General features: G+C 41.1%; 98 protein-coding genes, 1 pseudogene and 1 other annotated feature (1 of these 100 running past the window's edge). Of the genes and pseudogenes, 91 read left to right on the forward strand and 8 right to left on the reverse strand.

From position 1 onward, the window contains the following. Positions 1-280, reverse strand: a pseudogene (locus G602_RS24875) (transposase); the annotation flags it as partial. A 161-nt stretch (positions 281-441) separates the two neighbouring features. Here G602_RS24875 and G602_RS0102590 point away from each other — a divergent pair. The 5 genes from G602_RS0102590 (at position 442) to fucO (ending at position 5569) form a co-directional block, all read left to right on the forward strand. Next, a complete protein-coding gene (locus tag G602_RS0102590) occupies positions 442-1509 on the forward strand; it encodes an NAD(P)-dependent alcohol dehydrogenase (protein WP_026657530.1) in 1068 nt (355 codons plus the stop codon). 81 nt (positions 1510-1590) lie between these two features. After that, on the forward strand, positions 1591-2562 hold the full coding sequence (locus G602_RS0102595; RefSeq protein ID WP_026657531.1) for a GTP-binding protein: 972 nt from the start codon (positions 1591-1593) through the stop codon (positions 2560-2562). 104 nt (positions 2563-2666) lie between these two features. Continuing rightward, positions 2667-3218: a TetR/AcrR family transcriptional regulator C-terminal domain-containing protein gene (locus G602_RS0102600; RefSeq protein ID WP_026657532.1), complete on the forward strand. Its 552-nt coding sequence runs from the start codon at positions 2667-2669 to the stop codon at positions 3216-3218. A 21-nt stretch (positions 3219-3239) separates the two neighbouring features. Then, positions 3240-4277 carry a 16S rRNA (cytosine(1402)-N(4))-methyltransferase RsmH gene (gene rsmH / locus G602_RS0102605; protein ID WP_330368988.1) on the forward strand — a complete coding sequence of 346 codons (1038 nt, stop codon included), beginning with the start codon at positions 3240-3242 and terminating at the stop codon, positions 4275-4277. Positions 4278-4420: 143 nt separating this feature from the next. After that, positions 4421-5569 (forward strand): lactaldehyde reductase, encoded by a 1149-nt coding sequence (gene fucO, locus G602_RS0102610; protein WP_026657534.1) that lies wholly within the window; start codon positions 4421-4423, stop codon positions 5567-5569. Between the two features lie 126 nt (positions 5570-5695). On the opposite strand, the gene G602_RS0102615 is transcribed toward fucO, so the two are convergent. Then, positions 5696-6757 carry a type IV pilus twitching motility protein PilT gene (locus G602_RS0102615; RefSeq protein ID WP_026657535.1) on the reverse strand — a complete coding sequence of 354 codons (1062 nt, stop codon included), beginning with the start codon at positions 6755-6757 and terminating at the stop codon, positions 5696-5698. Positions 6758-7095: 338 nt separating this feature from the next. Here G602_RS0102615 and G602_RS24880 point away from each other — a divergent pair, with 338 nt between their 5' ends. The 7 genes from G602_RS24880 (at position 7096) to G602_RS0102650 (ending at position 17661) form a co-directional block, all read left to right on the forward strand. Then, complete coding sequence (locus G602_RS24880) at positions 7096-8739, forward strand: YifB family Mg chelatase-like AAA ATPase (protein WP_081675809.1); 1644 nt, start codon at positions 7096-7098, stop codon at positions 8737-8739. Then, positions 8736-9896 carry a DNA-processing protein DprA gene (gene dprA, locus G602_RS24885; protein WP_044930876.1) on the forward strand — a complete coding sequence of 387 codons (1161 nt, stop codon included), beginning with the start codon at positions 8736-8738 and terminating at the stop codon, positions 9894-9896. The genes G602_RS24880 and dprA overlap by 4 nt, the downstream gene beginning before the upstream one ends. Positions 9897-10297: 401 nt before the next feature. After that, positions 10298-11686: an extracellular solute-binding protein gene (locus G602_RS0102630; protein WP_026657537.1), complete on the forward strand. Its 1389-nt coding sequence runs from the start codon at positions 10298-10300 to the stop codon at positions 11684-11686. A 122-nt stretch (positions 11687-11808) separates the two neighbouring features. Then, complete coding sequence (locus G602_RS0102635; protein WP_155829666.1) at positions 11809-13206, forward strand: carbohydrate ABC transporter permease; 1398 nt, start codon at positions 11809-11811, stop codon at positions 13204-13206. Beyond that, on the forward strand, positions 13203-14069 hold the full coding sequence (locus G602_RS0102640; protein WP_026657539.1) for a sugar ABC transporter permease: 867 nt from the start codon (positions 13203-13205) through the stop codon (positions 14067-14069). The genes G602_RS0102635 and G602_RS0102640 overlap by 4 nt, the downstream gene beginning before the upstream one ends. 144 nt (positions 14070-14213) lie before the next feature. Then, positions 14214-15209, forward strand: a complete 996-nt coding sequence (locus G602_RS0102645) for a LacI family DNA-binding transcriptional regulator (protein WP_026657540.1) — start codon at positions 14214-14216, stop codon at positions 15207-15209. Positions 15210-15315: 106 nt separating this feature from the next. Further along, on the forward strand, positions 15316-17661 hold the full coding sequence (locus G602_RS0102650; RefSeq protein WP_049945013.1) for a beta-galactosidase: 2346 nt from the start codon (positions 15316-15318) through the stop codon (positions 17659-17661). Positions 17662-17878: 217 nt separating this feature from the next. Here G602_RS0102650 and G602_RS0102655 read toward each other — a convergent pair whose 3' ends face one another. After that, complete coding sequence (locus tag G602_RS0102655; protein WP_026657542.1) at positions 17879-18106, reverse strand: hypothetical protein; 228 nt, start codon at positions 18104-18106, stop codon at positions 17879-17881. 336 nt (positions 18107-18442) lie between these two features. Between G602_RS0102655 and G602_RS24890 the strand changes: the two genes are divergently transcribed. The 48 genes from G602_RS24890 to G602_RS0102900 all read left to right on the forward strand — a co-directional run bounded on the left by G602_RS24890 (position 18443) and on the right by G602_RS0102900 (position 72797). Beyond that, the gene (locus tag G602_RS24890; RefSeq protein WP_049945014.1) at positions 18443-18778 is read left to right on the forward strand and encodes a helix-turn-helix domain-containing protein; all 336 of its coding nucleotides are present in this window, start codon (positions 18443-18445) and stop codon (positions 18776-18778) included. A 133-nt stretch (positions 18779-18911) separates the two neighbouring features. Continuing rightward, positions 18912-20078, forward strand: coding sequence for a glycosyltransferase family 4 protein (locus tag G602_RS0102665; protein ID WP_026657543.1), 1167 nt, complete (start codon positions 18912-18914; stop codon positions 20076-20078). 49 nt (positions 20079-20127) lie between these two features. Continuing rightward, positions 20128-20940 (forward strand): glycosyltransferase, encoded by an 813-nt coding sequence (locus tag G602_RS24895; protein ID WP_044930878.1) that lies wholly within the window; start codon positions 20128-20130, stop codon positions 20938-20940. A 13-nt stretch (positions 20941-20953) separates the two neighbouring features. After that, positions 20954-22345 (forward strand): hypothetical protein, encoded by a 1392-nt coding sequence (locus G602_RS0102675; RefSeq protein ID WP_207638167.1) that lies wholly within the window; start codon positions 20954-20956, stop codon positions 22343-22345. 61 nt (positions 22346-22406) lie between these two features. Beyond that, a complete protein-coding gene (locus G602_RS28505) occupies positions 22407-22760 on the forward strand; it encodes a competence type IV pilus major pilin ComGC (RefSeq protein WP_049945015.1) in 354 nt (117 codons plus the stop codon). Between the two features lie 189 nt (positions 22761-22949). Continuing rightward, a complete protein-coding gene (locus tag G602_RS0102685) occupies positions 22950-23714 on the forward strand; it encodes an ABC transporter permease (protein ID WP_026657546.1) in 765 nt (254 codons plus the stop codon). Positions 23715-23726: 12 nt separating this feature from the next. Beyond that, positions 23727-24476, forward strand: coding sequence for an ABC transporter ATP-binding protein (locus G602_RS0102690; RefSeq protein ID WP_044930879.1), 750 nt, complete (start codon positions 23727-23729; stop codon positions 24474-24476). A gap of 19 nt (positions 24477-24495) precedes the next feature. Further along, a complete protein-coding gene (locus tag G602_RS0102695; protein ID WP_026657548.1) occupies positions 24496-25485 on the forward strand; it encodes a GHMP family kinase ATP-binding protein in 990 nt (329 codons plus the stop codon). Positions 25486-25587: 102 nt separating this feature from the next. Continuing rightward, positions 25588-26544, forward strand: a complete 957-nt coding sequence (locus G602_RS0102700) for an SDR family NAD(P)-dependent oxidoreductase (protein WP_026657549.1) — start codon at positions 25588-25590, stop codon at positions 26542-26544. Next, positions 26545-27843 carry an HAD-IIIA family hydrolase gene (locus G602_RS0102705; protein WP_026657550.1) on the forward strand — a complete coding sequence of 433 codons (1299 nt, stop codon included), beginning with the start codon at positions 26545-26547 and terminating at the stop codon, positions 27841-27843. After that, positions 27840-28397 (forward strand): D-sedoheptulose-7-phosphate isomerase, encoded by a 558-nt coding sequence (locus G602_RS0102710; protein ID WP_026657551.1) that lies wholly within the window; start codon positions 27840-27842, stop codon positions 28395-28397. Before G602_RS0102705 ends, G602_RS0102710 begins: the two co-directional genes overlap by 4 nt. Before the next feature lie 269 nt (positions 28398-28666). After that, a complete protein-coding gene (locus G602_RS0102715; protein WP_026657552.1) occupies positions 28667-30124 on the forward strand; it encodes a CDP-glycerol glycerophosphotransferase family protein in 1458 nt (485 codons plus the stop codon). A gap of 1 nt (position 30125) precedes the next feature. Then, a complete protein-coding gene (locus G602_RS28510) occupies positions 30126-31118 on the forward strand; it encodes a glycosyltransferase family 2 protein (RefSeq protein ID WP_049945016.1) in 993 nt (330 codons plus the stop codon). A 44-nt stretch (positions 31119-31162) separates the two neighbouring features. Continuing rightward, positions 31163-34633 carry a bifunctional glycosyltransferase/CDP-glycerol:glycerophosphate glycerophosphotransferase gene (locus G602_RS0102725; protein ID WP_026657554.1) on the forward strand — a complete coding sequence of 1157 codons (3471 nt, stop codon included), beginning with the start codon at positions 31163-31165 and terminating at the stop codon, positions 34631-34633. Next, complete coding sequence (locus G602_RS28515; RefSeq protein ID WP_081675811.1) at positions 34590-35582, forward strand: glycosyltransferase family 2 protein; 993 nt, start codon at positions 34590-34592, stop codon at positions 35580-35582. The genes G602_RS0102725 and G602_RS28515 overlap by 44 nt, the downstream gene beginning before the upstream one ends. A gap of 543 nt (positions 35583-36125) precedes the next feature. Continuing rightward, positions 36126-36848 carry an ion transporter gene (locus G602_RS0102735; RefSeq protein WP_026657555.1) on the forward strand — a complete coding sequence of 241 codons (723 nt, stop codon included), beginning with the start codon at positions 36126-36128 and terminating at the stop codon, positions 36846-36848. A gap of 140 nt (positions 36849-36988) precedes the next feature. Continuing rightward, complete coding sequence (locus G602_RS0102740) at positions 36989-39043, forward strand: HAD family hydrolase (RefSeq protein ID WP_026657556.1); 2055 nt, start codon at positions 36989-36991, stop codon at positions 39041-39043. Between the two features lie 166 nt (positions 39044-39209). Then, on the forward strand, positions 39210-39803 hold the full coding sequence (locus G602_RS0102745) for a hypothetical protein (RefSeq protein WP_026657557.1): 594 nt from the start codon (positions 39210-39212) through the stop codon (positions 39801-39803). A 1-nt stretch (position 39804) separates the two neighbouring features. After that, on the forward strand, positions 39805-39942 hold the full coding sequence (locus G602_RS30105) for a hypothetical protein (protein ID WP_155829668.1): 138 nt from the start codon (positions 39805-39807) through the stop codon (positions 39940-39942). Between the two features lie 626 nt (positions 39943-40568). After that, complete coding sequence (locus G602_RS0102760) at positions 40569-41144, forward strand: leucine-rich repeat protein (RefSeq protein ID WP_026657558.1); 576 nt, start codon at positions 40569-40571, stop codon at positions 41142-41144. Between the two features lie 111 nt (positions 41145-41255). Continuing rightward, the gene (locus G602_RS0102765) at positions 41256-42770 is read left to right on the forward strand and encodes an O-antigen ligase family protein (RefSeq protein ID WP_026657559.1); all 1515 of its coding nucleotides are present in this window, start codon (positions 41256-41258) and stop codon (positions 42768-42770) included. 142 nt (positions 42771-42912) lie between these two features. Further along, positions 42913-43167 (forward strand): hypothetical protein, encoded by a 255-nt coding sequence (locus G602_RS30850; protein WP_026657560.1) that lies wholly within the window; start codon positions 42913-42915, stop codon positions 43165-43167. Positions 43168-43218: 51 nt separating this feature from the next. Next, positions 43219-44736, forward strand: coding sequence for a hypothetical protein (locus tag G602_RS0102775; protein ID WP_026657562.1), 1518 nt, complete (start codon positions 43219-43221; stop codon positions 44734-44736). Between the two features lie 112 nt (positions 44737-44848). Beyond that, complete coding sequence (locus G602_RS0102780) at positions 44849-46210, forward strand: transglutaminase domain-containing protein (protein ID WP_026657563.1); 1362 nt, start codon at positions 44849-44851, stop codon at positions 46208-46210. Between the two features lie 297 nt (positions 46211-46507). Continuing rightward, positions 46508-47206, forward strand: coding sequence for a metallophosphoesterase (locus tag G602_RS0102785; protein ID WP_026657564.1), 699 nt, complete (start codon positions 46508-46510; stop codon positions 47204-47206). A gap of 22 nt (positions 47207-47228) precedes the next feature. Next, positions 47229-47834, forward strand: coding sequence for an NUDIX hydrolase (locus G602_RS0102790; RefSeq protein ID WP_026657565.1), 606 nt, complete (start codon positions 47229-47231; stop codon positions 47832-47834). Positions 47835-47905: 71 nt separating this feature from the next. Next, positions 47906-49339 (forward strand): serpin family protein, encoded by a 1434-nt coding sequence (locus tag G602_RS0102795; RefSeq protein WP_026657566.1) that lies wholly within the window; start codon positions 47906-47908, stop codon positions 49337-49339. A gap of 104 nt (positions 49340-49443) precedes the next feature. Next, positions 49444-49686 carry a hypothetical protein gene (locus tag G602_RS0102800; RefSeq protein WP_026657567.1) on the forward strand — a complete coding sequence of 81 codons (243 nt, stop codon included), beginning with the start codon at positions 49444-49446 and terminating at the stop codon, positions 49684-49686. Between the two features lie 152 nt (positions 49687-49838). Then, positions 49839-51902: an alpha-glucosidase gene (locus G602_RS24915; RefSeq protein WP_044930880.1), complete on the forward strand. Its 2064-nt coding sequence runs from the start codon at positions 49839-49841 to the stop codon at positions 51900-51902. 1 nt (position 51903) lies between these two features. Beyond that, entirely contained in the window at positions 51904-53418 is a 1515-nt protein-coding gene (locus G602_RS24920) for an MFS transporter (protein WP_044930882.1), read from the forward strand. A gap of 127 nt (positions 53419-53545) precedes the next feature. Continuing rightward, positions 53546-54973: an SLC13 family permease gene (locus G602_RS0102815; protein ID WP_026657569.1), complete on the forward strand. Its 1428-nt coding sequence runs from the start codon at positions 53546-53548 to the stop codon at positions 54971-54973. Positions 54974-55274: 301 nt separating this feature from the next. After that, positions 55275-55961 carry a transaldolase family protein gene (locus tag G602_RS0102820; protein ID WP_026657570.1) on the forward strand — a complete coding sequence of 229 codons (687 nt, stop codon included), beginning with the start codon at positions 55275-55277 and terminating at the stop codon, positions 55959-55961. A 114-nt stretch (positions 55962-56075) separates the two neighbouring features. Next, positions 56076-56933: an NAD(P)-dependent oxidoreductase gene (locus G602_RS0102825; RefSeq protein ID WP_026657571.1), complete on the forward strand. Its 858-nt coding sequence runs from the start codon at positions 56076-56078 to the stop codon at positions 56931-56933. Between the two features lie 15 nt (positions 56934-56948). Continuing rightward, positions 56949-57617 (forward strand): DUF4867 family protein, encoded by a 669-nt coding sequence (locus G602_RS0102830; protein ID WP_026657572.1) that lies wholly within the window; start codon positions 56949-56951, stop codon positions 57615-57617. Continuing rightward, entirely contained in the window at positions 57614-58954 is a 1341-nt protein-coding gene (locus tag G602_RS0102835) for a fucose isomerase (RefSeq protein WP_026657573.1), read from the forward strand. The genes G602_RS0102830 and G602_RS0102835 overlap by 4 nt, the downstream gene beginning before the upstream one ends. A 23-nt stretch (positions 58955-58977) precedes the next feature. Continuing rightward, positions 58978-60129 (forward strand): ROK family transcriptional regulator, encoded by a 1152-nt coding sequence (locus G602_RS0102840; RefSeq protein ID WP_026657575.1) that lies wholly within the window; start codon positions 58978-58980, stop codon positions 60127-60129. Between the two features lie 73 nt (positions 60130-60202). Beyond that, on the forward strand, positions 60203-61699 hold the full coding sequence (gene glpK / locus G602_RS0102845; protein WP_026657576.1) for a glycerol kinase GlpK: 1497 nt from the start codon (positions 60203-60205) through the stop codon (positions 61697-61699). Between the two features lie 24 nt (positions 61700-61723). Next, a complete protein-coding gene (locus tag G602_RS0102850) occupies positions 61724-63172 on the forward strand; it encodes an NAD(P)/FAD-dependent oxidoreductase (RefSeq protein ID WP_026657577.1) in 1449 nt (482 codons plus the stop codon). Then, positions 63169-64431 carry an NAD(P)/FAD-dependent oxidoreductase gene (locus G602_RS0102855; protein WP_026657578.1) on the forward strand — a complete coding sequence of 421 codons (1263 nt, stop codon included), beginning with the start codon at positions 63169-63171 and terminating at the stop codon, positions 64429-64431. The genes G602_RS0102850 and G602_RS0102855 overlap by 4 nt, the downstream gene beginning before the upstream one ends. Before the next feature lie 122 nt (positions 64432-64553). Further along, complete coding sequence (locus tag G602_RS0102860) at positions 64554-64919, forward strand: DUF1667 domain-containing protein (protein ID WP_026657579.1); 366 nt, start codon at positions 64554-64556, stop codon at positions 64917-64919. A 442-nt stretch (positions 64920-65361) separates the two neighbouring features. Then, positions 65362-66495, forward strand: a complete 1134-nt coding sequence (locus tag G602_RS0102865; protein WP_026657580.1) for a phosphate/phosphite/phosphonate ABC transporter substrate-binding protein — start codon at positions 65362-65364, stop codon at positions 66493-66495. 97 nt (positions 66496-66592) lie between these two features. Further along, positions 66593-67381 (forward strand): phosphonate ABC transporter ATP-binding protein, encoded by a 789-nt coding sequence (gene phnC, locus G602_RS0102870; RefSeq protein ID WP_026657582.1) that lies wholly within the window; start codon positions 66593-66595, stop codon positions 67379-67381. Positions 67382-67386: 5 nt separating this feature from the next. Further along, a complete protein-coding gene (gene phnE / locus G602_RS0102875; RefSeq protein WP_026657583.1) occupies positions 67387-68208 on the forward strand; it encodes a phosphonate ABC transporter, permease protein PhnE in 822 nt (273 codons plus the stop codon). Between the two features lie 105 nt (positions 68209-68313). Beyond that, positions 68314-69123: a phosphonate ABC transporter, permease protein PhnE gene (gene phnE, locus G602_RS0102880; protein WP_026657584.1), complete on the forward strand. Its 810-nt coding sequence runs from the start codon at positions 68314-68316 to the stop codon at positions 69121-69123. Positions 69124-69311: 188 nt separating this feature from the next. After that, positions 69312-69533, forward strand: a complete 222-nt coding sequence (locus tag G602_RS30110) for a hypothetical protein (RefSeq protein WP_155829669.1) — start codon at positions 69312-69314, stop codon at positions 69531-69533. Beyond that, complete coding sequence (locus G602_RS0102885) at positions 69530-71095, forward strand: bifunctional metallophosphatase/5'-nucleotidase (protein ID WP_026657585.1); 1566 nt, start codon at positions 69530-69532, stop codon at positions 71093-71095. The genes G602_RS30110 and G602_RS0102885 overlap by 4 nt, the downstream gene beginning before the upstream one ends. 331 nt (positions 71096-71426) lie before the next feature. Further along, positions 71427-71648, forward strand: coding sequence for a hypothetical protein (locus tag G602_RS0102895; protein WP_026657586.1), 222 nt, complete (start codon positions 71427-71429; stop codon positions 71646-71648). 99 nt (positions 71649-71747) lie between these two features. Then, the gene (locus tag G602_RS0102900) at positions 71748-72797 is read left to right on the forward strand and encodes a M42 family metallopeptidase (protein ID WP_026657587.1); all 1050 of its coding nucleotides are present in this window, start codon (positions 71748-71750) and stop codon (positions 72795-72797) included. A 56-nt stretch (positions 72798-72853) separates the two neighbouring features. Here the strand turns inward: G602_RS0102900 and G602_RS0102905 are convergent, their stop codons facing one another. Further along, positions 72854-73900: an acyltransferase family protein gene (locus G602_RS0102905; RefSeq protein ID WP_026657588.1), complete on the reverse strand. Its 1047-nt coding sequence runs from the start codon at positions 73898-73900 to the stop codon at positions 72854-72856. Between the two features lie 278 nt (positions 73901-74178). Here G602_RS0102905 and G602_RS0102910 point away from each other — a divergent pair, with 278 nt between their 5' ends. The 16 genes from G602_RS0102910 to G602_RS24925 all read left to right on the forward strand — a co-directional run bounded on the left by G602_RS0102910 (position 74179) and on the right by G602_RS24925 (position 91421). Next, entirely contained in the window at positions 74179-75237 is a 1059-nt protein-coding gene (locus G602_RS0102910) for an FIST signal transduction protein (RefSeq protein WP_026657590.1), read from the forward strand. Positions 75238-75282: 45 nt separating this feature from the next. Further along, positions 75283-76245, forward strand: a complete 963-nt coding sequence (locus G602_RS0102915) for a methyl-accepting chemotaxis protein (RefSeq protein WP_026657591.1) — start codon at positions 75283-75285, stop codon at positions 76243-76245. A gap of 159 nt (positions 76246-76404) precedes the next feature. Next, a complete protein-coding gene (locus G602_RS0102920) occupies positions 76405-78798 on the forward strand; it encodes an HD-GYP domain-containing protein (protein ID WP_026657592.1) in 2394 nt (797 codons plus the stop codon). A 148-nt stretch (positions 78799-78946) separates the two neighbouring features. Then, positions 78947-79093 carry a hypothetical protein gene (locus tag G602_RS30115; protein WP_155829670.1) on the forward strand — a complete coding sequence of 49 codons (147 nt, stop codon included), beginning with the start codon at positions 78947-78949 and terminating at the stop codon, positions 79091-79093. Continuing rightward, the gene (locus G602_RS0102930) at positions 79086-79781 is read left to right on the forward strand and encodes a hypothetical protein (protein ID WP_026657593.1); all 696 of its coding nucleotides are present in this window, start codon (positions 79086-79088) and stop codon (positions 79779-79781) included. Before G602_RS30115 ends, G602_RS0102930 begins: the two co-directional genes overlap by 8 nt. Continuing rightward, positions 79778-80746 (forward strand): hypothetical protein, encoded by a 969-nt coding sequence (locus tag G602_RS0102935; protein WP_026657594.1) that lies wholly within the window; start codon positions 79778-79780, stop codon positions 80744-80746. The genes G602_RS0102930 and G602_RS0102935 overlap by 4 nt, the downstream gene beginning before the upstream one ends. A gap of 164 nt (positions 80747-80910) precedes the next feature. Next, the gene (locus G602_RS0102940) at positions 80911-81561 is read left to right on the forward strand and encodes a hypothetical protein (protein ID WP_026657596.1); all 651 of its coding nucleotides are present in this window, start codon (positions 80911-80913) and stop codon (positions 81559-81561) included. Between the two features lie 316 nt (positions 81562-81877). Next, positions 81878-82120, forward strand: a binding site (T-box leader). A gap of 67 nt (positions 82121-82187) precedes the next feature. Continuing rightward, positions 82188-83222 (forward strand): anthranilate phosphoribosyltransferase, encoded by a 1035-nt coding sequence (gene trpD, locus G602_RS0102945; RefSeq protein WP_026657597.1) that lies wholly within the window; start codon positions 82188-82190, stop codon positions 83220-83222. Position 83223: 1 nt separating this feature from the next. Next, the gene (trpC, locus tag G602_RS0102950; RefSeq protein ID WP_026657598.1) at positions 83224-84000 is read left to right on the forward strand and encodes an indole-3-glycerol phosphate synthase TrpC; all 777 of its coding nucleotides are present in this window, start codon (positions 83224-83226) and stop codon (positions 83998-84000) included. 2 nt (positions 84001-84002) lie between these two features. Then, positions 84003-85193: a tryptophan synthase subunit beta gene (gene trpB / locus G602_RS0102955; RefSeq protein WP_026657599.1), complete on the forward strand. Its 1191-nt coding sequence runs from the start codon at positions 84003-84005 to the stop codon at positions 85191-85193. After that, positions 85186-85962, forward strand: coding sequence for a tryptophan synthase subunit alpha (trpA, locus tag G602_RS0102960; RefSeq protein ID WP_026657600.1), 777 nt, complete (start codon positions 85186-85188; stop codon positions 85960-85962). Before trpB ends, trpA begins: the two co-directional genes overlap by 8 nt. Positions 85963-86101: 139 nt before the next feature. Beyond that, positions 86102-87580 carry an anthranilate synthase component I gene (trpE, locus tag G602_RS0102970; RefSeq protein WP_026657601.1) on the forward strand — a complete coding sequence of 493 codons (1479 nt, stop codon included), beginning with the start codon at positions 86102-86104 and terminating at the stop codon, positions 87578-87580. 261 nt (positions 87581-87841) lie between these two features. After that, positions 87842-88465: an anthranilate synthase component II gene (locus tag G602_RS0102975; protein ID WP_026657602.1), complete on the forward strand. Its 624-nt coding sequence runs from the start codon at positions 87842-87844 to the stop codon at positions 88463-88465. Between the two features lie 13 nt (positions 88466-88478). Next, positions 88479-89141 carry a phosphoribosylanthranilate isomerase gene (locus G602_RS0102980; protein WP_026657604.1) on the forward strand — a complete coding sequence of 221 codons (663 nt, stop codon included), beginning with the start codon at positions 88479-88481 and terminating at the stop codon, positions 89139-89141. A 148-nt stretch (positions 89142-89289) separates the two neighbouring features. After that, positions 89290-90711, forward strand: a complete 1422-nt coding sequence (locus tag G602_RS0102985) for a hypothetical protein (protein WP_026657605.1) — start codon at positions 89290-89292, stop codon at positions 90709-90711. A gap of 227 nt (positions 90712-90938) precedes the next feature. Beyond that, on the forward strand, positions 90939-91421 hold the full coding sequence (locus G602_RS24925) for a GGDEF domain-containing protein (protein ID WP_256374958.1): 483 nt from the start codon (positions 90939-90941) through the stop codon (positions 91419-91421). A gap of 130 nt (positions 91422-91551) precedes the next feature. On the opposite strand, the gene G602_RS0102995 is transcribed toward G602_RS24925, so the two are convergent. Further along, positions 91552-92757: a GGDEF domain-containing protein gene (locus G602_RS0102995; RefSeq protein ID WP_026657607.1), complete on the reverse strand. Its 1206-nt coding sequence runs from the start codon at positions 92755-92757 to the stop codon at positions 91552-91554. Positions 92758-93015: 258 nt separating this feature from the next. Here G602_RS0102995 and G602_RS0103000 point away from each other — a divergent pair, with 258 nt between their 5' ends. Then, complete coding sequence (locus tag G602_RS0103000) at positions 93016-94143, forward strand: aldo/keto reductase (protein WP_026657608.1); 1128 nt, start codon at positions 93016-93018, stop codon at positions 94141-94143. An 8-nt stretch (positions 94144-94151) separates the two neighbouring features. Here the strand turns inward: G602_RS0103000 and G602_RS0103005 are convergent, their stop codons facing one another. Continuing rightward, a complete protein-coding gene (locus G602_RS0103005) occupies positions 94152-95588 on the reverse strand; it encodes a diguanylate cyclase domain-containing protein (RefSeq protein ID WP_026657609.1) in 1437 nt (478 codons plus the stop codon). A gap of 177 nt (positions 95589-95765) precedes the next feature. Here G602_RS0103005 and G602_RS0103010 point away from each other — a divergent pair, with 177 nt between their 5' ends. Continuing rightward, positions 95766-98339 carry a PEP/pyruvate-binding domain-containing protein gene (locus G602_RS0103010; RefSeq protein ID WP_026657611.1) on the forward strand — a complete coding sequence of 858 codons (2574 nt, stop codon included), beginning with the start codon at positions 95766-95768 and terminating at the stop codon, positions 98337-98339. Here the strand turns inward: G602_RS0103010 and G602_RS32165 are convergent. Further along, positions 98336-98512 (reverse strand): TetR-like C-terminal domain-containing protein, encoded by a 177-nt coding sequence (locus G602_RS32165; RefSeq protein ID WP_442855897.1) that lies wholly within the window; start codon positions 98510-98512, stop codon positions 98336-98338. The two genes, G602_RS0103010 and G602_RS32165, sit on opposite strands and share 4 nt — an antisense overlap. Between G602_RS32165 and G602_RS24930 the strand changes: the two genes are divergently transcribed. Then, positions 98485-99273, forward strand: a complete 789-nt coding sequence (locus tag G602_RS24930; RefSeq protein ID WP_049945018.1) for an NAD-dependent epimerase/dehydratase family protein — start codon at positions 98485-98487, stop codon at positions 99271-99273. The genes G602_RS32165 and G602_RS24930 overlap by 28 nt on opposite strands. A 6-nt stretch (positions 99274-99279) precedes the next feature. Here the strand turns inward: G602_RS24930 and G602_RS0103020 are convergent, their stop codons facing one another. Continuing rightward, a complete protein-coding gene (locus G602_RS0103020) occupies positions 99280-100470 on the reverse strand; it encodes a helix-turn-helix domain-containing protein (RefSeq protein ID WP_026657612.1) in 1191 nt (396 codons plus the stop codon). Positions 100471-100629: 159 nt separating this feature from the next. On the opposite strand from G602_RS0103020, the gene G602_RS0103025 reads away from it, so the two are divergent. The 12 genes from G602_RS0103025 to G602_RS0103080 all read left to right on the forward strand — a co-directional run. Beyond that, positions 100630-102036 carry an MFS transporter gene (locus G602_RS0103025; protein WP_026657613.1) on the forward strand — a complete coding sequence of 469 codons (1407 nt, stop codon included), beginning with the start codon at positions 100630-100632 and terminating at the stop codon, positions 102034-102036. 35 nt (positions 102037-102071) lie between these two features. Beyond that, positions 102072-104591, forward strand: coding sequence for a glycoside hydrolase family 3 N-terminal domain-containing protein (locus G602_RS24935; RefSeq protein WP_044930885.1), 2520 nt, complete (start codon positions 102072-102074; stop codon positions 104589-104591). A 24-nt stretch (positions 104592-104615) separates the two neighbouring features. Then, positions 104616-107441 (forward strand): alpha-L-rhamnosidase, encoded by a 2826-nt coding sequence (locus G602_RS0103035; protein WP_026657614.1) that lies wholly within the window; start codon positions 104616-104618, stop codon positions 107439-107441. A gap of 121 nt (positions 107442-107562) precedes the next feature. Then, a complete protein-coding gene (locus tag G602_RS0103040) occupies positions 107563-108483 on the forward strand; it encodes an ABC transporter ATP-binding protein (protein WP_026657615.1) in 921 nt (306 codons plus the stop codon). Further along, on the forward strand, positions 108476-109396 hold the full coding sequence (locus G602_RS0103045) for an ABC transporter permease (protein ID WP_026657616.1): 921 nt from the start codon (positions 108476-108478) through the stop codon (positions 109394-109396). Before G602_RS0103040 ends, G602_RS0103045 begins: the two co-directional genes overlap by 8 nt. Before the next feature lie 12 nt (positions 109397-109408). After that, positions 109409-109843: a LytTR family DNA-binding domain-containing protein gene (locus G602_RS0103050; RefSeq protein WP_026657617.1), complete on the forward strand. Its 435-nt coding sequence runs from the start codon at positions 109409-109411 to the stop codon at positions 109841-109843. A gap of 1 nt (position 109844) precedes the next feature. After that, positions 109845-110282: a DUF3021 family protein gene (locus G602_RS0103055; RefSeq protein WP_026657619.1), complete on the forward strand. Its 438-nt coding sequence runs from the start codon at positions 109845-109847 to the stop codon at positions 110280-110282. Between the two features lie 249 nt (positions 110283-110531). After that, complete coding sequence (locus G602_RS0103060) at positions 110532-111368, forward strand: sugar phosphate isomerase/epimerase family protein (protein WP_026657620.1); 837 nt, start codon at positions 110532-110534, stop codon at positions 111366-111368. A gap of 286 nt (positions 111369-111654) precedes the next feature. Further along, positions 111655-112944, forward strand: a complete 1290-nt coding sequence (locus G602_RS0103065) for a Gfo/Idh/MocA family protein (protein ID WP_044930887.1) — start codon at positions 111655-111657, stop codon at positions 112942-112944. Positions 112945-113136: 192 nt separating this feature from the next. Next, the gene (locus G602_RS0103070) at positions 113137-114009 is read left to right on the forward strand and encodes a sugar phosphate isomerase/epimerase family protein (protein ID WP_026657622.1); all 873 of its coding nucleotides are present in this window, start codon (positions 113137-113139) and stop codon (positions 114007-114009) included. 33 nt (positions 114010-114042) lie between these two features. Next, a complete protein-coding gene (locus tag G602_RS0103075) occupies positions 114043-114486 on the forward strand; it encodes a C-glycoside deglycosidase beta subunit domain-containing protein (RefSeq protein WP_026657623.1) in 444 nt (147 codons plus the stop codon). A 151-nt stretch (positions 114487-114637) separates the two neighbouring features. Beyond that, positions 114638-115343, forward strand: partial view of a GH39 family glycosyl hydrolase gene (locus tag G602_RS0103080; RefSeq protein WP_026657625.1) — the beginning only. Its footprint extends 1700 nt past the window's final position; only the first 706 of its 2406 coding nucleotides appear in the window; the start codon lies at positions 114638-114640; its stop codon lies off the right edge, out of view.

The following is a 115343-nucleotide window of genomic DNA, read 5'->3' on the forward strand; positions in this document are numbered from 1 at the left end:
ATTCCTCCGGGATATCGCATTCTGAACGTCTTTTGATTGGTTTAACGGGTTTGCCATAGCGCTGAGTATAGTAGTTGTTAAGGTCCTTCCAGTCCCAGTCCTGATGATAATAGACAATCTTAGGAAGTTCATCCACTTTGAACTTTTGATATTTGGGAGAATGTGAGTCATCGAAAGCCCACTGTTTGAGCGGTATATATCTGCAGATGAAGTTAATAAGCCAGCAATTCTGTTGATAGAGTTGGTGGATGATTTCAAGTAAATAAAGTATAATGTTCATGAGCATTGAGTCCTTTTCGGAGATGTTGATTTGGTCGTTGACATTATACCAAAAAGGGAGGTCAATGCTCTTTTTATTTTGAACTCCCGATAAATCAAGGTTTTAGAACTAAAAATGGGTAGTGAATTTGACACTACCAAAACTAAAAAAGGAGAGAATGTATGAAAGGTTTTGCGATGCTGAAAATTGGCGAAGTGGGCTGGATTGAAAAAGAGCGTCCTGTCTGCGGACCAATGGATGCGATTTGTCGTCCGCTGGCGATTGCTATCTGTACATCAGATGTGCACACGGTTTGGGAAGGTGCTGTGGGTGATCGTCATAACATGATTCTCGGACATGAGGGATGTGCCGAGGTTGTTGAAGTTGGTAGTATGGTAAAGGATTTCAAGCCGGGGGATAAAGTACTTGTTCCTGCCATTACTCCTGATTGGAATTCACTTGAGGCACAGGCCGGATATTCCATGCACTCCGGCGGAATGCTTGCAGGCTGGAAGTTTTCTAATTTCAAGGATGGCCTTGATTCCGAATTTTTCCATGTAAATGATGCCGATGGTAACCTTGCTCACATGCCTGAGGGTATGAGTCTTGAGGATGCGTGCATGCTTTCAGATATGGTTCCTACAGGATTCCATGGAGTGGAGCTTGCAGACATTCAGTTTGGTGATACTGTTCTTGTTATCGGTATCGGACCTGTTGGCCTTATGAGCGTTGCCGGCGCACATATGCGTGGTGCGTCCAGAATAATTGCAGTCGGGACACGTCCTAAGTGCGTGGAGGCAGCTAAATTCTACGGCGCAGATGAGTTCATTAGCTATAAAAACGGTACAATTGAGGATCAGGTTCTTGCAATGACAGATGGTCAGGGAGTTGACAGGGTAATCGTTGCAGGCGGTGGTGTTCAGACCTTCGAGTCAGCGGTTAAATCACTTAAGCCCGGCGGAAAGATTGGTAATGTCAATTACCTCGGAAGCGGTGATTTTGTTACTATTCCCAGAGTTGAGTGGGGTGTTGGAATGGGACACAAGCAGATTGCAGGTGGACTTATGCCGGGTGGAAGACTTCGCATGGAAAAACTGGGAGCTCTTGTTTCTTCAGGCAAGCTTGATGTCAGCAAGCTTTCAACACATGTATTCCACGGCTGGGAACATATTCCGGAAGCACTGCAGCTTATGAAAGACAAGCCGGCTGAACTTATTAAACCGGTTGTAATACTTGATAATCAGCCATAATAAAGTATTTTTTGAAGGGCGGTCTGATATGACCGTCCTTATTTTGAGATATCAGACAAAGTCTATTATGGAGTTTTATTCATGCAAATTCTGATAATATCCGGTTTTCTTGGTGCAGGTAAAACGACCTTCATTAAGGAACTGATAAGAAGGACAGATTATCGTCCGGTGATAATGGAAAATGAATATGGCGCAAACAATCTTGACTCTCTGGAGCTACAAAATGCGACATCAGAGGAGGGTGAGATAAAGATCCTGGAATTTATGGAAGGCTGTGTGTGTTGTACAATGAAGGACAGCTTTGTGAATTCGGTTATGGCAATTTTTTCATCTCTGTCTCCGGAGTACCTCATTATTGAACCTACAGGGGTAGGAAGGCTTAGCAGTATAACAGAAAACCTGCAGCCGATACTTGGAAAAGTAAATTTCTTACTTCCGCCGATTGTAGTACTTTCACCATCCTCCTATTATCAGAATATGAGAGAGTGGCCTGAGCTCTATACTGACCAGATTGCCAATGCCAAAAGAGTGGTGTTTTCTAAATGTGAGAATGCCGCGGCAGAGGAAATTCAGAAGGTAACTGAGGAAATATTAAAGATAAATCCTGATGCAGAGGTAACCGGCGAACATTATACGAAAATGGATGCTGTGTGGTGGGAAAGCCTTATGTTGCCGGAAAAAAGTAACATTGTTAATAGAAAAGAAATGTATTTTGCGGAAAACGGTGAAAAGAGGAAAAACCGTTTTTTCGAAGCTGCTAAAGGAAGTACGGAATCCTTTTCTCAGGTTAGTATACAAAAGGCCGGTTTGTATAACCCATCTGAGCTTGTCCAGTTTCTGGAGGACTGCCTGAGGGGAGAATTTGGTCTTGTGGCCAGGGCAAAGGGAACCCTCTGGGTAGGGAGTGAGCTTTTGAGATTTGACATGGCAGACAAAATGTATGCTGTTTCTGCTTCTCCTGACGATGAGTCCCAATGCGTTTTTATTGGAAAAAAACTTGATGAGAAAAAGCTTAAGCACCGTTTAGGCGGCGGGCACAGGGGGATTCGTTAAGTTAATCGCCAGCTTAACAGGTGTTTGATGATATAATTATGAATGTCACAAATGGTTTTTGTGACGGATGGCGAGATATATGAAAGGTAAAATTATTTGATTCAATGAGCAACGACAGTAAATACAGGCTTGCAGAGGCAATCAAGGAGTGCATGAAAACAACCTCTGTTGAAAACATAACAGTGAAGCAGATAGTTGATGTATGCGGTGTTTCAAGGCAGACCTTTTACCGGAATTTTATAGATAAATACGACCTTATCAACTGGTATTTCGACAGACTGCTTGAGCAGTCCTTTAAGGAAATGGGAAGTAAGGAAAACCTGAGGGAAGGCCTTATAAAGAAATTCAAATATATTAAGGCAGAGCGTGTGTTTTTCTCTGCAGCTTTTCGCTTTGATGAGCAGAATAATTTAAAGGAGCATGACTTCATAATGATCTATGAGTTTTACTGCAGACTCATACGTGAAAAGACAGGTAAGCTTCCTGATAAAAAGACAAGAAAGCTTCTTGAGATGTATTGTCAGGCTTCGATTTACATGACAGTTCAATGGGTTCTTAAGGGGATGAAGGAGTCCGAATCAGAGTTGGCAGATTTGATGATAGATGCAATGCCGGGGCACCTTAGTGTTTTGTTTTCGGGTCTTGGAATTGTATAGAAAATAGCGAGGATAAACATATTGGAACAACATAAGAGAAGAGTTCATTACTCGGGAAAATATCCAAAGAAATTCGAGGAAAAATATAAGGAACAGAATCCTGAAAAATATGCGGATACTGTGGCACACGTTATTTCAAAGGGCTCTACACCTGCCGGGATGCATATATCCATCATGGTAAAGGAAATCCTGGATGTTCTGAAAATTCAGCCAGGAGAGCAGGGACTGGACTGTACTCTTGGGTATGGCGGACATACAAGGAAAATGCTTGAGGAGCTTAAGGGTGAAGGCTGCGTTTACGGTCTTGATGTTGACCCCATAGAATCCAAAAAGACGGTGGAGAGACTTAGAAACACCGGCTTTGATGAAAATATGTTTAAATTCAGGCTGATCAATTTTGCCAATATAGATAAAGTCTGCGAGGAAGCCGGAAAGTTTGATTTTGTGCTGGCTGATCTGGGCGTTTCCTCTATGCAGATTGATGATCCTAAGAGAGGTTTTTCATATAAAATCGATGGACCACTGGATCTTAGACTTGACCCCGAGCATGGGCAGTCTGCGGCTGAGAGACTTCACGATATTACTTTGGATGAATTCAAGGGTATGCTCATAGAGAATTCAGATGAACCTTATGCGGATGAGATTGCAAACAAGGTTTTTAATCTTATGAAAAAAGGTGATCCCATGGACACCACAACCGCGCTTAGAAATGCGGTAGAATCAGCGCTCTGGAAGGTTCCGAAGGAAGAGAAGGCTGATGCTGTGAAAAAAAGCTGTGCCAGAACTTTTCAGGCTCTGAGAATAGATGTTAACAGTGAATTCGAAGTTCTGTATGCCTTCCTTGAAAAGCTTCCGGGTATACTGAATCCGGGCGGACGAGTTGCGGTATTAACTTTTCATTCGGGAGAAGACAGACTTGTGAAGCAGTCTTTTAAGGCTCTCCATAAGGAAGGGGTATACAGTGAGATTTCAAGGGATGTCACAAGACCGACACCGGAGGAACAACGACTTAATCCCAGGAGCAAATCAACCAAGCTCAGGTGGGCAGTGAAGTCATAATTTTTGCCTGTTATCCTGAAAATGTCAATGGTACAAAACAGTTAAAGTGTAACTTATAAAAACCTCCCTAAAATGCTAAGCTTTTATGTGGTAGATAAATCCCGTGTAACATGGGAAAACTTAGTATTTTGGGAGGTCATATAATGGCAAACAGAATTTCTTTAAACGGCACATCCTATCATGGAGCAGGTGCTATCGCAGAAGTAGTAAATGAGATTAACAACAATGGATTCAAGAAGGCATTCGTTGCTTCTGATCCTGATCTTATCAAATTCGGCGTAACTACAAAGGTTACCGACCTTCTCGACGGAGCAAAGATTCCTTACGAGATATATTCAGATATCAAACCCAATCCTACAATCGAAAATGTAAAGAACGGTGTCGAGGCCTTCAAGAAGTCAGGCGCTGATTGCATCGTAGCAGTTGGTGGCGGTTCTTCCATGGATACCTCCAAGGCTATCGGTATCATCATTACAAACCCTGAGTTTGCTGATGTTCGTTCACTTGAGGGCGTTGCACCTACAAAGAACCCCTGTGTTCCGATCATTGCAATTCCTACAACAGCAGGAACAGCAGCAGAGGTTACAATCAACTACGTTATCACAGATGTAGAAAAAGAGAGAAAGTTTGTATGTGTAGATACACACGATATGCCTATCGTGGCTATCGTTGATCCTGAAATGATGTCCTCAATGCCTAAGGGCCTTACAGCTGCTACAGGTATGGATGCCCTTACACATGCAATCGAGGGTTATACAACAAGAGCAGCCTGGGAGATGACAGATATGTTCCATCTCGAGGCTATAAGACTTATTTCCAAGAATCTTCGCGGTGCTGTAGAAAATACTAAGGAAGGCCGTGAGGGAATGGCTCTTGGTCAGTACATTGCAGGAATGGGCTTCTCAAATGTAGGTCTTGGTATTGATCATGCTATGGCTCATACACTTTCAGCTCACTATGACACACCTCATGGCGTAGCTTGCGCTATGTTCCTTCCCATCTCCATGGAGTTCAACCGTGAGTACACAGGTGAGAGACTTCGCGAGGTTGCAAGAGCAATGGGTGTTGAAGGTGTAGACAATATGTCTCAGGAAGAGTACAGAGACGCTGCTATTAACGCAGTTAAGAAGCTTTCAGAGGATGTTGGAATTCCGAAGACACTTGATAAGATCAAGGAAGAAGACCTTGATACACTTGCAACAGATGCACTTAACGATGCTTGCTATCCCGGAAATCCGAGAGAAGCAACCAAGGAGCAGGTTATCGAGATGTTCCGTATGCTGATGGCGTAAAAGTAGGGCAAATAAAATATCTTAAGCAAGGTATTTAGAAATATTGATGTAAAGATAGAAACGCCTTCCCCTTGGGGGGAAGGTGTCACCGAAGGTGACGGATGAGGGGAGACTCATCCGTCATTTTTATCTCAAAATTTTAGTCTGCATAATATCCGGATCCTGTGCATACTGAACAGCCTTTTCTCTGGAAATCTTACCTGCTCTGCACAGATCGATGATGGCCTCGTCCATGGTAACCATACCGAGTTTTCTGTTGGTCTGCATGATCGTTATGAGCTGGTGCGTTTTTCCTTCACGAATCATGTTTCGGACAGCAGAGTTAACATGCATTACTTCAAAAGCTGCGACTCTTGCCTCTCCATCTGCTGTAGGGATCAGCTGCTGAGAGATTACAGCCTCCAGAACGTTTGCCAGCTGAATTCTGATCTGCTGCTGCTGATGAGGCGGGAAAACATCAATTATTCTGTCGACAGTACTTGCGGCACCTATTGTATGCAGCGTTGATAAAACCAGGTGTCCTGTTTCTGCTGCGGTTATTGCTGTGCTTATGGTTTCCAGATCGCGCATCTCACCGACAAGAATAACATCCGGATCCTCACGAAGAGCTGCCCTTAAAGCGTTCGCATAGTTGTCACTGTCAAGGCCGACCTCGCGCTGGTTAACGATTGATTTATTGTGCTGATACAAAAACTCGATAGGATCCTCAAGAGTTATAATATGCGCCTCTCTATTGTTGTTTATCATATCGATTATAGACGCAAGAGTAGTGGATTTTCCTGAACCTGTGGGACCGGTAACAAGGACAAGACCACGCTGTCTCTGGTACAGATTAACTACAGAGGGCGGAATTCCAAGTGTTTCGGCATCCGGTATTTCTGTTTCAACAAGGCGGATTGCCATTGCTATGGAACCTCTTTGTTTAAATACATTTAATCTGAAACGCCCCAAACCCATGACGGAAAAGGACATGTCATGCTGCCCGTTAGCCTCAAGAAGTTCCTTTTGTTTAACACCCATGATGGTATCGGCGATTTCTCTGGTGTCGTTGGGCATCATTCTGTTGTAGCCTTCGAGAGCTATTAGCTTTCCGTTTACGCGCATCTTGGGTGGAATACCTACTGTGATGTGTACATCAGATGCTCCCTGTTCTTTTGCGGTTCTGAGAATATCATCTATTCTTGACATCTAATATCTCCTGTTTTATGAAAAGTAATTATATTTCAACGATATTTTTTATTTTCCAAAGGTCATATTTGCATAATGACCTACCTTTATCTTGTCGAAATAGAGAATAAAAATCAACGAACATAGAATGAAATAATAGTAAAATTTAGATAAAAAATTTTCTTGCAAAAAAATCACAATCCGATATAATAAAATTTGCGCTTAAGGCGCTTATTTATTTCGCACGGAGTATCTCCGTTTTTTTTCCTGTTTATTTTGCAATTGACTGCCTTTTTACAGCATGTTCCTTTGCTGCGCTATTTTTTTGTGCGCAGAGCTGCGAAAGGAGTAATAAAAATATGTTTAGTACTGTTGTTTCAGGTGCGGTGAAAGGTATTATGCCGTATCTGATGCAGGTAGAGGTCGATACCTCAGATGGTCTTCCTATGTTCAATATGGTGGGCTTTATTAGCGGTGATGTGAGAGAGGCCGCAGAGAGGGTGAGAGTGGCTCTGAAAAATGCGGGATATCCGCTTCCGCCCATGAGAATAACGGTTAATCTGTCCCCTGCGGATATCAGAAAGTCGGGGATTGCTGTTGATCTTCCGGTTGCTATTGGGATACTTACGGCCGTTGGGGAGATAGATTCTGAGAATCTGAAGGATACGCTCGTCATAGGGGAACTGGGGCTAGACGGTGAAGTCAAGGCTGTAAGCGGTGTATTACCTATGGTTTCACATGCCTTTAAGTGCGGATTTAAGACCTGCATTCTTCCTGCGGATAATGCAAGGGAAGGTGCTGTTGTACAGGAAATGAAAATTGTAGGAGTGGAGTCCCTATCTGAAGCCGTAGCCTATTTGAAGACGGATGCGGATGAGAGGGATGAAATCATTCCCCCTACTGTGGTCGATGTTGATGAGCTTTTCAGAGAGGCCGGAAGCTATGAGGATTATCTGAAGGGCATCGACTTTTCAGAGATAAATGGTCAGGCTGCGGTAAAAAGAGCGGTGGAAATTGCGGCAGCAGGCTACCATCATATCCTTCTTATCGGACCTCCGGGATCGGGAAAAAGTATGGTTGCCAAAAGAATTCCGTCGATTATGCCGCCATTATCAAGAGAAGAGGCGCTTGAAGTCTCATCAATTTACAGTGTTGCGGGGATGCTGAAAAAAGGAGAAACGCTTATAACAAGAAGACCTTTCATGAGTCCGCATCATTCTATTACGGAAGCTGCCCTTGCAGGAGGTGGGACTATACCGCATCCCGGAGTGATTTCCCTATCTCACAGGGGAGTTATGTTTCTTGACGAAATGGCGGAATTCAAACGAAATACCTTGAATCTTTTGAGACAGCCTCTTGAGGACAGGGAAGTGCATATTGCAAGGAGTGGCGGGAATTTTTCATATCCGGCGGACTTGTTACTGGTAGGAGCGATGAACCCCTGTCCTTGCGGTTATTATCCGGACCTGAATAAATGTAAATGCTCGGAAGGTGAGATCACAAAGTATCTGGGGAGAATATCGGGGCCTATTCTGGATCGGATTGATATATGCATAGAGGCTGCAAAAATAGATGTGAGCGAGCTGAGTCACGGTACGCAGTGCAATGAGTCCAGCGCGGATATCAGAAAGCGGGTAACTGCAGCTGTTAAGGTGCAGCAGAGACGCTTTGAAAAGGAGGGAATCAGATTCAATTCCGAGATGAATCCGTCTCAGATTCAGAAATATTGCAAGCTTGGAATCCAGGAACAGAGGTTGATGGAGAGAATTTTTACCACAATGGATTTGTCAGCACGGGCGTATCATAAAGTGCTGCGGGTGGCGAGAACCATAGCTGATCTTGAGAATTCTGAGAGAATAGAGGCGTCTCACCTGACAGAGGCTGCCTGCTACAGGATGATGGATACGAAATATTTCAGTAAGTCGGGGCTTAGCGCGGAGCAGAGCATTGCAGGCAAAACTTCTGTGAATCTGAGGAAACCGGCAGAAGGAGGCACGCTATGAATTCAGAACATGCTTATGCTTATATGCTTCACAGTATTCCGTCTTTTGGCAATAAAACACTTATCAGGCTTCTGGAGGAGTTTGGGAGCTGCAGTGGGATATATAGCGCAGATAGTGGGAGACTTGAGAAGCTTATCACGACAAAGCAGCTTAAAAATCTGGAAGCCTTTAAGAATAGATGGGATGTGACTGCTGAGTTTGAATATCTTTACAAGAGAGGAATAGATTTTTACCCCTGTTTTGCAGACGAATATCCGAGGAGGCTAAAGGATATCCCGGATCCGCCCTTTGCCCTGTATTGTCTGGGAAAGCTTCCTGATGAAAACCGTCCGACTGTCTCCATAATAGGAGCAAGAAACAGCTCTGAATACGGAAAATATGCTGCGAAGTTGTTTGGGGAAAAGCTTGCTATGGCAGGAGTACAGATAATAAGCGGTATGGCAAGAGGGGTAGATGGAATATCACAGCAATCAGCTATTTACGCAGGCGGAGATTCTTATGGAGTGTTGGGAAGCGGAGTGGATGTCTGCTATCCGGATGAGAACAGAGGCTTGTATGAAGCGCTCATAACAAACGGCGGTGTTATTTCGGAGTATATCCCCGGAACGCAGCCTAAGCCACAGTTTTTTCCGCCTCGCAATCGTATAATCAGCGGTCTGTCAGATGTGGTGCTTGTGATTGAGGCAAGGGAGAAGAGTGGAACCCTGATAACAGTAGACATGGCTCTTGAGCAGGGACGTGAAGTATTCGCAGTTCCGGGAAGAATCTGTGATTCCTTAAGTTATGGCTGTAACTCACTTATAAGGCAGGGCGCGGGAATAGCCTCGTGCCCTGAGGACATAGTTGAATACTTGCGCAGAAACATATGCAGCGAAGCTGTAAGAATAAATAACACTGCCATAAGCGGTGATGTAGAAGAAGGAGAGAATATGAAAAGAAACAATGCAGATGATGATCTGTCTTTTATAAAAAACAACACTCAAAAATGCATCTATGGGGAACTTGATTTTTATCCACAGACATCAGCAGTTATCTTTGAAAAGATAATAGCAAAGGGCATGGAAATGACAGTGTCGGAGGTTATGAATGCTTTGGTAGAGCTGTGTCTTCTTGGTGTGGCGTCGCAGAATGGGATGGGATTTTATAAGCGAGGGTAGGTTAATGGTTAACGGTAAGGTTATATGTTTAACCAATCAGTAAATATCAGCATTTATGCAGATATCACTTTTAATTTAATGCAAATTATAGGTTAACAAAGGATACTTGCAGGGGTAATTGTCAGACAATAAAAAAAGAGAAAACGGAAACGATTCCAATACAGTTAAATACTAATGAACAAACGGTTGCGCATGCATTTAAGGAAAACGTTTGCTACCGGTAACAAATTTGTGTAATCTGTATAAGGAAAACGTTTTACGTTTGTGTATGTTTAACGATTGACGCCAAATTAAAGGGGAATTAAAATAGCTTTCAGAACAACCGATTGCGCATTTTAATAAAAAGTTGCGCTAAAAACAAACCTTTTCTTGCGAAGGTATTTTAAAACGGAGGAAAAAAAATGAAAAAGAAATTGGTATCAGTTTTGATGGCTACAGCAGTGACAACATCACTTCTTGCAGGCTGTGGCGGCGGAGCAGCACAGCAGGCAGCAGATACAGCTGAGTCCACAGCTGAGGAAGCTAAGGATGCTGTAGAAGACACAGCAGAGGCTGTCGAGGACGCAGCTGAGGATACAGCAGAGGCTACGGAGGATGCAGTTGAAGATGCAACTGAAGATGTAGCAGCTGACGATACAGATTATGGCACAGGCGAGATCAAGATCTGGGTTGCTGATAACGTAGTTGATTTTACAAAGGAGCAGTTTGATAAGTTCATCGAGGCTAATCCTCAGTTCGCAGGTTATACAGCAACTGTTGAGGCTACAGGTGAAGGCGATGCAGCCGGTAATATGATAACAGACGTTCAGGCTGGTGCTGATATTTATGGTTTTGCTCAGGATCAGATCGCAAGACTTGTTTCTGCAGGTGCTCTTGAAGAAGTTGAGGAGTCTAATGCAGAGGATATCAGGAAGACTAACGATGCAGGTGCTGTTACAGCAGCAACAGTAGGTGACACACTTTATGCTTATCCTCTTACAGCTGATAACGGATATTTCCTTTACTATGATAAGAGCGTTGTAACAGACCCTTCTACACTTGAGGGTATCTCAGAGCAGTGCGACGCAGCAGGTAAGAACTTCTATTTTGAAGTTAATAATGGCTGGTATCAGACAGCATTCTTCTTCGGAACAGGTGCTGAGCTTACATATGACACAGACAATGATGGTAACTTCACAAAGTGCAATACTTCATACGCTAGTCCTGAAGGTGAGGTAGCTCTTAGAGAGATCATCGAACTTGCTAACACAAAGTCATTCCAGAACGGTTCATCAGTTTCTGCTGCAACCGATTGCGCAGCTATCGTTGATGGTACATGGGATGCTGATGCAGCTAAGGAGATGTTTGGCGACAACTACGCTTGCGCTAAGCTTCCTACATTCACAGGTTCAGACGGAAAGTCATATCAGCTTTCAGGCTTTGGCGGATATAAGCTTCTCGGTGTAAAGCCTCAGGAAGATGAGAACAAGCTTGCTGTATGTGATGCACTTGCGGCTTACCTTTCAAGCGAAGAAGTTCAGCTTGCAAGATTCAATGCAGTAGGTTGGGGCCCTGCAAACCTTAACGCACAGAACTCTGACGAAGTTAAGGCTGATGAAGCTCTTTCAGCTCTTGGCGAGCAGCTCAAGTTTGCAATTCCTCAGGGACAGTATCCCGGAGACTACTGGAGTCTTGCTACATCACTTGGTGACTCTGTAATATCAGGTGAGATTAAGGCTGATGCTTCTGATGATGATATCAAGAAGGCTCTTGATGACTTCCAGGCAACATGTGAGTCTTACGTACAGTAATTTTGACAGGATGATCTAAAACGAAGAAATAAAGATAATACAGGGCTCGGGAACTGTTTCATCCCGGGCCCTTTTCAAAAGAAGTTATATCTATGCGCCATAGTAAAGAAGGGAGGCCAGAAATGGCACACGGCTCAAAAATAAAGAAAAAACAAAATTTGGCCACGGTCTTAAGTGCTCTTGGAAATGATCTTAAGAAAATCGGGCTTACATTTAAAGAAGGCGATATTAAGACCAAGCTTTCATTCATTATCTTTGGATTAGGCCCGCTACTTAGAGGGCAGATTCTTATAGGTCTGACATTTATGGTTCTGGAGGCTCTTTTCTTCTGGTACATGACAGGCTTTGGATGGATGTATCTGTCCAAGATAACGACATTGGGAACAGTAGCTACTCACAAGGTTAAGAGAAAGACAGTATATGGAGATAACAGTTTCCTGATTCTCTTATTTGGAGTACTTTCTGTATTTGCTATAATTTTACTGATTTTAATATGGAGACTGAATGTCGAAGAGAACCGCAAGGAGGAACTTGCTCTTAAGGCAGGCAAAAAGCTTCCTACGAATGCTGAGGCATTTGGTTCACTGTTTGATAAACACTTTGATAAAACCTTACTATTTCTTCCTGTAACGGGAATATTCCTTTTTACATTACTTCCTATCGTATTCATGATTTTTATAGCCTTCACGAATTACGATTACAACCATCAGGCTCCCGCGAACCTGTTTACATGGGTAGGTCTTGCTAACTTTAAAGAACTGGTTTCATTCGGAAGTGAGGGACTTGGTCCCACATTCTTTAAGGTTCTGGCCTGGACACTTGTGTGGGCGTTTCTGGCAACATTCATAGACTATTTCCTCGGACTTGCAGTAGCAATTCTTATTAATAAAAAGGGAATTAAATTTAAAAAGCTCTGGAGAACAATTCTTGTTATGACAATTGCTGTTCCTCAGTTTGTATCACTGCTTTACGTTATGAAAATGTTTGCAAATGACGGTATCATAAACGGATTTTTAAAACGGGCAGGCCTTATTCAAAATGCAATTCCGTTTTGGTCAAATCCTATGCTTGCGAGAATTACGATCATTGTAGTCAACATCTGGATAGGTATTCCTTACATGATGCTTATTGCAACAGGTCTTTTAATGAATATACCGGAAGATTTATATGAAAGTGCCAGAATTGACGGTGCAAGCCCGTGGCAGATGTTTAAGAGTATAACTCTTCCTTATATGCTGTTTGTAACAGGTCCGTTCCTGCTTACACAGTTTACAGGTAACCTTAATAACTTCGGTGTGATTTATCTTCTCTCAGGTGGTGGCCCCGGAACCATGAGCTATGCAGGAAATGCCGGAACGACAGACCTTCTTGTTACATGGCTTTACAAGATGACAGTAACAGACAGTAACTACAAGATGGCTGCGGTTATCGGTATCATGGTATTTATTGTAACGGCGACATTTGCTCTCGGAGTATATGGACTACTTCCGTCAGTAAAGGATGAGGAGGGCTTCCAATGATTAAAACCGGTTATAAAACAAAAAGAACGATAGGAAATATCGTCTCATATATTTTCCTTGTTTTGATTAGCATAATCTGGCTCTTTCCGTTTGTGGGAATCGTGCTGCAGAGTTTCAGATCCTATGCGACAGAATCAGGCGGAATGGAGAGCTACGTGATTCCGCACCAGTTTTCACTTGATAACTATAAATTTCTGTTTTCGGGCGAGACCAATTATTTAAGATGGTATTCAAATACTGTTATTATTGCGTTTTTTGTAGCAGTACTGCAGACAATAGTGGTTCTCTGCGTCAGCTATGCGCTTTCAAGAATGAGATTTAAGGGAAGAACACTTCTTATGAAGTCCTGGCTCGTGCTTGGATTGTTCCCCGGATTCCTTACAATGATCTGTCTGTACTTTTTGCTTAAGATGTTCGGACTTACACAGGCAGGTGCTATACCCGGACTCATTTTGGTTTCGGTAGCAAGCTCAGGTATGGGATATTATGTATGCAAAGGTTATTTTGATACTATTCCTAAGGCTCTTGATGAAGCTGCAAGAATTGATGGTGCCAGCAGATCAAGAATATTCTTTACAATGACTATTCCCATGAGTAAGCCAATTATTATTTATACAGCTCTGGTTGCATTCATGGCGCCCTGGAATGATTACATTTTTGCTTCTTATGTAGCGTTTGGTCACGACAAGAGCTATAACGTAGCGGTTGCTATGTTCAGATGGGTTAAGACTAATGATTATCAGGGATACTTTACAAGATTCTGCGCGGGCGGCGTACTTATAGCAATTCCTGTAGTATTACTGTTTATGTTCCTTCAGAAATACTATGTTGAGGGCGTTACCGGCGGCGCTGTGAAAGGTTGAGCAGAGCACTTAGCGAGGTATTACACGAGCTTAGTGCGAGCCATGGGTGAACACTTGGCGAGGTTCTGTCGAGCCTAGTGAGAATCCCAGAGAAGACTTACAGCAGAACTTCCTTGTGAAAAAAGAAAAGTGAAGGATAACTATATGGGGACACAAATCACTATCGAGGATGTGGCAGATGCTCTTGGGGTATCCAAGACAACCGTATCCCGAGCTATTTCCGGGAAAGGGAGAATTGGTGAAAAGACAAGATTACGCGTCCTTGAGTACATTGAACAGAATAATTATAAGCCGAATGTGGTTGCAAAGGGACTTGCTCAGCGGAGAACCTTTAATATTGCAGTAGTATGGCAGGGGGATTATTCACTTGTAGATCTTCCGTTTTTTCAGCGATGTCTTGTTGGAATGAGCGAGGTCACAAGTGGTTACAGCTACGACATAATAATATCTATGGTTACCGGGGATGAGATTTCTAATCTTAAGAGAATTATTGATAACCATAAGGTAGATGGAGTGATACTCACAAGAACTCTGATTGATGATAAAACTGCTGAGTACCTGCTAAGAAGCGGAATACCATTTGTTGCAATAGGCTCTTCAAGTGATGAAAAGATTATCACTGTTGATAATGACCACTTTGATGCGTGCAGGGAGCTTACTTCTATTTTAATAGGAAAAGGTCATACAAAGCTTGCTCTGGTAGGAGGCTCACAAAACCACATGATCACCCGAACAAGGTATGAAGGGTTTCTAAAAGCCTTTGAGCAGGCAGGGAAAAAACTGGATGAATCTCTTATTTTCCTGAATCAGGGTAATGAGCAGAGACTTACTGAAATCGTAAAACACCTTGCGGAAAAGAAAATAGATGGTGTTGTTTGCATGGATGATCAGCTGGCAGGCTATGTTATGAGTATCTGCAGAGCTGCCGGAATAAGGATACCGGAAGACTTGAGACTTGCATCCTTTTACAACAGCAATATACTTGAGAATGCTGTTATTCCCGTAACATCGCTTAATTTTGATGACAGGAAGCTTGGTGCTGTTGCCACAAGAATGCTTATGCGGCTCATAGATGGAGAGGCAGTAGAAAGTCAAAAACTTAAGAATTATGAAGTTATAATGAAGGAGAGCACCAAATAGGTGCTCCCTTTTCTATATGACCAAAAAATTGTAAAATACCTTTATCTTTTATGGTACCGGTGAACCTGCCGAATGAGGGATATATACGATTCTAAGGAGAGAGAATATGATACAAAGTATGAACAGACTATCCTATACACCAATGTCACTAACTGTTGATGATAAGCCTTTTTATCCTGTGATGGGTGAGATGCATTTCTCCCGTTACAGAAACAGATATTGGGAAGAAGAGCTATGCAAGATGAAAAGTGGCGGAGTGGATATTGTATCACTCTATACCATTTGGATTCATCATGAAGAGATTCGTGGTGAGTTTGATTTTAGTGGAGATAAGAACCTGAGAAAATTCCTTCAGATTGTGAAGAGAGTGGGATTAAACTGCATCCTTAGAATTGGCCCCTGGGCACACGGAGAAGTAAGAAACGGCGGTTTTCCGGACTGGTTGTTGGAAGATGCGAAGGATAAGGGCTACGAAGTAAGGAGTAATGCCCCTGAATATCTTGCTCATGCACGAAATTTTTATGAACACATATATGAGCAGGCTAAGGGATTGTTCTTGAAGGATGGCGGACCTGTAATCGGTGTGCAGATTGAAAATGAATACGGACATTGCGGCGGATTTGGCGGCGAAGAGGGTGAGGCTCATATGCGGACTCTTCGTGATATGGCCATAGAGATCGGTTTTGATGTTCCGATTTATACTGCAACCGGATGGGGAGGCGCTGTTACCGGCGGGATGCTCCCTGTTATGGGTGGTTACTGCGAAGCTCCGTGGGATCCAAGAACAACAGAGCTTGAGCCCAGTGGGAATTATATTTTTACTGCTGAAAGAAATGATCACAATATTGGATCGGATCATGGGCTGGGTGCCGGCATCACTTTTGATATGAAAAAATTCCCATATCTTACTGCTGAATTGGGTGGAGGATTGCAGGTGACTCACCATAGAAGATGCATTGCTACCGGCAGGGATACAGAAGCTATGAGCATGGTAAAACTTGGAAGTGGCGCTAATCTTCTCGGATATTATATGTATCACGGTGGAACTAATCCAGAGGGAAAGCTATCAACTCTTCAGGAAAGCACAGCGACCGGATATCCCAATGACCTGCCTGTTTTATCTTATGATTTTAATGCGCCTCTTAAAGAGTATGGGCAGATGTCTGATACCTACAGAAAAATCAGAAGAATCTCCATGTTTACTAAGGACTTTGGTGAAGCGCTCTGTGAGATGCCATTTATAAATCAGCCCAATAATCCGGATAAACCGGAAAATTTAACTGATCCTAGGACCGCTGTTCGCGCTGTGAAAAAAGAGGTTAACGGGCAGGAGCGGATGTCAGGTTATCTTTTCGTAAATAATTATCAAAGAAGATACGAAATGGCTGACCATGATGATGCCATTCTTAAGGCTTATGACGCTGAAGGCAACGTGATCACAGAATTTGAAGAGAGGAATATTAAAAACGGGGATACCTTTTTCTACCCTTTTAATATGCCAATAGGTGAGGATGCAGTGTTGATTAGAGCTAACATGATTCCACTCTGTATTCTTCATGATGAAAAGAAGCGAGAATGTGCCTATGTTTTCTATGCAGATGAGAGAGATTCCGCAGCCGCTGAAATAGAAGGTGACCTTGGTGGCATTAAAATAGTTACACTTAGCAGCTATGAAGCTGAACATGCTGTGAAAATAACTGATGACCGCGGTGCTGAGCATCTTATTATCTGCGAGTTTGATGTTGTGGACAGGATTGTCGGTACAAACAGGAGACGTTCGGGAGTTCTGGAAAATGGTAACCCGAATGGTTATGAGATATATGCAGAGATTCCGTCAGACGGAATGGAACATACTGTTTCTTTCAGAGTATGGCCTGATCTTGATGAGACTCCTTCGGGATTTATACATGACGATGCTGAGAATGTAAGCGATACCTATATGGTAGACAGCATGGATTTTGCGGATTACAGATATGCTGACAGCCTGATTAGCCCTGTACGCGCAGAGCTTGGAAAGATTGAGAATAACAGCGCAAATTGCCCATCTGCCCTGAGTGAAGATAGCCTTTCTTTAGAGAAATATTCAATTAATGTAACAGGCATAGATGAGAACATCGACGAAGTGTATCTTCACATAAAGTATGCAGGTGACAGAGCAGAGCTCTATGCTGTCAGTGATGTGGATGGTTTCCATGAGGGACAGCTTATAGCAGACAGCTTCTATACCGGACAGGCTTGGGAAATAGGGCTAAAGCGATTTATCGGCTCCGAAGGAAATACTGAACTGGAAGAGGATTTCGAAGCTATGGCAGTTATCTATCCTCTTTATGAAAATCAAAAGGTTTATATTCAGGAATGGCCGGAACTAAGCGAAATAGTTGATGGCAAAAAAGTTGCCTGCAGAGCTGAAAGTATTGAATCAGTAGCACAATATAAAATTCGAATTTGGTAAAAACATTTTAATTCATTGTTATAGTGCAAGACTATTATTAAACTTTTTGCTATAGGGTAAAGATATTTTATTATCTTTTATTATAGTGGAATGAAAATTTTTAATCTTTTGTCATACGGTGAAGACATATTTTTATTCTATTGAGAGGATAATGATATATTTTAAAGCCTTCCCCCTTTTTAAGGGGGAAGGTGTCACCGAAGGTGACGGATGAGGGTTATAGCAGCCCATCTCTCGAATCTAAATAAATCTCAAACAAATCATACTGTTCCAGAAATGCATAGCAGCATAACAGCTCATCTCTTAACAGATTTCTTGCTCTTTCAAGGTAAATTGCCTCATCTTTTATAAGCTTGAAACTTTCTGTGGTATGCATAGCCATAACTATTGCATGGCTGAGACCACCACGCCGGAAAAGTAAATCTTTGATTTTGTTGTAATGCATGAAAATCACCTGCCCTTTCAATTGGGAATGTTCTGTCGGATAGACAAGATACTACTAAAGTGACCATGCTTGCCATAAAACAAATCATTATTTAATTTCAAACAATAGTGATGGTTATATTCTATGTTATTCATAAAGTATAGATATAACAATTGTCTTTAGTGCTATATCTATCAGTTTTTAGGATTTGTATAATAGTGTCACTTGAAGCAAATGCAATACAATGGTTAATTGTTGGCTGTTTATACAATCTTTAGTATAGATACTGTGAGCAAAAGTAGTGATAGTATGCGCTCTGTTATCTGCATATTAAAACTATTTTACAGGAGGACATCTATGGATATCACAGAAGAGATTGGTAACAGAATTAGATTTTACAGGAAAGACAGAAAGTTAAGTCAGGAAGAGCTTGCTGAAATGAGCGACCTTCACCCTTCATATATTGGACAGCTGGAGAGAGGAATTAAGACTCCGTCAGTTGATACAATATACAGAATCACTAAGGGATTGGATGTGACTATGTCCGATTTTCTTAAGAATATTGAGACTTTTGATACAGATGAAGATACGTGGGCTATGAAATCATATCTCTTAATCGAACAGGAGAAGCTGGGAGATCAGAGGCATCTATATGAGATCATTAAAAATATCATTGCTCTAAAATCAAAATAATAGAACTGAAAACAGAATATGTAGATGGTAATCCCTGATTCATTTAACTGAGTCAGGGATTTTTTGCCAAAAAAACAATACAATTGACGCTAAAAACAAATAAATATATACTATAGATATTATTTGAGGGGAAATGGTTACTATAGACCGTGAAGATAGTATGAAAAAAGCGCTGATTGTTTCAAGTACTGGTGGTTTTTTATCTCAATTTCTAGAAAATGATGTTCAGGTACTGCAGGAAAATGGATATGAAATCCACTATGCATCTGATTTTGATAATCCCGTATATGCTTTTAATCCGGAAAGCCTACGAAATGCAGGAATTATAATGCACCAAATTGTTCTGCACAAAAAGCCCTGGCATTTAATTAAGAATACTAAAGGTCTTATTCAGCTGTCGGATTTAATTAAAAAAGAAAATATAAGTCTTGTTCATTGCCATAATCCGGTTGGAGGCATGCTGGGGAGATTAGCTGGTTTTTGTTCTGGAAAAAATCCATATGTAATTTATACAGCGCATGGATTTCATTTCTTTAAAGGCGCCCCTAAAGCATATTGGCTTATTTTTTATCCCATAGAGCGCTTCCTTGCCAGGTTTACGGATATGATCATCACCATAAATAAAGAGGACTATAAACGAGCATGTACCTTCAATTTAAGAAAGGGTGGACATGTAGAACTTCTCCATGGTGTTGGTCTTGATACAGATAGATTCCATCCAATGCCGGAACTTAGAAAGGCAGTAAGAGAAGAACTTGGAATACCGGATAAAGGTTTTCACATAGTAACTGCAGCGGAACTGAATAATAACAAGAATCATACTGTGGTGCTGGAAGCAATCAGATCCTTGGATGATGAAGATATTTATTACAGCATTTGTGGCAGGGGAGGAAAAGCCCTGGAACTGCGAAACTTCATCGAAGAGAGCGGATTATCTGATAATATAAAGCTTCTCGGTTATAGAAACGATATGGAGCGAATATTACAGTCAGCTGATGTATTTGCTTTTCCGTCAAAGAGGGAAGGATTCGGAATGGCTGCGGTTGAGGCGCTCGGTTGTGCGGTGCCTGTCATAGCTGCTGATAATCGCGGAACTAGAGAATACATGAGAAATGGTGAAAACGGAATAGTGTGTAGACCTAATGAGGTACGGGATTTCGAGAAAGCAATTTCTACCTTTAAGAGCAACCCGGATGTCAGGGATGCATATTCTAAAAAAGCATTGGAGCTTTCAAACATCTTTTCAAAAAGCTCAGCAAAAGAAACAATGCGAGAAATATATAGCAAAATTCAGCAATAATCATTTTCAAGGATTGTCAGAAAATACTTTTATTGTGGGGAGATAATGTATGAAGACGGTTGAGATATCCGTCATAATGGGGGTTTTTAGTGGACAGAATACCAATGAACTTGATAGAGCAGTTAATTCAATTCTGACACAGACTTTCAGGGACTTCGAATTTATAATCTATGATGATGGCTCCAATCCTAAGGCATCAGAGTTTATCAGAGGATTAAAGGACAGAGATAACAGAATAATTGTGATTGGCAGTGAGGAGAATAATGGTCTCGCTTTTTCATTAAATAAGTGTCTGGAAAAGGCAAGTGGGAGATATATTGCACGCATGGATGATGACGATATATCACTTCCAAAAAGGTTCGAAAAACAACGAGCATTTTTGGAGGCTCATCCGGAGTATGACTGGTGTGGCTGTAATGCAAAAATATTTGATGAAGAAGGCGTGTGGGGAATAACTACAAGACCGGCACATCCTACTGCAGAGGACTATCTCAAATTCTCGCCATATATTCATCCTACAGTTATGTACAGGAGATCTGCACTTATAGAAAATGGTGGCTATACTGCCAGAAAAGAGACTCTGCGGTGCGAGGATTATGAGATATTTATGAGACTTTATCAGGCTGGATTTAAAGGCTGCAATATGCAGGAGGTACTTTTTAAGTATCATGTGGATAGAGACAATTACCACAACAGAGCTTTTAAATTCCGTGTCTATGAGATGAAGGTCAGATACGAAAATTTTAAAAAAATGGGACTGCTTTTCCCATTTGGTTGGGTATACTGTGTAAGGCCGATAGCCGGTACTTTCGTTCCGGTCAAACTTATAGAATTCTTCAAGCACAAGAAAGCAACAGTATAAGATGGATAGACTTGTGTATTATAAAAAAGCTCTTGAGAAAAATCCTGCATACAACAGAGCTAACGAAAAATGCATGGAGGAACTCGTGACAATCCCTTCATTTGCAAATTATAATGGGGATCCTGCCTCTGTAAGGAAGGTGGGAAGTATCATTCATTACCTCCACACATGGGCACCCGTGCTGACGGAATTTGCGGCATGGGTGCTCAATGATGCCAGAGAAAAAGGAATTAGGAAGCTATATTTTTTATCCAGGGATGCATGGCCTGTTTATAGGGCTGCGATGGAAATAGTGAAGTCTTCTGATGATATAAAAACATATCCGGAACTTAGATACCTCAGGGTCTCCAGATATGCGCTCAGAATTCCTGAAATGGCTTTAGATGATAGTCACTTTTTGGATATGATGTTTCTTAGCGGTATAGATGTGACTATGAGAAAAATTCTTCGTAGGGGAGCTCTTGATAAAAATGAAATACAGGAGTTTACAGGAATTCTTGGATATAATGATTCCCTGGACAGAATTCTTTCCAGACCGGAGATATTGCAGTGGAAAGAGAAAGCATCGGCAAGTAAAGAGAGCTTATGGCCAATAATTCAAAAACATGCAAAGAAAAGGCTACCTAAAGCACTTGGCTATTTAAAGCAGGAAGGGATGCTGTCGGATGAAAAGATAGCAATAGTTGATAGTGGATGGGTAGGGACTACTCAAAGAAGTCTTACTCGCCTTCTTTGTTATGAGAAACCAGGTACAAGATTATATGGATATTACTTTGGGCTTTATGAAGTGCCCACGGATATGAACCCTAAAGATTATTATGCGTTCTATTTTAGTCCTAAGAACCGGATAAGAAGAAAGGTATATTTCAGTAACTGTTTATTCGAAGCTGTCAGCTCCGAGGCAGCAGGTATCACACTGGGGTATAAAAAGGATAGTAGCGATTCTGGAAGATTTCATGCTGAGATTGTAGAATATGGAAGTCTTAATAGAGAATATTTGGAAACAATGCAACCCTATCTGGAGATGTATGCAAATGCATATTCAAGTTATAGTGCATTGGATAACGGAGCAGCTATCTCAGAAAGTATTCTTTCAAAACTTATGGCAAAGCCTGATAAATGGGAAGCAAATATATATGGCAATCTATTCTTTTGTGATGATGTTCTGGAAGAAGATGCCCAGACAATTGCAGCTAAACTGACATACGAAGATATATGCAATTTGAGGCTCTTAAGGAAAACGCTTATATGGTTTCTAAGTAAATTCAACGTTAGAACAGCGGATATCCATGAGAGCGGCTGGATATACGGAAGCATTGTCAGATGTGGTAAGCATGTTCACTGGAGTCTAATGCAGGCAAGACTGTACAACTACCTGATGTATATCAGGAAAAAATATAACTAATGCCTTCCCCTTGGGGGAAGGTGTCTGCGAAGCAGACAGATGAGGGGAATGGAGGTGTACCATGAAAAATTGTATCAAACACTCAAAAGACGGATTTACTTTAGCAGAACTCTTGATAGTTGTTGCTATCATAGCCGTGCTAGTGGCAATAGCGATTCCGCTATTTTCCAATCGGCTTGAAATGGCTCGCGAGGCGACAGATGCCGCAAATATCAGAGCTCTATATGCGGAGGTTATGGCTGAATACCTCGACACGGGAAACGCAGTCGATGCCAAGACTACTCCTGTTCAGCAAAAGCGGGAAGGTTGGCAGTCACAAATCTCCTGGCCAAATGGTATCACAGCACCTGCTGCGAAAACATCAGGAAACTGGGCAGTTAGCTGTTCTGAGGACGGAACGATATCTGTACAATAAATTTTAGGAATATAACAGGAGAAAGATGCTCCAAGGCAGAAATGCGTTGGAGCATTTTTATGCTTCCGTATAAGCACGATAGTATCTAAAACTAAATTGACGAATCTATAGTATAGTTATATACTAAAAAGGTACTTTAGTGCGTGTTCTAAACATTAAAGTACAACAGAAAGTTTTTGTGAGGAAAGTATGGGAGAATTAAAGCAGTACTGGTTTGTAATCAGGGAGCTTACGGGGAGAGAAATCAAAAGGAAATATGCCAGATCCTATTTGGGGATCTTGTGGAGCGTCCTTAGTCCACTACTCTACATGCTGGTAATGACGCTAGTGTTCTCAACTATGTTCAAAAGAAATATTCAGAATTTTCCACTTTATTACCTTACAGGATATTTGTTTTTCAACATGTATGGGCAAGTTAGTCAGAGCGTCATGACTGTTCTTGTTGATAACAGAAATCTTTTGCTTCGTGTAAAAGTTCCCAAAAATGTTTTTGTGCTTTCTAGATGCTATACAGCATTCATAAATTTTTTATACAGTATGATGGCATATCTGCCCCTTCTACTTTTATCTGGGGTTAAACCGAAGCTAACCATGATTTTGTTCCCGATTGATATGATTTTATGTCTGATGTTTGGACTTGGTGTTGGATATGTACTTTCAATCTTATACGTATTCTTTGCTGATATTAAGTACTTGTACACGGTTTTTCTTACGATGCTCCTGTACTTATCTGCAATCTTTTATCCTATAGAGCAGGTTCCGAATGCTATGCAGATGGTTATTTACAACAATCCCGTATATGATTATATGCTCTTTGCTAGAGATTGCATGGTATATGGAACCTGGCCTACTGCAGATTTATGGATGAGGATAATAATCTGGGGAGTAGCGAGTTATCTTCTAGGTTACCTTATATTCCTAAGAAGAGAAAATGAAGTAATGCAGCATATTTAATTGGAGATTAAGATGGCAGATACACAGCCGGTAATCAGTATAAAGAATCTGACCATGAGATATAGAATAAGCACAGCGAATGTGTCAGGGCTTAAGGATTACCTTATCAGGAAAATAAAAAATCAGATCAACTATAGAGAACTCCTTGCACTTGATGATGTCAGCTTTGATATACAAAAAGGAGAGGTTGTTGGAATAATCGGCACTAATGGTTCAGGGAAAAGTACCCTTCTGAAGCTTATATCAGGTGCAATTAGTCCCTCAAGCGGAGAAATAGAGGTTGACCGGAGAAAAATACAACTCTTAACCTTGGGAACAGGATTTGACATGGAGCTATCCGGCAGAGAAAACGTGTACCTAAATGGCTCAATAATCGGATATTCCAAAGACTTCCTTGATGGGCACTATGATGAAATTGTCGAGTTCGCGGAGCTTCAGGACTTTATGGAGGAAAAGGTAAAGAATTACTCCTCAGGTATGGTATCAAGACTTGGATTTGCAATAGCAACAGCTGGAGATGCCGCTGAAATCCTTCTTCTTGATGAAGTGCTTTCTGTGGGAGATGAGTTCTTCAGAAAGAAGAGTCTTAAGAGAATTAAAGAAATGATCCACGGGGGATCAACAGTTGTCATGGTCAGCCATGGCATGGGAACAATCCTCGACAACTGCGACAGGGCAGTCTGGATTGAAAAAGGTAAGCTTCGTATGGACGGGGATGTTAAAACCGTATGTGCTGAGTATAGAAAGTTAGGTGGGCAATGAATGTTAGGAGACATGACATATGATTATAACAAGAACACCTTTTCGGGTTAGTTTTGCCGGGGGTGGAAGTGATATTCCATCATTTTATGAAAAACATGGAGGGTGCGTGTTGAGCACTTCCATTAACAAGTACATGTATATATCAGTTCATCCAAGCTTCGCAAAGATGGACACAATTCTTAAATATTCCAAAACGGAAATTGTAGGCGATGTGAGCGAGATCAATCACGCTTACTTTAAGGAAGTCCTTGAGATGCTGAGGGTTGATGGAGTGGAGATAACCAGTACTGCTGATGTTCCAGCAGGGACGGGACTTGGCTCATCAAGTTCATTTACGGTTGGCTTATTACATTCCCTGTATTCATATAAAGGAAAATTTGTTTCTAAAGAAAAATTAGCGCAGAAAGCATGTGAGATAGAAATTACAAGACTTGGAAATCCGATAGGGAAGCAGGATCAGTATGCTGCAGCCTACGGCGGCCTTAACTTTTACCAGTTCAACAGGGATGGTTCAGTTATGGTTGAACCAATAATAATGAGATCTGAATTGTACTCAGAGCTGGAAAGTAATCTTATGATGTTTTATACAGGACAGCTTCACTCTGCAAGTGAGATTCTTAAAGAACAGGGAGTAAATATCACAGTCGGTGACAAGGAAAAGAATCAGCTTAAGATGTGCGAACTTGCAAGAGAACTGCGAGATGAACTTCATATGAACAACATAGATGCTATGGGAGAAATTCTCAATGAAAGCTGGAAGTTGAAGAAAACTCTTGCAAATGGAATATCAAATCCTTCAATAGATGAGTATTATGAGCTGGCTATGAAACATGGTGCTATGGGAGGAAAACTTCTTGGTGCAGGTGGAGGCGGATTTCTTCTGTTTTATGTTCCGAAGAAAAGACAGCCAGAAGTTAGATCAGCTCTTAATCTTACACAGATGCCCATGGCATTTGATAGACAGGGATCGGCTGTAATACATGTCGGAATTAAACCAGACAGCTACTGAATTATGTCCAATGCCCATCAGAAGACTTTGCTAATCATATACTGTTAGGATTTGGGATGAATTGGGATTGGGAATTATTAAAATACAAGGAAGATTTATGTTATGAAAAAAGAAGTGTGTCTTATAACTGGCGGAGCAGGATTTATAGGTTCTCACCTTGCTCGAAAGCTGCTTTCTGAAAACAGAACGGTAATTTGTGTTGACAATTTTACACTTGGAAAGAAAGAAAACATAGAAGATTGTTTGGATAATGAAGACTTTAAATTCATCGAAGCAGATGTATCTGATGTAGATGTTTTCAGCAAACTATTAGAAAATGAAGGCGTACAGAGAATATATCATCTTGCTGCAAATTCAGATATACAAAAGAGTGCAAAGGAACCGGGAAAAGACTTCAAGAATACCTTTAGTACCACCTACAGCGTGCTTGAAGGCATGAGAAGAAACAACATTCATAAGTTGTTCTTTGCATCAACAAGTGCAGTGTATGGTGACAAAACCGGTATAAATGTTTCCGAGACCCAGGGGAGCCTTGCTCCTATATCATATTATGGTGGCGCGAAGCTCGCATCGGAAGCCTTCATATCTTCATACTCTTATATGAATGAATTGGAAGTTCTTATATTCCGCTTCCCGAATGTGATAGGTCCCGGACTTACACACGGGGTAATATTTGATTTTATACGTAAATTGAAGAAAAATCCTACAGAACTTGAAATCCTCGGAGATGGTACACAATGTAAACCATATCTGTATGTAATCGATCTTGTGGATGCCATATACGATTTTTCTATAAAAGAAAGAAAAGGTGTAGAAGTCTTCAACGTTGGAGTAGAGGACGCAACTACAGTAAAAGAAATCGCAGATCTCGTCTGCGAGCGCATGGGGCTTTCCGATGTTCAGTATAAATACACGGGTGGAAATGTAGGCTGGAAAGGCGATGTTCCATCCTTTCAGTACGACCTCTCCAAGATACATGAGACTGGCTGGAAACCGGCGCATACATCTAATAATTCCGTAAGGGACACTCTGAAAAACGTTAATATCGAGGTTCTATAAATGCAGGCGGTAATAATGGCTGGTGGAAAAGGAACCCGGCTTTCTTCAGTTACAAAGGATATTCCAAAGCCTATGGTAAAGCTTAATGGGAAACCGCTTTTGGAATATCAGATTGAAAATTTAAGAAATTGCGGAATTACAGAGATTTTTATGATAACCGGGCACTTGTCCCATGTAATAATGGAGTATTTCAGTGACGGTCATAAGTGGGGCGTAAACATCACTTATTACAATGAAGAAAAACCTCTTGGTACAGCTGGAGCATTGGCGTTTCTAAGAGACAGTTTGGATGATGATTTTCTTCTTCTCTTGGGGGATCTCTATCTGGAGGTTGATTTTACGCGTTTTATATTGTTTCACAAAAAAAATAATTCCGAGATATCACTTTTTGCTCATCCAAATGCTCATCCTCAAGATAGCGACCTTATTGTTGCACTAAAGGATGGCAGGGTAACTGACTGGATATCCAAACATACAGAGAGAACGGATTATTATAGAAACCTAGTAAACGCAGGAATATACATATTGGATAAAAAAACTATCTGCGGTTTGGAAGAGGGGAAAACGTATGATCTTGACAAGGAGATTATAGCACCTCTTATAGCCGTTGGACAAGTATATGCATACCGCAGTACGGAATATGTCAAGGATATTGGTACTCCGGAACGGCTTTCTTGTGTGGAAAAAGATATAAAGAAGGGCATTCCGAGTAGTAGAAATCTATCGAACAAGCAACAGTGCATTTTTCTCGACAGGGATGGAACAATAAACAGATATAAGGGATTTGTCAGGCATACAGAGGATTTAGAACTGGAAGAAAAAGCTGCACTTGCCATTAAGAAGATCAATGCATCCCCCTATTTGACAGTTGTTGTATCAAACCAGCCAGTCATAGCCCGCGGAGAATGCAGTTTTGGTGAACTTGAGAAAATCCACAGCAGAATGGAGACTCTTCTCGGGCTGGAGGGGGCATACCTCGACCGGATTTATTACTGCCCACATCACACTGACAAAGGTTTTGAGGGAGAAATCCCTGAACTGAAATTTGAATGTGACTGTAGGAAGCCTAAAACAGGAATGCTAACCAGAGCAGCTGCGGAGATGAATATAGACCTTGCGAGCTCATGGATCATCGGTGACACCACTGTTGATATACAGACCGGTAAAAATGCCGGCATGAAGACCTGCCTCGTAATGACAGGGGAAGCGGGCGAAGATAAGAAGTATGATGCGAAGCCAGACCTGGTGGGGAAGAATCTGCTTGAATGTATTGAAATGATTTTGGGGGATAAAGAATGAAGGAACTGATAAAAGAGTATTTTGACAGGGAAATAAAAGTAATCAAGAATCTCGATTACGATGAGATAACTGAAGCCGTAGATGCAATAAAGGACGCCTATGAGAGAGAGGCCGTAATTTACATTTTTGGAAATGGAGGAAGTGCAGCCACAGCATCACATTTTGTCGGTGATTTCAATAAAGGCATTAGCGAACCACTTGATAAAAAGTTCAGACTTGTATGCTTAAACGACAACATGGCATCTGTTCTCGCAATCGCAAATGATATCTCCTATGATGAGATATTCCGTTTCCAACTTAGAGGTAGATTAAAATCTGAAGACCTTGTGATTGCCATATCAGGTAGTGGCAATTCTAGAAATGTTGTACATGCGGCCGAATTTGCAAAAGAGGTCGGAGCAAAGGTTATTGGTCTTACTGGCTATTCTGGTGGAAAGCTCATAGCACTAGCTGATTATCATATGCATGTAAATATCGAAGATATGCAGATAACAGAGGATATCCACATGGCATTTGATCATATGATGTACTTTGTATTAAAAAAGGTTCTTTAGCAATTTAAGAAAAACAAAATAAATATGGTATAGATATTTTCTCTACAGTGGAAATTAAAACAAGAGAACTACTAAAGGATAATTAGATATTTTTCATAATGATTTAAATATTTATAGCGGTTTGGATTATCAGCAAAGTGTTTATGCTTGAATTCTGAATAAAGGCATAGAAAAACAACTGCTTTTGACTGAAAATGACATGCTTTTATTAGTGTTTTGTGGTTTATTGTATTTTGGTAAAGGAAAGATTTGAAGAGGAGATAGATTTAATGGGGATAATTAGAAGTTGGATCAGAGAGCGATTAATATTAGCTGTAAAATATGCGATTAGAGAAGAAATAAAAGATAGTACTTCATTATTACCACAGATACAAATTAATACGTCTTTAGGAAATGATACATTAAAAGATATTGATAAAAGAATAGAAAGGTGGACATGGGATAGATGCAAAAGAAATGATAGACAAATAGAAAATTGGACATGGGATAGGTGGAAACGAATAAAAAAAGAGTTCGAGGCACAGACAGGTAATATCGCGTTTTATTCCAATAGGATTCCATATTATGAAGGAGAAAAAATAAGGATAGTGTTTCTTTTTCAGATCCCTTCTGAATGGCCATCCATTGAATCGGTCTACAATATTTTGGTTAAAGATGAGAGATTTGAATTTACAGTATTATTATATGACCGAACATTAGGAGAACCTGAGCAGATGGCAGGTGCCAGGAAATTTCTAATAGAAAATAATATTTTATTTGAAGAAGCTGAGTACTATGATTTTAGAAAAAAACGTCCACATATTATGTTTTATCAAACACCATGGGATGATAAACATCGTCCATATTTTTTGCGTTCTGATGCCATTAGTTCATTAGGAATAAGAGTTTTTTATATTCCATATGGTATTAATTATTCAGCGTCTGTATGGTCTGACAATATTTTTTCTGATGTTAAGTTTAGAGTTAAGCCGTGGTTAATGGCTTGTATGTCGGAAGCACTTAAGGTTGATCATCAACTGATGTCAAGATATGGAGGACATTACTTAACTGTAACTGGACTACCTAAGTTTGACTCGTTGTATTATAGGGATAGATTCCATTTAGAAGAATCATTATTAGAAGAAATCGGGAATAGAAAAATAGTATTTGTTCAGATGCATTTTACAGATAAAGGAGGGAATGCATCAGTACCTGAGCCTCATATTTCTGAGTATATTGATTTTTTTGATCAAGTGGATATGTATAAGGAATATTATTTTATTTTGAGACCACATCCGAAGTTTTTTGAAGTATATGTGCGTGATGGTTATGAGGACGAAGTATATCAGTTTAAAAGAATCATAAATGAAAAAGAAAATGTATATTTGTACGATTCTCCCGATTATAGACCTGCTCTAATATCCGCTGATTGCGTGATTGGCGATAGATCAGCTCTTTTGATTGAAGCAGCTGTTCTTGATGTCCCAGTTTTATATATGACGAATAATTATTATCAGGAGCAATTGCTTCCTTTTATTAAACCGTTATTCGATAGTTACTACCAGGGACATACAGCATATGATATGCGAACTTTTATGGAGTATGTGATTATCAGTGGTAATGATTATAAAGAAGCAATGAGAAAAAAGGCTACTAGAGAATGTATACCATACTTTGATGGCAAGTGTGGGGAGCGTATAGTAGATGCGTTGTATGAAAATATGACTCTTGAAATGGAGAAAATGTAATATGGCAGAAGTGTCTGTGGTAATGAGCATTTATAATGATGAAGAATATTTAAGCGATTCTATCGATAGTATTTTGAATCAATCATTTACTGATTTTGAATTTATTATTGTTGTCGAATTTGGGAGTAGTGCTGAAAGTGTTAAGCTTGTTGAGGAATATGCTTCAAAGGACAAAAGAGTGGTGCCGATCTTCAATGATACAAAACTTGGTATATCAGCAAGTGTCAATCGAGGAATGCGAATGGCGGTAGGAAAATATATTGCAAGAATGGACGGGGATGATATTTCTGGGATTAATAGACTTGCATATCAGAAACGTTTTTTGGATTACTATGATAATATAGGTGTCCTAGGAACTCGTCATACAGTGATTGATTCACCTAAGTGGAGGGTTGATTTTTTTGCTGATCCTAATCTAAATTATAGTGAATTGCTTTTCTTTTTACCTCTGAGGCAACCAACTATTATGATTCGAAAAAGAATTCTGGATGAGTTTAATTTATATTATAATGAACAACTTTTGGGGGTTGAAGACTATGATTTTTTCATAAGAGCGGGGGATTGTACAGAATTATCCAATTTAATGGATGATGAACTTTTTCAGTATAGGAGAGCTGCAGGGAATAAATCCGAAATAGATAGAGAACATGATGAGGCAGTTCGAGCTGAATTAGCTAGGTCATTGTATGAAAGAAAGTTCGGGCGGCAGTATTTGGATGATGAACTGAAGACACTTATGTTTACAACGCAATTTGATAATCTTGATAGAAACCAGTTTGGGAATTCTATGGAGAAGCTAAATTTATTAATTACTGAAATGTATAGAATTAATATGGAAAGAAAAATATATGACATTAACTGTATAGAAAAGACATTTTGTCATAGGTGGTTATTTGCGAAGCATGCAATGGAATTACGTTGTAAAGGAAGTGTTCCTGAATATGCAAAAGAGGTCTTTCGTAATGGATTATTTTACAGAAAATGGATGGAATAGCATAATAAATCACTATATTTTGAATAATTGGAGATGTGATTTTTATGTATAAAAGTAAATCTGTTTTTGAGAATCAAGTTAGATTAAATGAGCCTGATATTTCAATAATAGTTCCATTGTATAAGGGGATAAATTTCATAGAAGAATCTATCAAAAGTATCCAATCGCAAACACACGAAAGATGGGAATTAATTATTGTTAGCGAATTTGGAAATGATGATGGTTCTGATGACATCATCAAGGATTATGCTGCTCTGGATAATAGGATAGAGATTATTAAAAATACTGATTGCTTAGGGCTTGCTGAATCTCTTAATGTTGGAATAAAAGCTGCTAAGGGAAAGTATATAGCAAGGGTTGATGTTGACGATCCATCATATCCAGAACGATTGCAGAAGCAATATGAATTCATGGAAGATAATGCTGATGTGTTTCTTTGTGGAACACTTACTAGAAGTGTTCTTCCAAATACTAACTACATACTGAATGCTCCATGCGATTATGAAGCCTTGAAAGCAAGGCTTCTTTTTGGATGTGAAATTAGTCATTGTTCGATAATGTTTAGGAGATGTGAATGGCTAGAGGCAGGATATAAATACGATGCGAAGAGCCTGTGTGAGGATTATGATCTCTGGACAAGGATTATGTTCGAAAAAAAAATTGTGAACATTCCGGAGGTACTTGTTGATCATAGATGGGGATTTGAGAATATATCTATTCAAAAAGGAGACCGACTACTAGCTGCAGCGCGAGAGGTGAGCAGGAGAACCATATTCAATGCTTATGGTATCTCAATACCTGATGAAGATTTATATCTTTGTTCCGGTTGGAGAAGCCTTCCAAAAGAGCAGGGACGAGTAGGTATGTCCACTTTTATAAGAGTACAGGCACATTTGATTTCAAATCTGGAGGAAGCCAATAACAAAACTGGTCTCATAGATCGAGAAGCCTTTAGCCATATGCTCTATGAGCGATTCAATTGGTGCTGCGATAGCTGCGATATATTTTACAGGAAGTTTTCTTATGAGGAGATATATCATCAGAACAAAGATGAACAGAATCAATTTATAAATACGGATAAGCCACTCGTGTCAATAGTGATGCCTGTAGCGAATTCTGTTCGCACTATAAGAGAGACTATCGACAGCATTATTCTCCAGGACTATTCCAACTGGGAATTTATTATTATCTGTGAGGAGGACTGCAATGACGGAAGTTTTGAAATCGCAGAGTTTTACAGTAGATATGACAAAAGAATAAGAGTTGTTAAGAATAAAGAAAATCTTGGGTTGGCAGGATCATTAAATTATGGAATTAATATTTCTAACGGGAAGTATATTGCCAGGATAGATGCGGATGATCTTGCTAATCGAAAGAGAATCGAATGTCAGGTGGAGTATATGGAATCCCATCCTTATGTAGGAATGTGCCAGTGCTACCAGCACTATTTTGGGCACGATGCAGAAGATTTTATTCACAGACCGGAGTGTAGTGCTGATGGTCTCAAGGCAAAGCTTCTCTTTTTCTGTGATGCCTGTCATTCCACTGTTTTTTTAAGAAGAGAAGCCCTTGATAAATACAGCCTTCAATATAACACGGCTTCCGTGATAGAGGACTACGACCTCTGGACTAGGCTCATAAGGGTGTCTGATGCTGTTACTTTACCTGAAGTGTATGGGGAATACAGGGTTTCTTATTCCAATATATCCAGAGAAAAAGAGGCACTTATACAGTCTGAAATGTGTAGGATTACTGCAAGGCAGTTAAAGGATAATCTGGCAATGAATGTTGCAGATGAAGATATGTATGTACTCGGAGGATACGTTAATACAGTATTCAGTCTTAGTGATACTGAAAGGCAGAATGCCCTTGCGACTTTAAAGAGGATACTTTTTGAGGCATGGGATGCCAATAACAGGATTGGCTACTATGATAAAGCAGCTCTGCTCAAAGCAATTGCGCTTAAGTGGAGATGGGCAAATGAGGGGATTTCTTGGCATGAGCCTATTAATGTGTCGTCTATTAATAGCATTTTTAATAATCTTTCTCAAATTGTAAACGAAGATAATACACAAATCAGAAAGAAAGTGAACCTTGGAAACATCATAAGTAGCATGTGTATAAAACCCTTAAAGCTTATACAAAGGGCTAATCTGCATCTGTTTGCGGCAAATATTGAGCATCTTAGCAACGTTACAAAGGATGTAAGCAATGCACAGTACTATGAAATCGATGGAAGAATAGAACATTGGACATGGGATAGATATAAGCGAATTGAGGAAAGGCTCTCTGTGTTGGAATCTGAGAACAAGGCTCTCCGCCTTGAGCAGGTAGCCCAAAGTTTTGAAAGAAATAAGGTCGTTTACAGAAATGGAGATAAGCTTCGTATTGTTTTCCTTTACCAGATTCCGTCCATTTGGATATCTTGGAAGTCTTTTTATGAGGCGTGTCTTAGGGATTCGCGTATAGACTGCCACCTATTTCTCCTTGAGGAGACGGGTACGGAGAAGTCACAGATGAATGGAGCCAGAGAGTTCCTTGAGAAAAATTCTATAGAATATGATACTATTGACACTTTCAGTATCAGTGAATTCAGACCGCATGTTCTCGTTATTCAGACACCTTATGACAACTGGCATAGAAAAGAAAATCACAGGTCAGGCATCTGGAAATCAAAGGGAATCCGCCTGGTATATATTCCATATGGCATAGAAATTTCGGATACAGAGGATTCACATAGGCTTCATTTCGAGGAAGAAACCATCTTTAATTGCTGGAGAATCTTTACGTTTTCAGATGTGATGAAGGGTGATTACCGGAAATACTGTATGAATGATGAGGCTGTTAGAGTAACGGGACTTCCTAGGATGGATTTCTACCACGAAAATCTAGGGAGAAATGCAAAGAGCGGTGCAGTAAATACCTTGGTGTGGAAAGTTCATTTTCCCAAGTGGATTATGGAATCCGGAAAAAGGGTATTTGTCACGCCGGACTTGTATGAATATTTGAAATTTGCGAAGACTATCAGGAGATTTACAGGTATTCATATTGTTTTCATGCCCCACCCGAAATTCCTTGAGAGGAGTTGGGGGAATGAAGTTAATGCATTGACCTCTGAGATAGTGAATGTTCTTTCATCCAGTGGGAGTGCTGAGATTTTTACAGGAGATGATTACTGGAACAAGCTCATAGATGCGGATTACATAATAACAGACAGAAGTTCTGTGATGGTTGAAGCGGGAGCCTTGGATGTGCCTGTTCTTTATATGACCAATCACAAGTACGATGAACCGGTAACTGATGCGATAGCACCTCTTATGAATGCATATTACAAGGGAACAACATGTGAAGATATGGTGAATTTTGTGGAAAAATGTATGGAAGGAAGGGATCCTCTTAAGGCTGTCCGTGAGAGAATGTTTTCAAAATGCATTCCTTATTACGATGGAGAAGCGGGGGAGCGCATAAAGGATGAGATCATACAGGCGATTATTGAAGAAGATATTAAGGCATAGATATCATTTTCATCCCGAGCTTTCAATCATAATTCCTTTTTATAATGCAGAGGTATATCTTGAAAGGCTTCTGAGTCATATCGTAAACACAACAAATATTAAGTGTGAAATTTTGTGTATAGATGATGGAAGTGAAGATGACGGCGCGTCTATTGTAAAGCGGTATAGGTTGGTATATGGCTGTATAAGACTTATCAGATTTGAAGAAAACAGGGGACTATTTGTGGCTAGACAAGAAGGTATTAAGGAAGCCAGAGGTGATTATATAGGTTTTGTTGATAGCGATGATATGATAGTGCCTGAATATTTTGATATGTTATATAAAGCGGCAGTTGAGGAATTCAGTGATATAGCAGTGGGACAAATTATAAATGTGAATACAAAAGGGGAGCGTTACCTTCAGATGAGATGCGCAGAGTTTCCATATGATGTGAAAGCGCAGGAAACTCTTCTTGAGAAATATTGGCATCAACAGGGGCGCTGTTACCATTTTCATGTGGTTTGGAATAAGATATATAAAGCATCAATACTTAAGAAGGCACTTGCAGATACATCAAAGTACTTAGGGCATCATGTCATGCTAGAGGATTTTGTTTATTCAAGCCTATGGTTTTCGGCTATACGCACTTTTGTCACAGTTCCTGAAGCAAGATATTTTTATTATGCTAAGGATCAACAACACTCTTGCGATTACTACATAGTACAACTTGAGGATATTCGAGATGCCTTTGATTTTGTGAAGCAATATGTGTCTTCGGAATTTATGGTGGATTTTAAGGAATGGAAGGCTTTATATGGCAGAATATGGAAGAAAAATATAAAGGTTTCAGGGGTTAGAGTGGAGCAGCAGGATAGACTTATGGAGCAACTTTACAGTATTTTTGGGGAGACAATAGGCGATATTACTGCAGATGATGATTACTATTATGAGATTGCAGAGATAGTGTAAGAGGCGAAAAGATGGTCTCGGCTGTTTTGAGCTGGGAGCAGTAGAATAAATAATCACTTTTGTTTTTGGGGTTACTCAATCTGCTTTTTTTCAGTACTTTGATTTTGACCTTTTTTGAGTGATTTCAGCATCCTTCTGGAAGCTATTAAATTGTTAAGTTTCTCCCATGTTTGCGCGTTGAATAGTGGGCTAAGTAATCAATATTGTGGGCGCTGTCTTTAGAGGTTGCTAACTATATCTGAGATAAGTCCAGCACGTAGAGTTGTAGCTTACCACTATAAATTTGATTATTCTTTTCATTAACCATTTTGTAAGAAGCCTCTTCTACAAGTGTTTATATCTTATTTCAAAATGAGAAATGGAAATATACTGTTTGAACGATGTTCTTCAGATGCATTTAAATAGTGCCTGACACAAATGGAATAAATTAGTTTTCAATGCAGGCTTTTTTTGAAATATTGCTTTTTATATTCTGTGTAATATGGAGACTTGGGCGATTTGTGGACAAGAGATATTGTGCTTTTGTCTTGCAGGAGGAAATAGATGCGTAAGAAAATTTATGAGATTATAGAGCTTGCAAAAGAAGGTGATCAGCTTAGTGACTGGTATGATGCCATTATGCTCTTTTTTATAATTCTCAGCATTGCTCCGATGCTTTTTAAGGAGCCGCGACCTTTATTTGAGATTACTGACCCTATAGCTGCTATTGCATTTATTATTGATTATGCTCTGAGATGGATTACTATAGATTATAAATTAGAAAGCAGGAAGGTGACTTCGTTTGTAAAGTATCCTTTCACTCCTATGGCTATAATAGACATGCTGTCAATTCTTCCTTTTATTACGTATGTTGACAAGAGTTTTAGAGTCCTTAGGTTGTTCAGAGTGATAAAAACACTTAGAATTTTCAGGGTGTTACGGGTAGTGAGATATTCCGGTAGTATGGAAATTCTTATTAATGTTATGAAGGATTCTAAGAGAGCTCTACTTGAAGTGGCATCTCTTGCTATGGGGTATGTTTTTGTCTCTGCTCTGGTCGTTTTTAGTGTGGAGCCGGAGGCATTTAATTCTTTTTTTGATGCTATTTACTGGGCGACAGTTTCATTGACAACCGTGGGATACGGAGATATTTATCCTGTGACAACTGTGGGCAGGACTGTAGCTATGATTTCCTCTGTGTTTGGAATTGCTATCGTGGCACTCCCATCAGGTATTGTTACAGCGGGGTATTTAAATACACTCTCGAAAAAGGGGGGCGGGGAGTAAAAAACTTCGTTTTGTAGACTTATGGCTAGTGAAAAATTTTTGATAATATGTATAGTGACTAATTAAATCTGATATAATACTATAGTGCGTATACATAAGAATATACGCACTATCATACTTTTGTGGGGATTATATCAGCTATGAAAATGAAAATCTATAATTTCTTGGTGAATAAAGTTCCGGGGATAAAGCAGCGATACCATCGCTTTCATGACGGTTCATCCGGTGTCATGAAGCTAATGTCCTGGGGGTACTTACTTCTTTTAAATCTTGGATATCATATTTTTTTCCTTAAGTTCTTAGGGAAGACTAAGCAAATACAATTTTATGAGAAAAAGGTGGTTCCTACCAAAATAAGTGAATCAGCGCAGAATGCAAAATCAAAAGGATATCTGTCTGTGGATGAATTCGTAGACAAGTTGAAGGACTATGATGTTATATCCTTTGATGTATTTGACACACTTATTTTTCGTGCTGTGGCGCAACCGACAGATGTTTTCTATTTTGTCGGAGAAAAGCTTTCTATGCTGGATTTCAGAAACATTCGTGCCTGGGCTGAGTGGGATGCAAGAGTTAAGTGCAACAAAAAAAACGGACATATGGAAATAACCCTGGAGGATATATGGGAGAATCTTGCTGAAGATACCGGACTTGATGCCAAAAAAGGAATGCAGACAGAGTGGGAAGTGGAACTTTCACTTTGCTATGCGAATCCATTTATGCTGGAAGTTTGGAAGAGGCTCAGAGCACTAGGAAAAGAAATAATAATCATATCTGACATGTATCTGTCTCAAAAACAGATAGAAGAATTGCTTATAAAAAATGGATATGAAGGCTTTTCAAAGATGTATGTTTCCTGTGAATTCGGAATTAGTAAGGCTGATGGGAAATTATATAAAAAAGTAAAAAACGAATTGCAGGAAGTTTCATCTAATAAAGTCATCCATGTCGGGGATAACCCTGTAAGTGATGTAAGAAATGCTAAAAATACAGGCTTTGATACACTTAATTATGCAAATGTTAATAGAAATGAAATTCTTTACAGAGCTCAGGATATGTCATATCTTATAGGATCAGCATATAGAGGGCTGGTCAACGCTCATATATACAATTGCCTTAATGTATATTCTATGGAGCATGAATATGGTTATATTTATGGTGGCCTGTTTGTGCTTGGGTACTGTGCTTTTATTCATAATTACTATGTTAAGGAAGACTTGGATAAGCTGTTGTTCCTGTCAAGGGATGGAGATATTTTATTAAAAGCATATAAGCTCCTGTATCCGATAGATAGCGCGGAGTATGCATTTCTATCAAGAAAAGCTGTGACTAAGCTTATATATGATAAGGATAGACATGACTATTTCAGAAGATTTGTCTTCCATAAAGTAAATCAGGGTTATTTGATTAAAGACATCCTGGGTTCGATGGAGCTTGGTTCACTTGAATCAGAATTGCCATCATCTCTTAATCCTGAAGATGAACTTACTGATAACAATAGCGATGCATTACGAAGCTTTATTGATTCAAAAAGGGACATAATTAGAAAAATATATGATTCTCAGATATGGGCAGCAGGGAGATATTATAATAACAAACTTTCGGGGTGCTTTAGAGCTGCTGCAGTTGACATAGGCTGGGCTGGAAGCGGTGCCATGGCTCTCTATAGACTTACTAATGAGGTGTGGAAATTTGGCTGCGATCTAAGAGGAATCGTCGCAGGTACGAATACTATATACAATGCAGAACCTGATGCTGCAGAGCCATTCCTTCAGTCAGGGCGTATGGTAGCCTACTTGTACTCGCAATCTCATAACCGGGATATTCTCAAAAAGCATGATCCGGACAAGGGCTACAATGTGTTTTGGGAACTTCTTTTGTCATCGGATACACCGCAGTTTGTGGGTTTTTATGAAGGCGATGTTAGGAAGGGGAAAGATGACATTTATGATGAGACTATGGATATCACCTTGAGATTTGGAAAACGGGATGTAGATCCTATCGGAGTTGCAGAGATTCAGAGAGGAATTCTTGATTTTGTAACTCAGTACAAGGAGCATTTTGAAGCTTATCCTTATATGCTCAATGTTAGTGGAAGAGATGCGTATGCACCGCTTTTGGCAGTGGCTGGCAAGAATGAAAAATATCTCCATGAGATTGAAAAACGGTTTGAATTGGAGATAAATGTGGTCTGATCGGTTGGCTATTCGGCTGATGATACTTTACATATAACCATATTAATGCTAATATGCTCTTCGTAGTATTTCTACTGAACATTTCGTTTATTTTTCCTATTTTTTTATAGTAGCTTACGCAGAGCTAACGCTTTGTTTTATTTTTGTGTGTTTTAGGAGTGTTAATATGGAACAGGAACAAGCCCTTATATCCAAGAAGGGTATCAATAATGGATTTTCAGTTGACCGTGATTTGGTAAATTCGAAGCTATATCATGACAAATTTGAAAAATTAAGATTCTCAAAGACAGTTACAGAGGCTTTATATCATGAAGCAGGTAGGTTGCTTGAGAAGGCAGATGGAAATGAGTTTGAGTATATGGTTGCTATAGATGCAAGAAATGGCAGGCTTGTGGTAGATAACTTTTCCAGACAAGGGCTACCTACTCAGACCGGCTTTTCTGATGAAGAATATCAAAAGATTTTAGATAATGGATCAGAAATAATAATACTGCATAACCATTCTTACAACAGGATGCCTTCCGGGAAGGATATAGTATCATTTTCCCAAAATGAACAAATTAAATGCTCTATAGTTCTCTGCCATGATGGAGAAGTATATGCTATTGTTAGTGCGAAAAATAATGTTGCTGATATATATTATACGAATTATAATGATTTTAAGAGAAAGTATGAAGATATGATGGCAAAAGTATTAGCTACATCGGTGCTGTATGAGACTAATAATTCGTTGCATTTGTTTGATATAGAGAGGTTATGATATGAGTGAACTTAATTTTTTTACGGATGAGTTGACGATGGATGTGCCAAATCCAATGCCGGATGATATGAAGCAATCATTTGAAGAGGCGGTGAAACGCACGTTAAGCGAATTTGATGAATCTGAAGAAGCTGAGTAATCAAGAACTCCTGTTGTAAAGTATGAAAATACTAACAACAGGAGTTTTTGATTATGAGAATTAAAATATACCAGATTCTTATTGTTAATAGAGTGCCGGGAATAAAGCAGAGATATCATCGATACCATTATTCATCAGGCAAAATGATTCATGTAAGGGATAACCTTATAAGTGATATCAAAAATGCAAATAGGGCAGGAATTGTTTTAACGTTTATTCTATGGAGTATGAATATGGTTATATTTATGGTGGCCTGTTTGTGCTTGGCTAGGATATTCTCAAAAAGCATAATCCGGACAAGGACTACAACGTGTTCTGGGAGCTTTTGCTGTCATCAGATGCGCCACAGTTTGTGGGCTTTTATGAAGGTGATGTTAGGAAGGGGAAAGATAACATTTATGATGAGACTATGGATATCACCTTAGATACATATATTGACAGTTCAGCTATTGACAGTTGATGCATGCTTTAAAATGAGAAAATATTAAATTTTTAGCCGCTATTAAATAAACGTAAAAATGTAATAAAAAAAGATAGATACTATTGACACTAAAAATATAAAAAACTATACTATAGATATGTTTTGAAGTTGAAACAAAAATTCTTAAAAAAGGGAGAAAGTGATTATGAAGAGAATTATTGCAGCTGCCCTTGCGGCAGTACTCGTAGCAACATCTGCTCCGGCAGTAGGAAACGCAGCAACCGTTGAAGTCACGGCGCTTGACGCGAACATTTCTGTTCAGCAGGCTGACCAGGATAAGTTTGACAAGGGTGAGGTTGTTGTAGTTAAGGATGAAGCCTCAGGAACTGAAGAGAGTGTTAAGGCTGAGGGCAATAGTGTTACAGTTACTGCAGTTAAGAGTAGTGCCAAGACAGTTAAGATTGCCGGTACAGTAAACGGCAAGCCTGTTACAAAGATTAGTTCTAAAGCTTTCAAAAACTGTAAGAAGGCTAAGACCATCGATCTTTCTGATGTTGAACTCACACAGCTTCAGAAAAAGCAGTTTAGCGGTGCTAAGAAGGCTAAAAAAGTTAAAATCAATGCTAAGAAACTTAAGGCTAACAAGATCAGTTCAAAGGCACTTAAGGGCTTCAAGGGTAAGAAGATAATTCTTAAGGGCGTGAGTAAGAAACAGTTCAATAAGCTTGTTAAAAAGCTTCAGAAGAGTGCGCCTAAGGGTGTTGTATTTAAAAGAGGTTAATTGATTTATTTCTCATAGGATGACTTTTGGATGAGACTGGCAAGGCTGTTTTGGCCTGTCAGTCTCATTCTTTGTAAAGAAAAAGTTAGTTGATTTTGGGGAGGAAATCCTTTGAATACTATATTTACAAAGCGCACAGCTGCGCGAATTTATTTTTTATTGATACTTGCTATTGCACCTTTGTATATGACAAAAGGCTTCAGGCGTATACTTACAGATAAAGCGACTATTGTGTGGATAAGCATTGTAGTAGGGATGGCATTGTTTTTTCTTTTGGCTGTGAAGGAATTGGTAATTGCGGTTAAAGGACACTCTATAAAAGAAGTTATAAAGAAGGATAGAGAGAAAAAAAATATAAAAAAACCGATTGATTTATTGGTACTCCTGTTTGGGGGAGTTTGTCTTGTTTCATCGCTGTATTCTGAATACACCTATGAGGCTTTAACTGGAGCAGGTGCATGGTATGTAGGCGGAGCAATGCTTGCTTCACTTGCAATCATGTATTTCATAACATCGGAAAAGAGGGAGGATGATATAGTTCCTTTCTTTGGGATGATGCTTGGCGGAACTATTACTATGATTATAGCGCTGCTCAATGACCTATGGATTGATCCGTTAGGAGCACTTGCAACAGTAGATGTAAATTGGAAAAATCACTACACCTCTACAATTGGAAACAGCAACCAATTCTGTGGTTACTTATCAATCGTTATTCCGATAATGGTAATTATATTTATAACATCTGAGAATGGTTTTAAGAAGACAGCTGCAGCTATTGTACTTTTCTTTGGTTATCTAAATATGTTTCTTACTCATGCGGATAGCATTTATATTGGTGTTGGGATAGGTTATATATTCATAATTGCATTTTGTTTAAAAAAAACAGATAGGTGGATGGGACTTCTTATTAACGGAGTTTTGTTTGGAGTGGCGGGATTTGCAGCAAAGGTAATAATTTTGTACAGACCGGAGATAAAGCTTGATACAGTTTCACCTGTTCTTCTGGCTCATAACGTGCACCTTATTGTAGGAGGACTGTGTTTTGTGTTGTTGCTTCTTCAGATGGCACTGGAACTCAAATTCAAAAAGGAAGATATTGAAAAATTGATGGGGTATATGTTTTGGCTATACCTGATTCTGGTGATAGTATTGGCTATCTGCGTGATAGTGTATGCTGTCAAAAACTATGATATGAATTTCCTGAACAGAAGAGGACTTTTATGGTACATTGCGGCTAGTACATTTTGGGATAATGAATTAATGCAGCAGCTTATTGGAATCGGCCCCGGATGCATAGATGAGATTTCAAGAGATTACTACTTTGAAATTGTTGAGGCCTATGGGGATTTTTACTTCCTTGAGAATGCACACAATGATGTGCTCGAGTATCTTTTGACAACAGGGATAATAGGTGCTTTGTCATACCTTGGTATTTATCTGTGCGTGATAGTGGATTTTGTAAAAAATGTAATAAAAAATACAGAAGTAAGAGGTGTTAGATTATATGCAATGATAGGTATTATCGGTTACATTGCTCAGTCGATAATGAACGGACCTCATCCTCTTACAACAGCAATGTTCTTTGTATTACTGGCGATTTATCGCAGTACTTTGGATGAGTCATGAAGTGGATAAACGATTATATGGCTCCTGTTGATAGTATGAAAAGACTATCAACAGGAGTTTTATGATTCATTGCAGTAGCTATGGCTGTTTTGGTACAATAGTTAAAATGATAAAAAGTGTAGAATCGGAAAGCAGGTCACTAATGAAAGTATTCAATACAACTGCAGTATGTATACCATCAAAACATTATATGGTTGATATATGCGGAAAAGTTGCCGAGATAAAACAGCTTGTTGACAATGGAAAATACTTTACTATCAACAGAGCAAGACAGTATGGAAAAACTACTACTCTGACAGCACTGAAGCGCGTGCTTGAAAAAGAATATATTGTTCTTTCTTTGGATTTTCAAAGCATTGATAATGATGTGTTTGAAAATGGTACAAATTGGCGATAAGACTTTATATGAAGGTATAGTATGATTTTTTACTAAAATGGGATTTTGATTATGCCTAAAAAGACGAATTTACGAATATATTTTTACATGCTGATTACGGTGTTCTTTTGTCTTCTTGTAGCATCGAGATCATCCTTCCTTTACCCCTTGAATAACTGGGACGATGCAAACAGTTATTTTTCAATGGGTAAGGCTATTTTTAATGGGAAAATGCCCTACAGAGACGTATTCGATCAAAAGGGAATGTACCTTTATTTTTTCTATGGTCTTGCTTACCTTGTATCGCACACGACTTTTACCGGAGTGTTCATTCTTGAGCTTATTCTTGGCTTTCTGGATGTATATGGTTTTTACAGGATAATCAGAATATATGCAGGAAAAGAGCGCTTTGTATCCTCTGCGATACTTGCGGTTTGTACCTTTGCAACAATCACCTGCTCCAGGAGCTTTTGGTGGGGAGGAGCGGCAGAGGAGATATGTCTTCCGTTTTATGTGTGGGGACTGTATCTTATTCTGGATTATTTTAAGAATATTTATGCAGATGAAAAGATGCCCTTCAAAACGGTTTTTTATGGAGGTATTCTGGCAGGTTTTATTGCAAATATTAAGTTTACCGGACTTGGATTTTTCTTTGCCTGGATGATGATGGTATTCTTTTCATTCCTTGCTCACAAGGATTTTGCAAGGGGGATAAAGGCTTGCTTTGTATTTCTCCTTGGAATGTTCCTGCCTTTTGTTCCCTGGATAATTTATTTTGGAGTTCAGGGCGGGCTCAGCGATTGGTACTGGGGCTATGTCTATGTGAATGTGTTTGTCTACACAAAGGTGGAGAACGAGGATGGCAGAATCATATACCTTATCAAGACTCTCTACTATCTGATAAAGGACGACTGGCAGTATTTTGCCTTTGTTATTTTGGGAGTTGCCTACGGTATTTTCGGAAAAGGACAAAAGCTGCTTTCAAGACTTATTGTACCTGTGCTTTTTGTTTTTATGTTTCTTGGCTTTTTTGGAGGAGGAAGAGATCTTCCCTATTATTCGCTTCCGCTTTCGGTATTTGCGGTAGTTGGCTTTGCCTTGCCTGGCAGACTTCTTGCCCATTATTATCTTGAAAAGGGAACGCCAAGTGATAAGACTGCAATGAGATTCCTTGCAGCACTGATAACCGGTGGTCTGGCAATTATATTTGTTTATATCAATTCCATGAATGTGCCGTTCATGCGGGAGTCCGGGGATGATTACTTCATGTTCAGATTTCGCGACGAAGTCCTTGAGACTGATAACCCGACGCTCCTCAATGTTGGATGCCTTGATGCCGGGCTTTATACACTCTGTGATATTGTGCCAAGCTGCAGATGGTTCCAGACACAGACTCTTAATATCGACGAACCTGAAAATAATCCTTACATGGAACAGGAGCGATATGTAAGGGAAGGACTCATCGATTACGTTCTCGTCCGCGATCACATTCCGGATTCGATAAATGATCACTATGAACTTATAGATAATGAAGTTTATGGCTGGGATGGAATGGAGTTTAACTATTTTTTATATAAAAAGATAAAGTAATTTTTATACTAATTTAATACCAATGATATTCGTTATTTCATATAATAATGGTGAAAGGGGGCATGGTTGCTCCCTTTTTTCATCTTTAATAAAACACAAGGATGTGATTATTATGAAAGTAGCGGAAAGTATTGCATATGGAATAATGGGACTTGTTATAGCCGGGGTGATGGCAATCATAGCATGCGCTGTTAACCCCGATATTGGCGTGTGGATAAATGAACTGATAAGGCCTGCCGAAAAGGAAGAGGTTAAGGTAGATAACTCAAAAAAATATTATGTTGAGGTTCCGGACTGGGATTACATATATGGGTATAAGACCCAAAAAGCTAATGAGGAGTCTGAAGATGGCGGATCCTCCGGGCTTGGTTCTATGATAACGGATGCGGTTAACGGGCTTTCGGATGCAATAAATCAGCTGGAAGCAACAAAGGTAGATAATCTTGCAGAGACGGATGTCACTGTCCAGGATGTTGCTGATGCCGCAGATGCCATGGTCAATGCACTCACAGGAAAAGGCGGAAAGAAGATTCAGGTCAACATAGAAACCGAATCCTTAAAGAATACAGGCTCCGGAGATGTGGATGCTTCCGGGAATGAGAATGCAGTTCAATACACGCCCGGATACCCGACGGGGAAAAACGGTTATGCCGCATTTGAACCTGAGATTATTGAACTAACAGATGCGGGACTTGCACAGCAGGCGATCAACAGTACAGACTATGGTCAGCTCGGAAATGAATTTATTTTCAGCACGGAATACTATCCTTATTACCATATGCTGAATGATACGGGAAAAGCTCTCTACAGGCAGATATATGCTAACACCCTGAATCTGAATACAACCTTCAGACCTGTTGAGCAGGTAAATATGGATACCATGCAGATGATCATTCTTAGTGTAGTGTTTGATCATCCCGAACTTTTCTGGCTTGATACAACCTTTTATCAGGAGTTTGATTACAAAGGAGCAGCGATAAAACTGCGCCTTCGCTACTACGACAGAATAAACAATATACCTGCTGCTAACAGAGAGTTTCAGTCTATAGTTGAGCAGATAGTTGCAGGAGCGGAAGGTTTACCGGATGTATATTCGAAAGAGCTTTATGTCCATAATCTTCTGGCAGACAAGCTGAATTATAAGCATAATCCACTTGACCAGAGTGCCTACAGCGCTATTGTTGGAAATGACACTGTTTGTGCCGGTTATGCAAAGGCCTTCCAGTATCTTATGCAAAGACTTGGCGTTCCCACTTATCTTTGCGCCGGTTCAGCCGGAGAGCTCCACGCCTGGAATATAATTAAGCTTGGTGATAATTATTACAACGTTGACTGTACCTGGGATGATCAGAATCCTACTGTATACGATTACTACAACCTTTCTGATGCTGATAACTACATGCACAAGAGAATGTTTAATTCCGTATATCTTCCTGCATGTAATGAAGGAACTTTTATAGCATCTGCGCAGTAGGAATCAGATTTGTCCTGTTCTATTGAAATATGAAAAGCTAATAGAGAAATGCAGTTGTATAAAGAAAATGCTATACTTATAACAAAGTCCGGGTAGTTTTGGATAGGCTACCCGGATTTAACTTTTGGGCAATATCATAGATAATATAAAATATTATAATAAGTGAAGTTGACATATTATTATATAGCCTTCCCCGTGGGGGCGCACGACATCCGGGGGATGTCGGTTTTGCGCGGACCGAAACGGAGTGAAGACAGGTGGCAGCGAAGCTGACGGATGAGGGGAAGGAAATCATAAATGGCCCTATATGCACTAGGCGACCTTCACCTTGCCTATCAGTCCGATAAATCCATGGACATTTTCGGCAAGGTATGGAGAGGACACGAGAGAAAAACTGAAAAGAACTGCAACAGGATAATGACCGATGAGGACACCCTTGTTCTTGTAGGCGACCACAGCTGGGGTAAGAGTCTTGAACTCTGCGAGATGGATTTGAAATTTATTGAAAATCTTCCGGGCAGAAAAATACTGATACGAGGTAATCACGACAATTTCTGGAATGCCAAGAAAACACAGAAGCTGAATGATTTGTATAAAGGCAGACTGTTTTTCCTGCAAAACAATTTTTATCCCTACAAGGATTACGCCATTGTTGGAACAAAGGGCTACTGCTACGAAGGCTTTGACACCAGAGAGCATGCGGATATGCTGATTGAGCGTGAGGCAAAAAGGCTGAAGGCTTCCTTTGAGGCTGCGAGGGCAGAAGGCTATGAGAAATTCATTATGTTCCTTCATTATCCGCCAACGGAGCTGGGGGAAAGGCAGAGCCGTTTTACCCTGATGGCAAAGGCCTACGGCGCGGAGCAGGTAGTCTATGCTCATTGTCATGGGAAGGAGAGATTCCATGACAGTCTGCTGGGTAATGTGGATGGCATAGAATATAGTCTGGTATCAGGTGATTATCTTGATTTTATGCCCAAGAAAATTTTATACTAATTAATAATGCAAAAGGATAAATATGACACAGGATATGAATAGAAAAAGAGAAGACCTCATCTGGGAAGAGGTAAAGACAAAGCATATAGTTCAGAATGAGTGGATAGATTTTAAGGAGTCGACATTCAGATTCCCTGACGGAACGGTTTTCGAACCCTATTACAGCTACAGCAGAAGAGATTATGTGGTGATAGTTCCCTTTGATACTGAAGGCAATCTCATCTGCGTTAGACAGTACAGACAGGGCATTCGTGAAGTGACTACTGAGTTCCCGGCAGGCGGAATAGAGCGGAGCGATGGAAAAGAATACGGAGCTGCGGATAAAAACTCAGAGGACGTGGAAGATGCTCTGGAAGCTGCAAAAAGAGAACTCACTGAAGAAACAGGCTATGCTTCCGATGAATGGATGCATCTTATTACCATTCCGTCCAATGCGACCATAGCTGACAATTACGCTCATGTTTATATGGCAAAAAATTGCAGAAAGGTTTCGGGACAGAATCTTGATGATACTGAGTTTTTGAATGTGGAAGTGTACACCCGGGAGGAGATTGAGGAGTTTATCCATAAGGGAGAATTCCAGCAGAGTGTGCATGTTATGGCATGGCTGCTTGCGAAGAATATCTAAAGCCTTCCCCTTGGGGGGAAGGTGCCCGAAGGGCGGATGAGGGGAATACTTGGTAGTAAGGAGACTCACATATGAAACGCGGAGGAAAAAGAATGGAAGAAATTCTTATGTGGCTGGTAGTTGTTGCAGCCTGTGGCGGTCTGTTATTTGCGATAACTGTGACAATCATATATCTGGGTCATAAACTGAAGGAAGAAGAGGAAAGTGAAAATCCCTCCGAACAGGCAGAAACTCAGGAAGTCGAAGATGCAGATACCCCTACCGCCAATCAGGTCAAAATCAACGTTGCGGACATTGCCCCGGATACAACAAAAGAAAAGAAGTCCGACACTGATGAAATAGATATGAGCGAAATTGCTATGGAGGTTGAGAATACTGAAACTGAAGCTTCCGAAGGTGAGTCTGCAACTAAAGTTTCGGAAGACTTGGAAACGGCAGATTTTGTTATGTGTGATTTTGATAAAGGTCTGTTCGAGTTTTTGGAGAATGAAGGATACAAGAATGAAAACTACATTGTATCTCCGGCTTCATTAAGATCAGTTATGGGACTTGCAATAGCAGGAGCTGACAATGAGACTAAGGCAGAGCTTCTTAAGGCTGCCGGTTTTTCAGATGAGGCTGCAATGAACAAATGGTACGAGAATCTTGTGAACGTGCCTGATACCACTGAAAAGAACGTCACTTTCCATATACTTAATTCTGCCTGGCATAACACAAAAATGCCCGGAGCGTTGTCGCAGGATTATAAAGACTATATTAAGGCTCACTACGAAGCGGAAGCTCAGGACGTAGAGGCCGGAGAAATAACAGATGCTGTAAATAACTGGGTAAATGAAGGAACAAACGGGCTAATACCTTCTCTTTCAGATGATCTTTCAGGAGCAGATATGGTCCTTGTTAATACCCTGTATCTCAAATCATCCTGGATCAGGGAATTTGAAAAGGCAGCTACCGAAGAGGGCGATTTCATGTCTTACGACGGATGCTGTATCAAGAAGGAATTCATGGATCAGACTGATCACTTTAAATATTTTGAAGATGATAAAACAAAGATTCTTGTAATGACCATGAATGGCGGAATTGATGTGATGTATGTACTTGGAGATTCTTCGGACTTCCAGGGGAAGCTTTCCAAGGCAACGATGCAAAAGGTTCACGTAAAGGTGCCTAAGTTTACAACAGAGACCTCCTTCGACAAAAGGGAACTTGTGAAATATCTTCAGGGGAAAGGTGCTAAAACAGCGTTCCTTCCTGAGGCTGATTTTTCAGCAATGAGCAGTAATGAAAATTTTTATATTACAGATATTATCCAGAAGACCAAGATTGTTACAGATGAAAACGGAATCGAGGCCGCTGCTTCGTCGGGAATGGTTATGGTCGGAAGTGCCCTGCCCACTGAAGAAGAGGAGCCTAAGGAATTCATAGCCGATAAGCCCTTTAAGTACTATATCATGACCACAGGAAGATCAAAGGAGATTCTCTTCTATGGTCAGGTTGTTGAATAGTTACAATCTTTTAATAATAGATAATTCTTATTTAATAGTTTTTTGGAAAATGATGGATTATCATTATATTTAGCAGCGAATATCTTATGAAAGGGGTTTGAATTATGAGCAGAGTATCTGAAGTTACAGGATTACAGCAGCAGAGAGTTCTTAAATACGATCAGATTGCCAAAAAGGGCAATGAAGCTGAGATAATGAAGGCATCCATGGAGAATATCATGCTGGCTCTTAATGATATTTCACAGACACTGGCAATGATTGCTGATAGGGACGGTGCTAATCAGCGTGACACCTTTGATTCCATGGCAAGAAGTCTTGCTATGATGGCAGACGCAGGAAAAAAGTGAGATAACGACCAGGAAAAAGGCAAATTCGAACATCCGCAAATTTCAAGGGTTTGCGGATGTTATTAATGCACAATTCGAGAGAATCTTTTTCTTTATTTATTCACAATTGAGAAAACAAAATAGGTACTATAGAATTATAGGGATTGATTAAGATGTTTAATCAATCCCTGTTGCTTTTAGGGGAAAGAACAGGGAAATATTATGTTCTATGGGAGGGGATTGCAATAGACTTTAGTAAGATAGCTCTCACAGTTGGAAATGGCGAAAACAGATTTTCCATGAAGCGTGGGAGCTTTAAATATAAGCATAAGATTAATTGGAAGCAGAAATGTAAGTTAGTCGATACCATTCGTTCCAAGGATTTTGTGAGTTACGTATATGAGTGTGAAGAGGTTGGGGAGAGACTTACACTTAAGGTTTGGACTGACAAAGAAAAAACCGGGGCTGAGCTTTCATCCTCAGTGGGAAGTTCTTCAAAAATCAACAGGTTCTGGTTTACTTTTGGCACAAATCCTGATGAACATATCTATGGATGTGGCGAGAATTATTCGGAGTTTGACTTAAAAGGACAGAAAGTAAGGATATGGGTTGCAGAGCATCAGAACGTCCGGCGTATTTCAAGAAAACTGATAAAAGAAAAGATAAGAGGACCACGGCCGAAGAGAAAGCTTTCCTTCAGTAAATATGAGTCCTACTATGTGCAGCCAACCTTTGTATCTTCGGATAAATATTATGTGCATGTGGATATGAAGGCTTATGGCTACTTTGATTTTTCAAAGCCCTCTGAAATAACGATACATACTCAGGAATATCCTCGGTTTGTATGTGAAAAAGCAGATAGCTTTACGGAGATTTCAGGAAAACTGGCTAAGCTCCTTGGACATCAGAGAACTCTTCCTGACTGGATCTATGAAGGTGGAATTATCGCCATGCAGGACTGGGTGAAGGATGGAGATAAGGTAAAAGAGGGTTTTGATGGCTGCGGTAATATAGACAGAAAGCTCCTTGAACTTGAGAAGGAAGGAGCGAAGGTATCCGGGGTCTGGTGTCAGGACTGGTGTGGTTGCAGATGCACAGGGTTTGGATATCAGGTCATGTGGAACTGGCGATATGATGAAAAGCAGTACCGGAATCTCCCTGCGAAAATCAGGGAATGGAAGAAAAAGGGCGTCAGATTCTTAGGTTACATAAATCCTTTTATTGCACTTGAAAAGGATATTTATGCTACGGCAAAGGAAAAGGGATATTGTGTAAAAAACAGAAATGGTGAGGACTACCTTGTAACTATTACAACTTTTCCTGCAGCAATGGTGGATTTTACCAATCCTGAGGCCTATGAGTGGTACAAGAATCTCATCAAGGAAAACATGATTGGAATCGGTATGGGCGGCTGGATGGCAGACTTTGGGGAATATCTGCCTGAGGATGCCGTGCTGTATGACGGCGATGCAAGGATTCTTCATAACAGCTGGCCTTCGATATGGGCGAAGATGAACAGGGAAGCAATCCTTGAATGCGGAGTTGAGAATGAAGTGTTCTTCTTTACCAGGGCAGGCTATACCGGAAGCGTAGGTGCAACCGACATGATGTGGACGGGTGACCAGCATGTCGACTGGTCAGTGGACGACGGACTTCCGTCAGTAATTCCTGCGACTTTGTCGCTTTCCATGTCAGGGTATGGAATTACACATTCTGATGCAGGCGGTTACACTACTGTTATGCACATGAGAAGGTCAAAGGAGCTTCTTATGAGATGGGAAGAGATGAATGTTTTTTCACCTCTTTTCAGAACACACGAAGGTAATCAGCCTGGGAACAATGCCCAGTTTGATATGGACGAGGAAGTGCTTAAGCATACCGCTTTTTGCACAAGGCTCCATTATGAGTTAGGGGACTACATCAGGGAGCTGGTGAAGAATGCTACAGAGAGCGGGACTCCGGTTATCAGACCTCTGTTTTATCACTATGATGAACCGTGGGCATATACGGAGATGACAGAATACTTATTGGGTAGGGATATTCTGGTGGCTCCGGTTCTGGAAGCAGGAAAAGTTAAAAGAGAAGTGACTTTACCTGACGATACATGGGTTAATTTATTTAGCAAAAAAGAATACACGGGAGGAAAACATACAGTGGAGGCGCCGATTGGCCAGCCGCCTGTATTCGTGAGAAGGGACTCTTCCCGGTATGAAGAATTAATAAAAATTGGGGTTTAAAATGGGAAACAAAAGAGAAAACAGCTTTATTTCAAAGTGCGCCTACGGTCTTACCGACATCTACGGTGGCGGCGCATTTATTGTAATCAGTACTTTTTTTACGGTATTTCTTACTAAGGCACTTGGAATGTCACCTGTACTTGCGGGAACCATTCCGCTTATAGGAAGAGTATGGGATGCGATTACGGATCCCATAATGGGTAACATTGTCGACAGGACAAGTTCCAGATTTGGAGCAAAAAGATTTTATATTCTTATCGGCAGCATCATTTCATCAATCACATTTTTGATGCTGTGGATGAACGTAGGAATAGAAAGCGTAGCAGGGCAGTATGTTTTTTATGCAGCGATGTACATGCTGTTTTCTACCGGCTTTACAATTGTTATGGTCCCATATAACGGACTCCTTCCTGATATGGTAGACGACTATAGCAAAAGAGGAAGCTACTCAGGCATAAGGATGATTTTTTCAAGCCTTGGTGCTATAATGGCCGGGCTGATTCCGACGATCCTTATAACCGATAATACCAATGGCGGTTTATATTTTAAGGTTGCTGCTATTTTTTCATGTATTTTCATAGTCGTGATTTTGCTTTCCTTTGCAGGAACATGGGAAAAACAAAAAGAACCTGTAAAGGTTCCTCTAGGAAAGAGCATGACACAGTCAGTTACGGTTTATAAGAGCTTTTCATTTAAGCTGTTTATCTGTATTTTCCTTGCAGGGCAGGGAGCTGCGGATTTTGTAACAGGACTTGCGGTTTATTACGTGGATGATGTCCTCAATGCATATTCGGGCGGACGATTCACTATGATGATGGGAGTGCTTCTGCTGGCACAGTTCTCAGGAACAGTCATCTTTTCAATGATAATTCCGAAGACTTCCAAGAAGTTTCCGATTTTACTTGGATTCCCGATCAGAATTCTTGCAACGATTGCTCTTTTGTTCTTCTCATATGAAGGTGCATCCTTTGCTATAATACTTGTTCTTTCATTTATCGTGGGACTTGGCATGGCAGGAGCTTCAGTCAGCATCTACGCGATACTGTCCGATATGGTAGATGTTGATGAGCTCATTACATCCATCAGACGTCCCGGAACAGTATCAGGCATGGCGACCTTTATCAGGAAAATTGCAACAGGTCTCAGCTCAACAGTGATTGGAATCAGTCTTGCGATGGTAGGATACGATGAGAGTCTTGCAACACAAAAGCTGAGACAGTCCGCAGGAACTCAGATGGGAATAACACAGCTGTATGTGTGGCTGCCCGTGGCACTTATGGTGCTCACAATTATTTTTGCAGTAATGTTCCCTATGAACAAGGCAGAATACAATGTGATCAAAAAGGAAATAAAGCGCAGAAAGGGCGAGGATGCTTCAATAGCAACAGCGGAAGAGATTGCCATCTGCGAGATGGTTACAGGCTTTAAATACGACAGACTCTGGAACGAGGACAATGCGCTTAAGCTTCGTTCGAGCGAGACAGATAAAACATCCCAAAAGAACGGATGCGCTTGATGGGTTTTGATCTGAAGTCACAGGATTAAAAAAGTAGGCAGGTTTAGTTCAGCTAACACCGCACTAAATCTGCTTTTTCTTTGAAATAATTGATTAAAATATTTAATTAAAAGGAGATACAAAAGAAATGAACAGCACAAAACGCGGTATACATATGATACTGGGGCCGGTACTGTTTTTACTGGTAAGCTTTGGACTCGGTAAGACAGGGATCATTGATTATACAGCAGCTAAGGGAATAGGATGTGCCCTGTGGATGATCTACTGGTGGGTTACAAGACCTGTAGATATCACAGTCACAGCACTTTTACCCGGAGTTATAAATGCACTTTTTGATATTGTTCCAATGGAGAATGTAATATCACAGTATTCTTCAAGCAGTATTATCCTGATCTTCGGATCCTGCCTTCTGACAGCACCCTGGAGTGAGATAGGACTTGATAAGAGAATTTCCTTAAAGGCTCTTTCACTTATCGGACCCTCCATGAAATCACAGATCACGGTATGGCTTCTGGCGGCTGTTGTTCTTTCCAACATGATGCCCAACGTTGTTGTGGTTGCTATTTTCACACCTATAGCTGTTTCCATGCTTGCGGCAGCAGGTTATAAGGATATCAAAAACTGTGAGGCGGCAACACCTATCCTCTGCGCGATCGCATGGGGCTCTCAGGTTGGCGGTGCCGGAACTCCTCTTGGCGGAGCCATGAATATCACAGCCATTGCATTTATAGAAGAGTTCACAGGCAAGGAATTCATGTACATAGACTGGATCACAAGAATGCTTCCTTACACCATTATTGCAACAATCGCAGTACTGGCTGTAATGCTTCTTAAACACATGAAGACAAGCTCTCTTGAGGGTACAAAAGAGTATTTCGAGAAGTGCTATAAGGATCTTGGCCCCATGAAAAAGGACGAGAAGATAAGTTTTGTACTTTTTGTTGTAGCTATGCTGGGTTCCTTTGTAAGACCACTTTATGCAAACCTTATACCCGGACTTGTTCCTGCATATCTGTTCCTGATACTCGGCTTTGCTAACTTTGTTATCGTATCCTGCGAGAAGAAAGAGCTCCTTCTTACCTGGGAAAAGGCACAGAAAGAAGTTATGTGGGGAATGCTCCTTCTATTTGCAGGCGGACTTGCACTTGGCCAGATACTTACAGGTTCAGGGGCAAACGATGCTATTGCTAATGTGATCTCTTCAGCCAATATAAGCGGCGGATTCGTTGCAATCCTTGTGTTCACATTGTTTGCATGTGTTATCTCAGAGATGACAAACAGTACTGTATCAGCAGCAGTTACACTTCCTATCGTAATTGGTGTAACACAGAAGATGGGGCTGAATCCTATACCGTATGTGTTTACAACCTGTATGGGCATGAATTTTGAATCAATTCTTCCTGTCAGCGTACGTGCAATCTCAGTATCCTACGGCCTTGATCCTGATAAGCTTCTTAAAAATGGTCTCGTTGTAGCGCTTGTCAGAATGCTCATTGCTGTAATCGTAGGCTTTATCACTATGATGGTTTGGCCGGGATTTGGCGTTTTAAGTTAATGACTAAATAGTTTATAGTAAATAAATTTACACTTTTAATAAATTGTAATTGGCGAAAAATAGCTCAAAATACCTACTTTAGTTCGAATGTGGGTGTTTTGGGCTATTTTTGTGCAAAATATGGGCGAAAATGCACATTTACGAAACTTTTTAGTGAACTATTACAAAAATAAATTAAACAGTTTAAACAATACGCCAAAATGAATTAAATATATCAAAGTTCTATTGACTATATTGACCAAATTGATAGAATTATATTTGCTTAAAGAAATTAACTAATTAGTATTTGGGAGGCAATACAATGAAATTTTTCTTAGACAGCGCAAAACTTGATGAAATCAAACAGGCATACAACACATTTGGTATTGACGGAGTAACAACAAACCCTCGTCACATTATGGCAAGTGGTAAGCCCTTTATGACAGCTATTACAGATATCGCAAACTGGATCAAGGAAGAGGGCCTTGAGGGAGTTGATAAGTTCCCTGTATCAGTTGAGATCAATCCTCATTTTGACAAGACAGAGGATATGGTAGAGATGGCTAGAAAGGTTGCTAAGATCAGCCCTAACTTCGTAATCAAGATTCCTGCAATCGAGGCTGGTGTTGCAGCAGCAAGAATCCTTGAGAAGGAAGGCATCAGAACAAACGTAACTCTGATCTTCTCACCCGCACAGGCAATTCTTCCTGCAAAGAACGGTTCACTTTTTGTTTCACCTTTCATCGGATGGAAAGAGCAGAATGGCGAAGACTGCAAGGAATATATAAAGAACATCGTAGAAATCTACAAGAACTATGGCTTCTATGGTAAGACACAGATCATCTGTGCAGCAATTCGTACACCTAAGCAGATTGCTGATTGTGCAGTAGCAGGTGCGGACATCGTTACATGTGGACTTGCAGTATATCAGGATTGCATGAAGCATGCATACACAAATCAGGGACTTAACACATTCTGTGAAGCTTGGGATAACACAGCTACTGAATAAGTAATCACTTAGCGGCTGTGAGAACCTGACGAGGTATTATCGAGTCTGGTTCGAACGTGTTACGCCGAGTAAAACGAGGCGTAACTTCCATAAAAAGACAGGGAGATATAAAGTATGAAAATCGGATTTATCGGTCTTGGCATTATGGGTGAGTCCATGTGCGAGAACATTGTTAAGAAGCATGATGACAAAGTTTACTGCTTCGATTTTATAAAAGAGAAGGTTGACCTTCTTGCATCAAAGGGAGCCATTCCCTGTGAGAATTCAGTAGAGCTTGCAAAGAACTCTGACGTAATCATTTCAATGGTTCCCAAGAGTGAGCACTCAAGATCAGTATACGAATCAATCGTGGATGTTCTTGATTCTTCCAAGACCTGTATCGATATGAGCACAATTGATCCCAGCGTATCAATTGAAATTTCAAAGATGGTAAAGAAGACAGGAGCTCAGTTCATCGATGCACCTGTAGTTAAGTCAAAGCCTGCTGCAATCGAGGGTACACTTGGTATCTACGTTGGCGGTGAGGTAGAGACATATAAGGCTATGAAGCCTATCCTCCTCTACATGGGATGCAACGTAATCCGCATGGGTGACAACGGTAAGGGGCTTGTTATGAAGATCTGCCACAATGCTCTTGTTTCTCAGATCCAGAACGGTGTAAACGAGACAATCACTCTTGCAAAGGCAAACGGAATCTCAATTCCGGACTTCACAGAGGCTGTTTCCTACGGCGGAGCATCTAACTGGTATCTTGATGGCCAGGCCAAGAAGCTTGAAGCTGAGGATTATACAACAGCATTCTCAATTGAGAACATGGCTAAGGACGTAAACATCTGCGTGAATCTTGCAAAAGAGTGTGGTGTTAAGATGCCCGGCGAAGAGAATGCACTTAATGTATATCAGACAGCTCTCGACAGAGGAATGGGTAAAGAGGACTTCAGAGCAACCATCAAGGTTGTAAGAGACAGATAAGTGACGGTGAAGAAAATGCTGGATAGATTGAACGAAGTAAATGATGTAGAAATCACCTCAGTATTTGATGAGTCCTTCAAGACCTATGGAAACATCGTAGAGGGTTACGACTTTTCCGAGATGATAAAGTTCATGGAAGATAACACGGATATTCCTGAGAATGGAAACGTGTATGTGGCTTCTGTCCCTGAGATGGAAAAACTCTCAGTAGTAGCTGACGTCAGAGGATTCTTCTATGGAGATATGCCGATTCAGGTTGGCTACTGCAACGGCAGAAATACGACCTACAACGGTTTTGAATATCATAAGGGAAGCGAGATAAATGTTGCAGTAACAGATTTTATGCTGGTACTTGGACATACCTGGGAGATAGCAAAAGATAATACTTACAAAGTAGAAGATGCAAAGGTCTTCTTTGTACCTAAGGGAACAGCAATAGAAATGTTCCAGACAACTCTTCATCTTTCACCGGTAAGAGTTTGTGATGAAGGCTTTAAGGGAGTAGTAATTCTTCCGAAAGGAACCAATACACCTCTTGATAAAAAGCCTACAGCAGAAAGCGGTGAGGAGAGACTTCTTCATCAGAGAAACAAGTGGGTAATATCTCATCCCGAGAGAGAACCTCTGATTAAGCAGGGAGCTTTCCCCGGACTTATCGGAGAAAATAAGGAACTAAAACTATGAAATTTGAAGTTATATACGTACCCATCGGCGTAGGTACCTACGAGATGGTAACTGCACATGAGCAGTTTGATAATTCAGTAAAATTATTAAAAGAAATTGACAAGGATATCCTTGTTCCTGATGACATCCTCCTTACAGTTGATGCAGTAGCAGAATTTGTAAGTGATAAAAATCCCGACCTCGTTATCCTTCAGAACATTACTTTTGCAAATGCAGCATATGCAAGCGAGGTATTAAGGAGATTCAGCTGTCCCGTACTTTTGTGGACACTCAGAGAGCCCATCATTGATGGCACAAGACTTCGCAGTAACTCTCTTACAGGAGCATATTCAGCAGCCAACGCAATCTGCGCATTCAGAGGACAGGGCAAGTTTGAGCACGTATTCGGCGCTCCTTCAGAGGATAGCGTAAAGAGAGTAATTGAAGCAACAGTTTTTGCTGCAAGAGTAAAGAAGGATCTCACAGGTCTTAAGATGTCCGCAATCGGACATACACCTCAGGGCTTTGGCTTTGGAAGAGCGCTTGATGCTGAGCTTCTTAGCAAGTTCGGTGTAACACTTGAAGCCATCGAAGCCAGAGAGCTTATAAATAAGGCAAAGGCATACACAGATGAAGAGTGTGCAGCAGATCTTGAAGAGGCTAAGGCAAAGGTTGTAGGCCTTGAGAAAATGCCTGAGAATAACATAAAGGATTTTGCAAGACTTTATAAAGCATACAAGGCATATGTTGAAGATAATAAGATTGGTGCTATATCATCACGCTGCTGGCCTGATTTCTTCACGGAATTCGGCACACCTGTTTGTATGGTATTATCACTCTTAAATGCAGTAAATATTCCTGCAAGCTGCGAAGCAGATGTATACGGAGCTCTTTCAATGTACATCGGAACAGCTTTCACAGGTCAGTCAACTTTCTTCGGAGATCCTGTTTCAATGGATGAGAAGGAAAGCTCAATCACTTACTGGCACTGCGGAATGGCAGCATGCAATCTTGCCCGCTGCGACACCGGAGCAGAGGTTGGAGTTCATCCCAACAGAAAAATCGGTCCTGTTATGGACTTTGGATGCAAGGCTTCAGAGGAGGCAACAATCTTCAGAGTAGGCCGTACTGCAGAAGGAAAGTTTAGATTTTTCATCGCAGAAGGAAATGTTATGGATAAGCCCAAGCAGTTTAATGGTGCATCCATCGTTGTACAGACAAAAGAGCCTGCAGAAAAGATCGTAAAAGACACAATTAAGAACGGATGGGAGCCACACTACGTGGTAATTTACAAAAACATTGCAGAAGAGCTTGAAAAGTTAGGAAATATGCTTGATGTAGAGGTTGTACGTTACTAGTTTGATAGTGTAAAATTTAATTTATGAAATATCAGGGGATTAACTTAGAGAACGTAAAACTCAGCAACCGATCTTCAATACTCCTTTTACTAAATAATAACGGAGCAATGTCAAGGAAAGATATAGCAGCGACGGTTGGCTTAACAGCCGCCTCTGTTACATTAATCTGTTCCGAGCTTATAGAAGAGGGCATTGTTGTAGAGCTTGGGGAGGCAGCAGAAGAGAAGAGAGCTGGGCGAAAAAAAATACTTGTAGATATCAATGCTGATTACAGAGATGTTCTGTGTATAGCGGTTGAATCCGATACTACCTACATTGCCGTGACCAACTTAAGGGGAAAGGTAATATGCAACTGCAGTATTCCGACAGATAAGGAGGCGGATCCTGAGCAGTTTTTCAAGAAGGTAACGGATGAGTGTCAGAGACTTTTCTGGAAAAATGATATTGCCCGTGACAAGGTTCTTGGTGCGGCAGTAACAATTCCGGGAAGTGTAGACAGAAAAAAAGGCGTCAGCCTTAACAGCTATAACATATGGACAGATAGCATTCCGGTAGCTTCCTATATAAAGAAAGAGCTTGATGTACCGGTAGTAGTTGAGAACAACCTTAAGGCATATGCTCAGACAGAAATATATTTTGGTATTGGCAGAACAGTCAATAATCTTTTCATTCTCAAATGGGGACCCGGTGTTGGCGCTTCCATAATTGTAGATGGAAAAATCTATCAGGGGTCAAATAAGATGGCAGCCGAGATAGGACACATGACTGCTGTCAGAAACGGCAGAGACTGTAACTGCGGAAGAAAAGGATGCCTGGAAACCTATGTGTCTACAATGGCAGTGCATGAAGATATCAAAAAGGTATTGGGAAATGATCATGACTATCTAAGTGATGAGAATCCTCTGGACAACCCTGTGGTAAGGGGCGTCATTGATGAGAAAATTGATACGCTTGCACATAATCTCAGAAACAGCATAAGCATTCTTGATCCCAAGAATGTTGTATTAATAGGGTATATGTTTGAAATTCCGGGATGTGCAGAGCGTTTTGTTAAAGCTTATAAACAGTATGATCCTTTTGTGGCAGATGATTTCTTTGTGAAAAGCAGTATGCCGGAGAATATAAATCACACAGAGGGACTGGCGGTATTTTTAAATGAGGTTCTTTTAGCCTGAACTAAGTTTTGAAGATTAAACTAATTTTTCGAAGCGATAACATAAAACTTTAGAAGGTGGGGTAACAAAAGTAATGGCAAAATATGTAATGGCGTTGGATTCAGGCACGACAAGCAACAGATGTATCCTTTTCGACCAGAAGGGAAAAATCTGCTCCTGTGCGCAGAAAGAATTCACCCAGTTTTTCCCTCAGCCCGGCTGGGTTGAGCACGACGCCAGTGAAATCTGGCAGACGCAGCTGTCTGTAGCCAGAGAGGCTATGAGCAAGATAGATGCAACATTCGAAGATATCGCAGCAATCGGTATCACCAATCAGCGTGAGACAGTTATAGTATGGGACAGAAAAACAGGACAGCCCATATCTCATGCGATCGTATGGCAGTGCCGCAGAACTGCAGACTTCGCAGAGAAGATGAAGGAAGAAGTTCCCGGAATCGTTGAGAAATTCCAGCAGAAGACAGGACTTAAATTCGATCCTTACTTCTCAGGCACAAAGATAAGATGGATTTTGGATAATGTGGAAGGCGCAAGACAGAGAGCTGAAAAGGGCGAGCTGTGCTTTGGTACGGTTGATTCCTGGCTTATCTACAAGCTCACAAAGGGTAAGGTTCACGTAACTGATTACTCAAATGCTTCCAGAACATTACTTTTTAATATCAATACTCTTGAATGGGACAAGGAACTGTGTGAGATCCTTGATATTCCCATGAACATGCTTCCTGAGGCAAAGCCCTCAAGCTGCATTTACGGAGAGACAGATCCTGAGTTCTTCGGCGGCGAGATCAAGATTGCAGGTGCAGCAGGAGATCAGCAGGCAGCGCTTTTCGGACAGACCTGCTTCAATGAGGGCGATGCAAAAAATACATATGGTACAGGTTGTTTCATGCTGATGAATACAGGAGATAAGCCGGTTTATTCCAAGAATGATCTGCTTACAACAATTGCCTGGGGAATCGGCGGAAAAGTAACCTATGCAATTGAAGGTTCAGTTTACGTCGCAGGTGCTGCAATTCAGTGGCTTCGCGATGAGCTTAGAGCAATAGATTCAGCTCCCGATTCGGAGTATTTTGCAACAAGAGTTAAGGATACCAACGGATGCTACGTTGTGCCCGCATTTACAGGTCTCGGTGCACCGTATTGGGATCCCTATGCACGTGGAGCAATCGTTGGACTTACGCGAGGTGTCAACAAGTATCACATAATAAGAGCTACTGTTGAGTCACTTGCATTCCAGACAGCTGATGTGCTTAAGGCAATGGAGCTTGATACAGGTAAAAAGCTTACAAGTCTTCGTGTTGACGGTGGTGCTTCCAAGAACAATTTCATTATGCAGTTCCAGTCAGATATCATCGATACCAGTGTTGTAAGACCAAGCTGTGTTGAGACTACTGCAATGGGTGCTGCTTATCTTGCAGGACTTGCTGTCGGTTATTGGAAGAACAGAGAAGATGTTCTTAATAACTGGTCAGTTGATAAAGAATTTAAGAGCACAATGGATGCTGATAAGAGAGAAAAAGAGCTCGCAGGCTGGAAGCAGGCAGTTGCTTCAACACGTGGTTGGGCTCGATAATTTGAGATAGGAGATGAAAAAATGATTTACGATATCATAATCATTGGTGCAGGCGTATCAGGAAGCGCAGTGGCAAGAGAAGTTTCCAGATATGATGTATCTGCATGCGTACTTGAAAAATGTGAGGACGTATGTGAGGGCACATCAAAAGCAAATTCAGCAATTGTACATGCCGGATTTGATGCAGATGAAGGCTCTCTCATGGCAAAACTGAATGTTGAAGGAAACGAGATGATGGATCAGCTTTCCAAGGATCTCGATATTCCTTTTAAGAGAAATGGATCACTTGTTGTTTGCATTCACAAGGAAGAGCTTGATGGTCTTAAGACTTTGTATGACAGAGGCGTAAAGAACGGTGTAAAGGGCTTAAAGATTCTTACAAAAGAGGAAGCCCTTGAGATGGAGCCTAATCTTTCAGATGATGTAGAGGGAGCACTTTTTGCACCCACTGGCGGAATCGTATGTCCCTTCGAGCTCAACATCGCTATGGCTGAAAATGCCAACATGAACGGCGTTGATTTCAGATTTAACACTGAAGTAGAAGATATCAAAAAGGGCGAGGATGGCTTATGGCACATCAGAACCAATAACGGTGAGTATGTAAGCCGTGTGGTTGTAAATGCTGCAGGTGTTTATGCAGACAGAATTCATAACATGGTAAGCGAGGACAAGATGCATATCATCGAGAGAAGAGGAGATTATCTTCTTCTTGATAAAGAGGTAGGCGGATTTGTTTCTCACACAGTTTTCCAGCAGCCTACCAAGTATGGTAAGGGCGTTCTTGTAACCCCTACAGTTCACGGCAATGTCCTTGTTGGACCTACAGCTATCGACCTTGAGGATAAGGAAGGAAACAACACAACAGCAGAGGGACTTGGTGAAGTTACAGCCAAAGCTAATGAGAGTGTAAAGAATCTTCCTCTGAGAAATGTCATCACTTCCTTCGCAGGACTTCGTGCTCACCTTGAGAGACACGAGTTCGTTATCGAGGAGGTTAAGGACGCTCCTGACTTTATAGATGTAGCAGGAATTGAGTCTCCCGGACTTTCAGCATCACCCGCTATCGGCAAGATGGTAGGAGATATGCTTAAGGACAAGATGAGCCTTAAGGAAAAGTCAGACTGGATTGCTACAAGAAAGGGAATTAAGAGCACAGAGGGACTTTCCATAGAGGAAATGAATGCTCTTATTAAGGAAAATCCCGCATACGGAACAATCGTATGCAGATGTGAATCCATCACAGAAGGAGAGATTCTTGATGCTATTCACAGACCTCTTGGTGCACGCTCACTTGATGGCGTTAAGCGCAGAACAAGAGCAGGTATGGGAAGATGTCAGGCAGGTTTCTGCAGCCCCAGAACAATGGAGATTTTAAACAGAGAATTAGGACTTCCGTATGAGAAGATTACAAAGAGCGGCGGAAAATCCAATATCATTTTAGAGAGAACTAAAGGGGAGGTAAGCCACTCATGAAAACATATGACATTGTAATCGTTGGAGGCGGACCGGCAGGCCTTGCAGCAGCAGTAGCAGCAAAAGAGGCCGGAAATGACAGCATTCTCATACTTGAGAGAGATCACGAGCTTGGTGGTATCTTAAACCAGTGTATACACAATGGTTTCGGACTTCACACTTTCAAGGAAGAGCTCACAGGTCCCGAGTATGCATACAGATTTATCAAACAGGTTCTTGACCTTGGTATTGAATACAAGCTTAACACCATGGTTATGGATATAGCAGCAGACAAGACAGTTACAGCAATGAACAGGGAAGACGGCATGTTCCAGATCCCTGCTAAGGCAGTAATTCTTGCAATGGGATGCAGAGAGCGTCCGAGAGGAGCCCTCAATATTCCAGGATACAGACCAGCAGGTATCTTCTCAGCAGGTACAGCACAGAGACTTGTTAATATTGAAGGATACATGCCAGGTCGTGAAGTAGTCATTCTTGGTTCCGGTGATATCGGACTTATCATGGCAAGAAGAATGACTCTTGAAGGTGCCAAGGTTAAGGTTGTGGCAGAGCTTATGCCTTACTCTGGCGGACTTAAGAGAAACATTGTTCAGTGCCTTGACGACTACGGAATACCGCTTAAGCTTTCTCACACTGTTGTTGACATTGAAGGAAAAGATCATGTTACAGCAGTTACAATAGCTGAGGTTGGCCCTGACAGAAAGCCCATTCCGGGAACAGAGATCAGGTATACCTGTGACACTCTCCTTCTCTCATGTGGACTGATTCCCGAGAATGAGCTTTCAAGGTCAGCTGGCGTAAAGATGAGCCCTGTTACATCAGGTCCTGTTGTAAACGAGTCACTTGAGACCAACATACCCGGTGTATTTGCCTGTGGTAACGTACTTCACGTTCATGACCTTGTTGACTATGTTTCAGAGGAAGCAAAGAGAGCAGGTGCTAACGCTGCGAAATTCGTTAAGGAAGGCGAAGTAAAGAGCGGTGAAGTAATTGAACTCCTCGCAACAGATGGTGCCCGTTACACAGTACCTTCCACTATAAATGTAGATCGCATGGATGATCTCTTAACCGTAAGATTCCGTGTAGGTGAGGTTTTCAAGAACTCTTATGTGAGTGTATTCTTCGATGACGAGCGCGTAATGCATAATAAAAAGCGCATTATGGCTCCCGGAGAAATGGAGCAGGTAATTCTTCAAAAGACAAAGCTTCAGGAGTCAAAGCCTAAGAAGATAACAATTAAAATCGAAAAAGAAGATTAACACTCATCGCCTTCCCTTGGGGGCGCTCGACATCCGGGGGATGTCGGTTTAGCGCAGACCGCAACGGAGTGAAGACAGGTGTCAGTGAAGCTGACGGATGAGGGGATAACAAGGAGCAAACCATGGAAAAGAGAGATCTTACTTGTATCGGCTGCCCAATGGGCTGCCAGATCACAGTTGAATTAGAGGATGGCGAGGTTATTTCCGTAAAGGGCAACACCTGCGCCATCGGTGATAAATATGCCAGAAACGAAGTAACACATCCTGAGCGTACAGTTACAACAACTGCAGTTATAGAAGGTGGCGATAAGCCCCGCGTATCTGTTAAGACAGCAGGAAACATTCCGAAGGACAAGATATTTGATGCCATGAAGGAAATTGACAGTACAATTGCCAAGGCACCTGTTCATATCGGTGATGTTATTGTTAAGGACGTAGCAGGAACCGGAGTGGATGTTGTTGCAACCAGAGAAATTGCAGCTGTATAAAGCTAATAATATGTGTGATAACCTTATGGTATGGTAAACATAGCCTTGCGGCAACTTTGCTGCAGGGCTATTGTTTTTGCATATGTGAAGAATTTTTTAATAGTACAGATTAGACATATTACTGCTTTTAATCATGGAGTGAAGTCAAGAAGACGGAAACAGAAACAAAAGAGAAAGGGAAGGATTGAATTTTCGGAAAACATGAATAAAGCCAAGTTTTGACGATGGGATTATGTGGCTTCAAAGAGGAAACTTAAGAATATCTTAATTTTTTAACCACATCATTTCGTTGACATAATTTTTCGTGTCAAATATAATCTAGTTTGTAGTTGTGAGGAGCTCTTGTGGGGATTCTACAAGAGCTCATTTTTTGAGCAATTTTAAAAAATGAGTGCTCCTCAAAAAAATTTTTTTTCAAATTTTTTCACATATGGGAGGAATTATGAAGAGATTATTCGCAATGATGATCGCAGGCGTTTCTGTTGTATCAATGCTCGCTGGATGCGGTGCAAAGAGCACAGAGACAACAGAGCAGGCTACACAGACTGCTGAGACAACTGAGGCTACAGAAGATGCAGCTGCAACTGAGGGAGCTTCAGAGGAGACAGCAGATGCTGCTGAAGCACCCGCTGAGACAGTTAAGATTGACAAGCTTACAATTGGTTTTGTACCTTCACGTGAGCCCGATGAGATCGTAACTGCTACAGAGCCCCTTAAGGAGCTTCTTACAAATGAGCTTGCTACACTCGGTTATGAGGTCGGCGAAGTTGATATCACAGTTGGAACAAGCTATGAGGCAGTTGGTGAAGGCCTTTCAGCAGGTACAATCGACATAGGTCTTATCCCCGGCGGTACTTTTGTACTTTACGAGGACGGATGCGATGTTCTTCTTACAGCAACAAGAGATGGCCTTTCAATCGAGAGCCCTAACGCTAAGGATTGGAATGACAACAAGCCTACAGAGCCCACAGACGAGCAGGTTACATTCTACCGTGGTCTTATCATCGCTGGCCCTTCAGAGGCTGGTCAGGCAGTAGCTGCTAAGGTTAACGCAGGCGAAGAACTTACATGGGAAGATCTTGATGGTCTTAACTGGAGCGTAATGAACTCTTCATCTTCAGCAGGATATATTTATCCCTCACTTTGGCTTCAGGCTGGCTATGAGAAGCACGTAACAGATCTTTCACATGCTGTTCAGGCTGATTCTTATGGTAATGCTTTTGCAAGACTTGCTTCAGGTCAGATCGACGTTCTTTGCTGCTATGCAGACGCAAGACGTGACAACGAGGAGAAGTGGACATCAGAGTACGGCAGAGAAGCAAGCATCTGGGATGAGACAAACGTTATCGGCGTTACAGACGGTATCTATAACGACACAATCAGCGTAAGCAAGACTTCACCCATCATGGACGATGCTTTCAAGGCTGCCCTTTCACAGGCATTCATCAACATCGGTAACACAGATGCAGGTAAGGAAGTTATCTCTATCTACAACCACAATGGTTATGTAGAGGCTAACTCAGCTGACTATGATTCAGAGAGAGCTGCTCAGGAACTCATTAAGTCAATGAACTAAAGAGCAGAACTTCATTATTATGAATAGGGGAGGTATTTATACCTCCCTTATTTTTTAGGTAATCACGTAGGATTTTTTAGAACCAGGAGAAAAAATAATGATCAAGTTTGAAGATGTAGGAAAAAGATACCCCAACGGTTTTGAGGGCTTAAAGCACGTAAACCTTACAATCGAGCAGGGTGAATTTGTGGCGATAATCGGACTTTCAGGTGCAGGTAAATCCACACTTATTCGTACCATCAACAGGATGCACGATGTTACGAGCGGAAAACTCACCGTGGATGATGTTGATGTGATGAGTCTGTCCGGAAAGCAGCTCAGAAGGTTCCGTAGAAAGATTGGTATGATATTCCAGTCCTTCAACCTGATCACCAGAACAACAGTAATTAAGAATGTACTTACAGCATTTGTTCCGGATATGCCCTGGTTCAGATCCACTTTTGGTATCTATACCAAGGATGAAAAGATGAAGGCTCTTGAGTGCCTTGATAAAGTGGGTATTTTAAGAAAGGCCTTTGTTCGTGCTGACCAGCTTTCAGGTGGACAGCAGCAGAGAGTAGCTCTTGCAAGAACTCTGGCACAGAATCCTCAGATTATTCTTGCTGATGAGCCTGTTGCAGCTCTTGATCCTGTAACAGCAAAGCAGGTAATGGATGACTTTAAGAGAATCAATGAGGAAATGAAAATAACAATCCTCATAAACATACACCACGTTGATCTTGCACTTAAATATGCAACAAGAGTTGTGGGAATAAGAGAAGGTGAGATTGTCTACGATGGACCTGCATCTGAAGTTGATAAGGACGTTTTGGCATCTATCTATAACGGTAAGGTGGATGATGAAGGCAACGTTCTCGATGCAAATGACCATAATGAAGAGAGGTGATCAGCATGAGTGTATACGATAAGATTTTTAAACCCAAAGTATATACGCTGCCTAACGGAAAGTCTGTAGAAAAGAAAGCATCAAGAATGCCTGTTTATTTCATAATCGTTCTTCTTATGTGTGTGCTTTCGGTTAAGGTTACAGGATTTGACATGAAGATTCTGTCTCAGAGAATTGGGCAGTTTTTTGTAATCCTCGGTGAGATGTTCCCACCTAACATGGACTATTTGGAAAAGGTGTGGTCACCTCTTTTTGACACCATTAAGATGTCACTTCTTGGATCAGTTATAGGAGCACTTCTTTCAGTGCCCTTTGCGATGCTTGCAAGTACAAATGTCTGCCCTAACAAGGTTATTGTTTCAATTGTAAGAGTCATGTTTTCACTTATCAGAACACTTCCTACACTTGTTACTGCTCTTGTGGCAACACTTGTATTTGGCCTTGGAACACTTGCAGGTACCTTTGCTATTGCTGTTTTCTCTTTCGCATATATCGGTAAGCTTACCTATGAAGAGATTGAGACAGTAGACATGGGTGCATTTGAAGCTATGGAAGCCATGGGAGCAACTAAGACAAGAGCTTTTATATCAGCTATTATTCCGCAGGTTCTTCCTTTCTACCTCTCAAATTGCCTCTTTAACTTTGAGGGTAATGTTAGATACGCGGCAGTTCTTGGTTATGTCGGAGCCGGCGGTATCGGACTTATTCTTAATGAAAAGATTTCCTGGAGAGAGTATTCAAGCGTTGGAACAATGCTTATCGCTCTTTTCGTAGCAGTGTTTATTATTGAGTCGGTTAGCAGAATGCTTCGTAAGAAGCTTGTGTAAGCGGTGAGGACCTGGTGAAGTGCTTTTGAACCAGGTCTGAACGTGTTCTGCTGAGGGATTACTCGAGAGCAGAACTTCCTTATGAAATAGTAGGAGAGTTATAACATGAATAAAAGAATTATAGAAGCATATGAAAAGCGCCCCCGAACCTGGGTATATCATCTTGCGATAGCTGTTATATTTGTGGGTCTCATGGTATGGAGTGGAAGCGCTGTTGAGACAGCGGGAACCACAATGGACGGCGGTGAGATCGCGCTTAATGTCCTTAAGGGAATATTTCAGCCTGACTTATCTTTCCTTTTTGATTTTTCAACAAAGGGTGTACCTTACCTGATGCTTGAGACAATCTGTATCGCATTTCTTGGAACTATAGTAGGAGCTATCCTTTCAATTCCGCTTGCGTTCATCTCTGCTTCAAACCTTACACCTAAGCCCATTGCCTTTGCAGGAAGAATCATCATCATGGCTGTTCGCACGATTCCTGCCTTTGTATATGGTCTTATGTTTATCCGTGTAACAGGACCCGGTGCTTTTGCAGGTCTTTTGACAATGGGTGTATGCTCAGTCGGAATGATAAGCAAGATGTATATTGAAGCAATTGAAGACCTTGATACACACGTTGTTGAATCCCTTGATGCATCAGGCTGTGATACCTGGCAGAAGATCCGCTACGGAATCCTTCCCCAGCTCCTTCCTAACTTTGCATCAACAGCTATTTACAGATTCGATATCAATCTTCGTGACGCTACAATTCTTGGTATGGTTGGTGCCGGAGGTTTCGGTGCTCCTCTTATCTTTGCGATGAATGCTTATCGTTGGAATGAAGCCGGAGCAATCCTTGCAGGACTTATCATTCTCATTCTTATAATTGAGTTTATCTCAACCAAGATCAGAGTTAAACTTACAAGGGGTTGATAATATAAGAATAGATGCAGTAGTAGAAAACGGTTTTGCTTAACTGCTGCAATAGCTAAAACTGCTAATGGTAGCAGTGGCAAAAAGCAGCGTTCTGCTGCATATATAAAATGTGAAAAATGCAGCAGAGAAAATAGACCAAGATTTCCTGCTGCATTTTATTAAAGAATCAAATCAGGCAGTAAAGAATGACTAAAACTATCTGCCGATATTTAAGAAACAGACAAAATAGGCAGGAAAGAATAGTAAAAACTACCTGCCGATATTTAAGAAACAGACAAAATAGGCAGGAAAGAATATCAAAAATTACCTGCCTATATTTGAAGAAAGCACAAATCAGGCAGGAAAGAATAGTAAAAACTACCTGCCTATATTTAAAGAAAGCACAAATAGGGCAGGAAACATCATGAAAATAATATTTACATCAGATACGCATGGACATATATATCCAATAAACTACGCTACAGGGAAAGAGGAAAACTCCGGTCTCTTTAGAATTGCATCGCAGATAAAAAATGAAATAGACGGAAACACCCTTGTAATAGACGGAGGCGACAGTCTTCAGGGAACGCCACTTATGACCTACTATCTTGGAAATCGGGGAAAGTACGACTTCAATCCCATGGCAGAAGGCTTCAATGCCATGGGGCTTAATTACTACACACTTGGTAACCATGATTTCAATTATGGATATGATGCAATTGCTGATTACACAAAATCCATGAAGGCCGCACTTATCTGCGCAAACGTAGAGGATAAGAGAGGCGAACTTGGAATCAAAAAGCATATTATCCATACATTGGAGGATGGAACAAGAGTCGGAATAACTGGAGCTGTCACAGGTTATGTTAACGTCTGGGAGCAGGAAAAGAACCTTACGGAACTCGAGATAACAGATCCAATTGAAGCATTAAAAAAAGAGCTTGCTGAGATTAAAGATGAGTCAGATATAACAGTATGCATCTACCACGGAGGCTTTGAGGAAGACCTTGCGACAGGACAAAGGCTCTCTGATACAGAAGAAAATCAGGCCTGCAAAATAGCAAGAGAACTTGAATTCGATATACTTCTTACAGGCCATCAGCATATGTCAGTGCCTGAAGCAATGATAGAGAATACCTATGGTGTTCAGCCGCCGGATAAAGCTATGAAGTACTGTGTGATAGAAGCATGTAAGGGAGCTGATAGTAGAAATGCTCAAACCACAGTTAACGGTTGGAACGTTACATCCAATCTCATTACAGTATCAGCAAATGAAGAAGTCTACAACGAAATACTGGCTTCCCACAGCTTCATGGAAGACATGAACACGTCCCTTCAGATATGGCTTGATGAACCCATAGGCTGCCTTGAAAACGAGATAAAGCCCGAGGAAAAGCTTGAAGCAGCACTTCATGGAAGTAAGGTTGCATCAATTTTTAACCAGGTGCAGCTCGAACTAACAGGAGCGGATTTCTCCTGCACAAGTCTTGCAAACGAACCTCTTGGACTTCATAAAGAAATAACAGTAAGGGACATACTTGGAATATATCAGTTTGCCAACACAGAAGAAGTCAAGGAAGTAACCAAGGCAGATATAAAGCTTGCTCTTGAGAGATGTGCTGAATATTTTGATTACGATGCAAATACAAAGGAAGTGAAAATCTCAGATGTATTTCTTCAGCCTAAAATAGAGCATTACAACTACGATTATTATGCAGGACTCTGGTATGAATTCGATCTTACAAGACCTGTGGGTGACAGAGTTGTAGTGATGAAAAAAATGGACGGAACAGAACTATCCGACAACGAGAAATACACACTGGTAACCAGTAACTACAGAGCTACCGGGACAGGCGGATACGAGTGTATAGGAAAATGTAAGACAATCAGAACCTACCCCGAAGAAATGCCTGATCTCGTAATTGATTTTGTCAGAAGAAATTCCCCGGTTGGTGAAATCGTAAACAGTAAATTCAAGTGCATATATTAACATATTAATTTAGATATTGACATAAATATATCTGTCAATTATACTTACAACTGATAATTTTCAGAAAAGAGAAAAAACTATGAGAGATTTCAGACTCATCAATTCAATAGCACCATCATCTTCAAAGCCCGTGGATCCAGATCAGGGGCTTATTGGTGTTATGTTTGATGGGGATAGGCGAAAATGCATAGTTTGATTTATTTAATGCATATTAGGTTAGGTATTAAGCCTCATCAGACTTTTGAAGTTTGATGGGGCTTTTTGTATAGCACTTAACGAGGTATTTCACGAGTTTAGTGTAGCAGAAGACACACATTAAGGAGGAAGCAGTATGGATATCATAAGAAAAGAGGATTCAAGGCAGGGAAAGAATGTAACACATATCACAACCACTGGCGTTGATGGACTTATCGAACCCCTTGAACACAGAGAAGATTTTGCAATATCAGAGGAGGATTTTAGCAGATTGGCAGAATGGTATATGGCCTTTTCAGAAAAGAGAGAGCTGCTTGGAAACACAAATCACCTGTTGTATATCTGTAGGAAACAGTGATTTATATGATTGCTGACCTAACATAGTAAAATGCCATACTATACGGTGGAAAATTATCATATACTAAATATAATAAATAACAATGAATGGAGATTTAAAATGAAGAAAATATCATTAACAAAATACACCGACTTCATAGTTGATGAGACAACAAAGCTGTTAAATATCGATTCACCCACAGGCTACACAGAAGAAGCAGCCCTCTGGGTTAAGGAGGAATTTGAAAAGCTTGGATTTGATGCCACTATAACAAATAAGGGCGGAGTTATCGTTGATCTTACAGGAAAAGATAAAGAGAACGGACTTCTTCTGGAAGCTCACACGGATACACTTGGCGGAATGGTGGCAACCATCAAGGATAACGGAAGACTTCAGCTTACAAACCTAGGAGGAATGAATCCCAATAATGCCGAGACAGAGAACGTGAGAGTAGTAACCAAGTTTGATGGCATCTACGAAGGAACTTTTCAGTTAAATAATGCTTCGATTCACGTTAACGGGGAGTATAACGATACCAAGAGAACCTGGGAGAACTGTGAAGTCGTTCTTGATGAGGATGTTAAATCAAAAGAAGATACGGAGAAGCTGGGGATATCAGTAGGAGATATTGTATGCTTCGAGCCTAATGTGAGAGTCACAAAGACTGGCTATATAAAATCAAGATTTCTTGATGATAAGCTTAGTGTTGGAATTCTTCTTGGTCTTGCAAAGTATATAAAGGAAAAGAAGATTACTCCCAAGAGAGCACTTTATGCGCACATTACAGTATTTGAGGAGGTTGGACACGGCGGATGCGGTAATGTTCCGGAAGGATGCACAGAGGCTATATCAGTAGATATGGGATGTGTAGGAGATGGTCTTACCTGTACAGAGAAGCAGGTTTCCATCTGCGCAAAGGACAGCGGTGGACCTTACAGCTATCCTGTAGTTCAGGGACTTGTTGCAGCAGCCAGAGAAAGCGGAGCTGACTATGCAATTGATATCTATCCTCATTATGGAAGCGATGTCGAAGCGACTCTTTGTGCCGGAAGCGACCTAAAGCATGGACTTATCGGTGCCGGCGTCTATGCTTCTCACGGATATGAGAGAAGCCATCGCGACGGCGCTGAGAATGTACTCAGACTTCTTATTCAGTATGCGCTGGCATAGTCTGAATATCAGTATCATTTCGAGTATATACAACATACAAAAAGATAGAAGGCATATTATTTTGTAAAACTACTACATATTTTGCGAGATGCATAAGCAAATAGTAAGGTTGCGGCTGTAAATCCTAAGAGACAGACTGACCAATGGTACTTTTCATAGAGCTTAAAATGAATCAGGAGATTCAGGAAAAGCCAGTGATAAAGGTACATGCCATAGGTTATGTCTGTCTTTCTTGCTTTTTGCTCAAGAGTTTCAAGTAACCTTACGGACTTTTCCTTCATAATGACGTGAGCTGCAAGAACCGCAATGGCAGCAGTAGCCATACCTGTTATAAGACCTGTGTAATAACCGTAATCATAGACACGGGTAATTCTTATTAAGGAATGGAGCATTAACAAAACAGCCAGTACCAGATTCGTGTACTTTTGATTATACAGACTGCAGGTCTGGCAAAAAGCACCTATGAAAAAAAAGACAGCATAAGGAATGAAGCATCTCTCCAGGAGCTTTTGACCGGTAGATGAAAGCATGTCACGAAGTATAAAGGCTGCAATGTTACCCAGTGAGAGAACAAAGCAGGTAATTCCATAAAGTACCGGTGACTTTGAATTCTTTGTAACGAGCTTAAATAAAAACAAAAGAATATATAACTGCAAAAGAACAGTTATGTACCACAGAGGACCGTTAATGCTTCCTGTGGCAAATTTCTGCATACAGGAAGGAGTTGCCGCAAAGCCGATTCCCTGCGTGACGATCCAGCGTAGTATGGATATATCGAATTTGTCAGGAATAATCAAAAAGAGCGAGGCAAGATAAACAGCCATACTGAGCCACAGCTCGGGATAAAGACGAAAGAACCTTTTTTTCATAAAAAGCTTAACGTCAAGTCCGGAGCGCTCAAGAGAGGCTGATATCAGAAATCCGCTTATAGCGAACAGAATTACTGTGGGCTGATAAAAATCTATAGCTGATCTTAGTATGCCTATGCTTACTGCGTGATCGGGCACATATATTCTCATATAGCCGGTAAAATGAAGGCACATTACGCAGAAAGCAGCCCAGTATCTAAGAATTCCAAATGCATTTTTTTCTTTTTTTTGCATAAATAATCAATTTCCTATTGAATAGAATATTAATGCGCCATTTAACAGACGCAGTAAAACTTAATAATAGTGTACCACATTTGACGGTAATTTATGAAATTTTAAGAGATTGTTTAATGAAATATAGTATTTAAGGCATTGTTACGCATAATATAGGAATGGTAGAATAATCTATGAAGAATTATGTTATTACTAAATTTCTTATGGACTGGAAGCAGACAGATAAGAACTTATGCCGGTTTGTAAAGGCCGGGTGGTAAAACAGGAGAAAATGCCTTATGAAAATGTTTAGCGGAAAAAGCTCTTCAGCAAATGTGGCTGAAGCGGCAAGAGGACTTTCATCACCGAAACTCATTATTTTTACCTGCGACGCTGATCACTTTGATGATAGTGTGGCTGCGATTGAGAAACAGTTTCCCGGTGTCCCTAGTATTGGCTGTGTCGGAATGGCTTATGACTCATCCATGCTTGAAAAGGGCATAGCCATAACTGCTTTCACTGAAGGAGTTAAGGTAAAGACCGGCGTACTTGAAAGTGTTTCAACAATGCCGGCCCGCTATATTCACAGGCTTCAGAAAGATATTGAGGATATTAAGCCAGGAAAGGAAAATACGGCAATCATAGATTTCTGTGCCGGAAATGATGCTGCGGTTCTGACCACGCTTAGAGGCCTCATTGATAAGTACAATCTTCAGGTAATGGGAGCAACCGGTGATGCGGGTAAGGTTTCCATTAACGGTAAGGTATATGATGATGCGATGTCCTATGCAGTTATCAAAAATGAAGGCGGTAGGGTAAAGACCTATAAGGAAAATATCTACGAGCCTAAGGATAACAGACAGCTCATTGCATCTAAAACCGATAAGGCAAAATATTATCTTGGTGAGTTAAATGGCCGCTCCGCTAAACAGGTTTATATGGATCTCACAGGTGCCCGCTCGGATAAGGATATTATCAATCAGACCTTCCAGAATCCTCTTGGAAAGATGATAGGTAAGGATGTTTGCATCTGCTCCATCAAGGACGTATCAGGCAGCGGACTTATCCTCTACAGACAGATAAATGACTCTGATATTCTTACACTTCTTGAGATGAAAGATCCTATGGAAGTTGCACAAAATACCATAAGCAGAATCAAGAGCGACTTTTCAAGAATCTCGGGAATATATTCCGTGAATTGTATTTTCCGTTATCTGGTTCTATCAGAAAGAGGCGAGATGAATACCTATCTTAACAAGATAGCCTCACTTGGACCATCCTGCGGACTTATCGGATTCGGAGAGCATTACAATACTCAGTTTGTTAACCAGACAATGACCTGTGTAGTCTTTGAATAACAGAACTAGTGTTGATATCATCGTCCATGAGAGGGAGAAAATAATATGTTTACAGATATCTTTAAAAAGAAAACAGAAGAGCCGGAAGTTACAGTTCAGCCTGTGAAAAGCGGGATGGATCCGGAGAAAAGAGATTCTCTTATCTATATTGCAGATTCCATCAAGACCTTCCAGAAGGAGCTTGTTCAGAATGAGGTTGCAGCCCTTACCGAGATTCATGATATGGGTGAAGCAGTTGAAAATGTTATAGAGAGCAACACTGAGCTTAGAAGTGAAATGGATGCTTTCAATGAGATGTTCGCTGCGGTTAATGAAAGTGCAGGAAAATTTGAAGACGTTAAGGTAAATATTCTTAACAGTGTTCAGAATGCTCAGAACAAGGTTTCAGAGCTTAAGGAAAGTTCAAACGAAGTTCGCGCTACCTTTGATGAGATGACTGAGAGCTATGAAAACTTCAAGAATGCCGTTGATCAGATTTCCGATTACATGAAAAAGATTATCGGTATCGCAACACAGACCAATCTGCTTGCACTTAATGCTTCAATCGAGGCTGCAAGAGCAGGTGCTGCAGGAAAAGGCTTCGCTGTTGTTGCTACTGAGGTAAGAGAGCTTGCTGATGAGATCAAGGTTATGATCAGTCAGGTAAATGCTTCCATAGATGAAGCGGGACAGGAGAGTGAGAGACTTTCCGCAAATATCCAGAATTCCATCGCTGCGATGGATAAGAGTATTCAGGAAGTTGATGAGACCAATGCAACCTTTGATGAGATTATAGAGAGCGCTAACGGAGCAAATGCTGTTCAGCAGGAAATTGCAGATACAGCGGATGCAGCTTCGGACGAGCTGGGAAGAATCGGCAAAAGCTTTAGCAATATCAACAGTAAGTACGATGCCCTTGTTAATCAGCTTGAGAAAGTAAACAGACTTGGAACAACCAAGAGCAGCGTGTTCGAGCATATTGATAATCTGGCATCACAGATAGAGCCTATCGTGAAGGATAAGAAATAACACAATAATTATTAATTAAGAAAAGATTAAGGTAATAAACTATATACATGGACTCATAGAAATTATAGAATGATTCTATATGCTGATATTATTTGGCATATAGAATCATTTTTTTGTGGCTGTTTTCATGGCTGCATTACCTGTTTGGGAGTATATTGCATGTTAGAGCTTTTTAGGGCAAACCAATTGAATATAATGCTGTTTATGGGCGGCATTTGTGGCATTATAGCGTTCTTTTCATTGGTTTCCGAGGTTATGTCCAGAAGGAGAAAAGCATACGTTGTTTATCTTTCCATGTCTGGAATGTTATTGCTTCTTGCGGACTGGCTTGCATATACATACCGTGGCAATCAGTCAGAGTCGGCCTATTGGATAGTTCGGATATGTAATTTCTTTGTATACTTTTTTACCCTTTCCATTGTTCACGCGTTTAATCTATATGTGGCAAATATGCTTAAGACCGAGGGAGGATTAGTAAAAGTTCCCATAGAACTTAAATTTGTTGAAGTCTTTATTACAATTGGCGAAATTATGATAATTATTTCGCAGTTTACAGGACTTTATTATACTATCGATGAATTCAATCAATATCAGAGAGCACCATATTTTATCCTGAGTTTTACTTTCCCGATACTTTCACTCTTTATCCAGATGATAGTGATTATAAAATATTATAAGCACCTGGGAGAAAGAGTAAGGCTGTCGCTTCTCTTATTCCCGATTGTACCGATTGTGGCAGCGATTGCGCAGATCTTTTTAAACGGACTTGCCCTCATTAACATTGCATGTACCCTGATGATAGTGGTGGTTTATACCTTTTCACTGATTGAATTAAATGAACGTGCCAAAAACGCCAGCAGTCTTGAGATTGAATACCTGAAAAAAGAGCGAGAGAGCATGCAGACGCTGTTTGAGCAGACAGCAAGAGCACTTGTCAGCGCAGTGGATGCCAAGGATAAAAACACTCGCGGTCATTCTTCACGAGTAGCTGAATATGCCAGGAAAATAGCGGAGATAAGCGGCAAGAGCGCTAAGGAATGCGATGAAGTCTACTATGCGGCGCTTCTTCACGATGTAGGAAAAATCGGTATTTCCGATGAGATAATTTTCAAGAACAGTAAGCTTACGGATGATGAATATGAAGAAATTCAGCAGCACGTATTAATTGGACATGAAATATTATCAAGAATTACGGATTTTCCTTATCTAAGCATTGGTGCGAGGTATCACCATGAGAGATATGACGGAAAGGGGTACCCCGACAGGCTAAGGGGAGATGATATCCCTGAGATAGCAAGAATCATTGCGGTTGCTGATGCGTATGATGTCATGACTTCCAGAAGGAAATACAAGGATATCGTTCCTCAGGAGAAGGTTCGTGAGGAGATTATAAAGGGGACAGGAACTCAGTTTGATCCCAAATTTGCCAAGATAATGCTCTACCTGATAGATATGGATGAAAACTATCAGATGAAGGAGAGAGCAGAGATCAAGGAACTCTCAGGTAAAGATGAGTTAAATCCGGTTGAATACAGAAGTGAGATTTCAGACGGAATTCTTATCACCAGGAAGACAACCAGAATTCATATGAACTGCAGTCCCGATGGCAATGACGAAGGCCTTCCTTCAATGCCGGCGCTACTTCTTTTTGATTCGCTTGATGGGCATATTTATACGAATGAAAAGAAGATAAAAGCATTTCATTATCATGAATACGGCGATATCTGGTTTGACGGTAATACAAGATGCAATCGCGCCAGAGATATGAAGGCCGAGATAAGGAATTTTGATAAGGAAAAGCTCGACCAGGAAAACAAGGAAAACCAGAGAACGGAATACCTCATTGAAGCAGTTAAATTCAAGGACCATGCACTTGTCAGAATTGTGTGCAGATACAGGACAGTTGAAGTAATTGTTGCACTTCCCGATGCATCAGGATATTTATATCTCGCCATCACAGGTGAGCACTGCCACATAACGGATGTTTCAATAGATCAGTCAGAGGAAGAAATTGACAGCAACTACATCCCGAGAATAGCAGAGTGGATAAGCTATATTGATATGCCTGAGGGCGATATTCCAAACATGCAGATTGATGATTATCATTCCGTGATAACGGAAGGGCACCCTGTTACGGATGGAATGACTATGACCTTCCACACCATGACACTTCCGACTGCAAGAAGAGTATGGCACTGTCCGCATATCATATTGTTCAGCTCGGATGATAAAAAGGTTGATGGAGAAAACTACCGCGAATTTTCACTTATCAGATTTGATGGTGAGCATTGGGAGTCCAATGGATCCTCCGAAAATAAAATGGTCACCAATATCCTGGATGATTTCGATTCCTGGGATGAGTGGAAAGCACTAAATAAAAAGGGCTATGACTGCGTAGTTAATTTCAAGCGAACAGGTAATAAGATAACTCTTACTACAGAAAACGGAGGAATTGCAATCCGCAACGTCACCAATATACCGGACAATCCGGGAGAAATATATGTAGCTCTTACGGGAGACCAGGTGGCACTCACAAATATACGGTATCAATAAAGTATTTATCTATACTAAATGCCTTCCCTTTGGGGAAGGTATTTTTTGTACAATGTTGGACATCTGTTGGACAGCAAATAATATAATTTTATCAGAAATACAAATTTTATAGTTTTTTTGGATACATTTTATGAGGGGGAGATATACAATGAATATGAAACATATAGGAATAGCGCTTGCTGTATGTGCGGTTATGCTGTTTTTTGCAGGATGTGGAAAGGCCGGCAATGTAACAGTTATGAATGCCGGACAAGTGCAGGCCAATGCGGGAGTTTGGGCTGATATTTATGAATGATGAAGGTAAAGAGTCGATATTCCTGAATGAGTATCTAATGCTGGCGTCGTGCATTTTTGCTGCGGGAACCAGCTTTGTGACGGCTATACTCATCAGGTCGCAGGGTAATCCTTTTGCCATGTTTGAAGTGATTGTCAAAATGGTGACAGTAATCATGATGTATCTTGCGTATAAAAAATTCAGCTGGGATGTTGCCAAGGGAATAATGGGCGGCGTCCTCTTTTGCCTTATGTATCAGGAAGCACACATGGTTCTTGAACATTTATGGGGAGAAGAGGATTTTGACGCCTATCTTGTTGTGGGTGTTCAGGGCAGCATCTATCTTGCAGCTGCCGGAATGTCATTTCTTATGACAATAATAATTACTCTCAATCATTTCATCATAAATTATGGCAAAAACGGTAATCCCGGCAATGTCATACTTAACAGAATGGCTATAATCTATAAGATCATTCTGTATATTGTGCTGCTTATAACTAACAGCAGATTAGGGTTTGGGAAGGTTTTTATTTGGGAAAACGGGTTTCAGTATCTGACGGATATAGCGATTTTTCTTTTGATTGTAAGCATAGAGTCACAGCTTGATTCCTTCAAGGTTTTGAGACAGGAGCTTTTGAGAGAGAAGAGAAAAAAAGCCGTGCAGAGTAAAGAATCCGGAATTTTTATTGAGAAAGCAAAAAACAGATGAGTATCAGAAAACGCTTAACAGGGATATGGCTTATGTCCATGACCCTTCTTTCTTATGGTGCATATACGACATTCTTTGTGGCACAGATGTCTGCTCCTTATATTGTTTATTGGACTTTGCCGATTTTTCAGAGTATAGCCCTTATCATATATTTGTGGGGACCTGATAAATTAGAAAAGGCACCCTTTAAAATAATGTATAAGCTGTGCTATGCCACATCCTTTTTTGTGCTTCCCGCATTTATCTTCATTTTTATGGGGCTGATCTCACAGTATCATGTGAGTATTCCGGAGAGCATTGATGCAACGGAAATGCCGGTGGAACAGATCCTTCCAGGAGATGAGACCATCATATATAAAACGGATGTAGTCTACATATTTTTTCCCAAGTATTCAGAGATTGATCTTGAATGTGGAAAAAGGCCTTCGAAATCAGATGATTCCATCACCTGGTGCTGTGGTGCTGCCTTCCAGCACGCGGTTGAGTTAAGCTTCAATCATGACAATATAGAAGGCGACCATGCTTCTTATGGAGAATTCTACGACAGCCCCTACGACAGGGATGCGGACGGAGCCTTTACTTTTTCAAACGGACAGTTCCACTATGAATTTGAGAACAAAACCGAAGCTGTGAAAAAAGCAGCAGAAGAGGGTGGATGCGGTTTTATGCAGCTTGCGATGATAGATGATACATGTCCTGTCATGGATTTTGACAGACCGCGGGCAAGATGCTATCGAACCCTCGCTGAACTAAATGGTAATCTCTGCGTCATCGATTCCGTAAAGATGATGCATTTTGATGAGTTTATGGATGAGCTTGACCGCCTCGGAGTGACCAACGCTGTCTACATGGACATGGGCGCAGGCTGGAACTACTCCTGGTACCGCAAAGCCGACGGCAAAGTACGCACTCTCTTCGGCCTTCCCGTTCCCTGGTCTCACAACTGGATCGTATTCCGTAAATAAAGCTCCGGTTTTTAATATCGGAATAAATATTTGACTTCTTGCATGATTTTTTATTTTTTGTGCAGGAAGTCATTTTTTTGTTGGACATGTGTTGGACATGGGGGATTATGATGATGCATGTAGGGTGAAACACATCACAAATTTTCTTATGAGGAGAGGATGATATGAGAAATAAAGTTTATGAAAAAGTTATTGCAGCTACAATGGTAATGGTAATGTCAGGGATGCTCATGACAGGTTGTGGAAATGCGGCACCGGAGAGCACAGGCACCCAGGCTGAGGTAACTGCAGAGGTAGCTGACACAGAATCAATCGAGGATGATGCAACTGCACAGGCACCTGCTCCTGAAACAGCAGAAGATTATTATAATGGCCCTGATAACAGCGTATATCACGATGCTAACGGATGGAGCGTTAAATACGATGCGACTAAGTTTACTGTTACTCCTGAGAACGGTAGTGTTTTCATAGTTTATCAGGGTGAGTCAGCAGGAACAAATGTGATCACTGTTACATACGATGTTGAGAATACGGGAGAAGCTGCTATAAAGAAGCTCGGCGAGTCCTGGGGCAGCGATAAGACAACATATTCTGAGGGACCTTTCCCCGGAGCAGAGGATGTGACAGGTTACTGGGCAACACTTCCGCCTTCAGAGGATGGCTCAGGTCTTTATGAGACAGCAATCGGCAGAGATTACATGGATGGAGCGCTTATATTTGAGCTTACAGGACACAACGGTGAGGACGATGCGCAGAATATGGAAGTATCAGATCAGATGGCTTCTGTTATCGATTCACTTACCTTTGAACAGTAATATGTTTTTATATCGTTACTATGAACCGGAACAAAACACAATCTTCTGAGGGGGAGATTATGAGTTATAGAGAAAAAATCACAACATTTACATTAGTTGCCGCACTTATATTATGTGCATGCTGCTTGTTTTATTCCACCGGTTGTGGCATGTAAAGTAGAGCAAACATTAAGGGAAGCCGGTTGGTAGTAATGTTGCAATAAGCTATATTTCTGACTTGATTTATTTTAATCTGTTTACAAACAAAATTAATCAATTTAATAAAATTGATTGACAAGCGAATGAATTAAAAGTAAACTTTGTTTCAAGTTAATACTTTAAACCGTTGAAGCGGAGATAAAGGTTATGATGCCTTCACAGAGAGTCCGGGGTGGTGAGAGCCGGATAAGAAACAAGTAATCAAATGGACCGCTGAGGGTGTGGGCGAACTTCCAGTAGTTCACAACGTAGGGCATACGTTAGTTGCCAGGGATATGTTGGTATCCTGATAAGCGCGTAGCACATAGCTATGAATCAAGGTGGCACCGCGGATATATTTTATGAATTATTCGTCCTTGACAGAAGTGGATTCTGTCAAGGGCGTTTTTTTGCGTGTGAAGCAGAGCAATAATAAGGAGGAAATGAAAATGATCAAAGAAGCAATCGAAAAAATCGTTAACAAAGAGGACCTCACATATGATGAAGCCTATACTGTAATGAATGAGATTATGGGAGGAGAAACCACTCCTACTCAGAATGCAGCATTCCTTTCAGCACTCTCAACCAAGAGCGCAAGAGCTGAGACAACAGAAGAGATAGCAGGCTGTGCAGCAGCAATGAGAGATCATGCAACCAAGGTTGAGACAGGAATGGATGTCTTTGAGATAGTAGGAACAGGTGGAGATAACGCACACAGCTTTAATATATCAACAACCTCAGCACTTGTTGCGGCAGCAGGCGGAATGAAGGTTGCAAAGCACGGCAACAGAGCAGCATCTTCAAGCTGCGGAACAGCTGACTGTCTTGAGGCACTTGGAGTTAACATCCAGCAGGATCCTGAGAAATGCGTAGAGCTTTTAAAGGAAGTAGGAATGTGTTTCTTCTTTGCACAGAAATATCACACCTCCATGAAGTATGTAGGGGCTATAAGAAAAGAGCTGGGATTCAGAACAGTTTTCAATATTCTCGGACCTCTTACTAATCCAGGAACACCCAAGATGCAGCTCCTTGGAGTATATGATGAATATCTTGTTGAGCCCCTTGCACAGGTACTTGTAAGCCTTGGTGTAAAGAGAGGAATGGTTGTTTACGGAATGGATAAGCTTGATGAAATCTCTCTTAGTGCACCTACCAAGGTATGCGAGATCAAGGACGGATGGTTCAAAACATATACAATTAAGCCTGAGGATTTTGGCCTTAACAGATGTACCAAGGAAGATCTTAAGGGTGGAAAACCTGAAGAGAATGCAGAGATTACAAAGAGAATTCTTGCAGGTGAAAAGGGACCCAAGAGAGATGCGGTTCTTATGAATGCAGGTGCATCCCTTTACATCGGCGGAAAAGCTGACAGCTTTGCAGATGGCATAAAGCTTGCAGCAGAGATTATCGATTCAGGAAAAGCAACGGAAACACTGGAGAAGCTGATCGAGGTCAGCAACCGTGAGGAAGAAATGAGTGCATAATATGACCATACTAGACCAACTCGCTGCCCACGCCAAAACCAGGGTGGAGACCGCAAAACAAAATATATCTCTGGAAGACATCAGATTACAGGCTGAAGTACTTCCCAGGGGAGACTTTTCCTTTGAAAATGCACTGAAAAAAGATGGGATATCCTTTATCTGCGAGTGCAAAAAAGCCTCTCCGTCCAAGGGAATAATAGCTGAGAATTTCCCTTATCTGGACATCGCAAAGGATTATGAAAAAGCAGGAGCCGATTGCATATCGGTCCTTACTGAACCAAAGTGGTTTCTGGGTGATGACAGGTATCTTAAGGAAATAGCAGAGACAGTAAAAATCCCCTGCATCAGAAAAGACTTTACTGTAGATGAGTACATGATATATGAAGCAAAAGTCCTTGGAGCATCAGCAGTTCTTCTAATCTGTGCGATCCTGGAGGGAGAACAGATAAAGGAATACATAAATATCTGTGATACTATCGGTTTATCAGCTTTAGTGGAAGCACATGATGAAAGTGAGATTGAAATCGCAATTGAAGCCGGCGCAAGAATAATCGGTGTAAACAACAGAAATCTCAAGGATTTTTCAGTCGACACAGACAACAGCACAAGACTCAGGCAGATGATTCCGAGGGATGTTATATATGTCTCAGAGAGCGGAATAAAAAATGCAGAAGATATAAGAAAGCTTCGCGAAGCAGGCGTTGACGCAGTCCTTATAGGTGAAACGCTCATGCGCGCACAGGACAAAACCAAGGCACTTAGTGAATTGAGAGGATAAAAATGACTAACAAAAACGGAAGATTCGGAGTCCACGGTGGACAGTACATACCGGAAACCTTAATGAATGCAGTAATAGAACTTGAGAAAGCATACAATCACTACAAAGATGATCCGGAATTTAACAGAGAGCTCACAGAGCTTTTAAATGAGTATGCGGGAAGACCTTCAAGACTCTACTACGCAGAGAAGATGACAAAGGACCTCGGAGGAGCAAAGATCTACCTCAAAAGAGAGGATCTCAATCACACAGGCTCCCACAAGATTAACAACGTATTAGGCCAGGCACTCCTTGCAAAGAAGATGGGGAAAACCAGACTTATCGCTGAGACAGGAGCAGGACAGCACGGCGTTGCAACCGCAACCGCAGCAGCACTTATGGGCATGGAATGTGTTGTTTTCATGGGAAAAGAGGATACCGAGAGACAGGCACTTAACGTGTACAGAATGAGACTCCTTGGAGCTGAAGTCATCCCTGTTACTTCCGGAACAGCAACACTAAAGGATGCTGTATCCGAGGCAATGAGAGAGTGGACTACACGAATTGATGACACACATTATTGCCTTGGATCTGTTATGGGCCCTCATCCTTTTCCTACAATTGTGCGCGACTTCCAGTCAGTCATTTCGAAGGAGATAAAGGAACAGCTTCTTGAGAAGGAAGGACGTCTTCCAAGCGCTGTGGTTGCCTGTGTCGGCGGCGGATCGAATGCCATAGGAACCTTCTATAACTTCATTGAGGACAAGGATGTAAGGCTTATCGGCTGCGAGGCAGCAGGGCGAGGAATCGACACCTTTGAGACAGCAGCGACTATCAACACAGGAAAACTCGGAATTTTCCATGGTATGAAATCATATTTCTGCCAGGATGAATACGGACAGATAGCTCCCGTTTATTCGATTTCAGCGGGACTTGATTATCCCGGAATCGGCCCCGAGCATGCTCATCTCCATGACATCGGAAGAGCAGAATACGTGCCGGTTACTGACGACGAAGCAGTTAACGCATTCGAATATCTCTCAAAAACAGAGGGAATCATACCTGCAATAGAATCATCACACGCCGTAGCTCACGTTATAAAAATAGCACCTGGCATGAGCAAGGACGACATTATCGTAATAACAATTTCCGGCAGAGGCGACAAGGACTGTGCTGCAATTGCCAGATACAGAGGGGAGGATATCCATGAGTAAAATATTAGAAGCATTCAATAATAAAAAGGCATTCATACCCTTTGTTACCTGCGGTGATCCGGACCTTGATACCACAAAGGAAATATTAAGGGAGCTACAGGCAAATGGCGCGGATCTGATAGAACTTGGAATACCCTTTTCAGATCCTACAGCAGAAGGCCCGGTAATTCAGGGCGCTAACATCAGAGCCTTGAAAAACGGAATCACTACTGATGATATCTTCAAAATGGTAACCGAGGTCAGAAGTGAGATCACAGTGCCTATGGTTTTTATGACTTACGCCAATGTAATCTTTTCATACGGAATGGACAGATTTTTTGAAAAGTGCAAAGAAATCGGTATGGACGGCGTTATTCTTCCGGATGTTCCTTTTGAGGAAAAGGATGAATTCGTAAATTCTGCATCTGCATATGATGTTGACTTCATTTCGATGGTGGCACCTACCTCAGAGGACAGAATAGCCAAAATCGCATCCGAGGCTAAGGGATTTATCTACATAGTATCAAGCCTTGGAGTCACCGGAACCAGAACATCGATCAGCACAAATGTTAAGGATCTTGTTGAAAAAATCAGATCAGTCACAGACGTTCCCTGCGCAGTTGGTTTTGGAATATCAACTCCCGAGCAGGCATCACAGATGGCTGAAATCTCAGACGGAGCAATAGTCGGTTCAGCAATTGTACGAATTATCGGACAGTACGGCAAGGATGCTCCCACACATGTCGGCGAATTTGTAAAGAACATGAAGAGCGCCTATAAGGCATCATAATAAGATAATTAAGCCTTCACCTTGGGCAGGTAACAGAATAAAGTAGTCGTCCAGGGGACGATTGTTCAGCGCGGACCGAAGCGTGGCGAAGACAGGTGGCGCGAAGCGCCGGATGAGGGGACTGGGAACGGAGAATAACATGAAAATACTTCCTGAATATACAGAAATACAGCAAATAGCCGGAACCGGCAAATACGACATACTACCTGTGAGCTGCGAGATCCTCTCGGATTTCATAACTCCCATAGAAGCTATGCGTATTCTTAAAAACACATCAAAACACGTCTACATGCTTGAGTCGGCGCAGGCAAACGAGACCTGGGGGCGCTATACCTTCCTGGGCTACGATCCCACAATGAAGCTTACCTGTGTAGACGGCAAGGTCAGCATAACAGATGAAAATGGGGACGAGACTACAAAGGAAGGCGACCCTTCAGAGTGTCTCCGCGAGATTTTATCAAAATACAGAAGTCCCAGATTTTCATATCTTCCTACCTTTGCAGGTGGAATGGTGGGCTACTTTTCATACGACTACTTAGGCTACAGTGAGCCAACAGTCAGGATGAATGTGGAGGACACCGAAGGCTTCATGGACATGGATCTGATGCTCTTTGAAAAGGTCATTGCATTTGATAACACAAGGCAGAAAATTGTTCTTATTGCTAATATGAAGCTTACACCGGATGAAGCAGAACTTAAAAACAATTATGATAAGGCAATTTCTGACCTGAACGATATAATAAAACTCCTTACAACCGGAGAAAAAATCCAGGAGGCTCCTGGAAAGCTGCTTGGTGAACCTACACCACTTTTCAGTAAAGAGCAGTACTGCGAGATGGTTGAAAAAGGAAAGAAGCATATTTTTGAAGGAGACATTTTCCAGATTGTTTTGTCTAACAGATTCTCTGCACCTTTCGATGGGAGTCTCTTTAATACCTACAGGCAGCTCAGAACAATAAATCCTTCCCCGTACATGTTCTATTTTTCCGGAACAGATGTTGAGGTTGCAGGAGCTTCTCCGGAGACTCTTGTAAAGCTTCAGGACGGAGTGTTACACACTTTTCCTCTCGCAGGAACAAGACCTAGAGGAAAGACAGAGGAAGAGGACAAGAGACTTGAAGAAGAACTTCTTGCAGATAAAAAAGAGTTAGCAGAGCATAACATGCTTGTTGACCTTGGAAGAAATGATCTTGGAAAAATAAGTAAATTCGGAACAGTTTCAGTAGAAAAGCTCCACTCCATAGAACGCTACTCACATGTAATGCATATCGGATCCACAGTCCGCGGTGAAATCCGTGATGACAAGGATGCGCTTGATGCTATATCATCAGTACTTCCTGCAGGAACTCTTTCAGGGGCACCTAAGATCAGGGCATGCCAGATAATCGGTGAGCTTGAAAACAATAAACGTGGAATCTATGGTGGCGCCTTAGGTTACATTGATTTTACAGGAAACATGGACACCTGCATCGCAATCCGTATAGTTTACAAGAAAAACGGAAAAGTGTTTGTCAGGAGCGGTGCCGGAATTGTTGCTGACTCCGTACCGGAGAAGGAATTTGAGGAATGCGCCAATAAGGCAAAGGCGGTCCTCACCGCACTTAGATCTGAAGAATAATACCATTAGGAAAGAAAAATCTAAAGCCTACCATTAGAGAAGAGTAAAAATCTAAAGCCTTCCATTAGAGAAGAGTAAAAATCTAAAGCCTACCATTAGAGAAGAGTAAAAATCTAAAGCCTTCCAATTAGAGAAGGGTAAAAATCTAAAGCCTTCCCCCGCTGGGGGCGCTAATCGTCCAGGGGACGATTGTTCAGCGCGGACCGAAGCGGAGCGAAGACAGGTGGCGCGAAGCGACGGATGAGGGGAAAGGACCTGCACATGATACTACTAATAGACAATTACGACAGCTTTTCATATAACCTATACCAATACATCGGTGAACTTGTTGCTGAAAAAAACACCTCCGCTGACAACATACAGGATGAAATCAAAGTCATAAGAAATGATGAACTGACTGTGGCTGAAGTGGAAGCACTCGCTCCTGACAGAATAATTCTCTCCCCGGGGCCCGGACGCCCTGAGGATGCGGGAATCTGCATGGAGATTGCTAAAACCCTTGCACAAAAGATCCCCACTCTGGGAGTATGTCTTGGACATCAGGCAATCTGCGCTGCTTATGGTGCAACCGTAACATACGCTAAAGAGCTTATGCACGGCAAACAGTCTGTAGTCAAATTTGACAGAGACTGTCAGCTGTTTAAAAACTGTCCTGAGTCTGCACCTGTTGCAAGATATCATTCACTTGCTGCAGACGCATCCACAATACCTGATGAACTCGTAGTAACAGCAACTACAGTAGAAGACGACAGTGACACACATATCGCAGGTGAAGTCATGGCTGTTAAGCACCGGGATTATCCCATTTATGGAGTACAGTTCCATCCTGAATCAATTATGACACCAGATGGCAAGACCATGCTGAAGGATTTCCTCTTTGGATAATATCGGAGATACTATGATAAAAGTGAAATTTTGCGGCCTCACAAGACCTGAAGACATCCGCATAGTAAACAAACTAAAGCCTGATTACATAGGCTTTGTTTTTTATGAAAAAAGCAAGCGAAATGTAACAGAAGAAAAAGCCCGGGAGCTTAAGGAAAAGCTTGATGATAGTATCAAGGCAGTGGGTGTCTTTGTGGATGAGGATGAAAACAGAATAGCCGGGATTGCTAACGAAAAAATAATAGACATAATACAGCTTCATGGTCACGAGGATGAAGTATATATTGCAAGATTAAGAAAGCTTACTGATGCTAAGATCATCAAAGCTTTTCAGATTAAGAATAACCTTACAAATGCTGAAAAAGGAAATTGCATCTCGGATCACTCTGTTCAAGAGAAAACGAATACAGATGCCATAAAACGAATAAACGCCTCCTCCGCAGATATGGTTCTTGTGGACTCGGGACAAGGTACGGGGAAAACCTTTGACTGGGATGTGCTTGGCAAAATAGAAAGACCGTTTTTCCTGGCAGGAGGCCTGAATACTGAAAACGTTGAGAGTGTGATCACCGGGATAATGCCCTATGGAATAGACCTGAGCTCCGGAATAGAAACTGACGGCATAAAAGACGAATCAAAGATGAATCTGATAATGAGAGCCGTAAGAGGGAATTAAACATTTTTGTGTGATATTTTGCGACTAATCTGAAAAATTACATTTTCTGTAATATATTGACATTTTATGTAAAAATGTTATTATATCTTTTGTTGCGTTATCGAGGGGGAACGAAAACGTATTACACAATAATGGAGGGAAGTAAGGTATGAGAAAAGTTTCAAGAATCGGTGCTGCTGCACTTGCGGTAGCGCTGTCCGTAGCATTCGCTACACCATCTACAGCACACGCTGCACGTATTCCGGAGGTTGTAGTTAATCTTTCAAAGGAAAAGACAAACGATACTTATTCATCAGGCTTGATAACAAGGGATAAGAATGTCGTTTTCCAGACTACTGATCGTAACGCATTCTACGCAGAGTATAAGAAGTACTGGAAAGATAACAGCTATGGCTCTACTTCAAGAACTATTGGAAATGTAACAACTTATTACATTTACCGCATAACCTATAAGAATGAGCTTACAGGTGCAACAAGTACTGAAGAGAAGGATGTAAATCCTTCAGCAACATATGCTGATGAGGTAAAACTTACATCAAAGGTTTATGTAAATGCAGGCGAGCCTACAAATCTTGTAGTATATCTCAGAAACGGTGACACAACAATTAAGAAGGTTAAATCTTCAAAGAAGAGCGTTCTTACAGCTACAATCGACAAGAAGAACAGCCAGGTTACCAAGACAGACAACAATGCAGAAATCATGACAGATAAGGATGGTAACAAGTTCTACTACAGATCTACAGGTGAGAAGGTTTATCTTCCTAAGGAGCACACAAGAGATTCAGCTGAATACAAGGCTACAAACGGTTCATCTTCACAGATCACCATCAGATTAAATCCTAAGAAGCCCGGTTCATCCAAGGTTTCCTTCAAGATTTACAACAAGGACGGTCAGCAGACAGGTAAGGCTACTGTAAAGGTTGAAGTAAGAAGTGATGCAGATATCTTTAAGACAGTAACATTTGCAGGAAAGTCACTTATTGAGAAGAAGTTTGGTGATACAAACTACATCAATTATGGCAGAAGAGCAAGTGAAAATGCTTACGATTACAACTTTACAGAAAAGACAAAGGGTAAGCTTGTAGTTAAGGGAAACAAGGGCATCAAAATTGTAAAGATTCAGGTCGGCACATATGAAAAGCCTACAGGAATAAACGGATTACACTACGACGAGTATACAAACACTTACTACAACGATGATAACGAATATTACTCAAGCAGCAGAAACGGTAAGGGTGTTTTCAAGCACTATGATTACAATGGTGATGGTGATTACCTTGATACAGTAAACGGAATTTCTGAGAGCAGCATCGGTTACAAGTTTAAGACAGTTAAATCAGGCAAGACAATAAAGCTTGGCAGATATGCATACTGGACAGATAAATTCACTGATACATATGTAGATAAGGACAAGACCGGAAACAAGACAACAACAGAAGAGCTTACAAAGAATCAGGACTATGCACCTACAAAGATTATTATCACTTACTACAACCAGATGTCAAAGAGCTATGGCCAGAAGGAATTCACACTTTACACAACAAACAAGAAAGTAAAGCGTAAGAAATAATAATATAGAATATGTACAGGACAGATCCGCATCGAAACAGGTGTGGGTCTGTTTTTTTATATATTAGGAAATTCCTCCGGATTTCCTAATATATAAAAAACGCTCCGCTATGGATACGCATTAGATTTATTGCAGTAGAGCATGATGAAAAGGGCAGGCTCTCACAGGTACTTTTCGCTATTGAATCCATAGATGAGGACAAGAAGCGTCAGGAGACACTTAAGAAAATATCGGAAACAGACAGTATGACAGGTATCCGTAACAGAGGAAGCGGAGAAGCTGAGATAAAGAGACTTATGGCAGAAGGGCATAAAGGCATGTTCTGCCTTATGGATGCGGATAATTTTAAAGCCATTAATGATAATTTCGGACATAAAACAGGTGATAAGGTGATCATTGCCATTGCTGATGCCATGACAGTATCCTTCAGGGAGACTGATGTGGTGTTCAGATTAGGCGGTGATGAATTTGCTGCCTTTTCAGATGGTGTCTGCGATATAGAAACAGGTCAGAATATTATAAACAGATTCTTTGAAAATATCAGACAGATAGATATTACAGAGCTTGGAGACAGGCAGATAAGCATCAGCGTCGGCGCAAGCTTTTACCCTATAGATAACGCAGATTCCTTTGAAGCATTATACACAAGAGCTGATGAAGGCGCCTACGAGAGCAAGCGTCAGGAAGGCTCTTACGTGACTTTTAAATGAATATATATTATCAGAATACGGGTGGCGCGAAGCGTCGGATGAGGGGATTTACTTCATAAATCATATACGAGGCGCACGCCTACGAGGATTACACCCCAGAGTTCAATGAGCTCAATAAGGGCATCTCCTGTCAGGGTCTGTTCTTTAACTGAATAAGCTTATCTATGAAGTCCTTTTCAGTCTTATGGCGCTCGGCTTTATCGGCATAAAGAGCTGAATCGGCGGATGCCACTGCCTGCTCACAGGACATATTCTGGGTAGTGCAGATGAAAAATCCAGTACTGAAAATAGGCATATAATTGAGTGATTTGTTATTATCAAGTTCGGCTTGCAGCCATTCTCTGAAATGGAGCTGTAAGTCCTTTTCTTTTCCGGCAACTACAAACTCGTCACCGCCCCATCTTGCGGCAACGGCATTTTTTGAAAAGAGTATTTTTTGCATTGCTTTACTAAATACGATTAGTGCCTTGTCACCCTCATCATGTCCTAAGATATCATTGATGCTCTTGAAATAATCAAGATCAACCATAATAACAGTGAGAGGATTGTCTTCATTGCAGGTTGCAATTTCTTCGGTTATGAATTCGGTCATTCTCCTGCGGTTATAGAGCTTTGTAAGCGCATCTGTGTAAATCTGTGAATCCTGCAGCTCCACAAACAGCTTCAGAACGACAGGCATTACGCAAAGTTCGATGGCCGGAAGATTTAAAAGAAATGCAATAAGCCATCCGCTTACAGTAAAGAACAAAATGAAAAGAATCTGGCTGCTGTATTTTCTCTTTTCGGGCTTAGTCTTAGCCAGCCGCCTGTTGTGGATGGAAATGACGGTCGCGGAGATAAGGTAGACATAATCCATTAGCAGAATAAAAGGCATTCCGAAGCCGAAAAGGGGAATGGGGCCATCTACTATGTAGACAATGGAGCGTAAAGGAGTATATAGAATGATCAGAACAATCAGGAGCGGAATGTTAATTGCAATATTCCAGAAACTGAAGGATTTTATTTTAAAGACTTTGGAGGATGCGGGAAGGGTTGCGTACACATGCATGAACCAGAAAAAGCACGCAAATGACATGGAAGCAAAACCGGTGGACATAATAAAAAACAGAACAGGTCTCGGGAGAGATGTATAAAAAACATCACCGATAAGTAGTCTTATGTCTACAAGACAGTAGACCATAAAGGATACGAGCATTCCTTTAAATGCTGTAACTTCCCTTTTGTTACCTATATTTTCATTGGTCTTTCTATATATAATATTAAGGGATATAAAGCACATAAGCAGAATCAATAAGATGAATGGCTTAATCTGCATATCCAGAGTAATATCTGTCATTATCAGGTTCCTCCTGTCTTCCTATAATTATACATCTGCGTTTAACAAAAATGGCTTGTGCATCAGTTGTTTTAGATTTTTTTTAGAAAAACTTCGTATTTTCCTGCATCTAAGATCTTTTATTCACCCTAAAAAGTTCACAACAATTCATAAAAACAATCATACAAAATGCCATATAGGATACAGTAAAAGTCTATGATACAATGTCAATTCAGATGTACTTAACAACATATTGTTGTATAAAATTGGAGGTTTATGATGGATAATTCATTTCCTGAAATAAAAACATTTTTTGGCTTTGGATGTATGAGACTGCCTATGAAGGGCACGGAAGTTGATATAGAGCAGTTTAAGGATATGACAGATTATTTTATTGAAAATGGTTTCAATTATTTTGATACTGCTCACGGCTACATTGATGGTAAGTCTGAAGTGGCTATAAAGGCAGCAGTTTCAGACAGATATTCAAGGGATAAGTTCCTTTTGACTGATAAGCTGACTGAGCCTTACTTTAACAAAGAAGAGGATATAAGACCTTTTTTCCAAAGTCAGCTTGATGCCTGCGGAGTTGAGTATTTTGATTTCTATCTCATGCATGCGCAGAATGCGAAGAACTTTGAGCATTTTAAAAAGTGCAGAGCATATGAGACTGCATTTGAATTGAAAAAGGAAGGGAAGATCAGACATGTTGGGCTTTCCTTCCATGATAGCGCAGAGGTATTGGATAAAATCCTGACAACCTACCCGGATGTAGAGATAGTTCAGATTCAGCTTAATTACATGGACTATGAGGATCCTGGAGTACAGAGCCGCAAGTGTCTTGAGGTTTGCAGAAAGCATGGTAAGCCGGTAATCGTAATGGAGCCTGTAAAGGGTGGAAATCTTATTAACCTCCCCGCGGATGCACAGAAGGCTTTTGATGAGCTTGGCAGCGGATTATCTAATGCAAGCTATGCCATCAGATTTGCGGCAAGTCAGGATGGAGTCAGAATAGTACTCTCCGGAATGAGCAATATGGAACAGATGAAGGATAATGTATCCTACATGAAGGATTTCAAACCCCTTGATGAGACAGAGATTGGTGCAATTGCAAAGGTAACCGGAATCTACAAAGGGCTTGATACGATTCCCTGCACCTCATGTCACTACTGCGTAGAGCAGAACCATTGTCCGATGAATATCATGATTCCCGAGATTTTCTCCTGCATGAACACCAGGAAGATTTTCAATGACTGGAATCAGAAGATGTACTATGAAAATGTCCTGACCTCTGAAGGCAAAGGTAAGGCCAGCGCCTGCATAGACTGCGGCGGTTGTGAGAGTGCATGCCCTCAGCACCTCGAAATAAGAGCACTGCTTAAGGACGTTGTTGCGGAATTTGAATAATTCGGAGATTAGCCCTTATACACCGTACATCGTCCTTTTCCCTTCTCCTTAGACTCATACAGTGCAAGATCCGCAATCTCTATATTCTTTTCCAAAGACAGACTACTATCGATTTCTGCTATGCCGCAGCTAAAGCTGATCGGCATAGCAGTATCCTGATCTGAGATAGTCTGTTGCGCATTATCAAGTATTTCCTTGGCCTTTTCGGGAGAGGCATATATTACGCCTATAAATTCATCGCCGCCCCATCTTCCCAGATGACCATTTTCTCCAATACTTTCCTTTAAAGTATTTGTAACCAGAATCAGTACTGTATTTCCGTACAAGTGTCCCTTCGTGTCATTGAAGGTCTTGAAATTATCAACATCAAGCATGAAAAGTGATGCAGTATTCTTTGCATATTTTCGCTTCTTTTCCTTATCAAATCTTTCTCTGAACAATCTGTTATTGGCAATGCGTGTGAGTTCATCTGTATTTTGAGCTTCATAGGTAATATGTGTCAGTTTCGAAAATAGGGTGAAGCTTACAAAAAGGTAACTTAGAATTATGAGTGCAAGAAGAACAATCCTGCGGTTCATCTGAGCGAGCAGGATATTGATGTTGGGAGTTATATCTGTCTGGACGAAAATGTTCCAGTTAAGAGCTTTGTTGTGCATGACTTTAGTACAGATATTCCCGTCATTCCAGGCATAACCGTCATCATCCACCTCCATGGTTATTGTTTCAGTGGATAATCCAAGAGTCTTTGCAGCATCCTCTACAGTCTTATAATAGGTGGTACTTCCTGTAAAAGAATTGTGTGCATTTCCAACATTTGCAATACATACTGTAAGATCATACTCTGATTCATAATTCTCAAGTTTACTCTGAAAGTCATCTATCTTATTACCGACGCCGACAACACCCAGCGTTTTGCCTTTTTCGTCAGTGACAAGACAGTTTACAAAAAGTGAAACGCTGAAGTCATTTACTTCGTCATGGTCAATCTGAATATCATATTCCTGATTTAGATCAAGGAAATTAAAATACCAGGAATCAAAATTGTCATCAGGTGAGACAACCTTGTTAAGACCGCCATCATAGTAGTAGTTATAGGTGTTATTGGAAACAAAGAAGACGATGTCGTAATTATATTTTTCCTTATATTCCTTCAGGTAGTTATAAAGAAGCTTCTTGTGGGCATCAGTTGTATCGCCTACTTCGGAGAGCGTCCACATCTTAAGGAAAATATCATTGGCCATCATCTGTGATGCCACAACCTGATCCGTTGTGGCAATAGTAAGATGAGAGGAGATATCGCCGGCTGTAAATGCAACATCTTCCCTTGCCTGATCTATCGCAAGATTCTTGTAATAGGTATATTCATTTATCTGCAGTCCTGCAAATACCACTATGATAAGAATTACCACTATGATATTTGCAACCAGAAGTGAATGCTTTTTCATAGATTAATTGTACACATCACGATAGGGCAGAACCATTAAAACTCTATTAAATTACTGAATGATTTCTCTTAAAATTCTTTAAGCCCTATGTTATGATATTGGTAAGAGGCAAAGGAGCTTTTTGTTTAAAAGCTTTCTTTGCCTTTTTCTATTGTTTGTTATATGGAGGTATTCATTATGGCAGCATTTGATAGGGTATTGTCGGGAATTCCGGAAATGGATACAGCGCTTGATAATATCAGACTTGGGGATAATGTTGTCTTCAGGGTTTCGGATTTATCGGAGTTTAAGCTTTTTGTGGATCCATATGTGGAGCAGGCTAAAAAGGATAAGCGAAACATTATCTATTTCAGGTTTGCAAGTCATGAGCCTCTGGTGCAGAACTGTCCGGAAGTAAAGATAATACATATTCCGCTGTCGCACCGATTTGAGACCTTTACTGTGGATATTCATAATGCAATAGAAGGGGAAGGGAAGGATGCCTTCTATGTTTTTGACTGCCTCTCAGAGCTGCAGATTGCTTGGGCGACAGATCTTATGATGGGAAACTTTTTCAGAGTTACATGTCCGTTTTTGTTCATTCTTGATACTGTGGCATTTTTTCCGATTATAAGAGGCAAACACTCTTTTTATTCCATCAACAAAATACTTAACACAACCCAGCTTTTCCTTGATGTGTACTCAGATAACAGAAATGTTTATGTTCGTCCTGAAAAGGTGTGGAACCGCGACTCTGACACCATGTTCCTTCCTCACATATACAGGAAGGAAGAGGGGTATTTCAGGCCTATCCTTGACGGGGTTCAGTCCAGCCGTTTTTATCAGATGCTGGATAATTTCCAGAGACCCGGAGAGGACCAGTACATGGATTTCTGGGATAAGTTTTTCAATATGGCAAAGCTACAGTATGACAGCCGTCTGGACATGGAAGAGTCCTGCAACATGATGTGTAATATCATGATGACCCGGGATGAAAAAATGAGGCAAATGGTAAAAAAGCATTTCAAACCTCAGGACTATTTCAATGTGCGAAATCACATGATAGGAACGGGACTTATCGGTGGTAAGGCCTGTGGCATGCTCCTTTCAAGAGCCATAATCCGTAATCTTGCACCTGATATAGATGAGGTTTTGGAACCGCACGATTCCTTTTTCCTTGGCTCGGATATTTACTATACCTACATTGTTGATAATGAATTCTGGGATATTCGCGTAAGGCAGAGAACTGAGAAGGAGTATTTCTCCCTGGCTGACGAATTTGCAGATAAGCTAAGGCATGGAACCTTTTCCGAGGACTTTAGAAATCAGCTTCAGCATATCTTGGAATACTACGGACAGGATCCGTTTATTGTGCGCTCAAGCAGTATTCTGGAGGATGGCTTTGGCAATGCTTTTGCAGGAAAATACGAGTCGGTATTCTGTGCTAACAGAGGAACCCTGGAAGAGCGCTTACTGGAATTTGAGAATGCTATTAGAACCGTTTATGCCAGCACTATGAGCCTCTCAGCGCTTGACTACAGAAAACGAAGAGGACTTGATAAGAGAGATGAGCAGATGGCTCTTTTGGTACAGAGGGTATCAGGATCCTATTATGGACAGTACTATATGCCCTGCGCAGCCGGCGTCGGATATTCCTACAGCCCGTATAAATTCCTTGCGGGAATAGATCCAAAGGCAGGAATGCTGAGGCTTGTCATGGGATTGGGGACCTCTGCTGTAGACAGGACAATGGGATCATATCCGAGACTTGTCAGCCTTGATATGCCTGAAGCGACCTCATCTGTAACGATTGCTGAAAAGCATCAGTTTTCACAGAGAGCAGTAGAGGCTGTGGATGTGACTGACCATGTACTAAAACGTCTTGAATTAAAGGAAATTGAAGCTAAGCTCCCCGGTTATCTTGTGAATACTTTGTTAGAGCATGATTATGAGGTTGAGGATTCCCTGAAGGAACGCGGAATAATCCGAGATGTGCGATTTATATCCTGTAGAGGACTTGTGAAAAAAGAAATCATTATGTCACAGATGCAGCAGCTTATGAAGACGATTCAGGATGAATACCAGCATCCTGTGGATATTGAGTTTACGATGAATCTTTCCGAAACAGGCGAATATTCAATAAATCTCCTTCAGTGCAGACCTCTTCAGGTTTTCAAGGATGAGGGTGGAGTAAGCGTTTCCGAAGACATTCCGGATGAAAAAATTCTTCTGGAAAACTTTGATTCTTCCATGGGATTATCAAGAAGTGTGCCAATAGACCTTATTGTTTATGTGGATCCCAAGGCATATTACAACATGCCATATTCGGAAAAGCCTGCCATAGCTAAAATAATAGGAAGTGTTAACTGGAGTTTTAGGGATAAGGGCAGACATATGATGCTGATTGTCCCCGGACGTATCGGAACTTCATCACCTGAGCTTGGCGTGCCGACAGCGTTCTCAGATATCAGCGAGTTTGAAGTGGTCTGCGAAGTTGAGGAAAAGGATGCAGGCTATAATCCTGAGCTCTCCTATGGAAGCCATATTTTTCAGGATCTTGTTGAAGCAGACATTCTCTATACAGCAATATTTACAAATGAAAAAACAAAAATATTTTCACCAAAGAAACTGAATAGTTATAAAAATATAGTAGATGAATTCAGTAGCGATAAGGATTATTCGGACATAATAAATGTCTACGATCTTAGCTGTTCAGAATTAACATTGGATTACGATCTGGAGAAGAATCATCTGATGCTCCATTGTGACTAACGTGCAATATTGTTGCAAAGAGTATAAATAAGCTCAGCCATCTCGTTTGTAGGTGTTTCAAACCCATTCTGAATCCATACGCGCAGTACGTTGAGACTTCCGTGCATTACGAAAGTGAAAACATAACTTTGTATTTGCAGCAGGTGTGGATGAACGTGTTGAAGGACCGGCACCTATTTATGAGCTTTTCAAAAAATACAATATCGATCCCCTTGACAGACTTTTAAAAATAGCGAAAGAGTGCGGAGTAAAGCACGTCGCTATTTGTGGATCTTACTTTTCATATTTTGCAAAGGAACTTAAGGATTTGAATCTTACAAAGTGGCATCCGTATATCAGAAGCCGTATAGATCAGGAGAACATGGCTCTTTCATATGCGGACAAAGACTTTGATGTTGCTGTTCTTGAGCTCCCCTACATCTTTGGTACACAGCCCGGAAGAAAACCGGTATGGGTGTTCCTTGTGGAGATGATCCGTTCGATGAAGGGTGCTACCCTGTATCCCAACGGTGGTACGACAATGGTTACTGTCCATCAGGTTGGACAGGCAATTGCCGGAGCCATTGAGTATAACAAGGGAGGAAATGCTTATCCGATCGGATACTATAACATGACCTGGAAGGAGATGCTTGCAGTAGTCCATAAATACATGGGATGTGCTGATAAAAGAATCATTACAATTCCAAAATGGATGTTTACCCTCGGAGTGAAAAAGCTCATGAAGGAGCAGAAACGAAAAGGTATAGAGGGTGGTCTTCATATGGTGAAATTTGCTGATATGCAATGCTCCAATCTTTTCATAGATAAAAAAGCAGGGTGCGATAAGCTCCATGTAGAGCCCGACGACATCGATTCTGCAATTGGAGATTCCATAAGACTCTGCCTGGATGTCCTTGACGGTAAACAGCAGGTTGTTGGTATGAGAGGCGAATGAGCAACATTATATGCTTTTTCTGAATTCCTTGGGAGTCATGCCATATTTTTGTTTAAATACATTTTGAAAATAGCTCTGGGAGGAAAAGCATAAGTACTCACTGATTTCGCTTATTGTACGGTCGGAATAGTGAAGCAGGCTCTTTGCCTCCTCCAGCTTTTTTCGCATGATAAAGGTGCTTATATTAAAGCCAAGCTCTCGCTTGAACTTTTTCGAAAGAGTACTTCTTTCCATGCCAAGATAATCGGCGATATCCTCAACCGATATGGGCTGATTGATGTGATTTGATATGTACTGTATAGCTTTGTATATATCCGCCGGCATGTCTGCAGGAATCTTTGCTTCGGCTACTCTTTTTGTAAAGTCCATGGTTGCGGTAGCACTAAGAAAATTTATGGCTGTGGAATCAGTCATTTTCTCAGCCTCCCGGATATATGAATCAGAGAGGAGATAGGCTGTTTCAGCATCAAGACCGCCGGCTACTGCCTGCCTGGTTATGAGTGAAATAGCGGTTATAAAAATGTTTTTTGCCTGACGAAGTGAATCAGAGGCGATTCGCCCCTCTGTGATCTGAGGAACATTTTTCAGAAAAGCCTTAAGCCCGTCAATATCACCTCTTTGAACATAGCCATAGTATTCCTTTTCAAAAAGATAGGTTGCCTGGTACTGCTCATTTTCCTTTCTCTCATAGAGCTCATCCGCATGCTTTCTGCCAACCTGTATCTGTGTTTCGGTATCATATAGTTGCATCTGATTCATCAGATCTATGGTTTCATGGTTCATTTCCCGGTTGATAAGGGTAAGCATATTGAAAAACTGCGACATTGAAAACAGAGGTGTTTTATCGTAAAACTCCTCAACGCCTTTTTTGTATTCAATAGGAAGGCTGTACTCCTTGAGTATGGAATCAACAGTATCCGCAGTGATTTTTATGTTGCTGACAGGACCTATAATAACAGTCTCATTGGTTTTAAAATTTTGCACAACCCCGATATACAGGAATTCCCTTGTGGTGATATAGCTTACATGTTCCTGAGTTTGGGTGAAAAATGATTTATATGAGGCGATAAGATCCACAGGAAGCTCGTTTGCAGGAAAAGACATAACAAGATTGTCTTCGCAAAAATAGTGGATTGGGACGAATGTAATGTTATAAAGGAGACTTAGAAATGTACCGGGATTTTCATGCTTTGCCATATTTTCTTTCCTTAGATTAACTGTTGTGTGTTCACATATATACAATAAAATTCACGTAAGTACAATAATTTTATACGCCAAAATAATATACTGTCAATCGTAAAGTAAAAGGGTTACTTATCAAGCCAAACAGCTAAACAAATAGGGGGGTTATTTATTATGGCAAAGAAACCATTAGGTAAGGACAAATTTGGCGTACAAAAGGTTATGCGGACGGGAGATTATTTTGCAGATTCGCTTGGACAGTTTGCACTGAACTCCATTGCGGGACTTATTGGGCAGCTGACGTATTTTTATACTGACAAGGTTGGTATGGCAGCAGGTGCTGTGGCTACAGCATTCTTTCTTACCAAGATAATAGACGCGTTTACAGACATCATCATGGGTAACATCGTGGATCATACAAAGCCTGGCAAGGAGAAGTACAGACCATGGCTTCTGAGAATGGCATTACCTGCGATGCTTGTAATAATTGCACTGTTTACAGTGCCTTCGGGAATTTCAGGAGCAGGAAAGCTCGCATATATGTTTTTTACTAACATAGTGTTAACAGCAATTATTTATACAGCTATCTGCATTCCTTATTCATCATTTATGGTAGTAAGAACAAACAGCCAGGAAGAGCGTGGAATCATGGGAACCTGGAGAGCAGCTGCAGGTTATGTATCAGGAATGATAATTGCAATCGGAATCATTCCGATAACAAATGCACTCGGCGGTGATCAGACAGCATGGGCCAAATTTGGTATCGGTTTTGCACTGATGACAGGACTTGCAATTCTCTTATGCTGGAAAAGAGCAAGAGAAACTGCTGTAGAGAGAGGAAAAGAAGTTGAAGCTGTAGCGGAGACTAATGAAGAGGAGCCCACTCCTTTTAAGGAAGCAATAACAAATCTTTTTCATAACAAGTATTGGGTTATTGTTTTGGCAGTATGCTTTATGACAAATGTTTCCTATGGTATCAGCGGAGCATCAGGAGCTTATTACTGCAAATGGATTTATGGTAATGACAACCTTACAGGAATCTTAGGAGCTGTTGGTATGATTCCTACAATAATAGGCTTTGCACTTATAGGACCTATGGTAAAAAAATTCGGAGTTACAAAAACACTTAAGGTTTCATTTTTAATCGGAGCAATTTCCACAGCATTAAGACTCATTGCTCCTGCAAACTTTGTATACAACACAGTACTTGGCGCTTTTGGAACATTTGCAAATATTCCTATGATGTGCCTTACAGGTGTACTTACAGCAATGTCAATTGACTATAATGAATACAAATATGGAAAGAGAATGGTTGCAACTTCTCAGGCTGCTTCAAGCTTCGGAAGTAAGATCGGTACAGGAATAGGAGCTTCCGTTATCGGATGGTGCCTTGCACTTGCAAGCTATGATGGATTTGCAGAGGTGCTTACCCCTGCTGTAAGACAGGCTATATTTACATTTTCAATTTATATTCCGCTTGCACTTTTCATAGTAATGTTCATTCTTACAAATATGTTTGATCTTGAAGGCAAATTACCTGCATTAAAGGAACAGATTGAACTCAGAAAAAAAGCCAGTTAACGATTTCACCAGATAAAGATATACCGGGAGGATTTATGCAGCAGTACGAAAAAGACCATTTGAATTTAATACTTGATAATGCAGCGGAGTGCACGGTTTTGCTTAAAGCAAACGATGCATTCCCGATTTCCAAACCATGCAAAATAGCAGCTTATGGTGCGGGTATCAGACACACAGTCATGGGCGGAACAGGCTCAGGTGAGGTGAATACCAGATTTTCATATACTATCGAGCAGGGACTTGAGAAGGAAGGCTTTGAAATCACAAGTAAAAAATGGCTGGATGAATACGATGCTGTAAGAAAAGCTGCAAATAAACAGTTTTTCAAGGATCTGACGAAGGAAGCTAAGGCTAAGCATGAGAATCCCATCATGTATACCATGGGAAAAGCTATGCCGGAACCTTTTTATCAGATTCCACTCGATGCAAAAGGCGATGCTGCAATCTATGTTGTAAGGCGAGATTCAGGCGAAGGAAATGACAGGTCAGTAGTAGAGGGCGATGTAAAGCTTGCCCGCTCTGAAGTAAGGGACATTCTTGAGCTCAATAGTAAGTTCAAACACTTTATGCTTGTTTTAAACGTGGGCGGAGTAGTGGACTTGTCCCCGGTCATGGAAGTGGAGAATATTCTGATTCTCTCACAGCTTGGTGTGGACTGCGGAAAAGTACTTGCTGATATTATTACAGGAAAACAGAATCCTTCCGGTAAGCTCACTACAACCTGGGCTGCATGGGAGGAATACAGTAAAGAAGGTACCTTCGGAGACTTTAACGACAACGAGTACAGAGAAGGTATCTATGTAGGATATCGCTATTTTGATACCTTTGGAAAGAAAGCACTTTTCCCTTTCGGATATGGTCTTTCATACACAACCTTTGAAATATCTGCATACAAAATAGTGGAAAATGCAGACTGTGTGACTTTAAAGGCGAAAGTAAAAAACACCGGACTCCATGAAGGAAAAGAGGTGGTACAGGTTTATGTATCACTTCCCTCCGGAAAGCTCGATAAGGCATATCAGGAGCTTGCAGGCTTTGCAAAAACATCCCTTTTAAAACCGGGAGAAGAGGAGCAGGTGGAGATTACCTTCAATCTGTCTGATCTTGCTTCCTATGATGAAGAAACTGCTTCATTTATTTTGGAAAAGGGTGATTACATCGTAAGAGTAGGCAACAGTTCGGCGTCAACCAAGGTTGTCGCGGCTATAGAACTTGATGAAACAGTTACAACATTAAAAGTTAAAAACTGTCTGGGCGATCCGGGATTTGAAGATATTAAGGCGCCTTATTGGGACAATCATAAAAGAAATGCTCTTGAAATAGGAAAAGTTATTTTTTCTAATGGAAAGGATTCTTCCGGGATCCAGAAACTCTCTATAAGCTTTAAGGCAATATCACAGGAAACGGTATCTTATAAATCAGATTATGAAATCGACGATGTGGTCAAATCTCTAACTGATGAAGAGCTGTGTTTCCTTGGAATAGGCGGCTTTAATCCAAACGCAAAGGGACTGAGCGTTATAGGAAATGCTGCAACTCATGTTGCAGGCGCTGCAGGTGAGACTACCTCTGAACTGTTTTTACGAGGAATCAAGCCGCTTATAATGGCTGACGGACCTGCGGGACTCAGGCTTTCCAAGCTCTATTATGAGGATGAAAAGGGTGCTCACAGTGCTGACGGTGCAGGTATGATTCCGGAGAGCATGCTTGAAGCTATGGGGCCTGTTGTAAGATTTATAGCAACTAAGGTTGTTGGCGGGAAAAAAGCACCGAAAGGCGCTGAAATTAAAGAACACTACGCCACGAGAATTCCGATTGGAACTGCCATAGCCCAGAGCTTTAATACAGAGCTGGCAAAAGCTTTTGGTGACATGGTTGGAAGCGAGATGGAAATGATGGGAATTCATCTTTGGCTTGCGCCGGCTTTAAATATTCACAGAAGCATATTGTGTGGCAGAAATTTTGAGTACTATTCAGAGGATCCGCTGGTTTCCGGACTTATGGCAGCAGCAATTACTGAAGGTGTTCAGAATCATAGGGGCTGTGCTACAACAATAAAGCATTACGCAGCTAATAATGCTGAGACAAATCGTTACTGTAATAATTCACATGTCAGCGAGCGTGCTATGAGAGAGATTTATCTTCGCGGTTTTGGAATCTGCGTAAGAAAATCCCAGCCTCATGCCCTTATGACAAGCTATAACCTTTTGAACGGAACTCACACCTCAGAACATCGCGGACTTATTGAAGATATCTTAAGATGCGAGTTTGGCTTTGAAGGAATTGTCATGACTGACTGGGTTATGACTGTAATGGACAGTAAGAAATCAATTTATCGCAACGCTGTTTCAAATGAGGTGGCTGCAGCGGGCGGAGATCTTTTCATGCCAGGTGGTAAGAAGGATTATGAAAATGTCCTGAAAGCGCTTAGGGATGGAAGGCTTAGCAGAGAACAACTTGAAATTAACGCTACGAGAGTAGTGAGAATGACAGAGAAGCTTATGAATTCCTGTGCAGAATACGCTGATTATAACTTAGAGTTACGCATAGGTTGAAACAGCACAATTTGGAGAAGAAATATGAATTTACATGATTTAAGAATAGAATATGATAAGCATCCTAGAGGCTTAACAGTAGAAAGGCCAAGATTCTCATGGAAAATAGTTTCTGATAAAAAAAATACCATGCAGACAAGTTATCACATACTGGTGCAAAAAGCGGAAAATAGCATAAACAATAGTGATGCCATAATGAATGGTAAGAATTTAGAAAGCGAAATAATTTGCGGAGATAGTAATAGCGATACAGGAAGTTATATCGTTTGGGACAGTGGCGAAGTAAAATCCGATACTTCCATTCATGTGGAGTATGCTGGTGAGAAGCTGGAAGATGAAACTGAATACACAGTCATGGTAACAGTCACAGGCAACCACGGCGAGACAGCAAGTATAACTGGGGCATTCGAGACAGGAATCTTCAGCAATGAGAGCTTTGAAGCAAAAATGATCACGCATGACTTTGATGAAAATGAGACAGCATGCCCTGTATTCTATAAGCTTTTTGAATGTGACAGAAAGGTTAGGAAGGCAACTGCTTACATTACAAGTCACGGAGTATATGAGGCTTCATTAAATGAGAAAACTATCGGAGACCTTAGGATGGCTCCGGGCTGGACAAGTTATCACAACAGATTACAGTATCAGACATATGATATTACTGACCTTATCAGAGATGAAAATATCATAGAGATCACTGTTGCAAACGGCTGGTATAAAGGTATCTTCGGCTTTGCATTAAAGGCAAATAATTATGGTGACAGAGTAGGATGCTTTGCTGAAATTCATATCCTGTATGAAGACGGCAGCATGGAGAAAATCTGCACAGACGAAAACTGGTCAGTAAGAAACGGTCAGATTCTTTCGAGTGAAATATATATGGGCGAGTCTGTAGATACCACAAAGACAGACTTTAGTGATGGCAACCTTTCCATAAAGGAATTTGACATAAAAACACTTACATCACAGGAAAATGAGCCTGTGAGAGTGACAGAGAGAATTAAACCCGTGAACATTTTTACGGATCCGGAGGGCAACAAGCTTGTTGATTTCGGCCAGAATCTTACCGGTGTTGTGGAACTAAACATCAAGGGTGAAAAAGGACAGAAGGTAACTGTCAGTCATGCTGAGACCTTAGATAAAAATGGAGTATTTTACCCTGAAACACTCAGGAAAGCAAAATCAATTGATGAGTTCGTGCTAAATGGAGAACAACAGATACTCTCACCAAAATTCACTTTCCATGGCTTTAGATATGCGAAAATAGAAGGCATTGAAAAGCTCTCGGAAGACATGTTTACAGCCCTTGTTATCCACTCTGATATGGAAGTCATAGGAGAATTTAACTGTTCCAACAAAAAGGTCAATCAGCTCTATAGTAATGTGACCTGGAGCTTTAGGGACAACTTCCTGGATATTCCGACAGACTGTCCACAGAGGGATGAGAGACTTGGCTGGATGGGAGATGCACAGGTATTTTCATGGACTGCATCAGAGATTAGAAACACAGCCAGATTCTACAGTAAATGGATGAAGGACATCGCTGCTGAATCCTCGCTTGAAAAAGGCGTGCCTCACGTTGTGCCCAACATCCTTGATTCCTACAGCTCATCTGCATGGTCTGATGCTGCGGTGATTATTCCCTGGGTGGTTTACCAGACCTATGGAGATACTAAGATTCTCTCAGATTCCTGGCAATGCATGCACGAATGGGTTGACTATATAAAGAATCATTGCGGTGAAAACGGATTGTGGCAAAGCGGCTTCCAGTACGGCGACTGGCTTGCACTCGATAAGGAAGAGATGGCAGACAGAACCGGTGCAACAGATAAGTACATGATAGCCAATGCTTACTATTTATATGTAACTGATATTGTAAGAAAAACAGCCAGGGTTCTGGGATATGCTGATGCTGAGAAGAATTATAGTGACCTTTATGACAAAACAATCGAAGCTTTCAGGAATGAGTATTACACTCCCACCGGAAGAATAGTAAGTGAAACTCAGACAGGTGCTGTGCTTTCTCTGTATTTTAATCTTGCAAGGGAAAAAGACAGAAAGAGAATAATGGACACCCTGGTAGAGAATATCGGAATTCACAAGAATCATCTTGTTACAGGTTTTGTTGGAACACCTTATATCTGCCATGTGCTGTCTGAAAACGGAGCTCACGATCTTGCGTCCACTCTTTTTATGAGAGAGGATTATCCCTCATGGCTCTACGCTGTAAACAAGGGAGCCACAACAATCTGGGAGCGTTGGAACTCAATTACTCCGGATGGAGATTTTGATGAGTCCGGAATGAACTCTCTTAACCACTATGCCTACGGCTCAATTGCAGACTGGATGTTCAGGAAAATATGTGGTATATCACAGCTTGAACCCGGTTACAAGAGATTCAGGGTTAAGCCTATGTTTGTAAAGGGAATCTATGAATCAGGCCGCTCCTATGAAACAATGTACGGAACCATAGAAAGCCATGTAAGCTGCAGAGACGGAAAAATTAAAGTGAAGGTGGTAGTGCCCGCTAACACAACAGCAGAGATAATTTTACCGGAGAAAAATGAGACAGCCGTTGTTGGCAGTGGAACCTATGAATATGAGTATGTTACCGATACGGATCTCACCGTGGAAAAGTACAGCATGGAAAGTACCCTCGGAGAAATTCTTCAGGAGCAGCTTGCAAAGGATATGTTCGAACAATTTGCTCCGGGCATGCTTGATAATCCCATGATCGGTTACGCAATGGGCATGTCACTTACTGAGATGCTTACCCAGGCCCCTGAAGCAAAGCCTATGTATGAAGCAGTAATTGCAGCCCTCAATGTTCAGGAAAAGGCGAACCAATAACTAAAAATGTATTTCACCTTATGAAAAGTGCAACTCACCGTAGTTGCGCTTTTTTTATGCCGAAAATGCGTTAATATCGTTTTCAGAAGGAACTTATAGACAAATACGAAAGGGGTTTGGTATGCAAAACGCAATTGAGGTAAATAAGCTGCAAAAAAAGTACGGAGATATGACAGCTGTAAATAACATTTCTTTTTCTGTAAAACAGGGTGAGCTGTTCGCATTCCTTGGAGAGAATGGTGCAGGAAAATCCACAACGATAAACATGCTAAGCACAATTCTTCCAAGGACTTCCGGTGAGGCGCGGCTGATGGGGCATGAGCTGGGAAAAGAGGATGACCTTATAAGAAATGAAATAGGAATCGTTTTTCAGAATTCAGTCCTTGATAATAAGCTCACAGTAAAACAGAACCTGATGACCCGGGGTGCTTACTACGGATACAGTAAGAGCGAGATGGCTGACAGACTGAAAGGTTTCTGGGAAGAATTCAATCTGGAAGAGATTTGGAACAGAAAATACGAGAAGCTTTCAGGGGGACAGAGAAGACGCGTTGATATAGTAAGGGCGCTTATTCATAAGCCCAGTATTCTCTTTCTGGATGAGCCCACCACAGGACTTGATCCGATGTCACGCAAAATGGTCTGGGATTACATAAATCATCTGAGGAGACATGAGAAGCTTACGATTTTTCTCACAACCCATTATATGGAAGAAACGGCGGAAGCTGACAATGTGGTGATCATGGATAAGGGAAATATCATAGCAGAGGGGACACCTGCTGAACTTAAGAGCAGATATACAGGCAAAAAGCTCATCTGGTATACAGAGGAATGCGAGAAGAACAAGCAAATCCTGGAAAACTCAAATGTTCATAAGTATCAATATGAAGCGGATCACTACAATATCGCAATGGATGAGGGAATAACCGAGTTTGTATGGAAGAACAGAGATATGGTTAAGGACTTTGAAGTGATCAAGGGAACAATGGACGATGTATTTTTAACACTTACGGGAAAGGAAATGGTGGAGTGCAATGGCTAAATTAAGAGGACTGTTAGGACTTACAAAGAGAAATATGCTGGTATATTTTAACAACAAAGGAGCGATCTTTTTCTCAATGCTTACTCCTATTATAATACTTGCACTGTATCTGCTATTTTTAAAAAATACTTTCCTTTCATCACTTGAAGGGGCTGCAGCAGGTCTTGGGAATCTCATAAGTGACGGGGATATGGATCAGTTTGTAAACGGACTTTTGCTCACAGGAATAATCAGTACTGCGCTACTTACGATTCCTTATAACGCACTTGAGATTATCGTTAAGGACAGAGAGGATAAGGTTGACCTGGATATGATTTCAACACCTGTAAAAAGGTGGGAGATAATACTGTCTTATTTTCTTGCAGCAGTGACAACCGCATTTTTGCAGACAATGATAGTGCTCTCTTGCGGAATAGGAATTCTTGCGGCAAACGGTTCAATGTATCTTGTAGCGACCGACCTTATAAAGCTTGTGGGAGTTATTCTTCTTGGAACAGTTTCTTCAACAGCGATTTTTATGTTCATTATGATGTTTTTTAAAAACATGGGAACCTGCAGTGCATTCATGGGAATCCTCTCTGCAGTATCCGGATTTGTGATCGGAGCATATATTCCGCTTTCAGAGTTTAATAAAAACATCCAAAATGTATGTAATCTAGTTCCGGCTACAGGGATCTCCATCCTTATAAGAAATTATCTATCGGGAGGTATACTCAGGCACATGGATGAAAGCATTGGCGGAGTTGATAACGGGGCTTTCATGGATGCCATGCGTGAGGTCTTTTCATTTAATACATACGCTTTCGGGAAAAGCTGGACATTGAATCAATCCTGCACATATATAATAATAGTAACAGTACTTTTTGGTCTGGCAGTAAGGATAATTTACCCAAAGGTATATAACAAACGATAAGAGGAAAAGGTTTTGAGGGTTACATTTAATAAGATAGGACAGGGTGAAACTGAATACGCGGTGATTAACGCACATGAACGCACCTCTGCCATAGATACAGTAATAGGGCTCCTTGAAAACGGGGAGCAGATAATACTCGGCTACAAGGACGGTGAGAGCATTCCATGTCCTGTTTCAAAAATCTATTATTTCGAAACGGTAGACGATAAGTGTTTTGCCTACACCAAGGATGACTGTATTGAGATAAAGAGCAGACTTTATGAGGTGGAGGGACAGCTTGACTACAGATTTTTCAGGTGTTCCAAATCCATGATCTGCAATATCAGGAAAATAAAGAGCGTGAAGGCTGAGTCAAATGCCAGAATGCGTGCAACGCTACTAAACGGCGAGCCGGTTATTATTACCAGAAGCTATGTCAAAGAAATGAAGAATAGATTGGGGTTATGATATGAAAAAAATAAAACTTATAATCGAACAGACTATGATGGTAAGCTTCATGGTACTATGCTATGTCAGTATTTACGGACTGTTGGCATTACGACCTTTGAACTACACTTTTGACTGGTACATACCTGGATCCATTGTGTTGGCGAGCTTTATATGCAGCCTCCTAACGGTATTCTTTCTGTACCCGGATGATGAAGGAAAAGATTCTCCGGCACTAAGCTATACGCTTCGTATAGTCGCACATTTCATTTTACTGTATATCATCATTATGGCCTTTGGACATCTTTGCCACTGGTATCACGGAACCTTCGGCTTTATTCTGACCTCGATAATTTACGTGATAATCTACCTGGGATCCTGGGTCGGAACTCTTATGATTTTCAGGCATGATGAAAAGATTATCTCTGAAGCCCTCGAAAACATCAGGGATGATGACTAAACTTCGCATATCGAAATAAATGAAACATATACGGCACATTTGTTGCATGGATTTTTTATAAGTCCATTTTGATTGCAACAAGTGTGCCTTTTTTAGAAATCTGAACAAAGAGGAGGACTTCCCAAAACGATAATATATAGACCATAAGATAACAAAAAGCGCTGAACAATAAAGCGCATGTAACACGCAAGATACTGCGAAGATAGCGGTATTGGGAGAGCACAAGTATAGAAAAGAGAGGATATAAAAATGAGTAAGCTTCCTGTTGCAATTCAGGTATATGGCCTCCGTGATCTTCTGGAGAACACACCTGAAAATTTCAAAAATGTAATGACAAAGATTAAGGAATTCGGATATGACGGCGTTGAGCTTGCAGGACTTTACGGTCTTGAGCCCGCATTCGTTAGAGATACATTGAAAGAAGTAGGACTTACACCTGTAAGTGCACACGTTGCATTTGCTGATATGATGGATGATCTTGATAAGGTTATTGCAGACTATAAGGAAGTCGGCGTTCAGTACCTTGTAATGCCTTACATGGCTGAGGAGTACAGACCGGTTAATCCTGAAGGCTTTGAAAAGTTCCTTCCTTTATTAAATGAAGTAGGAAAGAAAATACATGATGCAGGAATGACATTCCTTTATCACAACCACGATTTCGAGTTTGTAAAGCTTCCTGATGGAAGATATGGCTACGATGCAATGTTCGAGGCAATTGATCACGACAACCTTATGTGCGAGCTCGACACCTGCTGGTGTGATGTTGCAACAGGCCAGGCACCTGAATTCATAGAGAAGTATACAAATAGAATTCCGATCGTACACCTTAAGGACTACATCAAAAAGGGTGAAGTTAAGAGCATGTACAAACTCATCGGTATTGAGGAAGAGGAGTCAGAGGGTGATACAGGCTACTTCGGATTCCGTCCCGTTGGCTTTGGCCAGATGATCTGGGAGCCCGTTCTTGAAGCATCAGTTAAGGCTAATGCAAAATGGGTAATCGTTGAGCAGGATGAGCACTATGATGCAGACGTTCTTGAGTGCGCAAGAAGAAGCCGCGAGTACCTCAGGATTTTCGGATGGTAAGCCATTTATAGAATAGTTATTAAAAATCTACACCCTAAGAGGAAAAGCTATTTAAATTTATACCTTAAAAAGGAAAAGCTATTTAAATTTATACCTCAAAAAGGAAAAGCTATTTAAATTTATACCTTAAGAGGAAAAGCTATTTAAAGCCTTCCCCCTTCTAGGGGCGCTAATCGTCCAGGGGACGATTGCTCAGCGCGGACCGAAGCGGAGCGAAGACAGGTGGCGCGAAGCGCCGGATGAGGGTCACTAAATAGAAGAAAAAACAAAAAGGAGAAATATAAAAATGAACACACCTAAGGAATTAAGAATTGCAATCATCGGCTGTGGAATGATTTCACACCGTCACATGACAGTTATTGAGAACCTCAACAAGAGAGGCCAAAACCTCCGCGTTGTTGCAGCTGCTGAAATCGACAAGGACAAGCTCATGGCTTGGGGCAAGAAGTATGGCCTTTCAGAGGACTGCCTCTACCAGGATTTCAGAGAAATGCTTAAGAGAGACGACATCGACGAAGTAGAAGTTTGTGTACATAACAACCTTCACACATCTGTTGCAACAGCAGTTATGGCAGCAGGTTTTGACTGCTACTCAGAGAAGCCTATGTCAGCAAGCTACGCTGATGCAAAGATTCTCTACGATGCACAGAAGAAGTATGGCAAGAAGCTTGCTATCCAGATCAGCTCAATCTACAATCCTCAGACAAGAATTGCCAAGGAAATGATCGCTGACGGAAAGCTTGGTAAGATCTACCACTGCAGATCAGTAGGACACAGACGTCAGGGCCGTCCCGGCTATGATATGCCTTTCTTCAGCCGTGACTTCGTAGATCCTAACGTAGGCGTACACGGACCTCTTTTCGACCTTGGTATCTATCACATCGCACAGATGCTCTATGTAATGGGCATGCCTGAGCTTGAGAGCGTATACGGAACAACAACCTGTGATTATTGGAGAGATAAGGCAATTGATGACGCTGTTGACTGCCACACACCTGTTGAAGATCTTTCAGTAGCAATCGCACGTTTCAAGAACGGCCTTTCAATGGATATTTATGAAGACTGGGCTATCCACATGGATGAGATCGGCACAAGCTTCATCGCAGGTTCTCTTGGCGGACTTAAGTTCACTGATGTAGACCAGACAGGTGGCCCCATGGCTGTTCCGGAAGGCGGACAGATCGTTGGTGGTGGTGCTCTTCAGAAGCCCAGACTCCAGTACTTCGGTGTTGATGAAAAGGGTCGTCTTTTCGATACAAAGCTTGAGTGCGCAATCGATGATGTTACAGGTATGCAGGAGCTCGCTCTTCATCCTGAGATGGCTATGTACAATGACAACCAGCTTCAGTGGTATTCATACCTTCGCGGTGACCTCACAGACGAGACCAGAATTGATTCACCTTACATCGCAATGCAGACAGCATTCCTGTCAGAAGGTGTTATGCTTTCAAATGAGCTCGGTCGCAGCGTAACAGCTGAAGAGATCAAGAAGATGTCCAAGTCCATCGCAATTCGTGAGCAGAAGACAGACTTCGGCGTAATCACATATGACTTCGACGAGTACAAGCCCGAGTAAAAAATAAAGCCTTCCCCTAGGAAGGAGTAAAAACTTTCCTATAGGAATGGAGAACTCTTCTTAAAGCCTTCCCCTAGGAAGGAGTAAAAACTTTCCTATAGGAATGGAGAACTCTTCTTAAAGCCTTCCCCTTGGGGGGAAGGTGCCCGTAAGGGCAGATGAGGGGAAATAATAAACGAAAGGAATAACAAAATGTATCAATATAATAGAAAAGGCCCGAAGCGTGGCGTAGCACTTTACAGCTACTCAGCAGAATTCGGTCTTAATAAAACACTTGAGGATTGCTTTGAAGAGCTCTATGACATGGGCGCTCACGGCATTGAAATCCTTGCAAATACACATATCGAGAACTATCCCTATCCTACAGATGAATGGGTTGAAAAATGGCATCATCTCTGTGAGAAGTACGAAGTAGTTCCGGTTGAATACGGTAACTGGATCGACAGCCATGTACTTGGTGACAGAGATCTTACAACAGAAGAGTCAGTAGAGATGTTAAAGAGAGACATCCGCCTGGCACACCGTCTTGGATTCCATGTAATGAGAACCAAGATGCCCGTTATCAACGACCTTCTTGAGCCTGTTGAGAACTGGAGAGAGATCATCAAGGGAGCACTTCCTCTTGCTGAGGAGCTTGATATCAAGATGTGTCCCGAGATTCACACACCCTCTAACTTAAAGGGCAAGCTTGTAACAGATTTCGTTGACTTCATAAAGGAAACAGGCACTAAGAACTTTGGACTTAACATTGATTTCTCAGTTTTCCGTACAGAGTTCAAACCCGGTGAGTGGGTAGATCCCAACTATACACCTAACAAGCCTGAGGACATCATTCCGCTCCTTCCTTACATCTACTGCTGCCATGCAAAGTTCATCAACATGAGCGATGACTTTGAGGAGACAACAATTCCTTACCGCGAAGTAGTTAAGGTTATGCAGGAAAATGGATATGACGGATATCTTTTAAGCGAATATGAAGGTGCCGACAAGTATGATGAAGGCTATGAGGTTGGACAGACACTTAGAAAACACCACATTTTGCTTAAGAATCTGCTTGGAGATTAATCCAAAAGATCAGTTTAGAAGGAGATAAAAACAATGGAAAAACAGGTAATCCAGTCAGTTGGATTCAGAAATATAAAGGACGCAGAGGGCAATGTTACCGGCTTCCAGTTTAAAGTAAAGCTGCCCTATTACAGAGGAATTTTCTTATCTCAGCTTCGTCCCGGCACACTTTTCGTTGACGGTGAGAGAATTGATAAGGAAAACATCACATGGAACATCAAGGGTGAGGATTTCACCAATGAAGAGATGGCTTCAGATTTTCAGACACATTGGGCTACAACAGTTCCCGCTGTTCTCAAGGTAAAAAAAGAGGGTGGTCTTTCACAGGGCTTCCACGATCTTAAGTACGGCTTCTGTTGGACATCATCCTACATGCCTCCGATTATCCAGGATGGTCTTGATCCCGATAAGGAACCCATGGTTTACATGCCTGAGTTCGGACATCATGTAAATGAGAGAAGACTACTCATTGTCTGATTAAAAAATAAAAACTACCTTTTCTTAAGATATACACCTCGAAAAAGCTTATAACAGGCTTTTTCGGGGTCTTTTTCGTGGTATTGGCGTAAATATTCGCAAAATGTTAAAATATTAATCCAAAACACTTTTTGTTTAAGTGAGGATTCGTATGAATTATGATACATGTTCTTATGAGATTATAAGACCTGAAAAAAATGAAATGCATATCATCATGAGCCTGACGCTGCTGTTTGCACTGGAGGACAGTGTCACGGTGCATGTGCTGGAGGACAGCTTTACTCTTAATGAGGGTGATATTCTCATGATAAATCCTGGTGTTGAGTACAGCTTCACCGAGGTGGGAGAGTCCATTGTGGGCAGAGCTCTCTATTCAATGAAAATGATAGGAAATGTAATGAAGGGCAAAAATGTGCTCTTTTACTGTAATTCAGTTGCTGATAAGACTAAGTCCTACGAGGATCTGCGCACTATTTTCTACCATATGACAGAGGAATATCTTTATGGATCGCGCCAGTCTGACTGCCGCATTGACAGCAGTTTGTACCTGATTCTGGATACACTTATTGAGAATTATCAGACGCAGAACCTGAATGAGGCACAGGGTAATCCCGACAATGATGTCCGTATGCAGCAGATGATGCAATATATCATAGGTAACCTTGATCAGGAGGTTAACCTTACTGAGCTTGCTGAGAGTATGTATGTTTCGGCATCTACGCTGTCCCGTATTTTCAAGAAAAATACAGGCGTGTACTTTGCTGATTACGTAACAAGATTAAGACTTCAGCAATCCCTGCTTCTTCTGTCATCAACAGATCAGAATATGACACAGATTGCTCTTTCCTGCGGATTTA

It is taken from the genome of Butyrivibrio sp. AC2005, from assembly GCF_000424145.1.
In the GTDB taxonomy this organism is placed as follows: domain Bacteria; phylum Bacillota; class Clostridia; order Lachnospirales; family Lachnospiraceae; genus Butyrivibrio.

Excerpts from the sequence above, each read along its gene's own strand:
- G602_RS0102590 (WP_026657530.1), top strand. The coding sequence starts at position 442 with ATGAAAGGTTTTGCGATGCTGAAAATTGGCGAAGTGGGCTGGATTGAA.
- G602_RS0102595 (WP_026657531.1), top strand. The coding sequence starts at position 1,591 with ATGCAAATTCTGATAATATCCGGTTTTCTTGGTGCAGGTAAAACGACC.
- G602_RS0102600 (WP_026657532.1), top strand. The coding sequence starts at position 2,667 with ATGAGCAACGACAGTAAATACAGGCTTGCAGAGGCAATCAAGGAGTGC.
- fucO (WP_026657534.1), top strand. The coding sequence starts at position 4,421 with ATGGCAAACAGAATTTCTTTAAACGGCACATCCTATCATGGAGCAGGT.
- G602_RS0102615 (WP_026657535.1), bottom strand. The coding sequence starts at position 6,757 with ATGTCAAGAATAGATGATATTCTCAGAACCGCAAAAGAACAGGGAGCA.
- G602_RS24880 (WP_081675809.1), top strand. The coding sequence starts at position 7,096 with ATGTTTAGTACTGTTGTTTCAGGTGCGGTGAAAGGTATTATGCCGTAT.
- dprA (WP_044930876.1), top strand. The coding sequence starts at position 8,736 with ATGAATTCAGAACATGCTTATGCTTATATGCTTCACAGTATTCCGTCT.
- G602_RS0102630 (WP_026657537.1), top strand. The coding sequence starts at position 10,298 with ATGAAAAAGAAATTGGTATCAGTTTTGATGGCTACAGCAGTGACAACA.
- G602_RS0102635 (WP_155829666.1), top strand. The coding sequence starts at position 11,809 with ATGGCACACGGCTCAAAAATAAAGAAAAAACAAAATTTGGCCACGGTC.
- G602_RS0102640 (WP_026657539.1), top strand. The coding sequence starts at position 13,203 with ATGATTAAAACCGGTTATAAAACAAAAAGAACGATAGGAAATATCGTC.
- G602_RS0102645 (WP_026657540.1), top strand. The coding sequence starts at position 14,214 with ATGGGGACACAAATCACTATCGAGGATGTGGCAGATGCTCTTGGGGTA.
- G602_RS0102650 (WP_049945013.1), top strand. The coding sequence starts at position 15,316 with ATGATACAAAGTATGAACAGACTATCCTATACACCAATGTCACTAACT.
- G602_RS0102655 (WP_026657542.1), bottom strand. The coding sequence starts at position 18,106 with ATGCATTACAACAAAATCAAAGATTTACTTTTCCGGCGTGGTGGTCTC.
- G602_RS24890 (WP_049945014.1), top strand. The coding sequence starts at position 18,443 with ATGGATATCACAGAAGAGATTGGTAACAGAATTAGATTTTACAGGAAA.
- G602_RS0102665 (WP_026657543.1), top strand. The coding sequence starts at position 18,912 with ATGGTTACTATAGACCGTGAAGATAGTATGAAAAAAGCGCTGATTGTT.
- G602_RS24895 (WP_044930878.1), top strand. The coding sequence starts at position 20,128 with ATGAAGACGGTTGAGATATCCGTCATAATGGGGGTTTTTAGTGGACAG.
- G602_RS28505 (WP_049945015.1), top strand. The coding sequence starts at position 22,407 with ATGAAAAATTGTATCAAACACTCAAAAGACGGATTTACTTTAGCAGAA.
- G602_RS0102685 (WP_026657546.1), top strand. The coding sequence starts at position 22,950 with ATGGGAGAATTAAAGCAGTACTGGTTTGTAATCAGGGAGCTTACGGGG.
- G602_RS0102690 (WP_044930879.1), top strand. The coding sequence starts at position 23,727 with ATGGCAGATACACAGCCGGTAATCAGTATAAAGAATCTGACCATGAGA.
- G602_RS0102695 (WP_026657548.1), top strand. The coding sequence starts at position 24,496 with ATGATTATAACAAGAACACCTTTTCGGGTTAGTTTTGCCGGGGGTGGA.
- G602_RS0102700 (WP_026657549.1), top strand. The coding sequence starts at position 25,588 with ATGAAAAAAGAAGTGTGTCTTATAACTGGCGGAGCAGGATTTATAGGT.
- G602_RS0102705 (WP_026657550.1), top strand. The coding sequence starts at position 26,545 with ATGCAGGCGGTAATAATGGCTGGTGGAAAAGGAACCCGGCTTTCTTCA.
- G602_RS0102710 (WP_026657551.1), top strand. The coding sequence starts at position 27,840 with ATGAAGGAACTGATAAAAGAGTATTTTGACAGGGAAATAAAAGTAATC.
- G602_RS0102715 (WP_026657552.1), top strand. The coding sequence starts at position 28,667 with ATGGGGATAATTAGAAGTTGGATCAGAGAGCGATTAATATTAGCTGTA.
- G602_RS28510 (WP_049945016.1), top strand. The coding sequence starts at position 30,126 with ATGGCAGAAGTGTCTGTGGTAATGAGCATTTATAATGATGAAGAATAT.
- G602_RS0102725 (WP_026657554.1), top strand. The coding sequence starts at position 31,163 with ATGTATAAAAGTAAATCTGTTTTTGAGAATCAAGTTAGATTAAATGAG.
- G602_RS28515 (WP_081675811.1), top strand. The coding sequence starts at position 34,590 with ATGAGATCATACAGGCGATTATTGAAGAAGATATTAAGGCATAGATAT.
- G602_RS0102735 (WP_026657555.1), top strand. The coding sequence starts at position 36,126 with ATGCGTAAGAAAATTTATGAGATTATAGAGCTTGCAAAAGAAGGTGAT.
- G602_RS0102740 (WP_026657556.1), top strand. The coding sequence starts at position 36,989 with ATGAAAATGAAAATCTATAATTTCTTGGTGAATAAAGTTCCGGGGATA.
- G602_RS0102745 (WP_026657557.1), top strand. The coding sequence starts at position 39,210 with ATGGAACAGGAACAAGCCCTTATATCCAAGAAGGGTATCAATAATGGA.
- G602_RS30105 (WP_155829668.1), top strand. The coding sequence starts at position 39,805 with ATGAGTGAACTTAATTTTTTTACGGATGAGTTGACGATGGATGTGCCA.
- G602_RS0102760 (WP_026657558.1), top strand. The coding sequence starts at position 40,569 with ATGAAGAGAATTATTGCAGCTGCCCTTGCGGCAGTACTCGTAGCAACA.
- G602_RS30850 (WP_026657560.1), top strand. The coding sequence starts at position 42,913 with ATGAAAGTATTCAATACAACTGCAGTATGTATACCATCAAAACATTAT.
- G602_RS0102775 (WP_026657562.1), top strand. The coding sequence starts at position 43,219 with ATGCCTAAAAAGACGAATTTACGAATATATTTTTACATGCTGATTACG.
- G602_RS0102780 (WP_026657563.1), top strand. The coding sequence starts at position 44,849 with ATGAAAGTAGCGGAAAGTATTGCATATGGAATAATGGGACTTGTTATA.
- G602_RS0102785 (WP_026657564.1), top strand. The coding sequence starts at position 46,508 with ATGGCCCTATATGCACTAGGCGACCTTCACCTTGCCTATCAGTCCGAT.
- G602_RS0102790 (WP_026657565.1), top strand. The coding sequence starts at position 47,229 with ATGACACAGGATATGAATAGAAAAAGAGAAGACCTCATCTGGGAAGAG.
- G602_RS0102795 (WP_026657566.1), top strand. The coding sequence starts at position 47,906 with ATGAAACGCGGAGGAAAAAGAATGGAAGAAATTCTTATGTGGCTGGTA.
- G602_RS0102800 (WP_026657567.1), top strand. The coding sequence starts at position 49,444 with ATGAGCAGAGTATCTGAAGTTACAGGATTACAGCAGCAGAGAGTTCTT.
- G602_RS24915 (WP_044930880.1), top strand. The coding sequence starts at position 49,839 with ATGTTTAATCAATCCCTGTTGCTTTTAGGGGAAAGAACAGGGAAATAT.
- G602_RS24920 (WP_044930882.1), top strand. The coding sequence starts at position 51,904 with ATGGGAAACAAAAGAGAAAACAGCTTTATTTCAAAGTGCGCCTACGGT.
- G602_RS0102815 (WP_026657569.1), top strand. The coding sequence starts at position 53,546 with ATGAACAGCACAAAACGCGGTATACATATGATACTGGGGCCGGTACTG.
- G602_RS0102820 (WP_026657570.1), top strand. The coding sequence starts at position 55,275 with ATGAAATTTTTCTTAGACAGCGCAAAACTTGATGAAATCAAACAGGCA.
- G602_RS0102825 (WP_026657571.1), top strand. The coding sequence starts at position 56,076 with ATGAAAATCGGATTTATCGGTCTTGGCATTATGGGTGAGTCCATGTGC.
- G602_RS0102830 (WP_026657572.1), top strand. The coding sequence starts at position 56,949 with ATGCTGGATAGATTGAACGAAGTAAATGATGTAGAAATCACCTCAGTA.
- G602_RS0102835 (WP_026657573.1), top strand. The coding sequence starts at position 57,614 with ATGAAATTTGAAGTTATATACGTACCCATCGGCGTAGGTACCTACGAG.
- G602_RS0102840 (WP_026657575.1), top strand. The coding sequence starts at position 58,978 with ATGAAATATCAGGGGATTAACTTAGAGAACGTAAAACTCAGCAACCGA.
- glpK (WP_026657576.1), top strand. The coding sequence starts at position 60,203 with ATGGCAAAATATGTAATGGCGTTGGATTCAGGCACGACAAGCAACAGA.
- G602_RS0102855 (WP_026657578.1), top strand. The coding sequence starts at position 63,169 with ATGAAAACATATGACATTGTAATCGTTGGAGGCGGACCGGCAGGCCTT.
- G602_RS0102860 (WP_026657579.1), top strand. The coding sequence starts at position 64,554 with ATGGAAAAGAGAGATCTTACTTGTATCGGCTGCCCAATGGGCTGCCAG.
- G602_RS0102865 (WP_026657580.1), top strand. The coding sequence starts at position 65,362 with ATGAAGAGATTATTCGCAATGATGATCGCAGGCGTTTCTGTTGTATCA.
- phnC (WP_026657582.1), top strand. The coding sequence starts at position 66,593 with ATGATCAAGTTTGAAGATGTAGGAAAAAGATACCCCAACGGTTTTGAG.
- phnE (WP_026657583.1), top strand. The coding sequence starts at position 67,387 with ATGAGTGTATACGATAAGATTTTTAAACCCAAAGTATATACGCTGCCT.
- phnE (WP_026657584.1), top strand. The coding sequence starts at position 68,314 with ATGAATAAAAGAATTATAGAAGCATATGAAAAGCGCCCCCGAACCTGG.
- G602_RS30110 (WP_155829669.1), top strand. The coding sequence starts at position 69,312 with ATGACTAAAACTATCTGCCGATATTTAAGAAACAGACAAAATAGGCAG.
- G602_RS0102885 (WP_026657585.1), top strand. The coding sequence starts at position 69,530 with ATGAAAATAATATTTACATCAGATACGCATGGACATATATATCCAATA.
- G602_RS0102895 (WP_026657586.1), top strand. The coding sequence starts at position 71,427 with ATGGATATCATAAGAAAAGAGGATTCAAGGCAGGGAAAGAATGTAACA.
- G602_RS0102900 (WP_026657587.1), top strand. The coding sequence starts at position 71,748 with ATGAAGAAAATATCATTAACAAAATACACCGACTTCATAGTTGATGAG.
- G602_RS0102905 (WP_026657588.1), bottom strand. The coding sequence starts at position 73,900 with ATGCAAAAAAAAGAAAAAAATGCATTTGGAATTCTTAGATACTGGGCT.
- G602_RS0102910 (WP_026657590.1), top strand. The coding sequence starts at position 74,179 with ATGAAAATGTTTAGCGGAAAAAGCTCTTCAGCAAATGTGGCTGAAGCG.
- G602_RS0102915 (WP_026657591.1), top strand. The coding sequence starts at position 75,283 with ATGTTTACAGATATCTTTAAAAAGAAAACAGAAGAGCCGGAAGTTACA.
- G602_RS0102920 (WP_026657592.1), top strand. The coding sequence starts at position 76,405 with ATGTTAGAGCTTTTTAGGGCAAACCAATTGAATATAATGCTGTTTATG.
- G602_RS30115 (WP_155829670.1), top strand. The coding sequence starts at position 78,947 with ATGAATATGAAACATATAGGAATAGCGCTTGCTGTATGTGCGGTTATG.
- G602_RS0102930 (WP_026657593.1), top strand. The coding sequence starts at position 79,086 with ATGAATGATGAAGGTAAAGAGTCGATATTCCTGAATGAGTATCTAATG.
- G602_RS0102935 (WP_026657594.1), top strand. The coding sequence starts at position 79,778 with ATGAGTATCAGAAAACGCTTAACAGGGATATGGCTTATGTCCATGACC.
- G602_RS0102940 (WP_026657596.1), top strand. The coding sequence starts at position 80,911 with ATGAGAAATAAAGTTTATGAAAAAGTTATTGCAGCTACAATGGTAATG.
- trpD (WP_026657597.1), top strand. The coding sequence starts at position 82,188 with ATGATCAAAGAAGCAATCGAAAAAATCGTTAACAAAGAGGACCTCACA.
- trpC (WP_026657598.1), top strand. The coding sequence starts at position 83,224 with ATGACCATACTAGACCAACTCGCTGCCCACGCCAAAACCAGGGTGGAG.
- trpB (WP_026657599.1), top strand. The coding sequence starts at position 84,003 with ATGACTAACAAAAACGGAAGATTCGGAGTCCACGGTGGACAGTACATA.
- trpA (WP_026657600.1), top strand. The coding sequence starts at position 85,186 with ATGAGTAAAATATTAGAAGCATTCAATAATAAAAAGGCATTCATACCC.
- trpE (WP_026657601.1), top strand. The coding sequence starts at position 86,102 with ATGAAAATACTTCCTGAATATACAGAAATACAGCAAATAGCCGGAACC.
- G602_RS0102975 (WP_026657602.1), top strand. The coding sequence starts at position 87,842 with ATGATACTACTAATAGACAATTACGACAGCTTTTCATATAACCTATAC.
- G602_RS0102980 (WP_026657604.1), top strand. The coding sequence starts at position 88,479 with ATGATAAAAGTGAAATTTTGCGGCCTCACAAGACCTGAAGACATCCGC.
- G602_RS0102985 (WP_026657605.1), top strand. The coding sequence starts at position 89,290 with ATGAGAAAAGTTTCAAGAATCGGTGCTGCTGCACTTGCGGTAGCGCTG.
- G602_RS0102995 (WP_026657607.1), bottom strand. The coding sequence starts at position 92,757 with ATGACAGATATTACTCTGGATATGCAGATTAAGCCATTCATCTTATTG.
- G602_RS0103000 (WP_026657608.1), top strand. The coding sequence starts at position 93,016 with ATGGATAATTCATTTCCTGAAATAAAAACATTTTTTGGCTTTGGATGT.
- G602_RS0103005 (WP_026657609.1), bottom strand. The coding sequence starts at position 95,588 with ATGAAAAAGCATTCACTTCTGGTTGCAAATATCATAGTGGTAATTCTT.
- G602_RS0103010 (WP_026657611.1), top strand. The coding sequence starts at position 95,766 with ATGGCAGCATTTGATAGGGTATTGTCGGGAATTCCGGAAATGGATACA.
- G602_RS0103020 (WP_026657612.1), bottom strand. The coding sequence starts at position 100,470 with ATGGCAAAGCATGAAAATCCCGGTACATTTCTAAGTCTCCTTTATAAC.
- G602_RS0103025 (WP_026657613.1), top strand. The coding sequence starts at position 100,630 with ATGGCAAAGAAACCATTAGGTAAGGACAAATTTGGCGTACAAAAGGTT.
- G602_RS24935 (WP_044930885.1), top strand. The coding sequence starts at position 102,072 with ATGCAGCAGTACGAAAAAGACCATTTGAATTTAATACTTGATAATGCA.
- G602_RS0103035 (WP_026657614.1), top strand. The coding sequence starts at position 104,616 with ATGAATTTACATGATTTAAGAATAGAATATGATAAGCATCCTAGAGGC.
- G602_RS0103040 (WP_026657615.1), top strand. The coding sequence starts at position 107,563 with ATGCAAAACGCAATTGAGGTAAATAAGCTGCAAAAAAAGTACGGAGAT.
- G602_RS0103045 (WP_026657616.1), top strand. The coding sequence starts at position 108,476 with ATGGCTAAATTAAGAGGACTGTTAGGACTTACAAAGAGAAATATGCTG.
- G602_RS0103055 (WP_026657619.1), top strand. The coding sequence starts at position 109,845 with ATGAAAAAAATAAAACTTATAATCGAACAGACTATGATGGTAAGCTTC.
- G602_RS0103060 (WP_026657620.1), top strand. The coding sequence starts at position 110,532 with ATGAGTAAGCTTCCTGTTGCAATTCAGGTATATGGCCTCCGTGATCTT.
- G602_RS0103065 (WP_044930887.1), top strand. The coding sequence starts at position 111,655 with ATGAACACACCTAAGGAATTAAGAATTGCAATCATCGGCTGTGGAATG.
- G602_RS0103070 (WP_026657622.1), top strand. The coding sequence starts at position 113,137 with ATGTATCAATATAATAGAAAAGGCCCGAAGCGTGGCGTAGCACTTTAC.
- G602_RS0103075 (WP_026657623.1), top strand. The coding sequence starts at position 114,043 with ATGGAAAAACAGGTAATCCAGTCAGTTGGATTCAGAAATATAAAGGAC.